The sequence below is a fragment of the Streptomyces sp. CLCI03 genome (assembly GCF_053615355.1).
On the sequence record NZ_CM132132.1, the window covers coordinates 283,930 to 394,887 of the forward strand.

99 protein-coding genes and 4 pseudogenes (1 of these 103 only partly in view) are annotated in these 110,958 nt (G+C 72.5%); 54 read left to right on the top strand and 49 right to left on the bottom strand.

Going from position 1 to position 110,958, the window contains the following annotated elements; all coding sequences use genetic code 11:
- Together ACWG52_RS01325 and ACWG52_RS01330 are read right to left on the bottom strand one after the other, a co-directional pair.
- A protein-coding gene (locus tag ACWG52_RS01325; RefSeq protein ID WP_453129109.1) for a DNA-binding protein crosses the window boundary here: on the bottom strand, positions 1 to 18 show its start. It extends 4,884 nt beyond the left edge of the window; only the first 18 of its 4,902 coding nucleotides appear in the window; the start codon lies at positions 16 to 18; the stop codon falls past the left edge of the window.
- A gap of 23 nt (positions 19 to 41) precedes the next feature.
- On the bottom strand, positions 42 to 908 hold the full coding sequence (locus tag ACWG52_RS01330) for a DUF4132 domain-containing protein (protein ID WP_266360204.1): 867 nt from the start codon (positions 906 to 908) through the stop codon (positions 42 to 44).
- Between the two features lie 201 nt (positions 909 to 1,109).
- Here ACWG52_RS01330 and ACWG52_RS01335 point away from each other — a divergent pair, with 201 nt between their 5' ends.
- Together ACWG52_RS01335 and ACWG52_RS01340 are read left to right on the top strand one after the other, a co-directional pair.
- A complete protein-coding gene (locus tag ACWG52_RS01335) occupies positions 1,110 to 1,847 on the top strand; it encodes an HNH endonuclease family protein (RefSeq protein ID WP_389802655.1) in 738 nt (245 codons plus the stop codon).
- Positions 1,844 to 2,125 (top strand): hypothetical protein, encoded by a 282-nt coding sequence (locus ACWG52_RS01340; RefSeq protein WP_389802653.1) that lies wholly within the window; start codon positions 1,844 to 1,846, stop codon positions 2,123 to 2,125. The genes ACWG52_RS01335 and ACWG52_RS01340 overlap by 4 nt, the downstream gene beginning before the upstream one ends.
- Positions 2,126 to 2,168: 43 nt before the next feature.
- Here ACWG52_RS01340 and ACWG52_RS01345 read toward each other — a convergent pair whose 3' ends face one another.
- The 3 genes from ACWG52_RS01345 to ACWG52_RS01355 all read right to left on the bottom strand — a co-directional run bounded on the left by ACWG52_RS01345 (position 2,169) and on the right by ACWG52_RS01355 (position 5,116).
- Positions 2,169 to 3,290 carry a hypothetical protein gene (locus ACWG52_RS01345; RefSeq protein ID WP_453127524.1) on the bottom strand — a complete coding sequence of 374 codons (1,122 nt, stop codon included), beginning with the start codon at positions 3,288 to 3,290 and terminating at the stop codon, positions 2,169 to 2,171.
- Positions 3,287 to 3,910, bottom strand: a complete 624-nt coding sequence (locus ACWG52_RS01350) for an ankyrin repeat domain-containing protein (RefSeq protein WP_453127526.1) — start codon at positions 3,908 to 3,910, stop codon at positions 3,287 to 3,289. The genes ACWG52_RS01345 and ACWG52_RS01350 overlap by 4 nt, the downstream gene beginning before the upstream one ends.
- A 276-nt stretch (positions 3,911 to 4,186) precedes the next feature.
- Positions 4,187 to 5,116 carry an NADP-dependent oxidoreductase gene (locus ACWG52_RS01355; RefSeq protein WP_389802644.1) on the bottom strand — a complete coding sequence of 310 codons (930 nt, stop codon included), beginning with the start codon at positions 5,114 to 5,116 and terminating at the stop codon, positions 4,187 to 4,189.
- Between the two features lie 339 nt (positions 5,117 to 5,455).
- On the opposite strand from ACWG52_RS01355, the gene ACWG52_RS01360 reads away from it, so the two are divergent.
- The 4 genes from ACWG52_RS01360 to ACWG52_RS01375 all read left to right on the top strand — a co-directional run bounded on the left by ACWG52_RS01360 (position 5,456) and on the right by ACWG52_RS01375 (position 9,978).
- On the top strand, positions 5,456 to 5,821 hold the full coding sequence (locus ACWG52_RS01360) for a MerR family transcriptional regulator (protein ID WP_389802640.1): 366 nt from the start codon (positions 5,456 to 5,458) through the stop codon (positions 5,819 to 5,821).
- A 1,967-nt stretch (positions 5,822 to 7,788) separates the two neighbouring features.
- Entirely contained in the window at positions 7,789 to 8,103 is a 315-nt protein-coding gene (locus tag ACWG52_RS01365; protein ID WP_389802638.1) for a hypothetical protein, read from the top strand.
- Between the two features lie 340 nt (positions 8,104 to 8,443).
- Entirely contained in the window at positions 8,444 to 9,013 is a 570-nt protein-coding gene (locus ACWG52_RS01370) for a hypothetical protein (RefSeq protein ID WP_389802635.1), read from the top strand.
- Positions 9,014 to 9,528: 515 nt separating this feature from the next.
- Positions 9,529 to 9,978 (top strand): hypothetical protein, encoded by a 450-nt coding sequence (locus tag ACWG52_RS01375; protein WP_389802633.1) that lies wholly within the window; start codon positions 9,529 to 9,531, stop codon positions 9,976 to 9,978.
- A 137-nt stretch (positions 9,979 to 10,115) separates the two neighbouring features.
- Here ACWG52_RS01375 and ACWG52_RS01380 read toward each other — a convergent pair whose 3' ends face one another.
- Positions 10,116 to 11,606, bottom strand: a complete 1,491-nt coding sequence (locus ACWG52_RS01380; RefSeq protein WP_390138988.1) for an MFS transporter — start codon at positions 11,604 to 11,606, stop codon at positions 10,116 to 10,118.
- A 367-nt stretch (positions 11,607 to 11,973) separates the two neighbouring features.
- Between ACWG52_RS01380 and ACWG52_RS01385 the strand changes: the two genes are divergently transcribed.
- Together ACWG52_RS01385 and ACWG52_RS01390 are read left to right on the top strand one after the other, a co-directional pair.
- Positions 11,974 to 14,280 carry an ADP-ribosyltransferase domain-containing protein gene (locus ACWG52_RS01385; protein WP_389802627.1) on the top strand — a complete coding sequence of 769 codons (2,307 nt, stop codon included), beginning with the start codon at positions 11,974 to 11,976 and terminating at the stop codon, positions 14,278 to 14,280.
- A gap of 300 nt (positions 14,281 to 14,580) precedes the next feature.
- Positions 14,581 to 16,131, top strand: a complete 1,551-nt coding sequence (locus ACWG52_RS01390) for an alpha/beta hydrolase (RefSeq protein WP_453127531.1) — start codon at positions 14,581 to 14,583, stop codon at positions 16,129 to 16,131.
- A 322-nt stretch (positions 16,132 to 16,453) separates the two neighbouring features.
- Here ACWG52_RS01390 and ACWG52_RS01395 read toward each other — a convergent pair whose 3' ends face one another.
- Positions 16,454 to 17,131: a hypothetical protein gene (locus ACWG52_RS01395; protein WP_453127532.1), complete on the bottom strand. Its 678-nt coding sequence runs from the start codon at positions 17,129 to 17,131 to the stop codon at positions 16,454 to 16,456.
- Between the two features lie 253 nt (positions 17,132 to 17,384).
- Between ACWG52_RS01395 and ACWG52_RS01400 the strand changes: the two genes are divergently transcribed.
- Complete coding sequence (locus tag ACWG52_RS01400; protein WP_389802617.1) at positions 17,385 to 17,852, top strand: hypothetical protein; 468 nt, start codon at positions 17,385 to 17,387, stop codon at positions 17,850 to 17,852.
- 388 nt (positions 17,853 to 18,240) lie between these two features.
- Entirely contained in the window at positions 18,241 to 18,855 is a 615-nt protein-coding gene (locus ACWG52_RS01405) for a hypothetical protein (RefSeq protein ID WP_389802614.1), read from the top strand.
- Positions 18,856 to 19,270: 415 nt separating this feature from the next.
- On the opposite strand, the gene ACWG52_RS01410 is transcribed toward ACWG52_RS01405, so the two are convergent.
- Entirely contained in the window at positions 19,271 to 20,110 is an 840-nt protein-coding gene (locus ACWG52_RS01410; protein WP_453129110.1) for an endonuclease/exonuclease/phosphatase family protein, read from the bottom strand.
- 408 nt (positions 20,111 to 20,518) lie between these two features.
- The gene (locus tag ACWG52_RS01415; RefSeq protein WP_453127535.1) at positions 20,519 to 21,163 is read right to left on the bottom strand and encodes an L-threonylcarbamoyladenylate synthase; all 645 of its coding nucleotides are present in this window, start codon (positions 21,161 to 21,163) and stop codon (positions 20,519 to 20,521) included.
- A gap of 521 nt (positions 21,164 to 21,684) precedes the next feature.
- Here ACWG52_RS01415 and ACWG52_RS01420 point away from each other — a divergent pair.
- A complete protein-coding gene (locus ACWG52_RS01420; protein WP_389802609.1) occupies positions 21,685 to 22,605 on the top strand; it encodes an SDR family oxidoreductase in 921 nt (306 codons plus the stop codon).
- Positions 22,606 to 22,975: 370 nt separating this feature from the next.
- Here the strand turns inward: ACWG52_RS01420 and ACWG52_RS01425 are convergent, their stop codons facing one another.
- From ACWG52_RS01425 to ACWG52_RS01445, 5 genes are all read right to left on the bottom strand, one after another.
- Positions 22,976 to 23,521, bottom strand: coding sequence for a hypothetical protein (locus ACWG52_RS01425; protein WP_389802606.1), 546 nt, complete (start codon positions 23,519 to 23,521; stop codon positions 22,976 to 22,978).
- 163 nt (positions 23,522 to 23,684) lie between these two features.
- Positions 23,685 to 24,599 (bottom strand): MerR family transcriptional regulator, encoded by a 915-nt coding sequence (locus ACWG52_RS01430; RefSeq protein WP_389802604.1) that lies wholly within the window; start codon positions 24,597 to 24,599, stop codon positions 23,685 to 23,687.
- 491 nt (positions 24,600 to 25,090) lie between these two features.
- Positions 25,091 to 25,507: a hypothetical protein gene (locus ACWG52_RS01435; protein WP_389802602.1), complete on the bottom strand. Its 417-nt coding sequence runs from the start codon at positions 25,505 to 25,507 to the stop codon at positions 25,091 to 25,093.
- A 303-nt stretch (positions 25,508 to 25,810) separates the two neighbouring features.
- Positions 25,811 to 26,251, bottom strand: a complete 441-nt coding sequence (locus tag ACWG52_RS01440; protein WP_389802599.1) for a hypothetical protein — start codon at positions 26,249 to 26,251, stop codon at positions 25,811 to 25,813.
- Positions 26,252 to 27,024: 773 nt separating this feature from the next.
- A complete protein-coding gene (locus ACWG52_RS01445) occupies positions 27,025 to 27,294 on the bottom strand; it encodes a hypothetical protein (RefSeq protein WP_390138980.1) in 270 nt (89 codons plus the stop codon).
- A 608-nt stretch (positions 27,295 to 27,902) separates the two neighbouring features.
- Here ACWG52_RS01445 and ACWG52_RS01450 point away from each other — a divergent pair.
- Both ACWG52_RS01450 and ACWG52_RS01455 read left to right on the top strand, forming a co-directional pair.
- Positions 27,903 to 28,604: a hypothetical protein gene (locus ACWG52_RS01450; RefSeq protein ID WP_453127537.1), complete on the top strand. Its 702-nt coding sequence runs from the start codon at positions 27,903 to 27,905 to the stop codon at positions 28,602 to 28,604.
- Positions 28,605 to 28,739: 135 nt separating this feature from the next.
- Positions 28,740 to 29,213 (top strand): annotated as a pseudogene (locus ACWG52_RS01455) (DUF4259 domain-containing protein).
- 473 nt (positions 29,214 to 29,686) lie between these two features.
- Here ACWG52_RS01455 and ACWG52_RS01460 read toward each other — a convergent pair.
- Entirely contained in the window at positions 29,687 to 30,103 is a 417-nt protein-coding gene (locus ACWG52_RS01460) for an LppU/SCO3897 family protein (RefSeq protein WP_389802588.1), read from the bottom strand.
- 1,242 nt (positions 30,104 to 31,345) lie between these two features.
- On the opposite strand from ACWG52_RS01460, the pseudogene ACWG52_RS01465 reads away from it, so the two are divergent.
- A pseudogene (locus tag ACWG52_RS01465) lies at positions 31,346 to 31,663 on the top strand (SRPBCC family protein); the annotation flags it as partial.
- 75 nt (positions 31,664 to 31,738) lie between these two features.
- Here the strand turns inward: ACWG52_RS01465 and ACWG52_RS01470 are convergent.
- Positions 31,739 to 32,254 (bottom strand): hypothetical protein, encoded by a 516-nt coding sequence (locus ACWG52_RS01470; RefSeq protein ID WP_453127540.1) that lies wholly within the window; start codon positions 32,252 to 32,254, stop codon positions 31,739 to 31,741.
- 484 nt (positions 32,255 to 32,738) lie between these two features.
- Here ACWG52_RS01470 and ACWG52_RS01475 point away from each other — a divergent pair, with 484 nt between their 5' ends.
- Positions 32,739 to 33,689: an SDR family NAD(P)-dependent oxidoreductase gene (locus ACWG52_RS01475; protein ID WP_390138975.1), complete on the top strand. Its 951-nt coding sequence runs from the start codon at positions 32,739 to 32,741 to the stop codon at positions 33,687 to 33,689.
- Positions 33,690 to 33,725: 36 nt separating this feature from the next.
- Here the strand turns inward: ACWG52_RS01475 and ACWG52_RS01480 are convergent, their stop codons facing one another.
- Positions 33,726 to 34,259 (bottom strand): GNAT family N-acetyltransferase, encoded by a 534-nt coding sequence (locus ACWG52_RS01480; RefSeq protein ID WP_389802579.1) that lies wholly within the window; start codon positions 34,257 to 34,259, stop codon positions 33,726 to 33,728.
- A gap of 149 nt (positions 34,260 to 34,408) precedes the next feature.
- On the opposite strand from ACWG52_RS01480, the gene ACWG52_RS01485 reads away from it, so the two are divergent.
- Positions 34,409 to 35,698 (top strand): sulfite oxidase, encoded by a 1,290-nt coding sequence (locus ACWG52_RS01485; RefSeq protein ID WP_453127542.1) that lies wholly within the window; start codon positions 34,409 to 34,411, stop codon positions 35,696 to 35,698.
- 89 nt (positions 35,699 to 35,787) lie between these two features.
- On the opposite strand, the gene ACWG52_RS01490 is transcribed toward ACWG52_RS01485, so the two are convergent.
- Both ACWG52_RS01490 and ACWG52_RS01495 read right to left on the bottom strand, forming a co-directional pair.
- Positions 35,788 to 37,023, bottom strand: a complete 1,236-nt coding sequence (locus tag ACWG52_RS01490; protein ID WP_453127544.1) for an alpha/beta hydrolase family protein — start codon at positions 37,021 to 37,023, stop codon at positions 35,788 to 35,790.
- Between the two features lie 89 nt (positions 37,024 to 37,112).
- A complete protein-coding gene (locus tag ACWG52_RS01495) occupies positions 37,113 to 38,090 on the bottom strand; it encodes an isopenicillin N synthase family dioxygenase (protein WP_389802571.1) in 978 nt (325 codons plus the stop codon).
- 243 nt (positions 38,091 to 38,333) lie between these two features.
- On the opposite strand from ACWG52_RS01495, the gene ACWG52_RS01500 reads away from it, so the two are divergent.
- The 4 genes from ACWG52_RS01500 (at position 38,334) to ACWG52_RS01515 (ending at position 41,226) form a co-directional block, all read left to right on the top strand.
- Positions 38,334 to 39,080, top strand: coding sequence for a VOC family protein (locus ACWG52_RS01500; protein WP_389802569.1), 747 nt, complete (start codon positions 38,334 to 38,336; stop codon positions 39,078 to 39,080).
- Positions 39,081 to 39,203: 123 nt separating this feature from the next.
- On the top strand, positions 39,204 to 39,392 hold the full coding sequence (locus tag ACWG52_RS01505; RefSeq protein WP_030718106.1) for a DUF6381 family protein: 189 nt from the start codon (positions 39,204 to 39,206) through the stop codon (positions 39,390 to 39,392).
- A 224-nt stretch (positions 39,393 to 39,616) separates the two neighbouring features.
- Positions 39,617 to 39,958, top strand: a complete 342-nt coding sequence (locus ACWG52_RS01510; protein WP_389802565.1) for a hypothetical protein — start codon at positions 39,617 to 39,619, stop codon at positions 39,956 to 39,958.
- Positions 39,959 to 40,014: 56 nt separating this feature from the next.
- On the top strand, positions 40,015 to 41,226 hold the full coding sequence (locus ACWG52_RS01515) for a hypothetical protein (RefSeq protein WP_453127547.1): 1,212 nt from the start codon (positions 40,015 to 40,017) through the stop codon (positions 41,224 to 41,226).
- A gap of 16 nt (positions 41,227 to 41,242) precedes the next feature.
- Here the strand turns inward: ACWG52_RS01515 and ACWG52_RS01520 are convergent, their stop codons facing one another.
- Positions 41,243 to 42,301 carry a vWA domain-containing protein gene (locus ACWG52_RS01520; RefSeq protein WP_390165952.1) on the bottom strand — a complete coding sequence of 353 codons (1,059 nt, stop codon included), beginning with the start codon at positions 42,299 to 42,301 and terminating at the stop codon, positions 41,243 to 41,245.
- Positions 42,302 to 42,380: 79 nt separating this feature from the next.
- Complete coding sequence (locus ACWG52_RS01525) at positions 42,381 to 42,527, bottom strand: hypothetical protein (RefSeq protein WP_389802556.1); 147 nt, start codon at positions 42,525 to 42,527, stop codon at positions 42,381 to 42,383.
- 79 nt (positions 42,528 to 42,606) lie between these two features.
- Between ACWG52_RS01525 and ACWG52_RS01530 the strand changes: the two genes are divergently transcribed.
- Positions 42,607 to 42,885, top strand: a complete 279-nt coding sequence (locus tag ACWG52_RS01530; protein WP_453127550.1) for a hypothetical protein — start codon at positions 42,607 to 42,609, stop codon at positions 42,883 to 42,885.
- Between the two features lie 227 nt (positions 42,886 to 43,112).
- Here ACWG52_RS01530 and ACWG52_RS01535 read toward each other — a convergent pair whose 3' ends face one another.
- Positions 43,113 to 44,480, bottom strand: coding sequence for a M64 family metallopeptidase (locus ACWG52_RS01535; RefSeq protein WP_389802551.1), 1,368 nt, complete (start codon positions 44,478 to 44,480; stop codon positions 43,113 to 43,115).
- A 138-nt stretch (positions 44,481 to 44,618) separates the two neighbouring features.
- On the opposite strand from ACWG52_RS01535, the gene ACWG52_RS01540 reads away from it, so the two are divergent.
- A complete protein-coding gene (locus tag ACWG52_RS01540) occupies positions 44,619 to 45,998 on the top strand; it encodes a tetratricopeptide repeat protein (RefSeq protein WP_453127552.1) in 1,380 nt (459 codons plus the stop codon).
- Here the strand turns inward: ACWG52_RS01540 and ACWG52_RS01545 are convergent.
- Both ACWG52_RS01545 and ACWG52_RS01550 read right to left on the bottom strand, forming a co-directional pair.
- Complete coding sequence (locus tag ACWG52_RS01545; RefSeq protein WP_453127553.1) at positions 45,961 to 47,484, bottom strand: MFS transporter; 1,524 nt, start codon at positions 47,482 to 47,484, stop codon at positions 45,961 to 45,963. The two genes, ACWG52_RS01540 and ACWG52_RS01545, sit on opposite strands and share 38 nt — an antisense overlap.
- Positions 47,485 to 47,531: 47 nt before the next feature.
- Complete coding sequence (locus tag ACWG52_RS01550) at positions 47,532 to 48,113, bottom strand: TetR/AcrR family transcriptional regulator (protein ID WP_033216584.1); 582 nt, start codon at positions 48,111 to 48,113, stop codon at positions 47,532 to 47,534.
- A 109-nt stretch (positions 48,114 to 48,222) separates the two neighbouring features.
- Between ACWG52_RS01550 and rpmG the strand changes: the two genes are divergently transcribed.
- The 4 genes from rpmG to ACWG52_RS01570 all read left to right on the top strand — a co-directional run bounded on the left by rpmG (position 48,223) and on the right by ACWG52_RS01570 (position 50,611).
- Positions 48,223 to 48,387, top strand: coding sequence for a 50S ribosomal protein L33 (gene rpmG / locus ACWG52_RS01555; protein ID WP_319728064.1), 165 nt, complete (start codon positions 48,223 to 48,225; stop codon positions 48,385 to 48,387).
- A 49-nt stretch (positions 48,388 to 48,436) separates the two neighbouring features.
- A complete protein-coding gene (locus ACWG52_RS01560) occupies positions 48,437 to 48,685 on the top strand; it encodes a type B 50S ribosomal protein L31 (protein WP_033216582.1) in 249 nt (82 codons plus the stop codon).
- A complete protein-coding gene (locus ACWG52_RS01565) occupies positions 48,682 to 49,824 on the top strand; it encodes a CobW family GTP-binding protein (protein WP_390138958.1) in 1,143 nt (380 codons plus the stop codon). Before ACWG52_RS01560 ends, ACWG52_RS01565 begins: the two co-directional genes overlap by 4 nt.
- Before the next feature lie 73 nt (positions 49,825 to 49,897).
- On the top strand, positions 49,898 to 50,611 hold the full coding sequence (locus ACWG52_RS01570) for an alpha/beta fold hydrolase (RefSeq protein WP_453127556.1): 714 nt from the start codon (positions 49,898 to 49,900) through the stop codon (positions 50,609 to 50,611).
- Positions 50,612 to 50,876: 265 nt separating this feature from the next.
- Here ACWG52_RS01570 and ACWG52_RS01575 read toward each other — a convergent pair whose 3' ends face one another.
- Complete coding sequence (locus ACWG52_RS01575; RefSeq protein WP_266360291.1) at positions 50,877 to 51,119, bottom strand: DUF6158 family protein; 243 nt, start codon at positions 51,117 to 51,119, stop codon at positions 50,877 to 50,879.
- A gap of 32 nt (positions 51,120 to 51,151) precedes the next feature.
- On the bottom strand, positions 51,152 to 52,180 hold the full coding sequence (locus ACWG52_RS01580) for a GlxA family transcriptional regulator (RefSeq protein ID WP_389802534.1): 1,029 nt from the start codon (positions 52,178 to 52,180) through the stop codon (positions 51,152 to 51,154).
- Between the two features lie 149 nt (positions 52,181 to 52,329).
- On the opposite strand from ACWG52_RS01580, the gene ACWG52_RS01585 reads away from it, so the two are divergent.
- From ACWG52_RS01585 to ACWG52_RS01595, 3 genes and pseudogenes are all read left to right on the top strand, one after another.
- A complete protein-coding gene (locus ACWG52_RS01585) occupies positions 52,330 to 53,292 on the top strand; it encodes an NADP-dependent oxidoreductase (RefSeq protein WP_389802531.1) in 963 nt (320 codons plus the stop codon).
- 149 nt (positions 53,293 to 53,441) lie between these two features.
- A complete protein-coding gene (locus ACWG52_RS01590) occupies positions 53,442 to 54,041 on the top strand; it encodes a TetR/AcrR family transcriptional regulator (protein WP_390165941.1) in 600 nt (199 codons plus the stop codon).
- Positions 54,038 to 55,351: pseudogene (locus ACWG52_RS01595) on the top strand (MFS transporter); the annotation flags it as partial. The gene ACWG52_RS01590 and the pseudogene ACWG52_RS01595, both read left to right, overlap by 4 nt.
- Here ACWG52_RS01595 and ACWG52_RS01600 read toward each other — a convergent pair.
- Positions 55,313 to 56,221: a LysR family transcriptional regulator gene (locus ACWG52_RS01600; protein ID WP_453127560.1), complete on the bottom strand. Its 909-nt coding sequence runs from the start codon at positions 56,219 to 56,221 to the stop codon at positions 55,313 to 55,315. The pseudogene ACWG52_RS01595 and the gene ACWG52_RS01600 sit on opposite strands and share 39 nt — an antisense overlap.
- Before the next feature lie 302 nt (positions 56,222 to 56,523).
- On the opposite strand from ACWG52_RS01600, the gene ACWG52_RS01605 reads away from it, so the two are divergent.
- Positions 56,524 to 56,682 carry a hypothetical protein gene (locus ACWG52_RS01605; RefSeq protein ID WP_453127562.1) on the top strand — a complete coding sequence of 53 codons (159 nt, stop codon included), beginning with the start codon at positions 56,524 to 56,526 and terminating at the stop codon, positions 56,680 to 56,682.
- Positions 56,683 to 56,686: 4 nt separating this feature from the next.
- Here the strand turns inward: ACWG52_RS01605 and ACWG52_RS01610 are convergent, their stop codons facing one another.
- A complete protein-coding gene (locus ACWG52_RS01610) occupies positions 56,687 to 59,566 on the bottom strand; it encodes a TIM-barrel domain-containing protein (protein WP_390138950.1) in 2,880 nt (959 codons plus the stop codon).
- A 167-nt stretch (positions 59,567 to 59,733) separates the two neighbouring features.
- On the opposite strand from ACWG52_RS01610, the pseudogene ACWG52_RS01615 reads away from it, so the two are divergent.
- A pseudogene (locus ACWG52_RS01615) lies at positions 59,734 to 60,411 on the top strand (FAD-dependent oxidoreductase); the annotation flags it as partial.
- A complete protein-coding gene (locus ACWG52_RS01620) occupies positions 60,384 to 60,896 on the top strand; it encodes an FAD-dependent oxidoreductase (RefSeq protein ID WP_453127564.1) in 513 nt (170 codons plus the stop codon). The pseudogene ACWG52_RS01615 and the gene ACWG52_RS01620, both read left to right, overlap by 28 nt.
- Here ACWG52_RS01620 and ACWG52_RS01625 read toward each other — a convergent pair.
- The 3 genes from ACWG52_RS01625 to ACWG52_RS01635 form a co-directional block, all read right to left on the bottom strand.
- Positions 60,893 to 61,117, bottom strand: a complete 225-nt coding sequence (locus tag ACWG52_RS01625; protein WP_389802516.1) for a hypothetical protein — start codon at positions 61,115 to 61,117, stop codon at positions 60,893 to 60,895. The genes ACWG52_RS01620 and ACWG52_RS01625 overlap by 4 nt on opposite strands.
- Positions 61,118 to 61,260: 143 nt before the next feature.
- Positions 61,261 to 61,932 carry a response regulator gene (locus ACWG52_RS01630; protein WP_389802514.1) on the bottom strand — a complete coding sequence of 224 codons (672 nt, stop codon included), beginning with the start codon at positions 61,930 to 61,932 and terminating at the stop codon, positions 61,261 to 61,263.
- Entirely contained in the window at positions 61,929 to 63,158 is a 1,230-nt protein-coding gene (locus tag ACWG52_RS01635; protein ID WP_453127566.1) for a sensor histidine kinase, read from the bottom strand. The genes ACWG52_RS01630 and ACWG52_RS01635 overlap by 4 nt, the downstream gene beginning before the upstream one ends.
- A gap of 304 nt (positions 63,159 to 63,462) precedes the next feature.
- Here ACWG52_RS01635 and ACWG52_RS01640 point away from each other — a divergent pair, with 304 nt between their 5' ends.
- Positions 63,463 to 65,667: an MMPL family transporter gene (locus tag ACWG52_RS01640; RefSeq protein WP_453127568.1), complete on the top strand. Its 2,205-nt coding sequence runs from the start codon at positions 63,463 to 63,465 to the stop codon at positions 65,665 to 65,667.
- A 137-nt stretch (positions 65,668 to 65,804) separates the two neighbouring features.
- Here the strand turns inward: ACWG52_RS01640 and ACWG52_RS01645 are convergent, their stop codons facing one another.
- From ACWG52_RS01645 to ACWG52_RS01655, 3 genes are all read right to left on the bottom strand, one after another.
- A complete protein-coding gene (locus tag ACWG52_RS01645) occupies positions 65,805 to 67,598 on the bottom strand; it encodes an ABC transporter permease/substrate binding protein (protein WP_390138941.1) in 1,794 nt (597 codons plus the stop codon).
- Positions 67,598 to 68,659, bottom strand: coding sequence for a quaternary amine ABC transporter ATP-binding protein (locus ACWG52_RS01650; protein ID WP_389803317.1), 1,062 nt, complete (start codon positions 68,657 to 68,659; stop codon positions 67,598 to 67,600). The genes ACWG52_RS01645 and ACWG52_RS01650 overlap by 1 nt, the downstream gene beginning before the upstream one ends.
- A 376-nt stretch (positions 68,660 to 69,035) precedes the next feature.
- On the bottom strand, positions 69,036 to 69,848 hold the full coding sequence (locus ACWG52_RS01655; RefSeq protein WP_389802503.1) for a GntR family transcriptional regulator: 813 nt from the start codon (positions 69,846 to 69,848) through the stop codon (positions 69,036 to 69,038).
- 307 nt (positions 69,849 to 70,155) lie between these two features.
- Here ACWG52_RS01655 and ACWG52_RS01660 point away from each other — a divergent pair, with 307 nt between their 5' ends.
- From ACWG52_RS01660 to ACWG52_RS01670, 3 genes are all read left to right on the top strand, one after another.
- Positions 70,156 to 70,674, top strand: coding sequence for a MarR family winged helix-turn-helix transcriptional regulator (locus ACWG52_RS01660; RefSeq protein WP_389802500.1), 519 nt, complete (start codon positions 70,156 to 70,158; stop codon positions 70,672 to 70,674).
- 122 nt (positions 70,675 to 70,796) lie between these two features.
- Complete coding sequence (locus tag ACWG52_RS01665; protein ID WP_390138939.1) at positions 70,797 to 71,297, top strand: hypothetical protein; 501 nt, start codon at positions 70,797 to 70,799, stop codon at positions 71,295 to 71,297.
- Between the two features lie 8 nt (positions 71,298 to 71,305).
- On the top strand, positions 71,306 to 72,160 hold the full coding sequence (locus ACWG52_RS01670) for an NmrA family NAD(P)-binding protein (RefSeq protein ID WP_389802494.1): 855 nt from the start codon (positions 71,306 to 71,308) through the stop codon (positions 72,158 to 72,160).
- Positions 72,161 to 72,232: 72 nt separating this feature from the next.
- Here the strand turns inward: ACWG52_RS01670 and ACWG52_RS01675 are convergent, their stop codons facing one another.
- The gene (locus ACWG52_RS01675) at positions 72,233 to 73,066 is read right to left on the bottom strand and encodes a PIG-L family deacetylase (protein WP_389802491.1); all 834 of its coding nucleotides are present in this window, start codon (positions 73,064 to 73,066) and stop codon (positions 72,233 to 72,235) included.
- Positions 73,067 to 73,348: 282 nt separating this feature from the next.
- On the opposite strand from ACWG52_RS01675, the gene ACWG52_RS01680 reads away from it, so the two are divergent.
- On the top strand, positions 73,349 to 73,936 hold the full coding sequence (locus ACWG52_RS01680) for a hypothetical protein (RefSeq protein ID WP_389802489.1): 588 nt from the start codon (positions 73,349 to 73,351) through the stop codon (positions 73,934 to 73,936).
- Positions 73,937 to 74,490: 554 nt separating this feature from the next.
- Here the strand turns inward: ACWG52_RS01680 and ACWG52_RS01685 are convergent.
- Positions 74,491 to 76,104 (bottom strand): IucA/IucC family protein, encoded by a 1,614-nt coding sequence (locus ACWG52_RS01685; RefSeq protein WP_453127571.1) that lies wholly within the window; start codon positions 76,102 to 76,104, stop codon positions 74,491 to 74,493.
- Positions 76,105 to 76,212: 108 nt separating this feature from the next.
- Here ACWG52_RS01685 and ACWG52_RS01690 point away from each other — a divergent pair, with 108 nt between their 5' ends.
- The 4 genes from ACWG52_RS01690 to ACWG52_RS01705 all read left to right on the top strand — a co-directional run bounded on the left by ACWG52_RS01690 (position 76,213) and on the right by ACWG52_RS01705 (position 81,439).
- Complete coding sequence (locus ACWG52_RS01690; protein ID WP_453127573.1) at positions 76,213 to 77,733, top strand: IucA/IucC family protein; 1,521 nt, start codon at positions 76,213 to 76,215, stop codon at positions 77,731 to 77,733.
- Between the two features lie 58 nt (positions 77,734 to 77,791).
- Positions 77,792 to 78,445: a class I SAM-dependent DNA methyltransferase gene (locus ACWG52_RS01695; protein WP_389802480.1), complete on the top strand. Its 654-nt coding sequence runs from the start codon at positions 77,792 to 77,794 to the stop codon at positions 78,443 to 78,445.
- 222 nt (positions 78,446 to 78,667) lie between these two features.
- A complete protein-coding gene (locus ACWG52_RS01700) occupies positions 78,668 to 80,194 on the top strand; it encodes an FAD-binding oxidoreductase (RefSeq protein WP_453127575.1) in 1,527 nt (508 codons plus the stop codon).
- Positions 80,195 to 80,206: 12 nt separating this feature from the next.
- Positions 80,207 to 81,439, top strand: a complete 1,233-nt coding sequence (locus tag ACWG52_RS01705) for a hypothetical protein (RefSeq protein WP_453127577.1) — start codon at positions 80,207 to 80,209, stop codon at positions 81,437 to 81,439.
- Here the strand turns inward: ACWG52_RS01705 and ACWG52_RS01710 are convergent.
- The 3 genes from ACWG52_RS01710 to ACWG52_RS01720 are packed head-to-tail and all read right to left on the bottom strand — an operon-like array spanning position 81,390 to position 83,360.
- A complete protein-coding gene (locus ACWG52_RS01710) occupies positions 81,390 to 81,785 on the bottom strand; it encodes a hypothetical protein (RefSeq protein WP_389802471.1) in 396 nt (131 codons plus the stop codon). The genes ACWG52_RS01705 and ACWG52_RS01710 overlap by 50 nt on opposite strands.
- 46 nt (positions 81,786 to 81,831) lie before the next feature.
- Entirely contained in the window at positions 81,832 to 82,416 is a 585-nt protein-coding gene (locus ACWG52_RS01715) for an HXXEE domain-containing protein (RefSeq protein ID WP_453127579.1), read from the bottom strand.
- Positions 82,413 to 83,360: an AEC family transporter gene (locus ACWG52_RS01720; protein ID WP_389802469.1), complete on the bottom strand. Its 948-nt coding sequence runs from the start codon at positions 83,358 to 83,360 to the stop codon at positions 82,413 to 82,415. Before ACWG52_RS01720 ends, ACWG52_RS01715 begins: the two co-directional genes overlap by 4 nt.
- Positions 83,361 to 83,441: 81 nt before the next feature.
- On the opposite strand from ACWG52_RS01720, the gene ACWG52_RS01725 reads away from it, so the two are divergent.
- From ACWG52_RS01725 to ACWG52_RS01745, 5 genes are all read left to right on the top strand, one after another.
- Positions 83,442 to 84,809: a sensor histidine kinase gene (locus ACWG52_RS01725; protein WP_389802466.1), complete on the top strand. Its 1,368-nt coding sequence runs from the start codon at positions 83,442 to 83,444 to the stop codon at positions 84,807 to 84,809.
- Positions 84,806 to 85,486 (top strand): response regulator, encoded by a 681-nt coding sequence (locus ACWG52_RS01730; RefSeq protein WP_033216545.1) that lies wholly within the window; start codon positions 84,806 to 84,808, stop codon positions 85,484 to 85,486. The genes ACWG52_RS01725 and ACWG52_RS01730 overlap by 4 nt, the downstream gene beginning before the upstream one ends.
- A gap of 277 nt (positions 85,487 to 85,763) precedes the next feature.
- Positions 85,764 to 86,684 carry a CDP-diacylglycerol diphosphatase gene (locus tag ACWG52_RS01735; protein ID WP_390165920.1) on the top strand — a complete coding sequence of 307 codons (921 nt, stop codon included), beginning with the start codon at positions 85,764 to 85,766 and terminating at the stop codon, positions 86,682 to 86,684.
- A gap of 116 nt (positions 86,685 to 86,800) precedes the next feature.
- Entirely contained in the window at positions 86,801 to 87,874 is a 1,074-nt protein-coding gene (locus tag ACWG52_RS01740) for an alpha/beta hydrolase (RefSeq protein WP_390138928.1), read from the top strand.
- A complete protein-coding gene (locus ACWG52_RS01745) occupies positions 87,871 to 89,100 on the top strand; it encodes an acyltransferase family protein (protein ID WP_453127582.1) in 1,230 nt (409 codons plus the stop codon). Before ACWG52_RS01740 ends, ACWG52_RS01745 begins: the two co-directional genes overlap by 4 nt.
- An 83-nt stretch (positions 89,101 to 89,183) precedes the next feature.
- On the opposite strand, the gene ACWG52_RS01750 is transcribed toward ACWG52_RS01745, so the two are convergent.
- Positions 89,184 to 89,606: a DUF350 domain-containing protein gene (locus ACWG52_RS01750; RefSeq protein WP_453127584.1), complete on the bottom strand. Its 423-nt coding sequence runs from the start codon at positions 89,604 to 89,606 to the stop codon at positions 89,184 to 89,186.
- Between the two features lie 95 nt (positions 89,607 to 89,701).
- Between ACWG52_RS01750 and ACWG52_RS01755 the strand changes: the two genes are divergently transcribed.
- Positions 89,702 to 91,513 (top strand): GNAT family N-acetyltransferase, encoded by a 1,812-nt coding sequence (locus ACWG52_RS01755; RefSeq protein WP_389802453.1) that lies wholly within the window; start codon positions 89,702 to 89,704, stop codon positions 91,511 to 91,513.
- Between the two features lie 35 nt (positions 91,514 to 91,548).
- Here the strand turns inward: ACWG52_RS01755 and ACWG52_RS01760 are convergent, their stop codons facing one another.
- Positions 91,549 to 93,690: an AMP-binding protein gene (locus tag ACWG52_RS01760; protein WP_453127586.1), complete on the bottom strand. Its 2,142-nt coding sequence runs from the start codon at positions 93,688 to 93,690 to the stop codon at positions 91,549 to 91,551.
- A 140-nt stretch (positions 93,691 to 93,830) separates the two neighbouring features.
- Here ACWG52_RS01760 and ACWG52_RS01765 point away from each other — a divergent pair, with 140 nt between their 5' ends.
- Both ACWG52_RS01765 and ACWG52_RS01770 read left to right on the top strand, forming a co-directional pair.
- Positions 93,831 to 95,720: an ABC transporter ATP-binding protein gene (locus ACWG52_RS01765; RefSeq protein ID WP_389802448.1), complete on the top strand. Its 1,890-nt coding sequence runs from the start codon at positions 93,831 to 93,833 to the stop codon at positions 95,718 to 95,720.
- A gap of 7 nt (positions 95,721 to 95,727) precedes the next feature.
- The gene (locus ACWG52_RS01770) at positions 95,728 to 96,111 is read left to right on the top strand and encodes a VOC family protein (protein ID WP_389802445.1); all 384 of its coding nucleotides are present in this window, start codon (positions 95,728 to 95,730) and stop codon (positions 96,109 to 96,111) included.
- Positions 96,112 to 96,189: 78 nt separating this feature from the next.
- On the opposite strand, the gene ACWG52_RS01775 is transcribed toward ACWG52_RS01770, so the two are convergent.
- Positions 96,190 to 96,831 carry a hypothetical protein gene (locus tag ACWG52_RS01775; protein WP_390138920.1) on the bottom strand — a complete coding sequence of 214 codons (642 nt, stop codon included), beginning with the start codon at positions 96,829 to 96,831 and terminating at the stop codon, positions 96,190 to 96,192.
- Between the two features lie 179 nt (positions 96,832 to 97,010).
- On the opposite strand from ACWG52_RS01775, the gene ACWG52_RS01780 reads away from it, so the two are divergent.
- Both ACWG52_RS01780 and ACWG52_RS01785 read left to right on the top strand, forming a co-directional pair.
- Entirely contained in the window at positions 97,011 to 98,378 is a 1,368-nt protein-coding gene (locus tag ACWG52_RS01780) for an AMP-binding protein (protein WP_389802442.1), read from the top strand.
- A gap of 29 nt (positions 98,379 to 98,407) precedes the next feature.
- Positions 98,408 to 98,971, top strand: coding sequence for an HIT family protein (locus ACWG52_RS01785; protein WP_389802439.1), 564 nt, complete (start codon positions 98,408 to 98,410; stop codon positions 98,969 to 98,971).
- A 2-nt stretch (positions 98,972 to 98,973) separates the two neighbouring features.
- On the opposite strand, the gene ACWG52_RS01790 is transcribed toward ACWG52_RS01785, so the two are convergent.
- Positions 98,974 to 99,321, bottom strand: coding sequence for a hypothetical protein (locus tag ACWG52_RS01790; RefSeq protein ID WP_389802436.1), 348 nt, complete (start codon positions 99,319 to 99,321; stop codon positions 98,974 to 98,976).
- Positions 99,322 to 99,528: 207 nt separating this feature from the next.
- Between ACWG52_RS01790 and ACWG52_RS01795 the strand changes: the two genes are divergently transcribed.
- On the top strand, positions 99,529 to 100,341 hold the full coding sequence (locus ACWG52_RS01795) for a sigma-70 family RNA polymerase sigma factor (RefSeq protein ID WP_389803312.1): 813 nt from the start codon (positions 99,529 to 99,531) through the stop codon (positions 100,339 to 100,341).
- Positions 100,342 to 100,489: 148 nt separating this feature from the next.
- On the opposite strand, the gene ACWG52_RS01800 is transcribed toward ACWG52_RS01795, so the two are convergent.
- Positions 100,490 to 101,206 (bottom strand): FadR/GntR family transcriptional regulator, encoded by a 717-nt coding sequence (locus ACWG52_RS01800; RefSeq protein ID WP_390138914.1) that lies wholly within the window; start codon positions 101,204 to 101,206, stop codon positions 100,490 to 100,492.
- Between the two features lie 131 nt (positions 101,207 to 101,337).
- On the opposite strand from ACWG52_RS01800, the gene ACWG52_RS01805 reads away from it, so the two are divergent.
- Together ACWG52_RS01805 and ACWG52_RS01810 are read left to right on the top strand one after the other, a co-directional pair.
- Positions 101,338 to 101,859, top strand: coding sequence for a gluconokinase (locus tag ACWG52_RS01805; protein ID WP_390165916.1), 522 nt, complete (start codon positions 101,338 to 101,340; stop codon positions 101,857 to 101,859).
- A 12-nt stretch (positions 101,860 to 101,871) separates the two neighbouring features.
- Positions 101,872 to 103,272, top strand: a complete 1,401-nt coding sequence (locus ACWG52_RS01810; RefSeq protein WP_390165914.1) for a GntT/GntP/DsdX family permease — start codon at positions 101,872 to 101,874, stop codon at positions 103,270 to 103,272.
- Between the two features lie 3 nt (positions 103,273 to 103,275).
- Here the strand turns inward: ACWG52_RS01810 and ACWG52_RS01815 are convergent, their stop codons facing one another.
- The 5 genes from ACWG52_RS01815 to ACWG52_RS01835 all read right to left on the bottom strand — a co-directional run bounded on the left by ACWG52_RS01815 (position 103,276) and on the right by ACWG52_RS01835 (position 110,917).
- Positions 103,276 to 104,238 carry a hypothetical protein gene (locus tag ACWG52_RS01815; RefSeq protein WP_389802424.1) on the bottom strand — a complete coding sequence of 321 codons (963 nt, stop codon included), beginning with the start codon at positions 104,236 to 104,238 and terminating at the stop codon, positions 103,276 to 103,278.
- A gap of 134 nt (positions 104,239 to 104,372) precedes the next feature.
- Positions 104,373 to 105,908: a cytochrome P450 gene (locus ACWG52_RS01820; protein ID WP_390138908.1), complete on the bottom strand. Its 1,536-nt coding sequence runs from the start codon at positions 105,906 to 105,908 to the stop codon at positions 104,373 to 104,375.
- A 90-nt stretch (positions 105,909 to 105,998) separates the two neighbouring features.
- Positions 105,999 to 106,382: a protein-tyrosine phosphatase family protein gene (locus ACWG52_RS01825; protein WP_453127592.1), complete on the bottom strand. Its 384-nt coding sequence runs from the start codon at positions 106,380 to 106,382 to the stop codon at positions 105,999 to 106,001.
- A 13-nt stretch (positions 106,383 to 106,395) separates the two neighbouring features.
- On the bottom strand, positions 106,396 to 107,154 hold the full coding sequence (locus tag ACWG52_RS01830) for a hypothetical protein (RefSeq protein WP_453127594.1): 759 nt from the start codon (positions 107,152 to 107,154) through the stop codon (positions 106,396 to 106,398).
- 154 nt (positions 107,155 to 107,308) lie between these two features.
- Positions 107,309 to 110,917, bottom strand: coding sequence for a S8 family serine peptidase (locus ACWG52_RS01835; protein ID WP_453127596.1), 3,609 nt, complete (start codon positions 110,915 to 110,917; stop codon positions 107,309 to 107,311).
- Positions 110,918 to 110,958: the final 41 nt, after the last annotated feature.

Sequence of the window (110,958 nt, forward strand, 5' to 3'; positions counted from 1 at the left end):
CAGTTCGGCCTTGTTCATCTCGGTGTCTTCCTGGTCGGTGCTCACGCGTCCGCGCCTTCCTCGATCGTGCGCCCGGCGTACAGCGCCGCGGCCATCCGCATGCCTTCCGACCAGGCCACCGGTCCGACCTCGGTGAGGCGTACGCCCCGGCCTTCCTCGTCGTGCCAGCTCAGCGCGCCGGTGGTGGTCTCGTCCTCGTAATAGGGTTCGCCGATCCACACGGCGGCCTCGGTCGCGGACCCGGAGTCCCGGACCTTGCAGGTGGCGTAGCCGCCGGAGACCCGGTAGCCGAGGCTCGTGGCCCGGGCGGCGAGGCTGAAGCGGGTGGGGAAGGACCCGCCCGCGTAGTCGCGGACCTCGGTGGCGGTGGCGGCGAGCTCGGTGGGCTTGAGCCAGGTGGCCCGGTGGATCTGCTCGACCCGCTGGACGATGCCCAGCTCGGCCGCGAAGTCCCGTACGTCGTCCAGGTCGGGCAGCAGCACGGGGTGCGGCAGGGTCACCGTGCGCGGGGAGAGCCGTACGGTCTCGCCGTCGAGGTTGACCACCTTCAGCTCACCGGAGGCGGTGGCGTCCCGCAGGAAGCCCACCTCGTCCGGGTCGTCACCGACGACGGCCACGTCGCGCAGGGCGCTCTGCCAGGCCTCGTCCGGCCAGACCCGGGCGAGCAGTTCGGTCGGCACGGGCAGCGAGGAGACCATCCAGCTGTCGACCTGCGCGGCGCAGGCCGCCTCGTGCCGGTCGAGCCAGGCGGCCAGCCTGCGCAGCCGGTCCACCTCGGGATGGTCCTTCAGGGCCTTGGGCAGTGTCTTCAACTGCCGTCCCGCCGTCCGCCCGGTGGCGGACCTCGCCGCCACCCGTCCCTCCACCAGGGCGATCTCGTACCCCTCGCCCGCCGCCAGCCATGCCATCAGCCGTGCCCCTCCGCCTGTCCGTTCCGGTTCCGCGCAGCCTTGACAGGGGGGAGCCGACCCCCCTGAGCTGCGGTATGTCGGGAGACTAGCGAGGGCCACTGACAACGCCCGTCGGAGGGGCCTCCGTAGGTTGATTGTCCGGTTCTGGGTAGTGTTTCCGGGACAGCGTGCGCAGCGGTACCGGCTCGGGGTGGGGTTATGGGACGTCAGATACGTGTGTCGGGTGCGGTGCTGGTGGCGCTGCTGTCGGCCACCGCCACCGGGTGCTCCGATCCGGTGGCGGCGGGTGGCGGGGACCCGAAGGCGTCCGCGCCCGCGGGCTCGCCTGCCGGCGAGGCGCCGAACCCACCTGGCGGCGACGCCAAACCGGCCGGTGGGGACGTACTGCCCGGTATGGTCAGCACCGCCGTGGCACGCACCCAGTTGGCGGCGCTCCAGGTGGCGCCGGTGGGCACCATGGCGGGCTACAGCCGGGACAAGTTCACGCACTGGGCGCAGCAGGGAAACAAGTGCGACACCCGTGAGGTGGTCCTGGAGCGCGACGGGACCGATGTCACCCGGGACGCCGAGTGCAAGGCCGTCTCCGGCACCTGGAAGAGCCTCTACGACGGGGTGGTCGTGACCGAGGCCGGAAAGATGGACATCGACCACATGGTGCCGCTCGCCGAGGGCTGGCGCTCGGGCGCGGCCGGCTGGGACTCCGCGCGGCGCAAGGCCTTCGCCAACGATCTGACCCATCCCCAGCTGCTGGCCGTGACCGCGGCCTCGAACCGTTCCAAGGGTGATCAGAGCCCCGACCTGTGGCAGCCGCCGGACAAGGCGAGCTGGTGCCAGTACGGGCGGGCCTGGACCACCGTGAAATCCACGTACGGACTGACCGTCACCGAACCGGAGAAGAAGATGCTCACCACGATGCTGGACACCTGCGCCTCATGACGGGGCAGGACCAGTGGCAGGACGAGGTGCTCGCCGGGCCGGGCGGCGCCATGACCGACGAGGTCGGCGTGATCACCGGCCCGCTGACGCTGCGCACGACGGTGGTGGCCGGAGGCCTGGTCCGGTTCGACGTCCAGTACAAGGACGCCGACGAGTGGTACGTGCTCACCGGCAGTCCCCGGGCCCATCACGGCGCCCCGGCCGCCCTGCACGCCGCCGCCCTCGCGGCGGTCCGCGCGGGCGGCGGGGCGCAGGCGCCGGGCGGCGGGGCGGGCTGAGGCGCGGGGCGATCGCGGCGCGGGGCGACCGGGGCGCGGGGGCTCAGAGGACGGCGATGCCCAGGGGCCGGGCGCCCGCCGCGAGTCGGCGGGTGGCACCGGTGTCGAGGTCGACGACCGTGATGCCGTTCCAGTAGCCGTCCCGGGTGTAGCCGCCCGTGACGTAGGCGGTCCGGCCGTCCCGGGAGACGGCCACGTCCTCGTGCGGGCCCTGGAGCGGGTACACGCGCTCGGCGCCGTCCGGGGCACGGACGGTCAGTGAGGGGCCGTTGCCGTCGCCCGGCCGCACGGCGCCCGTGCCGACCACCAGGAGCCGGCCGTCGGGTGTGAGGGCGGCGCCGTGCTGGTGGGTGTCGGCGGTCATCGGCTCGATCCGGGTCCGCCCGGTCCGCGGGTCGACCACCGCCAACCGCTCGCCCTCGAAGGGGAGCAGCAGGTGCCCGTCGGTGGGGCGTACGACCGCGTAGTGCGGCTTCAGCCAGGAGGCGAGTCCGCCCTCGGTGCCGTAAGGGGCCACCTCGATGCGGCGCGGGCGCAGCGAGTCGGCCGCGACCACCGTGACGTCGAAGGAGTCGTGCCCGGTGAGGTAGACCTCGGCGCCGTCCGCCGGCACGTCCACGTCGAAGGGACGCCGGCCGACCGGTACGACGGCGGTGACCTCGTTCCTCGCCGTGTCGAGGACCTCCAGGACCCCGGTGGTGCCGGGGACGTTGACCCCGACGTAGGCGTGCGCGCCGTCGGGCGACAGCGCGATGCCCATGCCGCCGCCCCGGTACTCGCCGTCGGTGACGGGGCCGGTGGCGGTGCGGTACGGGATCAGGGCCACGCGTACCCGGGTGCGCGTGTCGACGACGGCCACCCCCTCGGCGGTGGCGACCCACGCCCGGCCGTCCGCGCCCAGGGCCGTCCCGTACGGGGCCCTGCCCACGGTGACCGAGGCGACCGTGCCGCGCTCGGGGTCCACGAAGGACACGGTGTCGGCCCCGAAGTCGGCGGTCAGCAGCAGTCCTTGCGGGGTGGGGGCGGTGTCCGGCAGCGGGGAGGCGGCTGAGGGCGCCGGCGTGGGCAGCGCGTTCCCGGCGCAGGCGCCGAGCAGCAGGGCCGCGGCCATCGCCGCGAGGGCGCCGCGGGTACGGGTACGGGTGTCCCGTGTGCGGCGGCTCATCGGCCGGCCCCGGCTTCCGCGGCGTCGGCCGCCGCCTTCAGGGTCCGCGCCATGCCGTCGAAGCCCCGGCGGACGGCATGCTCGTAGGCGGTCACGCCCTCGTGGTCGGGCAGCAGCGGATCGGCGCCGGCCGCGAGCAGGACCGTGACGACCTCCGCGTGGCGTGGACCGCCGTCGCCGAGGATCACCGCCTCCAGCAAGGCCGTCCAGCCGAGCCGGTTGACGTGGTCGACGTCGATGTCCGTCGCCTCCAGCACGGCGCGCACGTAGGCGATGTGCCCGCGCTCGGCGGCCGGGATGAGGGAGATCCCGCCGAAGCGGTTGCGCTGCCTCAGGTCGGGTCCGGCGGGCAGCAGCAGGCGCATCATCCGCACACTGCCGGTGACGCCGGTCACCAGCCAGGGGCTGTCCTGCCGGGAGTCGGGGGCGTTCGGGTCGGCTCCGGCGGAGACCAGCAGTTCGGCCACGGCCACGTGGTCGCCGAGCGCGGCGAGCAGGAGCGGCGTGCGCAGTTCCTCGTCGCGGGCCTCCACGGCGGCGCCCGCTGCGAGCGCGGCGCCCGCCGCGGCCACGTCGCCGCGCCGGGCCCCGTCGAGGAGGAGTCGGTCGTGCGCGTTCATGGTGTCCCTCTCGGCTCCGGGCGGGGAGGGCCGGGTGCGCCCTCCCGCTCCCCCGGTCCATGCTCGCCGCGCCGCGCCGGCCGGTGGGTCCGACCGGCGGCCGGACCGCGCGAGCGGTCCGGCCGACCCGCAGGTCGACCGATCGGCCGATGCGGCCGCGCCCGGCTCCCCGCGACGGCACGTACGCGGCGGAACACGCCGCCGGGGCTGTCGATCCTGCTCGTCAGCAAGGTCCCCCGGTGGCCACGCTCGCCACGCGGGCCGGCACGTCGCGCGTCACCTACCTCGTGGGCTTGTGCAGATACAGATCACGATCTTCCCTCGGGTACGTCCGCGCTCGGCGTGCGCGTGGGCGTCGGCGATCCGCTCCAGGGGGTAGGCCTGATCGATACGGGGTGTGTAGCGGCCTTGCCCGCCCAGTTCCGCCGCCGCGGAGAGGAGGGTGGAGTCGTTCACCGCGTCGGCCACATGCGTGCCCAGGCGCTGCCCGCCCGCGTGGTCGGCGACCGTCGCGACGCGCTTCGGGTCGCCCGCGATCGCCACGAGGTCGTCCAGGGAGCCGGAGGCCGCGGTGTCGAGCACGACGTCGACGCCGTGCGGAGCGAGGGTGCTGAGGCGCTGTGCGAGGCCGGGGCCGTAGGTGGTGGGAACGGCGCCGAGAGAGGTGAGGAACTCATGGTTGCGTTCGCTCGCTGTCCCGATCACGGTGCCGACACCTCGGGCCACGGCGATCTCGACCGCCGCGCTGCCCACGCCTCCGGCGGCGCCCTCGATGAGGAGGGTGCGCCCCGCGAGAAGGCCGAGCGCGTCGAGCCCACGCATCGCGGTCACCGACGCGAGAGCGGCGCCCGCGGCTTGCTCGTCGTTCCACGTGGCGGGGGTGTGCGCCCACGCCGAAAGGACGAGCAGCTCCGCGGTCGCGCCGGTGACGCCGCCCAGCCCGAAGACCCGGTCGCCGATGCTCACCCCCTGCACCCCGTCGCCGATCTCGTCGACCACACCGGCGCCGTCGCGCCCGGGAATGACGGGCAGATCCAGGGGGAAGATCTGGCGCAGGGCGCCGGAACGCAGCTTCCAGTCGATGGGATTGACACTGGCCGCCGCGACGCGGACACGGATCTCACCGGGTCCGGGGTGGGGGTCGGGGGCTTGCTCGATCACCAGGCTCTCCGCTCCGCCGTATTCGTGGAACCGGGCTGCGCGCATAAGGGTCTGCCTCACTTCGACGGGCCGAAATGACGTGTTCATCCCGGCGCTCGCCACTCTAGAACCTGACGTTGACGTGAGGTGCAAGCCCCAACTGCCGCCCGGCCGGCAGAGGGCGGGCGCGGATCGGTGAGGTTGCCGAGCGGGAGGGCGTCGCGAGGGGGGCTGCGCCGGTACGAGGGATCACGCCACCCGTCACGGTCGACACCCAGGTGCCCTCGGGCGGGCTCGGCACCGCAACGGCGCGATCGGTCCCCAAGGGCGTTCCCCGGAGCCGGTATTGCTAGCGTCGACCTGACGTCAACGTGAGGTACGAGCGGGAAGGGAATGACCTGCGTCATGCGCATCGGACAGCTTGCCAGGCGATCAGGGGTCAGCGTGCGGGCCCTGCGCTACTACGAGGAACAGCGACTCCTGGAATCGACGCGGACGCCGGGCGGGCAGCGGGACTATCCCGACGAAGCCCTGGAGCGGGTCCAGCTCATCCAGGACCTCTTCGCGGCCGGCCTCTCCAGCCGTACCGTCGTCGAACTCCTGCCGTGCGTGAGCACCGGCGTCGCGACCCCCGCCATGCTCGACCAGCTCATCATCGAACGCGACCGCATCGCCACACGCATCCAGGACCTGACCCGGGCCAAGACAAAGCTCGGCCACGTGATCGAGAACGTGACCGCGGCGAACGTGGCGAACGTGGCGCAAGACTGATCAACCCCTCACGAGGGGTGGGGCCCCGACCCAGCCCCGGGGGGCACGCACCCCCGCCGGCGGGTCGACCGTGTCCAGGCCGAACTCTCCTGAGCAGACGGTGGTGGCCGCCGCCCGCCGGTTCACCGACGGCCGGCCGGCGGCCGCTCTCGCTAACAGTCCTCCGTGGGCCCGGACCGACCAGGAGTCTCAGGACTTCCGAGGGATCGGCACCATGGACATTCATGTGGGTCGTTCGCCACCCCGGCCGGAGGAGGCGGGGGTAGGGGCAGGGGCAGGGAGCAGCCCAACCTGTATTCGTCCTGGAGTTCTGACATCGAGCTCATCATCGTCCAGGGCGGGGTGGTTTCGCGGGCCGTGCCTGCTTCGGCCAGGCGGCGGATCGTCAGCATCAACACCGCCCGCACCCTGCCCGCCACCCGTCGTGCCGTCGCCCATGGATCACGTGGTGCCGCATCATCGCAGGTGGCCATCCTCACGCAACCCTTCTCGCAGGTGTCCAGATGATCCGGAAGCCGGACCGCGCAACGAACTGCCCTCGCTGCCGCGCATCCCGGCGGGACGGACCTTGCCGAGGCGCGCCATCCACGGAGGACGGCTCCCACCACGACAGACCAATGATAGTTATTTCGGTTCGGGAATTTCGAACTTCCTCTTCGTCGCTCAGGACGGAATAGAGCGAGCACGAATCAGACCGGCCGCCACCTTTTCAAACATTACTCATTCGACGACGACAGAGCAGCAATGTGCGAATTGCCGGGGTTTTCGCCCCACTCCGACGATGCGCGAATTGCCGGGGTTTTTACCTCGCTGCAGCGATGTGCCAGTTGCCGGGGTTTCGGCGATATTGACCACTCTTTCCGCTGGGCGTGCCGGATCAGGCGGACCGGCCGAGCGCCCTGCCGACACGCGGCAGGGGACAGCGTTCCGGCGCGGCGCAAGGGCTGGACGGACTCTCGCCGACCCCCCTTCGGCCGGCTCACCGCACCCCGGGGTCTCGTCGCCCGAGGCCCCGGCACCGAGGCGGCGCGAGCACTGCGCTCTCAGAGCCGCAGTGGTTCAGCGGGTGGGGTCGGCCGCCGGCAAGGGAGGGTTCGACCGTAGGACGGGTGGCCGACATGGCTCATGAACGATCCGGTCGTGGGGACGCCATCAGGCGCCTCCCCCGGCCGTACGGGCACCGCCGCTTCCCGGCGAGACAGCTCAGTGGCGTCCACGTGCAGGGACAGAACCTGCCTGAAGCGTCGTTGGCGCCTCAGCTCAAGGGTGTCCACCGCCCAGAGACGGCCGGCCCGCGTTGAGTACAACGCCGTGAGAACTGTGCCCAGCGTCGCGGAAATCAGCACGATCCACAGGAAGATGTCTCCCACAGCTGATCCTTTCGAAGGTTGTGGTGGTGAGTACCGCCCGGTCCGAAGCCCGGCGATCGCACGGCATAACGCAAGGGCATATGCCTGGTTGCGTCCTGTCCCCCGATTGCAGCCATGCGCGGCAACCCGTCAGCCTTCACATCTCGACCTATTTGCCGATGATCAGTCGAACCCCCAAGCTCCAAGCCTCGGGTGAACACACCTGAGGGCCACAGAGCCGCCCAAGCCCCGGGAAGCAGCGTCGGCCGAGCCCACGACAGGGCCCGACGCCAAGAGGAAACGTGGAACGGCGGCCTGCGGCGAGAGCCTGCGACAGGCGCGGACGCGTCCCGATCGGAAGGCGGAGGACGGTCGTGCGGAACGTGGCCGCATCGCCGTCGGCCGGCCCCGCGGAAGTGCGGAGGTGGCGGGTCCCGCTCGCCGGAGTCCCGCATCGAGCCGAGGCTCTTCTTTACCTGAGCAGCGCGCCGGCGCGGCAGAAGAAATAACGTTCCGGCTGTTTGTTGAAATCGATACGACAGGGCCCAAAACGTACCCGTGCGCCACCATCACCCGGATGGCGCACACCCTGACCAACATCGACAGCGTTTATGGAATATGACAACAGCAAAGCTCCCCGCCTTCCTCCGCAGGACTGCGGACGAAGACGAACAAGGAGACAGTTTTCGCTCCGGGGCGATCCGGGTCGGGAAGTGGCTTTTCATTCCGGGCTCAGCCGACTGTGGCGCGACCCGGAACGCGACGCTGGAAGACGAGAGTCTGGAAATCGATCTCAGTTACTCGTCCTCGATCTTTGAGGAGTTTCTTCATACGATGAGCCTGATCCAGACCGACTTCGGCAGGCGGTTGGGGAACGCGGCAGCGTCCGCAACGGCTGTCGGCGAGCGCTCGGGTGGCAGCTCCCGTGTATGAGTCGTACGGGTACCCGGACATCCACGGTGTCCGCCCCCAGCCGGAGACCTCGGCGTTCTGGGGCCGGCAGGAACACGTTCAGCATCCCTCTCCCGGGCAACCGCTCGGCGGACCCGGCGAGGTGAATCGACCATGGGATCCGGCGGAGGAACTCGCCGGCCTTCTCCAGGAGAGCGCTGCGGGCGGGCAGCGGGAGCCCCTCACCCGAGGCGGCTTCGACCGCACCGGTGACACGGCCGGCACCATCGGCCTCGTCGCAGGGTTGAAGCAGTCCGCTCCCAAGCGTCCGCCCGCACGAGCCTCCGGGGGGCACCGGCGAAACCTGCCGAAATCGCCCGTCGTGACCCTGCTGCAAACCGGCAGTCTGTTCACCGCCACGCTGGTGGGCGCCATCGCGGCAGTCGTGAGCGTCCTCAGCGGAGTGGCCATCTGCGACACCCTGCGCCACAGCGCCGGACCCCAAACGGCCCGCGAAGTGGTCAGCTGGTGGCCCTTGCTGATCTACGGCCCCTGGATGGTCGCCTCCCTGTCCATCCTCAGATCGGCCTTGCACCAGCGCCGCGCGCTTCACTCCTGGTCCATCGTGTTGCTGTTCTCCACCCTGGCCACGCTGCTGTGCGTGGCCCAGGCGCCCAGAACCATCGCGGGCGGGGCGGCATCCGCGCTTCCCGCAGTCGCGGCGCTGGCCTGCTTCCAACAGCTGGTCCGCCAGATCACGCTCACGCGACCACCTCGCCAGGCCGCTCCGCGACACCGCAACCCGGCAGCCTCTGTGCCCACTCCGCTCAGGCAGACGGCGACGACCGCCGGACGCGGCGCGAGCAGTGTCACTCCTGGCTACGCCGCGGCCGACAGCGGGGCGGTCCACTCGTCCCACAGCCACGGCCACCGATTCGGATACGGCGCATGACGGTCGCACGCCTGCCGCAGTGCCACGTGCGCAGGCCGACGCAAAGGTCCTTGGCTCGGGCCATGGGTCAGAGAGCCGATCGGCCCACGGGCGGCGCCTGTGAAGAGCACATGCGGTAGCAGCTGCTGACTCCTCCCTGGCCAACCCGATCCTTCCCACACGTCAAAGGGGCCTCGCCTGCACCTTTGAAACGAAGATCGAATCCGATAGTCACGGTCCGCGCCCAGACTCAGTCCGACGGTCTACCCGTCTTCCCCCCGCACCCCGAGCGTCCGATCGCTGCGGCACACCCGCCCGACGTGCCGTGGGGAACGATCATGCCCGGCAACGGAAGGTGGCCCCGACTGCATCTGCGGCAGGACTGCCGCTCAGGTGATCAGCGCCGTGGCAGTCATGGGGGGGGGTCGTACGCAAGGGGCTTGCGCCCACCCGGCACAGGGCCACACTCCGCTCGACCGAACACACACATGCGCTCCGGCGCCTCGCCGCCACGCCCTTCACGAGAGATCAGCAACATGTACGAACTGAACTACACGGAACGAACCCAGTACAAGCGGCGCCAGGACACCGCCTACCAGGCCGGCGCAGATGCTGTCACCAAGCTTCAGGCAGCGCTCGCGCTCGCAGACATGACACTTCCCTCCTTGAGCAACGACGGGCCCGTGGCCGGCCATGGCTTCGTCCGGCTCGGAGGGTGCAACGCGGCCTTCGCCAACCGGCTCGCCGAAGTCATCACCGCAGGTGCCTGCGCGCTCCAGTATCAATCCGAGACCGGCAAAGTGGAGCAGCCTCAGGAGGGGTTGCAGCAACGGCGCACCGTCCACGGCATCGCGGGTGACGGCTACCAGATCCTGCGCGCACATGCCCCGGCCGCACCGGACCCCATCGTCGCGTTCCTCCTTGCCGTGCGCGGGACCACCAGGCATTCGGCCCGCCTGGAGCGGACGTCTACACCGGCCCACTGAAGCCGTACCACCTCACGGGCCTGCCGAACCGGTCCGCCGCCGCCATCAGCTCGGCGAGCGTGTCCTCGACGAGCTGATGGCGGAACCGAACGTTCGAAAGCCCGCGAGAGGCCGCCCCCGGACCGGCGAGGAGGCGGTCAACGCGATTCGGCCTGGGCCTCCTTCGCCACCGACAGCGGCTCGGCGATGTCCTCCAGCGAGCGTCGCTCGGCCTTGACCGCCAGGAACGCCGCCACGAGTCCGGCGGCGCACATCAGCGCGGCGCCGATCCGGAAGGCGAGCGCCGTGTCACCGACCACGCCCGACTCGGTCAGGTCGGCGAAGATCAGCGGGCCGCTGATGCCACCGGCCGCGGTGCCGAGGGCGTAGAAGAAGGCGATGGCCATGGCGCGGGTCTCCATGGGAAAGACCTCCGAGACCGTCAGGTACGCGCTGGAGGCGCCCGCCGACGCGAAGAACAACACCACGCACCAGCAGGCCGTCATGGTCGTCGCCGTCAGTGAACCCCGGTCGAACAGCCATGCCGTGCCGAACAGGAGGACGCCCGAGAGCAGATAGGTGGAGGAGATCATGATGCGGCGCCCGAGCGTGTCGAACAACGTGCCGAGCAGCAGCGGTCCGAGGAAGTTGCCCGCGGCGATGACGGCGAAGTAGTAGCCGGTGTTGCCCGTCGGCACGTCGAAGAACGTCGTGAGGATGGTGCCGAAGCCGAAGGTGATGGCGTTGTAGAGGAACGCCTGGCCGATGAAGAGCGACAGGCCGAGGAACGCGCGGCGAGGATAGCGGCCGAAGACCGTCCTGGCGATCAGCCCGAAGCCGATGCTCGCACGCTGGTGGACGGTGATCTCGCCGGCCGGTGGGGGGAGGCGTTCGCCCTTCTCCCGCTCGATCCGGTGCTCCACCGAGCTCACCAGTTCCTCGGCGTCCTCCGATCGGCCGTGGATGAACTGCCAGCGCGGACTCTCCGGGACGTGCCGGCGCACCAGGAGGACGACCAGGCCGAGGACGACACCGAGCGCGAAACTGAGCCGCCAGCCGAGGTTCTTGGGGAAGATTTCGGTGTCCAGCATCACGACGGACAGCAGGGCGCCGCCGATCGCGCCCAGCCAGTAGCTGCCGTTGATGATGAGGTCGACCCGGCCTCGGTAGAGGGACGGGATCAGTTCGTCGATCGCCGAGTTGATGGCCGCGTACTCGCCGCCGATGCCGAAGCCGGTGAGGAAGCGGAAGAGGAAGAACCACCAGGACTCGAAGGACAGCGCGGTCATCGCGGTCGCGCCCAGGTAGACGACCAGGGTCACCATGAAGAGCTTCTTGCGGCCGTAACGGTCCGTCAGCCAGCCGAAGAAGAGCGCCCCGGAGCAGGCACCTGCCACGTAGAGGGCGGCGGCGACGCCGGTGACCTGGGCGGCGGTGATGTCGAGGCCGCTGCCTTCCTCGGCGAGGCGCCCGGCGACGTTGCCGACGATGGTGACCTCCAGGCCGTCGAGGATCCAGACGGTGCCGAGGCCGATCACGATCATCCAGTGCCACCGGGACCACGGCAGGCGGTCGAGGCGGGCCGGCACGGCCGTGGTGACGGTGCCCGTGGTGGCCGGCACGGGCACCGGCGACGAGTCGGATGCCATGGTTCCCTGTTCCTCCTTCTCGAACGCCCCCTTGCCCTGCCGGGTTCCCGCGAACCGGCAGGACATGCGGTCACGGCCGCGGACGGCTGCCCGCACGGCAGCACGGCCCCGCAGCCCCGCAGCCCGATGCCGGGGCCGTCCCCCGCGACCTGCCCGGCGGCGGACACGTCCCCGCTTGCGCGCGGGCTCCGGACACACCCGCCGCGACACACCTGGCACCGCCGGCGCGGACTGCCGTGGCCCCCGCCGTCGTGCCGTTCACGCGGCTGTGACGGCCCCTCACCACCCTCGTGGCCGAGCACCGTTGTCAGTGGTGACGGCTACGTTCGTGGTGTTGCAAGGGGCCGTTTCCCGACAGGAGTGGATGATGTCCGAAAGCAGTGTTCAGCCCACGCTGAGGGTGGTGCTGGCCGATGTGAACGAGCACGTGGTGGAGGCGTGGCGGGCGGCGTTCGCGGACACCCCCGGCATCGAGATCCGCTGTGGCTCGATCCTCGACGAGGACGTCGACGCCTGGGTCACCCCCACGAACTCCCGGGGCCGGATGGACGGCGGCGTCGACGCCGCCATCAAGCGCCACCTCGGATCCGGCATCCAGGTACGGGTTCAGCGCGCGATCCGAGACCGGTTCGCCGGAGTCCTCCCGGTGGGCAGCGCGGTCTGCGTCCCGTCGGGCACGGCCGTCCCCCGGTACCTGATATCGACCCCGACCATGGTGCAGTCCTCGCAGAACGTGAGCGCCACACTGAACGTGGCACTGGCCTGCGCCGCCGCGTTCCAGGCCGTTCACCGGCAGAACCGGCGGACGCCGGGCAGCATCCGCTCCGTGGCCCTGGTCGGGATGGGCGCGCAGACCGGCCGCGTCCCTGCCCGGCTGTGCGCCAACCTCATGTGGACCGGCTACACCCTCTTCCACGACCACTGGTTCCAGGACGACGACGAGTTGCGCGCCACGATCACCACGCAGCTGAACGGCATCGAGAAGGCCCCTGTCGAGGAGCGGCGACGCATCGTGCCGCCGAAGCCCGCCGAGTCCGTCTCCGCCGGCCACCTCCCTTCCTCCACCGACACGAACGAGAGCTGCTCTCCCATGACCGACGCGAACGACCCCCTGGCTCTCACCGAACTCTTCGACGGCGGTGGCGAGCCCTGGCTTCCGCTCCTGAAGCCGGTCATCGAGGCGCTGCCGGACGCCCCCCGGTTCATCGGGAAGGGCCGCAGCCCCGAGGTCGTCCCGGTGCGCGAGCTGACCTTCCAAGCGCTCAAGCCCAACCCGCCGCACAAGTGGAAGGTCGTCGCCTTCGGCCAGAATCCCTACCCTCGGCCGGAGAGCGCGACCGGCATAGCCATGTTCGACAACACCTTCAGCGACTGGAAGGACAGCCAGTTCGGCCGGGTCGTCAGCATCCGCTGCCTCATCAAGGCGGCGGCGATGTGGAAGTACGGCATAGCCAAGAAGACGCCCATCGCCGAGGTACGCGCGTTGTTGAAGGAGCGGGACACCGTCCAGCCGCCGGAGTGGTTCCAGGCGATGCTCACACAGGGCGTACTGCTGCTGAACGCCTCCCTCACCGCCAGCGGCGACGGAGCGATGGGCGCCGACCAGCACACGGCGTTCTGGCGGCCCGTCGCCGAACGCATCGTCGAGGAGATCCTCAAGGCCAAGCAGGACGCCGACGAGGAGGACCGCGGGATCGTCTTCGCCTGGTGGGGGGCGCACGCCCGCAACCTCAAGCGGGTCGTCCTGCGACTGCAGGAGAAGTACCCGGACGTCGAGGTCCGGCACATCGACCACGCGAACCCGGCGGCGCAGGGCGACATCTTCTGCGAGGGCGACCACTTCGCCCTGGTGAACGAAGCCCTCGCGTCGCTGGGCGCCGACCCGGTCGACTGGCTGCCGAGCAAGGGGTGGGATCAGGGAACGGCCGGCGCGGACGCGGGAGTCGCGGCACGTATGGGTGCCTTCATCGAGTCGACGATGAACCTGCACCAGCTGTACCTGGAGCGGCTCACCAGCGTCAAGGACGAGGGCCTGGTCCTCCCCGCGATCACCGGCGTGTTCGACACCCCGCTGATGGATTTCCAAGAAGCCGTCGCACCCGTCGCCCGGACGCTGGCCGGGCTCGCCGGACACATAGACCGCTCCCACGACTTCGGCAAGCGGCGGGCGGACGAGACGTCCGCCGGCCTGTCCGCCGACGCGATCGCCGCGCTCCACCTCTACACCTGCGAGTCCGCGTTCTACCGCGAGATCAACGCCGTCCTACGCTCCCCGGACCGCACTGCGGTCACGCCCTACCTCCCGTACCTGCGGCTGCTGTTCTCCGCGGTCTCCGGGCTGCCCGCGCACACGCAGCCGCTGTGGCGCGGCGTGTCGCTGGACCTGCGGGCGCAGTACCCGGTGGGCCGGACGGTCACCTGGTGGGGCGTTTCCTCGTGCACCTCCCAACTGCACGTGGCCCGGTCCTTCCTGGGCAGCCGTGGCAAGCGCACGCTCTTCGAGGTGACCCCCGCCAAGGCGGTCGGGATCAAGAGGTTCTCCGCGTTCACGGGGGAGGAGGAGTACATCCTCGCCCCGGGCACACAGCTCAAGGTGACGGACGTCAAGAGCGAGCGCAGCGGCCTCCACACGGTCAGGCTGACCGAGGTCGACGACGCCCTCATGGTGTCCTGACCCCGCGCCCCGGACGAGTCGGCGGCCGGCTCGTCCGCGTGGAAGCCTCCGGCCACGCTCACACGGTCAACACCCGTCCGGTGTGGTCCGACGGGCCTGGCGCACGGCCAGACGGGGCGGGGCAGCTTGGTGGTCGCGACTTCCGAGGCCGCGTCGGGCCTCGACGGGGTCGAGCCGGCCTGGCCATCCGGGGTGGTGCCGGCACCACCCCGGATGCGGGCAGTGGGGGGATCGTCCGGTGGACCCGGTTCTCGGAGGATCGGTGTGTACCGAATCGCTCCGACCGGGGGAACCACTCACATGCACCTCTTCACGAAGCCCGCGCGGTGGGCCACGGCCGCCGCGTGCGGGCTGCTCGCTCTCGCCGCCCTGCCCGCGTCGCCGGCGAGCGCCGCCGGGGCGGAGGCCGGCGGCGCGCCGGCCGTGCCCGCACGGTACGCGCAGCAGCGCCTCGACCGGCAACCGTGCCGGACGGGTGCGCTGGAGTGCGCCTCCATGACGGTGCCGCGCGACTGGTACCACCCGGGCACGGGGGCGGACCTGACCGTCGCGGTGTCCCGGCACCGGGCCGCGGACCCCGCCGCGCGGCGGGGCGTGCTGATGATGGCGGCCGGCGGGCCGGGTGCCTCGGGGCTGGGCCGGCCGGCGGGGCCGGCCGCGTACTCGCCCAAGGTGGCGGCCGCATACGACATCGTCGGCTTCGACCAGCGCGGGGTCGGGGCGAGCACGCAGGTGCTCTGCTCCGACCAGGACACGGTGGACGCCCTGTTCACCAGCGGCGACCTGCGCGACCGCTCTCGTCGGGCCGTGGACGCCACCGTGGACCGGGCGCGGAACTTCGTACGGGACTGCGAGCGCAGGTCGGGCGATCTGCTCCCGTACATCACCACCGACCAGGCCGTGCACGACATGGACCTGTTCCGGGCGCTGCTCGGCGAGTCGAAGGTGTCCTACTACGGACCCTCGTACGCCACCCTTCTCGGCGCCTACTACGCAACCGAGTTCCCGCGCCGGGTCGACCGGGTGGTGCTCGACAGCAACATCGGCTTCACGGGCAGTTGGCAGAAGTTCCTGACGGGCCAGCCGATGAGCTTCCAGCGCCGGTTCGAACAGGACTTCCTGCCCTGGCTCGCCGCGAACGACGCGACGTACCACCGGGGCCGGACCGCCGAGGAGGCCAAGGCTTCGTACGAGCGGCTGCGGCGCACGCTGAGCGAGCACCCCCTCGACCTGGAGGGGACGACGATCACCCCCAACCACCTCGACGACGCCGCCACCTCCCTCGTCTACAGCGGCGACCGCTTCCCCGAACTGGCGGCGCTGCTCGATGTACTGGAGCACCCCGAGGCGGCTCCGCAGGCCGCTCGCAGAGCCCTGGCCGAGAAACTGAAGCACCCACTGGGGGCGCAGTTCGCGGCGGACTTCTTCTCCGTCATCTGCCAGGACACCCCGTGGAACCACGACAGCGCCTTCTGGGTCAGCCGCAGCGCGGCCGACAGCGCCGCGTACCCGATGGCCGGGGCCCGTGAGCTGACCTTCGCCTCGGTCTGCGCCGCCTGGCCGCGCTCCCAGGCGCCCCGGGTGCAGGTCACCGGGCGGGGCCTGCCGCCGATCATGATGCTCAACTCGCGCCACGACCCGGCCACGTACTACGAGGGCGCGCTGCGGGCCCACCAGGGGACGGCCGGATCCCGGCTGATCACCGTCGGCGGCGGCGACCACGGCGTCTACCAGTCGCACAACCCCTGTGTGGACGCGTACGTCGAGGGCTTCCTCGTCGACGGCCGGATGCCGACCGAGGATGCCTCGTGCGAGGGCAAGCCGCTGCCCGACCCGACCGCCGGCCGGTAGGTCGAACGTGGCCCGGACGCCCTCGCCCTCGGTTGTTCTTCACGGCCACGTCCTGACCGATCGAGTACAGGAAGACACTCAGGCCCCGTGCGCCCAGGCCTGCCCAGATCCTGAGCAGCAGGGCCGGCTCCATCGCTGCCCGTTGTGCTGCACGGGTGAGCCAGAGCACGGCGATGCCGGGTGCGCGGAGGACAGCGCCGAGTGGCGTGCCGGCGTCGTGGTTGAGCCAAAGGCCCGCCGGTGCCGGGGTGCGCTCCTGGTCGCGCCGGCGGCCGGGACCTCCTCGGCCCGACCCTTTCCACAGCCGGCGGCCCCCACCCGCCTACCCGTCGCCGACCCCTACGCCGCCGCCGGCTCGATCGGCTGTGCTGCTTCGAGCTGTCAGCCGTTGACGCGTCCAGGTGATGAAGTCGTCGTGCGGGCCGGCCAACTGCACATCGGCCAGCAAAGATTCGATCTCCTCATTCGAAGCGTCATCGACCCGAAGGAGGATCTCCACCCTCGTGAGCGGCACGAGTCGCACAACTGGCAGCACTGGGTGGCGGCACTCCTGCAGGAGATTGCTTCGATCGAGAAGGTGGACGATCTGCGGGATGGCCTCGTCGCGCAGGACCGTCGCCAGCGCCTCGCCGCAGCTGAGGCCGTTGTCCTCGCGCAGGGCCCAGCGCTCGCGAAACGACGTCACGGAATCCGGAGCGTGCGCTGCGTGAGGCGGCGGGATCGCTTGGCCGGCCGGCACTGCGGGCCCGAAAGCGATGGGGGCTCGTGCGCTTCCGATGGCTGAGTGCCGGTCAATCCACTCCCAGTACGGCGCCGGCACGATGCCGTAGCCGACCTCGAAGACGGCCGCATGAGGGTCTACGTAGTGCCGGGCGAGCCCGAGAACGGCTTGATCGCCGTTGCCGGCGGTGAGGCGGAAGGCTCGGCCGGACTTCTTGAAGCCGGCCGCTTTCAACACCGGGGCCGCGTGCTGCTTGACCAGTAGGTCCAGCGGTGTCATCGCTGCCTTCCATGTTCTGCGTCCACATCCGTCAAGGTTCACCGACATCGAGGTGAGTGAAGCGTGAGCGGCCCGATCGCGTTGACGGGAGTCCGATTTTCGCACTGCTGGGCCGGCTTTGGCGTGATGCCGAGTTCCAGGAACACCTCACAGGCCCATGTCGGGCATCGGGTCCAGGGCGGTGCGACATCAGAACATGCAATCGATAGCATCCCGTCGTGACGTTGCAGTGGCCTGACGAGGTGGGGAAGCGATGAGCGAGGACGTCCTGTCGATCATTCCGAGTGATCCGCAGTGGCAGCCGGATCGCGATGCGGTTGATCGCGTCATCGCGCTCGTCGAGGAGCTGACTCCCGAAGTTGCCGACGGCCTGGACGTGGAGATCGACGTGACGTGGCACGACGTGGTGACCGCTGTTGACTGCGGCGGCAACCTGGAGAGGATCGGTTGCCCCTTGTGCCAGGCAGACATCGACACGGAGTGGTGGGGCGACCTCCTTGAGGCTCACTGCGACGACGGGTTCACCACGCTCGCGATCGAGGTCCCGTGCTGTGGCGGATCAACCACTCTGGATGTGCTGGATTACAACTGGCCTTGTGGATTCGCCCGCTTCGAGATCGCCATCTGGAACCCCGAACGCCTCTGGTTCAGCGAGGACGAACTGACGGCGCTGTCGGACCGACTCGGCCATCCGGTGAAGCAGATCCGGGCCCACATCTGAACCTCGGCAGCTCAAGCCTACGGTCTGTCGCTTCGGCGGGCGTGTGAACGCGGAGCGTGTCGGCCGCGGGTCTTGATCACCCCGGTCTACGGTGGATCCAGGGTCCGGCGCCGCGTCATGCCGGGCGAGCGTTCCCCGGCACGGTCGTCGAGGCAGCCGCCTTGTACGCCTTCACCTGCGAGGAGCGGCACATGAATCCGACACCAGGGGTGACCGACATCATCCGCAACACCGACGTCGTATGAGCTCGGCGGCACATGCGATCTGAGCTGCCACCAGGCCCGGGAAGTAATCGACCGTGACCGGACAGAACCCTTCCGACACGGACCGTACGAGCCTGCGTGAGCCGGGGCCGAGGTCTGCTGTCCGTACCGAGAGCCGCTGGCCGATGGCCGCAGCGGTCATCGCATCGGCGGTCCTCACCCTGCTCCTGCCCGACGACCTGCGCCTCGGGCCCCGATGGGCGCTCCCCCTCGCCGAGGGCCTCCTGCTGGTGGCGCTGATCTCGGGTGACCCCGGTCGGATCAGCCGCCGTTCCACTGTCCTGCGCTCGGTGGCGGTCGCCCTGGTCGTGGTGCTCGTGAGTAGCGCCATCTGGTCGACGATCCAGCTGATCGACGACCTGATCCACGGTGGGCACGAGACGAACTCCGCCAATGCCCTCCTGCTGGCCGGCGGCAGCGTCTGGTCCTCCACCGTTCTCGCCTTCTCCCTCCTGTACTTCGAGCTCGACAGCGGCGGACCGGCCGCCCGGGCCCACCACATGCCACCCACTCCGGCGCTCGCCTTTCCCCAACAGCTCAGCCCCGAACTGAACGCCCCGCACTGGCGCCCCCACTACATCGACTACCTCTACCTCGGGTTCACCAATTCCACCGCGCTGAGCCCCACCGACGTCATGCCACTTGCCCCGTGGGCCAAGAGCGTCATGACCCTCCAGTCCATCCTTTCCCTCATGATCCTGGGACTCGTCGTCGCCCGGGCCGTCAACGTCCTCGCCTGAGACGGCCCGACGGAGGTCCGTGGCGCCTTGCCGCCTCCGCGTCCGTGAGCGGTCCACGGGCCGCGCAGGGTGACAGGCGCGATGCCGGTGAGGGCGAAGTCATCAGCGGCGCACCGTGCGATGTCGAGGCGCGCCGGAGGACATGGTGGGGTCTGGCGCCGAGCGGTACATCGGTCTCTCGATCCAGTGCGCAGGTCCCGTCGCGGATGCTTGCGCTCAAGGCGCTCCCGAACATGCCCATGACGGGCGCGGGCCTGCGGGCCGTGACCCGCCGACACCGCCACCGCCCCGACGACCGGCGCGGTCGGACCGAGCAGGCCGTGGACACGACGAACAGCGGCGAAGCGGAGCGGCCCGTCTGGGACGCGGTGGAGAAGCAGCATCGACTGCCCCACCAGGAGGTTCTCGGGGGCCTTCAGCGGGGATCGGGCGCCACCCCGTCGTTCAGGTCGGTGTACAGCACGTGGTGGTCCGAGTAGAGGCTGGGGCGGACGTGGTGTGTGCGCGAGGTGATGCCACGCAGGAACACGTAGTCGAACGTGCTGTCCCAGTCGGTGGTCGCCTCGCACGCGTCCGTGCCGGCATCGGTGGCCGAGGGTCGGCAGCCGGGGTCTGCGTCCGGGGCCAGGGCCCACATCGGGGCGAGTTCGGGCGCGTGCGGCACGGCGTTGAAGTCGCCGAGGACGATTGCACGGTCGTGGCGAGCGACTTCCGCAGCGAGTACCTCGATCTGTTCCGCACGCACCTCGCCCTGCCTGCGCTGGGCGAGGTGAGTGTTGAAGACGCGGACGGGCCGGCCGTCCACCAGCGTGGTGACGGCAAGGTAACCGCGGTCCTCGGAGCCGCCGACGGGGTATTCGACGCTCACGCGGTCCGTCATCGGCGCCGCCGAGAGGATCGCCTGACCGTAGCCGCCCGGCCGCCACGGCAGTCCCCCGCAACGGTTCCAGTTCCTCAGGACCGTCCCGTATCCGACCCGGTAGACGAGCCCGTAGATCTCCTCCAGGTATCGGCGGATCCGCTCGACGTCTCGAACGCAGGCCTCCTGCAGGCCGATGACCTGCGGCGCGTACGTGGCGATCTCCGTCGCCCGGCCGAAGTTGTTCCCGCTCCCGCACGGATTGCAGATGTTCCACGTGCCGACCCGGTCCCCGACGATCGCCTCGGCAGCATCGGACGGCAGCGGCCTGGCAAGGGGAAGGCCACCGCTCGGTGCGCCGGCGCCGTGGAGCAGCACCAGGCAGACCGCGGTCATCGCGACCGCGGCCCACCGCGCGCCCCTTCTCAGCACGATCGCCTCCCGGAGTGGACGCACATCATCACACTCAAGTGTGAGGGCGACTACTCGTGAGCCTGAACGTGCGGCAGGAAGTTCGGCGCTACGCAGACCCGCTACCCACCGGCAACGACGCGCGCGCCGGGGCCATACGAAGAGCTGCTCCTGGCTTCGCAGAAGATCAAGCGGATCACCGAACAACGCTTCCTGTGGCAGGCCGCGGGTGGCGGCGACCCGGGCGCTGCCGTCGGCCAGGGCGGTACGGGTGGCCGCCACCGCACCGCACGAGCCGTGGCCCAGCACCACGACCACGAGACAGTCCAGCGCGCTGACCGCGTACGCGGGTGGGCCGGTGGGGGCTCGGGACCTAGGACCGGTCTCCGGAGGTCACGGCTCCTTGAGGTCGGGTACGACCTTGCGCAGGATCTCGGCGCTGATCGCGCCCGCGCGCCTGAGGACCGGGACCGGCCCGGTGAGGTCCACGATCGAGGAGGCGACGGCAGCCTCGGTGCGCCCGCCGTCGAGGTAGACGGCGACCGAGTCGCCGAGCATGCCGTGGGCGGCGTCGCAGTCCTGCGGGGACGGGTGCCCGGTCAGGTTGGCGGAGGAGACCGCCATCGGCCCCGTCGCGGCGAGCAGTTCAAGAGCCACCGGATGGGACGGCATCCGCACCGCGACCGTGCCGTGGGTCTCCCCGAGATCCCACGTCAGCGACGGCTTGTGGCGGGCGACCAGAGTCAGGCCACCCGGCCAGAACGCCTCCACCAGGGCCCAACCCTCCTGGGGGAGGTCCGTGACCAGGTCGTGCAAGGCGTCAGGGGACGCGACCAGTACCGGGGAGGGCATGGCCCGGTCCCGACCCTTGGCGTTCAGGAGCCCCTCCACCGCGTCACGGTCGAAGGCGTCCGCCCCGATGCCGTAGACGGTGTCCGTCGGCAGCACCACCAGCTCACCGCGGCGCACCGCCGACGCGGCCTCGCGCAACCCGTCGCCCCGGCCCGACGCCGTCGAGCAGTCATATCGAAGGGCCATGTCCGTCCTCCATCCCGCCATCCCGCCGGGCGCTCGTCCCGCGCCTGCCGGCTCACCCCGGCAGGCTACCGGCACGGCCACCCACTTCCGCCTCATCGTCCGAGGCGTGGGAGCGCGGGCCCTGTCACCGCGTTGACGCACGACCCCCGCCTGGCGGCAGAGGACGGTGTACGCGCTGCAGCTTGGGCCCGGTCTGATCGGTCGGCTGCCGCTGTCGGTCCCTGGGCACGCGCCGATCACGTACGGGGCTCGCTTCCCCGCCGCGCCGGGCGCGTGGGCCGCACCCGGCCCGGGCGGCTGCGCCTCGGCTACGCGGACCTGTGATCGCTCGCATGAGGCGAGCGCGCCGTCGCCCGGGGGACGACGGGGGCCCTTCGATGTACGCCACCCGGAGTGACACGGGTGCCCTGGTGCGGGGATGCGCAGGCTACGGGGCCTCGGACTGTTAGAGAGGCGGTGCGGTCCGCGCGATGCCGGGACCGCACCGACGGGCTCTGCCCGCACGAGGAACGAGGGGCTCGATGCTCGACATGTCCACGCCCGGCCGGCACCGTCATCCCGGTACCCCGCTGCGGGGCAGGGTCGCGGTCGTGACCGGCGCCGCACGCGGAATCGGGGCGGCACTCGCACGGAACCTGTCCGAGGCGGGAATGTCCGTGGCGCTGCTGGGCCGCGAGGAGGCGTCCTTGCACGCGACGGCGAGGACCCTGCCGAACCGGAGCCTGTGCGTCGAGAGCGACGTCACCGACAACGCGGCACTGCACGCCGCCGCCCGGCACGTGGAGGAGGTGCTGGGACCGGCCAGCGTGGTCGCCGCCAATGCCGGCATCGCCGTCGGCGGGCCCTTCGACCGTACGGCTCCGGAACTGTGGCAGCGGGTCATCGACGTCAACCTCACCGGATCCGCCAACACCGCCCGGGCCTTCCTCCCCCAGCTGACCCGCACGCGTGGCTACTTCCTACAGGTCGCCTCCACCGCCGCGCTGGGCTCCTCCCCCATGATGAGCGCCTACTGCGCCTCCAAGGCCGGCGTCGAGTCCTTCGCCCTGGCGCTGCGCGGCGAGGTGGAGCCCGACGGTGTCGCCGTGGGGATCGCCTACGTCCACTGGACCGGCACCGACATGATCAGCGGCCTCGACGCGGTCCCCGTACTACGGGCCCTGCGCCGCCACCAGCCCCGGTTCGCCCGTCGGGTCCGTTCTCCCGAGCAGGTCGCCGAATGGCTCGCGGAGGGGATCACGCGCCGCTCCCCCTCCGTCTACGCGCCGCCCTGGCTGCGGTGGTGCCAGCCGTTGCGGCCGCTCTTCCCGCCGATCGTGGCCCGCATCGCCCGACGCGAGCTGCGTACCCCCACGGCCGGCGAACTGACGGCCGACGCGACCGTCCTGGGGGCCGGAGGCCTCGCCGACTGGAACGCCCACAAGCCTCCCTGGGGCCCTTGAGCCGGCTGCGGTCCGGGCGGCCGGGGAGCCCGGGAGCCGATCAGCGCGGCGAGGACGTGGGCGGTGCCGATGTGGGGTCGCGGAGTGGGCGAGCATCGGGCCGCGGTGCATCTGCAGGTGGGTGGCGAACCGGGCAGGGCCGCGGACAGCTCTGCGCGGTCCGCGTTCCCCGCCACGGTGACCGGGGTGTGAAGGTGGTGACGGGTCTAGGCCATCTCTTTCGGATCTTGCCGGGCCCGGCCCGCCCGGCACGGCACCTCGCCGCGTTGTCGGGGCACACGAGTACGTCCGGTACACGAGCGCCCCTCCGCCTTGCGAGGCACCGCACCGGACGACCCGGGCTCGACCGACAAGATCCGAAAGAAACGGCCTAGCCGCGGCGCAGCCGGGAATCGAGGACCGCGCCGAGGAGTTCGGCGTCGGGTGCGGTCAGCAGGCGCTTGGGCAGGACCATCGCCCAGGTCCTGCGGCCGGTCCTGCCCACGACGGTGTAGAGGCTCGGGGTCTCGTGATATCGCGTCATCTCGTCCCAGCCCAGGCGTTTGATCTCCACGCCGTCGAGGACAGCCGCGATGCCCGTGCCGTCGACGAAGCAGTCCGCGCCCTCGTGGGCCCGCTGGGCCCGCAGGGCATGCGTGACGATCCTCCGCGGCGCGACCAGGGCGAACACGGTCGCGTAGACGACGGCCGAGGCGATGAGGCCGAAGTTGACCGAGCCGCCCTCGGCATCGACGCGCACACCCAGGAGCGCGATGAAGAGCGCGCCTGCGGCGGCGAGCCAACGCAGTCGCCGAAACGTTCCCGCGGCCTTCAGTCCCTCGCGGAGCTCGCCCTTCTCCACACTGCCCGTGAACCGCAGGACGACCTCGTCTGTGAGCTGGGCCTGCTGCGGCTGTCGTATTTCGATGTCTTCCACAGGCGCGGAGCATAGCGCTCCGCCGCTGATCGACGCGATCACACCCAAGTACCGCGCCGAGACGCGGTGGATGACCCCGACCGAACACGTCGGATCGCGGAAGAGCGCCCACAACCGACTGCGGAAGTGGGCCGCCGACGGCACCCGGGAGAAAACCTTCCACTCATGCGGGTGCCTCGTGGGCGGCGATCTGTCCAGCCAGTTCCATGCAGCGCAGGCGGGCCGGGGAGAAGTCGTAGGGCATCTTTCCGGTCGCTTCGAATGCGCTCATGGATCCTTGCCCCCTGCCAGAGCTTCGGCCGGCCTCGCCCTCGCTCTCGCCCTCGCTCTCGTCTGCGGTGGCGGGGTGCGAAGCGTCCCAGGAGTCGAGGAGCGCATCGTCGCTCTGCGCCAGGTCGGAGTCCTCGATGACTGCTTGCAGCACCTTCTCGAAGGCATGCCGTTCGGCAGCCACCTGGGCCACGCGGGGGTCATCGACCGCGACCGTGTCATCGAGTGCCTCCTCGGCGGCATCGACGCGGTCGGACTCCTCACGCAGATCCGAGTGGGTGGCCAGGGCGATGAAGCGGGTGGCCTGGAGGGCCGCACCGAGCGGTCCGAAGATCCGCTCGGTGACCAGCAGGCTGTCCAGGTCGGACCGGCGCACGGAGCCCTCGGGCAGGCTCGTGAGGCGGCTGGTGACGAGGTCGGAGAGCAGGCCCATCCGGCTGCCTTCGGTGCGCATGCGCCGCACGGCAGTCCGCTGTCGCCGCAGTTCCGCTTCCTGGGCGACGAGGGTTTCCTCCAGCCGTTCCAGGACGCCCGCGATGTCGTGGTCGCTGTCGGCACCGGCGGATGCCGTGTCGGCGAAGGCGTCACGGATGTCGTCCAGGGCGATCCCGGCGTCGGCCGTCTTGCGGATCCACAGGAGCCGGATCATGTCTTCGTAGCCGTAGCGGCGGCGGCCGTCGCCGCCCCGCTCGGGCTCGGGGAGCAGGCCGATCTCGTGGTAGTGACGGATCGCCCGCGGTGTGGTGCCCACGAAGGCCGCCGCGTCACCGATCCTGACCTGGCGCGGCGGAATGAAGGACGAATACACGGGCAGGGCCTTCCTCTGGGGGGGCGGGACGTAGGTCCACCGGACCACATGCCGCTACGGAAGGTGCAACTCCAGGCACTCCGCCCGGCATCCGTGCCAGGAGACGCCCGCCCCTCTCCGCGACCCGAACCATCGCCAGGTCCCCCCGGCCCGCCGCCCAGGACGAGTTCACCGAGCACCCAGCACCGCGCTACCCGACGCGGCAGGGTCACGCCGAACACGGGGGCGTAGGACTCCGCGAAGGCCGCCACCAAGCCAGGGCCGGTACGGATGAAGGCGCTTCACAAGGGCCTGTAAGCCCTCGCGCGGTACATCGCACGAGAGGGCCGCCTACCCGGCGCGCATGGTCGAGGTCCTACCGAGTGGAGCCGAGCACCGTACCGGGGTGCCGCCCTTCACAAGCAGCGGCGATGATGACTGTGTGGCGACAAACCTTGAGCTCTTCGCGGACTACTTCACAGTCCGGGTCGGTGCCGTCGTGTGCAAGACGCTCAGGTTGTATCGCGCTTCCCGGCCGCTGACGAGGGCGGTTGCTCATCGCGGATCTCCGGGGTGAAGGCGTCACGACGGGCGAGAGTCACCGACAGAGGTAGGCCCAGCCGCTCGGCCGCGCGTCGCCGGGCACGCACCTGCGCCGGGGTCCGGGGCCGGAACGAGGGGAGCCGCGAGCAGCCACAGCCCGGGCGGTGATCGTAGGTCAGCCCTTCTGCGAGCACGGCCGCAACGACGGACCATGCCTTCTTGTCGCGTCGTCGGGGCGCGGCGAAGTCGTAGCCGGCGAAGGCGAGCTGCTCGCGGCAGCTGGTACAGATACGCTTCCGGATCGGCCACGCGCTGCCCTTGAAGGCGAGCCTGCATGAGACGCACACGTAGTGTTGGAAGGCGCCGTTGAACGTGTGGTAGCACATGGCTCGACACGGTACGTGCCGTCCGCGGGCGGTCCCAAGCGGATTCGTGGTGGCCGATCCGGCCGCTCAGCCAGCCCGCCGGCCGCTCTCGCGCACGAGGGGAGTGGATGAGCGAACAGGTGGTCCCCCGCAGAAAGCAATCGCCCAGGCAACGGTCAGCCGCCCTCCGGTGCAGCCCTCCCCCCGGGGCGAGCGCGGGATGCGGGAGGCGCTACGCCTTCGCACGCTCGTCGGCCAGGCTTTGCAGCGATGGATGCCCAGATGGCCACCGTCTCGACGCCGGTGTGCCCACGTGATCCCCGGTCAGCGGCGGCCGGTGGCCAGGATGACGAGGAACTGGCCGCCGCCGGCCTGGATGTCGGCGGTCACCGGTAGCCCTGGCACCAGTCGGGAGAAGCGGTCCACCAACCAGTCCGCCGCCTCCTGGGCGTCCTTCCTGGTGGGGCAACGGCCCACCATCTCGCGGCCGCCCTTGCGCTCCAACCGCTCGGCAACGGTGATCAGCGGCGCGGGTTCGACCACGTACAGGCGCTCCGGCCAGGCGATGACCACCTTGACCGCGCCCTTGCGGGTGTTGCACCCGCGGTGCGCAAGCCGCTCGGTGACCTTGGCCTTCCGGTCGGCGGTCCGGCTGTCCACACTGGGCCCCCGCGGATCGTTCACCGACTCGTCGGGGTCGACCGGTTCGTCACATACCCAACAGCGCCAGCCATCGCGCTCGGCCACATCATCAAGGAGACTCACCCGAGCAAACTACCTGCCCGACCACCACCTCGCGCACCAGGACCCCGGCAACCTCTCAACACGGACCACAGCAAACACTGCGGCGCCTGGCCGACCAGCGGGCAAAGTCACAGGCGCAGGGCGAGCAAGGCCGGCTCCCACCGCAGCCGCTGTGCGGGAGATCGCCGTGGCGCAGTCCCAGCTCGCCGGACTGCGACGGCCGTGGGCCGGCCCCCGTTCGAGGGTGGCTTGCCCGCCTGGCCCCCAGGGGGGGCTTGCTTGCCCAGGGCAGCAGCGGGAGAGCCATCCGCCGTCCTCTTGCTCGGGCATGGCCTGCTCCTGCTCCTGCTCGCAGGTGACGTACCGCCGGCCGCAGCCCGACCGGGCGCGAGGCTGAGCGACGGCGGCCGTTCGCAGGTCGCGGTGGCTCTGAGGAGGGGCAGGTCAGTGGTTCGCAGCGCGCCGTGGTGTCCCCCGTACGTCTGCGGCCTGGGGGAAGGTGTGTCGGCGCGTCAGGCGCCAAGGCCATGGGCTCCGTTTTCGGATGCTCTCGGAAGACTCCGGGGCCGGTGTGCGCCTGGCCTGGGACAACGGCGCGGCCTGCCCGCCGGGCACGACCCGGCGGGCAGGCTGCTGTCAGTCCGCTTCCAGACCCGGGGCCCAGGGTCTGAAGGTGCTGTTTCGCCGGTGAGCCGGCGAGGGTACGGGGTGCCGCCCTCCGGCGATATCGCAGGGCGGCAGCGCAGCGCTGTGACCTTCCCGGGACGCTGAGCCCCGCGGTCGCGTCGCGGCGGTCAGCAGGCACACCTGCACCTGCGGACGGCGTCCGCTGCGATCGCCGCCAGTGCGACCGCCACCGTCGCCCAGGTGACGTCACCCTGCGTGTGACCGGTCGCGATCCATACGCCGAGGCCCGAGCCGGCGACCGTCCCCGGCCTCGACGTGAGGTGGCCGTCCTGCACCAGCTTGCTCACCGGCGGAACGGGGAGAGCCACACGCCGCCAGCGAGGAGCGGTTTCGGGGGCGTTGAGCGCAGGGGTGTCGAGCTGCTTGTCGAAGGACATGAGGGATCCTCTTTCCGCTGGTCAGTGACGGCGCAATGCCGCCGAGGGGGCGCCTTCGGCAACTCCACCAAACTGCGGAACCCGCACCGGTATTCTTGGACTAAGCGGGACAACCAGGGACTACTGAGGGGTGGTCAATGCCTCGTTCGCGTCCGTTGGATCGATCCAAGCCACTGGAGGCGTTCGCCTCTGACCTGCGCCGACTGCGAGATTCCGCTCCGCCGCGGGAGTACAGGACAGGCGTCCCGGAGCCAGGCGAGGGCAAGAAACCCCAGAGCTCTCAGATACCCGCGCCGTTCGGCGTCGACCAAGTCGTCGCGAAGTACGGGGTGGGGAGATCGAGTGTCTACGCCGCGCTCAGTGCGAAGCGTCTTCCGTCCGTCACCGTTCTGCGAGCCATGGTTCCGGCGTGGGCACCCGCAGGCGAGGAAACGATGCGCGGCTGGATGAACCGACGCCGAGAAGTCGAAGTGGCCCTGGCGACATTATCGCCCTCGCCTGCGGCCGAGACGTCACCTGCACGTCGCTCGGAGAGCGAAAGCGCGCAGCGCACACGGCCGGCCGCGCTTCGGCCCGCTCCGGAGAACACGACACCTTCCTCGCCGGACATGTCATCGTCCGCAGCCGCCCCGACTGCGATCACCCACGAGGTCCAGGAGCTCTACCGGGCAGCCGGCAGTCCCCCGGTGCGGGCCATCAGCGCGGCCATTCTCGCCGACTCGCGCAGTGCCGACATCAGTCCGGAGACGGTGCGGCGGGTCGTCGCAGGTACGAGTGCGAGACACACCAGCGTGTTGTCGGTAGTCAGGGCCCTCGCGGAAATCGGAGGTTACGACGCTGCAGCGGCCGAAGAGAAGGCGAGGCGGCTCCAAGATCTCGAGGAGCCGCCGGATGACCAAGGCTCCTCGACACGCCCCGCCGTGGCGGAAGCAGCTGGCGTGGATCTGAGGGGTTGCGTCATTTACGGGCTCCAACTGACCAGCGGCGATGGCCAGACCGTCGATCTGCGCCATGCGGTTCTGCACGACGCCGTCGTGTATGCGGGTCATCAGCAGATGCTGCGGGTGACCGACAGCTGGCTACAGGGAACGGCCGTCCAAACGGGAGACCAGCAAACCCTCCACGTCACCGACAGCTCACTCCAGGAAACAACCCTCCAAACGGGAGACCAGCAAACCCTCCACGTCACCGACAGCTCACTCCAGGAAACAACCCTCCAAACGGGAGACCAGCAAACCCTCCACGTCACCGACAGCTCACTCCAGGACGCAGTTGTGCATGGGCAGCGGCGGGAAGCCCTCGGTTCCTGACTGGCCGACTGGTGCCGCTGGGGCAAGGTACGTTGTCGCTCAGCCGCAAGCGGGGTGCGGCTGCGGCCCAGCGGCGGCCGAGGCCGGGGGCTCGATCCGCGAGCACGGCATGACGAAGGCTCCACCTGCGGTTGGTTGGACATCGGCCCCTTCGACAACGACACCGCCGCCGACTTCGGCGGTGACCTGGACGAGGCAGCACTGGAGGAACGCGAAGCCATGATCCGGGGCGTGCTCAAGCGTGCCGCCGGGCCTGCGGACTTCCTGGGTGTCTTCGACGGCGAGCGTGCAGTGGCCGCGGCGGCTCTCGTCGCCGCCCAGCATCCTGACGGCGATCCGGCATGTTCGAGCTAGGGCCCCTCAGAGCCGCTACCGGAGTTGCCCGCGGACCTTCGCATGCTCGCCGTCGACGCCCTGGACCAGGTGGTGTCCGACCGGTCCGAACTCACCGAGTTGTGGGCCGACGCTGCGAATTGGTCGAAGTGGCGCCAGGACATCACCCGCCTCCGCGATGTCCTCGACCCTCCGACACCGCCACAAGAGGAAGCCCTCTTCGATATCTCGGCTGTGGCCCGACTCGGTCGGCCCGGCGTGGCAGCTGGGCTCTGATCCCGCCCGTCGACCGGCGAGGCATGGACACTTCCGGACAGGAAGGGCGCGGTCTGCGGCAGCGGTGACGTCATCGGTCAGGCGTCCGAGGGCGCTTCCGTGGCTCGTTCCGCCGGCTCGATCGCTCCGAGGACCTGCCCGAACTGGCCTGGCTGAGGATCGCCGGCCCGATCGAAGTCGACGCTGTGGCCTCGATCGTGACCGTCTACGTGGCCCGGAGCGACGATGCGGCCTCCGTGCTCGGGTGACAGCTTGAACCCGCTCGACAGCCCGGACCGCAGCCGGACTTCGACCCGGAGGTCCGCAATCGGCCCGGCCGGAACGACGTCGGCCTCGTAGAAGGGCGTCCGGTCGTCGAGCGCGGTCCACGTCGAGGTTGCTCGGCCGCGCCGCAGGCGCACCGTCTGACGGCCTGCGGGACGCCGTAGGGGCCGGACCTGGCGGGTCCGGCCCCTACGACCATGTGTGGGGCGTCAGTTCTTGACGGGGTTCATGCAGAGGACGAACTTGTCCGCGTCGAGCTGCTGCGCGAGAGCGACGTCGGCCACGCCCTGGCACTTGTCGAGGTCGAAGGTGTTGTCGACGACCTTGACGACCTTGTAGAGGTCGGCCACCTTCTCGGTGCAGCCCTTGCTCTCGACTTCGGGAGCGTTCTCCGGGCCGGTGACGACCACGCAGTCGCCGGCCTCCGCGTGCACCGGGGCCTCGCCCGTCAGGTAGGGAAGGCCCAGGCGCCAGAACAGTACGACCGCGATCGCCACGACGACGCCGAGGATCTTCTTCCCCAGGGTGCCCTTCTTCTTCGCGGGTTCGGACGGCGCGACGGGGACGTCGGACGTGCCGGGAGCGGCGGGCTGCTCGGGGGTCTGCGGCGCGGGGGGCGTGGCCATGGAGGTTCCTTGGGGACGTGTACGGGATCGAACGCGCGTACGCTACCGGCTCCCGAACACACAAAAGGGACTCTCCCCTTCCGTTTTCCGATCAGATACGGAGTCGTGATCCCTGTCGACCCGTCAGGCGACGGCGCCGGACCCCGGACGGATCGGACGATGCACCCGGGACGGGCATCCGAGGGCGTGCGCGCGGCGGCCCGAGGCGCGCGGCGTCCGGGGTCCGCTTCCACGCGCTGAACAGCAAGGGAGCGGCTCCGTTCGCCGGCCCGCGAACTGCAGGAGGTGACGTCCTCTCAGTACTGCTGAGACGAAGGACGTTTGAGGAGCGGGAGCCGGGTCACACGCGTGGTGTCGGAGGCCACGCCCTGGGGGGGTCGGGCTTCCGCAGCGGGCCCCGCCCCCGTGACGCCCCCCTCCCCCCGGCGTCACGGGGCAGGTCCGCCCGCACGACGGGCTGCCGCCCGGATCCGTACGGCACCCGGACACCCCGCACCCCGGCCTCCTCCCCGGCCGGGAACTCCGGGGCCGCCCGGCGAACCCCCGGCACCGGCGCTCGGACCGCCGCCACCCGGGCCACGGACCCGACGGCAGCAGCCCGCCGCACGATCGATGGAACTCGACCGTCATGGCTCCGAACAGCAAGGCGTGGCCCGGGCCACCGCCCCACCACTGGACGCCACCGAGGGCCGTCGTTGCCGAAATCCGCTGCCGACGCGGCCGTCTCGCGCAGGCGCTCGTAGTACTCGATCGCGGCGCCCTCGTCATCGATCGACGGAGTGATACCGCCGGCGATCGACGCGTCGAGGTACACCAGGCCTTCCCCTTCGATCTCTCGACCGCACATGTTCGGTGGGAACGGCATGCGCATGCGCTCTCCCCACAGCCGTGCGAGCGGGTCCCGTTCCGATTCATTCATGTTCGAGTTCACGCCTCGCCGACCAGCCACCGTGGGAGGCAGTGCCCGCCCTCTTGCATCCCACCCGCGCCCAGTTACAGCCTCTAACAATCGATTGAGTCTCTGCCGATCGGCACTCTGCGTCCACGGAACGCCCAAGGGGAACCCCATGTCCGACGTCCATCACACCGGGCTCCGCATCGACCTCCGCACCGGGATGCGCACCACCCTGGCGATCATCCCGCTCGTGGTCGGCCTCCTCGCCGCCACCGCGGTGCCCGCCGGGGCGACCGCCGGCCCCGGCCCCCGCTCCGGGGCCTCTCTCACCTGCCGTGGGGTCGGTGTCGACCCCGGTTCCCCCGAACCCGACTCCGGCCACCAGCCTGCAGATCACGTCGACCGTCGAGCAGCTCAGGCGCCACACCTGCGTGCGCTGGTCGGGGCCCGCGACGGGCGAGGGCCTGCACATCGACGGCGTCCACGTGTGGACCTTCACCCAGACCCGCGGCGGCGTCCGGGTGACCACCGAGGAGACCCACACCGGCCCTCAGGTCGACGCCGACGTCCCCACCGCGACCGCCATCCTCCGCCAGGGACTCGAAGGATGGCTGAGCGACCTCAAGGCCACCGCCGAGGCCCGCGCCCACCATCAGCCGCGCTGACCCGCGGCGTCGGCACCAGCGCCGGAGCCGATGCCGACGCCGGAGCCGATGCCCGCACGGTTCAGGTGGACGCGGTCAGCGGAGCGGCTCGCACCGCTGAGGGAGCGTCACGGTGCCCGGCCGGTGCTCGAAGGTGTCCATGACCAGCCACTCGTCGAGCTCCGGGTCGTAGAGGTTCTGGATTCCGAACTGCAGCACCTGCCAGAAGGTGCCCCGATCCTTCTCGTCGACGTAGATGTCACCCAGCGCGAGCGGCAGGCGCGGGTAGTTCCCGGGAGGCAGTTCCGGGACGACCACGCCCACCCTCCAGTGGTTCACATGCCGCTCCGGGGTGCGCCGGAGGGTCTCCCGCCCGACGAACCGGGCGTTCTCGAAGCCCTCGTTGAGCGCCTCCAGGTTGAAGCCGGGGATGCGTGAGCAGGGGTGCTCGTTCAGACCGGGCCATTTGTACGTCAGCGTGTAGAGCGTGTCGTGGTAGATCAGGTTGGTGAACCAGATCGGGTACTGCGGGCCCCCGCGGTCATCTGGCTGTCGCCGTCCCGCCCTTCCCAGGTGAACGGCACCGTGATGTCCAGGTCCCGGACGATCCACGTGCCCTTGCCGCGGAAGTCCCGGGGGAGGCGGGGCGGAGGGGGAGTCGGGGAGGCGTTCCGCCCCTCGGCCACGGCCCCGAACGGCGATACGGTCCCCGTCCGAGGTTGGGCGCCGACCGGGGTCCCGGCCGCCAGGACGAGGGCCACCACTGCGGCCAGAGTGGTCGATGCGGCCTTGCGACGTGCGCCTTTCCAGCCCATGGTCTCCCTCTGATGTCGCGTCGGGCGCCGTCGCGGCGCGGGGACAATCACGGTGATTCCGGGACACCGTCTCCGGAATAGATGATTCCGAAACCGCAGGTCCGTCCGCGCGCGACCGCCGTGTCGACCGACGGGCCGGCCCCCTGTGGGCGGGATGTCGGCCGCCCGGCGGGACTGTCGGTGATCCATCGGCGATCTGCCGGTGGCCGCCCGCACCGTGGGTGTCGAGTGGCCGGCGGAACAGTCGCGGCCGCCTTCCTCCAGAAGGGAGCCCCGACGCCATGTCGTCCACCTCCTCGACCACGCCGTGGAACGTCCGACGGCTGCCGCGCGCCGAGGGGCGCGTCTTCCTGGTCACCGGCGGCAACGCCGGCATCGGGTACTTCGTCGCCGAGCAGTTGTCGACCACCGGAGCCACCGTCGTACTCGGCAGCCGGAACCCCGCCAAGGCCGAAGCCGCCACGGCCTCGATCCGTGCGCGCGTGGCCGGGGCGCGGGTGCGGGCCGTACGGCTCGACCTCGCCGACCTCCCGTCGCTCGAAACGGTGCCGGAAGCCTTGGAGGTGGAGCATCTCGACGCGGTGGTCCACAACGCCGGCGTCGCGCTCGACGACCCGCCGCGCGGGGAGACCGAGGACGGCCACGAGCTCATGTTCGGTACGAACCGCCTCGGCCACTTCGCCTTGACCCGGTGGCTGATGCCCCTGCTGTCGGCCGCGCCGGCGGCCCGAGTCGTGACCATGGGCAGCTTCGCGGCGAAGTCCGAGCGGCTCGACCTGGACGACCTGCAGTCCCGTGAGGACTACCGGCCCAAGCGCACCTACGGACGCTCCAAGTTGGCGCAGATGTCCTTCGCCGTCGAACTCGACCGCCGGCTGCGCACGGCCGGCAGCACGGTGACGAGCGTGGTGACCCATCCCGGGGGCGCGTTGGACTCCCTCACCCCGTCACGGCCACCGCTCCCTGCGCGAACCGCCGGGGCGCGGCTGGGCGCGGCCCCTGCGGCCCTTCTCCTCCAGGGCAAGCACGCCGGGGCGTGGCCCGCGGTCCGAGCGGTGCTCGATCCGGCCGTGCGCGGCGACCGGCTGTGGGGACCGCGCGTCTTCGGCCTGCGCGGCGAACCCCGCCCCTACCCGATATGGCCCCACCTCGCCGACCGGTCGGTCGCGGGCCGGTTGTGGGAGACGAGCGGTGACCTGACCGGCGTCGACCCCGGGGCCGGCATCGGATGACCGGCCGACAGGCCCGTGCACCGGTTCCGGGCGGGCTCAGGCCTCGTACTCGGTGAGGTCGATGCCGTGGATCTGCAGGAGGTGCCCGTACCGGGGGTCCGTGGTGTCGCGTTCCAGGACCATGCCGAGCTTGCGGATCACGTTCTCGGAGTCCTCGTTGCCCGCCCGGTTGATCGCGACGACCCGGTCCAGGCCGCGGTCCTGCAGGGCGAACTCCAAAGTGGCCTGGGCGGCCTCGGACGCGTAGCCCTGGCCCCAGTACTGGCGGCCGAGGCGCCAGGTGATCTCGGCATCCGGCAGTACCTCGGGCAGGTGCTCGGGGATCGAGAGGCCGACGGCGCCGATCAGCTCGCCGGAGCCCAGGAGCTCGACGGCGAAGATGCCGAAGCCCTCCTCGTCCCACTCCTCCTCCCAGCGCTCGATGTCCTCGGCGGTGCGGTCCAGGTCGAGGGTCTCGCCCTCTCCGATCCAGCGCATCACCTCCGGATCGGCGTTGATCTCCGAGAGCGGGACGAGGTCGTCGTCGGTCCAGCGGCGGAGGAGAAGTCGGGGGGTACGGATCTCGGTCATGCCCACATCCTGCCGAAATTCCGCCGACCAGCGGTAATCGGCCGTTGCGGGGATGTTGCGGATTCGTGGCAGGCGCCGCGGGAAGGTTCCCGCGAGTCCCCGCGGGCCTCTACGGTCCGTGGGAACCGCGACCAAGGAGTGCTCCTGCCATGCCCCTCGATCTGTCGGACGAGAGCCGGTACGACCGTACGCGCCTGCGGCAGTGGACGCGCGGCCGCGCCCGCTCCGCCGGAGTGGACCGCCGTGATCTGCTGAAGCTGTTCGCGGCGGGGGCCGCCGCCGGATCGCTGGGCGTGGCCGCCGGGGGCACCGCGGCGGCTGCCGTACCGGCCGGGACGGTCGCACCCGCCGCCGACCCGGTGCCGCGCACCGTCAAGCCGCTGCCGCCCGAGCTGTTCACCCTTCGCGGTACGAACGCGGAGACGAACTTCGCGGCGCTGCGCGGCACGGGCGAGCTCACCCCGATCGACCGGTTCTTCGTACGCAACCACACCTCGACCCCGCGGATCGATGCCGACGGGTGGCGGCTGACCGTGTGGGGCGACGGGCTGACCGGCGGCCCGCTGGAGCTGTCGTACGCGCGGCTGCGCGCCCTGCGGTCCGTGGAGCGGACGCTGTTCATCGAGTGCGCGGGCAACGGCCGCAGCTTCTACAGCACGCAGCAGGGCCGGCCGGTCACGGGCACCGCCTGGACCCTGGGCGCGATCGGCGTCGCGCGCTGGCGCGGCGCGCGGCTGTCGGACGTGCTGCGCCTGGCGGGCGTCGCCCGCGGCGCCGTGGACGTCCTGCCGCGCGGGCTGGACGAGGAGGTGGTGGCGAACGGGGTGAACCTGGGCCGGGTGCGGCGCCCGCTGCCGATCTCGAAGGCGCTGGACGACGTCCTGCTGGCCTACGAGATGAACGGGCGGCCGCTGCCGCCCGATCACGGCGGGCCGGTCCGCCTCGTGGTCCCGGACTGGGTCGGGATCTCGTCGATCAAGTGGGTCGGGGACATCGAGGTGAGCGGGGAGCCGCTGTACTCGCCCTGGAACACCGACATGTACCGGCTGTTCGGGCCCGAGCACCCGGCCCAGGGCAGTGCGCCGCTGACTCGGCAGACCCTCAAGAGCGCCTTCGAGCTGGAGCTGGGGGCCGCCGTTCCCGTGCACCGGACCCGGCTGTTGACCGGCCGTTCCTGGTCGGCGGCGGCGCCGGTCACCAGGATCGACGTCAGCACGGACGGCGGCGGCCACTGGCGGCGGGCCCACCTGCACGACACCCCGCGCCGCGGTGGCTGGGTGCGCTGGTCGGTGCCGTGGACCCCGCGGACCACGGGGGCGACGTCGCTGTTGGCGCGGGCCACCGACGCGACCGGGCGGACGCAGCCCGATCGGTCGGTGCACAACACGCAGGGGTACCTCTTCGACGCGGTGGTTCGCCATCCGGTCACGGTGGTCTGACCCCTGACCCCTGACCCCTGACCCCTGACCCCCTGGCCCCCTGACTCCTGCCGCCTGTCCTCCGGACTCCGGTGCCGTGGCCGCCGGGGTCAGGGGGTGTGGAAGCGGACCTCCGGCGCGTCCGCGGACGGGCCGTCGAGCACGGACTGCGGACGGCCTCCCAGGTGCTGGTCGAAGAAGGCGGCGACATAGCGGCGGGTCAGTTCGACGGAGCGGGCGCCGGGCAGCGGGGCCTCGTCGTCGGGCAGGCCCAACTGTTCGCCGATCGCCGGGAAGTCGGTGAAGGTGAAGTGGCCGGAGTCGGCGAAGGTGATCCAGCGCTTCCAACCGTCGAGCAGCGGCCAGTCACGGTCCCAGCTCGCGTTGCCGCCGGGGCCGCGCTGCTGCGCGCCGAGCAGCATGAACGGGCGTCCACCGAGTCCGGCCGCGGGGAGCGGCGTGGAGAAGCCGCCGTCCATGTTGATCCCCGCCCGGATCCTGGGGTCGGCGGCCATCGCGGCGGCGGTCGAGGAGCCGCCGATGGAATGGCCGGCCATCGCGATCCGGCTCTTGTCGACGAGTCCGGCGTGCCTCCACACGGGGTTGCGTCCGGTGAGGCGGTCCAGGAGGAAGGACACGTCGCGGGCGCGGGTCTCGCCCACGGTCCGGTAGCCGGCCTCGTCCGTGACCTTCTCGCAGGCCAGGCACGTGAGGACGCGCCCGCCGGGGAAGGCGGTGCCGACGCTCTCGTAGGCGTGGTCGACGGAGGCGACGACGTAGCCGCGGGACGCCAGGTCCTCGGCGAGCGCGGTGAGCGTGGACCGGTGGGTGGTGAAGCCCGGGGAGAGCACGATCAGCGGGTACCGTCCGGCGACCGGGCGGGCGCCCGTCCGGTCGTGGGTGCGGGTACCGGTCAGGGTCTCGACCGGGATCACCTGGTCCAGCCCGCGGTCGACGAGCAGCAGTCGGGCCTCCTCGGAGGTGAGGTAGCGGGTGGTGCGGCCGGTGTCGTGCCGCGCCGGGTAGCGCATGGTGACCATGAGTTCGCGCGGACCGGAACCGGCCCAGGGGTCCGTGCGGCTGCGGTCCACCAGGTGCAGGTCCTCCCGGCCGACCGCGAAACGACCGGTGGGGCGCGGGAGTTCCACCGTCGTACGGCGGCTCTCGGCGCCGGCCGCCGGGGGCCCGGCGACGGTGACGGAGGTGTCCGCGGCGGACGCGGTGCCGGCGGTGGCGAGCGGGAGCGGCAGCAGGAGGGCGAGAAGAGCCACGGAGGCCGCGGTCCAGCGGCTCGTCGTGAACGTCATGGGCTTCGTCGTCGACTTCGTGGACGTCATCGGCTTCATGAACTTCACGCTATGCGGCCGATCTTGGCGGATCGTCAGCTACGAGAGCGATCCGCCGTCCGACTCCGGGGGGACGAGGAGGCGCCCGGTCACTCCTGGGTATGAGCCACGCTGATCGAGTCGAGCTTGCCCCGCAGGTACGTGTGGGAGTCGACGGGGTCGTGCACCACCCGGCCGACGGGCGCGGGCAGGGACTCCACCCGGGTGTGCGGATCGCATTCGTAGAAGTAGACGAGGGAGATCAGCTCCTCCGTGGGGGTGTCGGTGGGCGGCGGCAGCACCCGGTGGCGGCCCGCGCGCCAGCGATCACCCGTCCAACGGGCCATCAGGTCACCGATGTTGACGGTGAGCGCCCCGGGATCGAAGGGCGCGTCCTGCCAGCCGTCGGCGTCGGTGTGGATCTGGAGCCCGCCCGCGCCCAGCTGCCGGTCGAGGACCGTGACCGTACCGAAGTCGGTGTGCGCGCCGATACGGAACTGGCCGGGCAGCGGCGGGCCGACGACCTCGGTGCCCGGGTACCAGTTGAGGTTGAACCCCCAGGTGGGGTGCGAGGTGTGGCGGGTGAAGTGGTCCTCCCCCAGACCCAGGGCACCGGCCAGGAGCTCCAGCAGCTCGTCGGAGAGGTTCCCCATCAGCCGCAGGTACTCCGTCACCAGCGGCCGTAGCCGAGGCACTTCGGCCGGCCAGACGTTGGGCGCGAACCATTCGGCGTCCACGGAGGGCACGCCGGTGGGCTCCTCGGCGGCGAACGACCACGATTCCTTGAGGTCGGGCGGCGAGGCCGTGCCCTCGGCATAGCTGTTGGCCTCCGCCCCGGGGCCGAGCCAGCCCCGGCCGCCGACCGTGACGGCGTAGGGCGCCTTCGCGGTCGCGGGCAGCCGGAAGAACTCACTCGCCGCCTCCCGGATCCGCGCGGGCAGTGCGGGGTCCACGCCGTGCCCCGTGACCAGCAGGAAGCCGGCCGCACGCAGTGCCTCGTCGACGCGGGCGGCCGTACGGGCGCGGGCCTCGGGTCCGCCGGACCGCCACGGCCCGAGATCGATCACGGGAATCTGGGATCCGGCCATGGGAGACCTGCCTTCCGGGCTACGGGGCGTCCGGGACCGAGATTATCGCCGCGCACCATCGGACGGGATCACCACGGAGCGTGATTCTCGGACACCTTCTGTGCGCATTCACCCTTGTCATGCGCGAGGATCGTCCGGAGAAGGACCAGAATGAGGGGGAGGGCGAGCGGCTGGTCAGGGACGGAGCGAGTGGTGGAGATTTCGACGAGGGAAGTCTTCGGGGCACCGTGCTGGGTGAGCCTGATGACGCGCGACCTCGGTACGGCCCAGCACTTCTACGGTGCGGTCGTGGGCTGGAGGTTCCGCCCGACCCGCCTCGGCGAGGCGTTCTCAGTGGCCTTCCAGGGTCGTGTCCCGGTGGCGGGCATCGGGGCGCTGGCCGCGGACCTGGGCGTCGCGGCGGCTTGGACCCCGTACTTCGCCGTCGACGACGCCGATGTGGCGGTGGACCGGATCCGGGAGCGGACGGGCACGATCGCGGTCGGCCCGGTGTCCTTCGAGTCGGGCGGCCGCGCGGCGCTCGTGGCCGATCCGGACGGGGCCGTCTTCGGGATCTGGGAGGGCAATGTGGAGGCGGACTGGAGGGTGGGGCGGGGCCCGTCACCCGCCTGGCTGGAACTGCGCACCAGGAACGCGCTGGACGCGGCGATGTTCTACGGCGCGGTGCTGGAGTGGGCCACCGGCCGGACCGGCTGCTGCGAGGTCTCGTACGAGGAGGACCAGGTCGTACTGCGGCAGGACGGCGAACCCGTCGCCCGCCTGAACAGCGGCCCCGTGGAGATCGCCTCCTACTCCCCCCACACCCGGCCCCGCTGGCACGTCCACTTCCGGGTGCCGAAGCTCCAGCCGGCGATGGCGGCCGCCGTCTCGCTGGGCGGGCGGCCCGTCTCGGACATCACCTCGAACGCGACGGAGCGGTGGGTGACGCTGCGCGACCCGGACGGGGCCCTGTTCACGCTCACCACGGCCCTCGGGCCGGACACGGACTGACCGTCGCCGTCGGTCGCCGAATCGGGGCGCGACTCACACTCGGGGGCGCTTCGAGATGCGGGCGCACGGCAGTCCTGGTTCGCTGAATCCGCCCGCTCTCCCCCACAGATCCGAGGAGCGAACATGAGCGTTTCAGGTGAGTCCCGAGGCCGGTCCCAGCAGATGCGCGCCAAGGCGAAGGAGCTGAACGACGCGGCCGAGCGGTCCACCGACCCGGAGGAGCGCCGCCGGCTGAAGGAGAAGGCCCGCCGACTCCAGGAGCAGAGCGAGCAGGAGGGCCGTATGGACGACCGGGGCATGGACCCCATGTAGCCCGGCCTCTCCCCTCCCCCGTTTTCCCACGCCCCCGCACCGGCCGGTGTCCGCCGCGATCCCCCGTCGCCGCGGCCACCGGCCGTTGCGCGGCCACCGGCCATTGCGCGGTCATCAGCCGTTGCACGGTCATCGGCCCCGGACGTCTGCGCCGCCGTCCCGACAAGATCCGCGAGCGACCGCATAGGCTGCTGCCCCGGACCGCCTTCCCCCAGGAGTCACCCGTGGCACGCTCGCTCGACGGCCTCGTCTTCGCCCCCGTGGCCGACCAGGCCCCCGGACAGGTCGGCCGGCGGACCCGGTTCGAGTACCACGAGCAGGACGACCGCGTCTGGGCCGAGTACCGGGGCGGGGACGTGGCCATGGGCTACCTCGTCGGCACCCGGGCCGGCCGCACCGTCGACTTCCGCTACGTCCAGCTCCGCCTCGACGGGACGACCGCGTCCGGGCATTGCACCTCGCTCCTGACGGAACTGCCCGACGGTCGCCTGCGGCTGGAGGAGACCTGGACCTGGGAGTCTCAGGAGGGCAGCGGCACGAGCGTGGTCGAGCAGCTGCCCCACTGAGCACAGAACGAAAAAGCCCGCCGACCGAACAGCCGACCGACATAACATGATCCGCCATGCAGACCCCACCGCGTCTTCCCGTCCTGGTTCATCCCGACGGGGTACTCGCGGCGCTGGCGCGGAACGCGCGACTGCCGGTTCCGCTCCTGCGGCGGCTGGTTCACCACGGCGCAGCCCGCGACGAAGCGGCCAGGTGGCGGAGCGATCTGACGCAGCAGCTGGCCGAGGAGATCGACGCACTCGGTCACGGCAGGGCGACCCACGCGCTCGCCTGCAACCCGGACCTTCCGGTCGGGATGAAGCGCCGGTTGGTACGGGACGATGACGCCTCGGTGCGCTCGGCGCTCGCCGGCCGTGACGCGCCCCTCCCCCGGGACCTGGTCGAGGCGTTCGTCACCGACCGGTCCGCGCGGGTACGTCAGGCCGCCGCGGCCAACCGGCGGTCGCCGTCCCATCTGCGGGCCCGCCTGGCCACCGATCCGGACCCCGCGGTGCGCGGCGCCCTCGCGGAGCACCCGGACCTCCCCGCGGATCTGGTGGCCCTGCTGGGGCTCGACGAGGATCCGATGGTCCGCGTGAAGGTCTTCCTGCGGAAGGACACGGCGGAGAGCCTGCGCGAGGTGATCCATGCCGGCCTGCCGGCCGGCTCGGAGAAGACGAGGATGGACCCCTTCGACGCGGACGAGGAGGATGTCTTCTGCTCCATCGCGATGCTGGAACTGCGCATACGCATCGTCGTGTGGGTGTGGGAGGATCCTCTCCCCTACGTCGATTCCCCGTACCCGGCGTTCCGCCGCTCGGCCGCGGCTGCCGGCGACGCCCTGCCGCGGACGGCGATCGCCCGTCTGTTCGAGGACCCCGACAGCGAGGTACGCAAGACGATGGCCGCGGCGGTGTCCGTGCTCGACCCGGACACCGCCGAACGCCTTGAGCGTGCGCACGAGGAGAACCGCAAGTGGCCCGGCAGCCCGGCCGACAACGCGGTCTTCCCGCCCGAGACGATGCGTCGGTTCGCCACCGATCCGGATCCCAGGATGCGCGCCCTGGCCCTCCGGGACCCCGAACTGCCCGCCGAGTTCGTCGAGCGCCTCGCCCAGGACGACGAAGCCCGGGTCCGCCGCGAGGCGGCCGCCCACCCGAACCTGCCAGCCCCGGCACTGCTCATCCTGCTCGGGGACGCCGACCTGCGCACGGCCGAGGCCGCGGCCGGTTCTCCCCACCTCCCCGGCGAAGCCATGGAGGCGATCCTCGCCCTCGCGGAGCTGTGAACCGTACGGGACGGGTTCAGAGCATGATGAGCAGACGCGTCCTGGGCTTGAGCTTCCGGTTCACCGAGCGGCTCTGCACGTACACCTCCAGCTTGGGATTGTGCCCCGCCTTCACGGAGACGGTCCCCTGGATGCCCGTACCGAAGAGGAGACTGCGTGCCGCGTCGCCCGTGTACGCGCGGTCGGTGTCCTTCTCGACCACGATGACCTCCTTGTCGGCCTGTACCTGGACCCGGGTGCCCAACTGGTAGTAGCACGCGCCGCGTTCGTAGGCGACACCCGGATGCGAGTCGACGAAGGACCGGATCCCGACCTCCTCGTCGACCTTCAGGAGCCGGTACTTGTCGGCCGGGACCGGTTCGAGGTTCGCCCGTACGTCGTCGACCGAGATGTCCTGGCCGACCGCGAACAGGTTCTTCGTCCCGCGCACCCCCTTCTCGCGGCCGCGCAGGAAGCTGGTGGCGGCGGCGCGGACGGTACCGATCGCCTCCTCGACGCCTTCCTGGGAATCGGCGTCCCAGATGGCGATGTTGCCGGCGGGGAAACCGTAGTTCTGGGCGGTCCGCTTGGCCAGGGAATTCGGAACGAGGATCGCGGACGTCCAGTGCCCCGGGAGCGCACCCATCTTCGCGGCGATCCTGTCGAGCCAGGGCCCGAGTATCGCCATGTCCCCGTCGTGCCGCCGGTCCCCGCCGGAGGCGTTCTCCTCGCCGTCCGTCACCACGATCTGGAGGAAGCTGTGCTCGCCGTACTCCTCCCAGATGTGGCCCAGGTCGTCCAGCGACTTCAGTGAGGCTTCGATGAGCGCCGTCGCGCCGTTGTTGACCTTGTACAGACCCCGCATGGACGGCAGGTGCTTCACGTCCATGTCCCAGACCAGATTCTCGACTCTGTGGTCGAAGGAGTAGAGGCTGATCCGGGTCTCGTGCCCGAGACTGTCCGACTCCGCCTTCAGTCCGGCCACGAACTCGTCGACGACGCGGATCAGTTGACCCTGGTGCTGACGCATGGAACCCGAACAGTCCACGACCAGCGCGACGTGGTTCACCTTGTGCTGGATCCTGTTGGCGGACATGATTCTGCTCCTTCTCCGAAGCTCCCCGAGTGATGTCTCCACATTAGGAGCAGCCACTGACAACGCCCCTGACGAGTGATCACCCCTTCTGGAGGACGCCCCGATCCGGTGGTTCCTGGCCCAGGACGCCCTTCTGCGCGACGACGGCATCGCCGTTCTGGCCCGCGGCCGGACGGCGGAAGCCCTCGACCGCGTACGTGACCTGATCCCGGGCGACTGGCTCCACGACTGCCGCTGGCCACGGCCGAGGCCCGGCCGGCCCGGCCCGGTCATGTGATCGCCCGACAGCAGTCCTTCCTTCGGAAATGAAGTTCAGGATGCACATCCTGGAAGACCTGTCCCAGCGCTCCGAGCGCGCACAGGACGGCGGTCCGACCGCCAACGCCGGCGCGCTCCTCGACAGCCTGGTGGACGTGCCCGAAGCCTCCTGGGGTTCTTCGCGATGGCGGCTGTCGGACAGCGTCGCCGTCATGGATGAGGACACGTGGGATCGCCAAGACCCCGGGCGCCGGACGCTCGTGTGGTCGCGCGACGAAGCCGGTCACCGCCAGGGGCGGGAAGCCCTGGACGCGTCGCGCCGCTGAGCGGGGCCGGTGGCACGACCTGGGGCTTCGTGACCGGCCGCGGTCGCGGCGCCTCCACCGGCTTCTTCTGCGGTGGAGGCGACTTCGGCGGGTAGCTCGGCGGCAGCTTCGGCCCTTTGGCCTGCGGACCGGTCAACTCGTCCTCCTCGCAGCGCGGAACGGCGGGTTCACCATCGTGGCAGGCTCCCCCCGCCTTCGGGCGGGAATCGTCCGACCGGACGCCGTTCTCAGAGTCGGACGTTCCAGTCGACCGAGGAGCGCAGGGTGCGCTTCACCTTGGGGTCACGCACCGACGGGGTGCGATCCTCGGCCGTGACCGTCAGGCGGTGCGTGCGGAAGTCGAAGAGCCACAGTTCCGCCACCGACACCTCGGTGCGGCCTTCGAAGCGCCTCAGCTCCCGGCCGTCGAGGTACCAGCGGAGCACGGGCTGCCGGCCGTCCGCTCCGGCCAGCTTCGGTACGGAGACCTTCGCCGTGTGGCGCAGCCGCAGGGTGCGGTCGGTCGGGGTGAGCGGGGTGGCGATCCGGGCGTGCTGGTAGAAACCGGCGATCATCGATTCGACACCGGGCAGGTTGAAGGGCTTGCCCAGGACCCGCATGAGGGAGTTGTCGGTGGGCCGGTACAGCCCGGTCACGAAGTAGTTGCCGCCCTCGTACGCACCGACCGTGCCGCCGTCGGGTGATTCCTCTCCGAGCCAGCGGTACCACTTGGCGCGCTGCGCGGCCATGCGGTCGGCCGGCAGGGCAGAGCTGTTGGATTCGCCCGGCTCGGGGCCGGTGTACTTCTCGTACTCCGGGACGCCCGGGTAGAAGTACTCGTCGGCGAGCTTGCCGAGGGAGTGGCCGGTCTCGTGGATGGCGACCTGGCCGGACTTCGGATGGCCTGCGGAGGCCGTCGATATCCCCTCGTACCCGAGGGTCGCGCTCGGCTCGTTGTAGCCGGCTCCGCCGTACTTGGCGCTGTTGGCCAGGACGATGACGAGGTCGGCGGCGGGGGCCTTCGCCACGTACGCGTCCACCTTGGGCTGGTCGATGCAGAGCAGCCGCTCGATGTTCTCGCACCAGAAGAAGGAGCCGAGGGCGGTGTCGCGGACGGTGGCCGGGTCGGGGTCGCCGGAGACTCCCGAGTCGTGCGAGACGGCGTCGACCGTCCAGACGTTGAAGAGGTTCCGGTACGTGGTGTAGGGCTCGACGGCGGTCACCTCGGCCCATTTCTGCTCGGCGTCGGTGTGGAACCGGGCCAGTTCGTCGGCGGTGTACCCGTCTCCGATGACCACGACGTCGAGGCGGTCGGCCGTGGAGCCGTTGTCGATCATCTTGGTGACCTGGCCGTCGGCCGACCGCTCCGCCGGGGACAGTCGGCTCGTGCTCTTGGCGGGACTGCCGGCGGCCGGTACCCGGACGTGACCCGATCCGGCGTCACCGCCGTGCTCCGGACCGGGGATCTCGACCTCGATCCGCTGCTTCGCCGGGGCGTCGGCCGCGTCGGCGGGTCCGGCGGCCACCAGCGCGGCGGTCGCGCAGACCATCGCGACGGCCGCGCGCACCGCCGTACGCACGGCCGGTCGCCGGCCCGAGTCTCTGACTGGATCCATGAAGTACTCCCCCGGGAACGGAAGTTAAGCATCTTGTTAAGTGCAGTGAATTGGTTGCTTAAACTAGGGGGCGGGCGGGGCGTGCGCAATGCCTGCTCCCCCTGAATACTGGGGAGTTCGAACCACCAGGGGGAATCCATGGACGAACCGGCCCGGATCGGCCGCAGGGTGCAGCGCATGCGCGGTGAACTCGGCCTGACTCAGAGGCAGTTGGCAGAGCCCTCCTATACCTCCGCCTACATCTCCACACTGGAGTCGGGCAAGGTCCGGCCCTCGGAGACCGCGCTGCGTTTCCTTGCCGCCCGCCTGGGCACCTCGTACGAGGAGCTCGCCACCGGCCGCCCCGCCCACCTGGCCACCGAACTGCGACTCGCCCTCACCGACGCCCAGCAGACGCTCGCCACGGGCGCGGCCGACGAGGCCGCCGCGCGCTACCGGCGGCTGCTCACCGAGGCCGAGGAGCACGGGCTGGTCCCCGAGCAGGCGGAGGCCCGGCTCGGGCTCGGTGAGTGCGCGCTGGAGTCGGGTGAACTGCCGGACGCGATCTGCCACTTCGAGGCCGCGGAGCGTCTCCTCGCCGACGAGCCGCTGCCTCGCCGGGCCCGCCCGATCCGCGGCCGGGCCGTCGCGCACCTGCTCGCCGGTGAGCTGCGCTACGCCTGCTACCTCCTCGAATCCACCATCGACGAGCTGGGTGCGAGCGGGCTGGCGGATCCCGAGGCGCTGGTGCTGCTGAACGCCGCGATCATCGGGCCGTACCTCGACATGGGCGCCCACGCCCGGGCCGCCCGCGCCGCCGAGCTCGCGCTCGCGCTCGCTCCGCAGGTCAGCGACCCGGCCCTGGTGGCGGGCATGCACCGGCAGGTGGCCCGGACCTTCCTGGCCGGGGGCCGGGTGGCCGACGCCGACGCCTCCCTGGCCAAGGCCCAGGAGATCTACGGGCAGCTGCGGCTACGTACCGATCTGGCCCACTGCCACTGGATGCGCGGCTACGTACTGGCGCAGAACGGCGAACTGGTCTCGGCGGAGCGGGAGTTGCGGATCGCCCGGGACATGTTGTCGGCTCGTCGCGCCGGGCTCTACACGGCGCAGGTGGAGGTCGAGCTGGCCGACGTACTGCGCCAGCTCGGCCGCTACGAGGAGGCCGCCGGACTCCTCTCGGCACTGCTGGAGCTGGGGGACAGTCACGGCGCGGTGCACGCGGGCGGCGCGCACCGGCTCCTCGGCCTGATGGCCGAGGAACGCGGTGAGTCGGAGGCCGCCGAGGAGCACTACGTCCAGGCGCTGGCGCTGCTGGAACGCAGTGGGGCGTCCGGCGATCTCGCTGACCTGTGCCGACTGTTGGGCGATCTGCTGCGGCGTACGGGCCGGGTCGAGGCGGCCATGGACGCGTACCGCACGGGCCTGGGGCACCGGGCGGCGCCCGGCACCACCACCCTGGGCCCGGCGCCCGCCGCACCCGCCGTGCGGCCCGCCCGGGTCAGTGGTTCTCGGTGGGCTGCAGGTCCCGCGGAATGAGGGTCCAGGTCGTGGCCGCCGCGGCGACCGCGAGTACGGCGGCCAGCAGGAACGCCGGGGTGATCGCCAGGGTGTAGGCGTGCGAGGCGGTGTCGAGCAGGGCCTGGCCGACGGCGCCGCCGATGCGTTCGGCGGTGTGCGCGGCCTCGCCGACGGAGCCCTGCACGGCGGCGGTGCTCGCGCCGTCCAGCTCCAGGGCGGGCAGGTTGCCCCGGTAGAGCGCGGCCGCGGTGGAGCCGAGTACGGCGACGCCCATGGCCGAGCCGAGTTCGTAGCAGGTCTCCTCGATGGCGGCGGCGCTGGAGACCTCCGCGGCGGGGGCGGCGGAGACCAGGGTCACGGAGGCCACGGTGGTGGCGAGGCCGGCGCCCAGACCCATCACGGTCAGGGCGGCGGCGAAGGCCGGGTAGCCGAGGTCGGTGAACTGCTGGAAGGTCCAGGGCAGGGCCATGCCGACGGCCAGGACGACCAGTCCGACGCCGAGCACGTGGCGGATGGCGAAGCGGTGCATCAGCGAGGGCGCCGTGATCGAGGCGACGATCAGCGCCAGCGGAGCCGGCAGCAGGCGCAGTCCGGCCTCCAGCGGGGTGTAGCCCTCGCCGTACTGGAACCACTGGGTGACGAGGAACAGGATCGCGCCCATGCCCACCATGGGCAGGAAGATCGCGGTGGCCGCGACACTGAAGGCGGGCTTGGCGAACAGCCTTACCTGCAGCAGCGGGTTGTCCAGGCGCAGCTGGCGGCGTACGAAGACGGTCAGCAGGGCGGCGGCGATCAGGAGCAGGGCCCAGGGCAGCGGGTCGGCGATGCCGCTCTTGCCGAGCTGCTTGATTCCGCCCGCGAGGGCGAGCATGCCGACGATCGACTGGCCGACGCCCCACCAGTCCCAGCTTCCGGCGGCGCGCGGTGAGCGCGATTCGGGCAGGTAGCGCAGGCCGGCCGCGACGATGACGGCGGCGACGGGCAGGTTGAGGAGGAAGGCGGAGTGCCAGCCGAAGTCCTGGACCAGGAGTCCGCCGACGACCGGCCCGAAGGCCATGCCGCCGCCGAAGACGGCCGCCCAGACGGCGAGCGCGAAGGCCCGCTCCTTGGCGTCGGTGAAGACGGTGCGCAGGATGGACACGGTGGAAGGCATGATGGCCGCGCCGCCGATGCCGAGCAGGGCGCGGGCCGCTATCACGTGCCAGGCCTCGGTGGAGAACACGGCGATGAGCGAGGCGAGCGAGAAGATGCCGAAGCCCGCCATGAGCAGCCGCTTGCGGCCCCAGCGGTCACCGAGCGCACCCGCGGTGACCAGCAGTCCGGACAGGGCGAGCGCGTAGACGTCGATGATCCACAGCTGCTGTACGGCGCCCGGCTGGAGGTCGCCGACGAGCGAGGGGAAGGCCACGTTGAGGATCGTGGTGTCCATGGAGATGAGCAGGAGGCTGCCGGAGAGGATCGCCAGGACGATCCACCTATGGGGGGCCTGCGCGGGGGTGTGCATGAGGTTCCGTTCAGAGGTGCGCCGTTGCGCACGGTGGAGAGGAGGTTTCAGGGCGCTGGAGCGCCGGCGGGGGGCTGGGCGAGCGGCCGTGTCCCGCTGAGGAAGGAGGTCAGCACCAGGTGGCCGATCTGGCGCGGGGCGAAGTGCCCGTCGCGCACGCCCTCGGCGGCGGCGTCGAGCAGGCCCCAGAGCGAGTACCAGATCCAGTACGGCGGCAGGTCCGCGCGCAGTCGGCCCAGCCGCTGACCGAGCGCGAGGAAGGCCACGGCCTGCTGGTCCTGCCGGTCGACGCCGGCCCGGAACTCCGGGTCCGCGAGGACGGTGGCGTCGCGCGAGGTGAAGCCGTAGAGGTGCGCGGCGGGCATCAGGGCGACGACCAGTTCCTCGATGGCGGCGTCGAAGGCGGCCGCGTCGGCGCACCGCGTCAGGTCGAGCGGGGCGAGGCACCCGTCGACCACCTCGATCGCCCGGACGGCGACCGCCTTGAGCAGGGCCTCGCGGGTGGCGTAGCGGCGGCTCAGCGTGGCGCGGCTGGTGCCGATGCCGGCGGCGATCTGCACCATCGAGGCGCTGTGATCGCCGGCGAGGACGCGGGCGGCGCCGTCCAGCAGTTCTTCTTCGTTCACCATCAGTGAGCCTCCTTCGCCTCGGACGATACAAGATTGTCTCATTCGAAGCAAAGGGCACTCAAAGACGCGCCTCTATTGAAAATGGCAATCATTTCCGTATACTGCCTGCATGGCACGCAACGAAGTACGCCCGATCGTCAAGCTCCGCTCCACCGCGGGAAGCGGCTACACCTACGTCACCCGCAAGAACCGGCGCAACGACCCCGACCGCATGGTGCTGCGCAAGTTCGACCCGGTCGTCCGTCGACACGTCGACTTCCGTGAAGAGCGCTGACCCCACCCCGGCCCCTGACCCCGCCCCCACCCTTACGAAGGAGCGCACCGTGAAGCCCGGAATCCACCCCGCCTACGGCCCCGTCGTCTTCCGCGACAAGGCCGCCGACTTCGCCTTCCTCACCCGGTCGACCGCCACGAGCGACAGGACGATCGAATGGGAGGACGGCCGCACCTACCCCGTCGTCGACGTCGAGATCTCCTCGCGCAGCCACCCCTTCTACACCGGCACCGCCCGCGTCCTGGACACCGCCGGCCGCGTGGAGCGCTTCCAGCGCCGCTACGGGAGCACGCGGTGACCCTGCCCGTCGTCATCGTCGGCGGGCTCCACGGCGACGCCCGCCGCGGCGCGGTGCGCGAGCTGCTGGCCGCCGTACCGGGCAGCGTCGCCCTCCACCACGACCTGGCCACGGCGACCGAGGGGACCGTACGGCGCCTGGTGCGCGACGCCTCAGGTGAACTGTCCCGGGGCGAAGCCCCGCTCGTGAACGACTGCGCGTGCTGCGCGCTGCGGGCGGACCTGCTCCCGGAGCTGTGGCGGCTCGCCGCCGACGGGCGGACCCGGCTCGCCGTCGTCGAGCTGTGGGACTCCGTCGAACCCCGCGCCATGGCCGAGGTCGTGGCCACCCACGGCGGTGAAGCCCTCGACCTCACCAATGTGATCACCGCCGTCGACCCCGCCCTCGTCCTGCCGTACCTGGCCAACGGGGACGACCTGGCGCAGGCGGGGCTCGCGGCGGCCCCCACCGACCGGCGGACCGTCGGGGACACCTGGGCCCGGCAACTGGAGTACGCCCCCGTCCTCGCGCTCGTCGACAGCCCGGAGGCGGACGACGAGAACCGCGCCCTGCTGGCCCAGCTGCACCCGACGGCCCGTCGGGTGGCGACCGGGTCCGGTGAACTGGCGCGCGTGGCCTTCGCCGGTTTCGACACCGCGGCGGCCGCCGCCGCCCAGCATCCGGCGTGCGCGCTGCTGCCGCAGGACGCGGACGAGGCCGGGGTCGCCACGCTCGTCTGGCACCGCCACCGGCCCTTCCACCCGGAACGGCTCTACGACGCCCTGGAGGACCTCGCCGCGGCGGCCGCCCGCAGCCGCGGCCGCTTCTGGCTCGCCGACCGCCCCGACACCCTGCTGGCCTGGGACGCCGCGGGCGGTGCGCTGTGCGTGGAGAACAGCGGCCCGTGGCTGGCTTCGCTGCCGGACGCCGCGTGGGAGTTGGTGCCTGCCGCGCGCAGGGCGGCCGCCGCGCTGGGCTGGCGTCCCGAGCACGGCGACCGTTGCCAGTACCTGACCTTCACCTCACCCGGCCTCGACCGCGACGGCCTGGTGCGGCTCCTCGACTCGTGCCTGCTGACCGACGCCGAGTTCGCCGCCGGGCCGGAAGCGTGGAAGCGCCTGCCGACCGCCTTCGGCGCCCTCCTCGACCCCGTCTCGTGACGCCCTGGGCCCCAGGGCTGCATCCGAGCGTATTTCCCAGGAGATCGTCAGGCTGCCCGGCTACGGTGCGGGCATGGTGAATTACGTGCTGGTTGCGGGTGCACGGCTCGGGGCGTGGGCGTGGGGCGAGGTGGTGCCGTATCTGAGCGCGGCCGGCCACGGCGTCCATCCGTTGACGCTGTCCGGTCTTGCCGACAAGCAGGGTGTACCGGCGGGGCAAGCGACTCACGTCCAGGACATCGTTGCCGAGGTGGAACGCCAGGGTCTGCGTGACGTGGTCCTGGTGGGCCACAGCTACGCGGGCATCCCGGTGGGTCAGGCCGCGAAGCGGATCGGTGACCGACTGGCCCGCGTGGTGTTCGTCGACTCGAGTGTTCCGACCGACGGCGAGTCGTTCGTCTCCGCCTGGCCGGACGGCGGGGCGGCGGTGGAGGCATCGATCGCCGGGAGCGGAGGGTTCTGGCCGCTCGCTCCGGCCGCTCATTACGATGGCGAGGGGCTCACCGATGAGCAGATCGCACGCCTCGTACGTGGCTCGACGCCTCACCCGGGTGCCACGCTGACCGAGCCCGCTGTGCTGTCGGGGCCGCTCGGTGAACTTCCGGCGACATACGTCCTGTGCGTGATGCCGGGGGCCGAGCCTGACGACGCCGGGCCCGACGAAGAGGTGGCCGAGCTGCTGAACAGCGAGCGCTGGCGGCTGGTCACGATGGACACCGGCCATTGGCCGATGTTCTCCCAGCCGCGCGAGCTGGCGCGGATTCTCCTCGATGCCGCCGTGGAGTGAGAACACCTCCATGCCGGCGGGCCGGTGTGGGACGCGCTCGATGTGTGCTGGTCACAGCCGTTCGCCGTTCGCACTGCGGCGAGTCGCGTTCGGATGCAGGCCTAGGTCGTCTCTTTCGGATCTTGCCGGTCGAGCCCGCGTCGTCCGGTGCCGTACATCGCAAGGCGGAGAGGCTCCCGATTACTGGACGTCCTCGGGTGCCTCGACAACGCGGCGAGGTGCGGTGCCGGGCGGCGAGGGTCAGGCAAGATCCGGAAGAGACGGCCTAGTCGCCGGTGCTGCGGGCGCGGGCTCCTGAGCGGGTGCGGCCCGCGGTCTGGGCCCGCTGCGGGTGTCGGCGTACGTACTCGTGCTCCAGCTCGTTCATCCGCTTCGTATGGGTGACCAGAGCGTCGTCCGACCCGTGCAACAGGGTCTCGTGGCGCGTGCGGTGGATGGCCTCCAGCTCCTTGAGCAGCCGGCCTTCCTCCAGTTTCTGCGCCGACGGACCGCCGTCGTGCTCCGTCATGGCACGTGCACCTCCTCCACCGGGCCACGGGATCACACTGGGCTTACCTCCCCGGCCACTCCATCATGCCCCGCACCACGGGAGGGGGCCTCCGGGGCCGGACGGGCCGCGCGGAAGGTGCGGCGGTAGGCGTGGGGCGAGACGCCGACGGCCGTGCGCAGGTGCTGGCGCAGCGAGGCACCGGTGCCCAGGCCCGCGCGGGCGGCCACCGTGTCGACCGGCCAGTCCGTGGTCTCCAGCAGATGTCGGGCCCGCTCGATCCGCTGCTGTACGAGCCACCGTCCGGGGCTGTCTCCGACCTCGTCACGGAAGCGGCGGGTGAAGGTGCGGACGCTGACCTTCGCGTGCGCGGCCATGTCGGCCAGGGTCACCGGTTCGCCCAGCCGCTCCAGGACCCAGGCACGGGTGGGCGCGGTGCCACCGCCCGTGGGCTCGGGAACGGGGCGGCGGATGTACTGCGCCTGCCCGCCGTCGCGCCACGGCGGGACGACACAGGCGCGGGCCACGTCGTTCGCGATCTCGCTGCCGTGGTCGCGGCGGACGATGTGCAGGCACAGGTCGATGCCGGCGGCGACCCCGGCCGAGGTCAGGACGTCGCCGTCGTCGACGAACAGCACGTCGGGGTCGACGCGGACCCGGGTGAACGTCCGCCGCAGCCGATCGGCCTCACGCCAGTGGGTGGTGGCCGGGCGGCCGTCGAGGAGACCCGCGGCGGCCAGGACGTAGGTCCCGGTACAGATCGCCACCATCCGTGTCCCCGGACGGACGGCGGCGAGGGCGGTGCGCAGGGCGTCCGGGAGAAGACCTTCGGTCCGGATCGGCCCCAGGCCGCGGGAGGGAGGAATGACCACCGTGTCGACGCCGGCCAGCACGGACGCGTCGTGGCCGACGGCGAGTCGGTAGTCGGCGTCGGTCCGCACCGGGCGGCCGTCCAGGCTGCATGTGGTCACCGAATAGAGGGCGTTGCCGTCCTGGTCGTGTGCCGCGCCGAAGACCCGGGCCGCGATGCCCAGTTCGAACGGCAGCACACCGTCCAGGGCGAGGACTCCGATGCGGTGCATGACCCGATCCTTTCAGGTGTTGACCATCGGGCCGCTGTCCGGCCCCTCCCGCTCACGGCAGCCTGGGAACGTGCCCCGGCGAAGGGGTACGAACGCATCGATATCCCCCTCCCTGCATTCCTCGTGCATTCATCCTGAGAGCGATCACCATGAACGACCAAGTCCGTCCGACGATGCGAGCCGTCACCCAGGACCGCCCCGGCGGACCGGAGGTGCTCCGGCTCGTCGAGACCGAACGGCCCGCCCCCGGCCCGACCGAGATCCTCGTCCGGGTGCACGCCGCGGGCGTCAACCCGGCGGACCGGCAGATCCGGTCGCGGGGCATGTTCTCCACGGGTGTCACACCCCCTTTCACCCTGGGCTTCGACGTGTCCGGAGTCGTCGAGGAGGTCGGCCGCGGCGTCACCGTCTTCCGTCCCGGCGACGCCGTGTTCGGCATGCCGCGCTTCCCGCATCCGGCCGGCGCCTACGCCGACTACGTCACGGCCCCGGCCCGGCATTTCGCCCACCGACCCGAACGGCTCGACCACATCCACGCCGCGGCGCTCCCGTTGGCGGCCCTCACCGCCTGGCAGGCGCTGGTCGACACGGCCGGCGTCGGTCCGGGCACCCGCGTCCTGATCCACGCGGCGGCGGGTGGAGTCGGCCACCTCGCCGTGCAGATCGCCAAGTCCCGGGGCGCGTACGTGATCGGGACCGCCCGGGAGGCGGGGCACGACTTCCTGCGCGCGCTCGGCGCCGACGAACTCGTCGACCACACCCGCCAGGACTTCGCGGAGGTCGTCAGCGGTGTCGACGTCGTCCTCGACGCCGTCGGGCCCGCCTACTGGTCCCGTTCCCTGCGCACCCTGCGGCCGGGCGGAACGCTGATCTCGATCGTGCCCCTGGACGAGACCTTCCCCTCCGAGCAGGCGCGCGCGGCCGGGGTACGGGCGGTGTTCATGCTCGTCGAGCCCGACCAGGCCGCGCTGCGCGCGGTGGCCTCCCTGGTCGACACCGGCCGATTGCGGGTCGAGGTGGCCGCGGTGGTCCCCCTGGCGGAGGCGGCCAGGGCTCACGCGCTCGGCGAGGGCGGGCGGACCCGGGGAAAGATCGTCCTGTCCGTGGTCTGACACCGCACGGATGGCCCGACCGGTCGTGGGGCGCGGCCTGACACATCGTCGGACGCGACCTGACATCTCGTCGGGCATGACCGTCCGCCGGCGTCCGCGGCCCACCAGGGCGAGTAGACAGTGTCTACTCGCCCTGGTAGACAGGGTCCATGGACCAGGAGAGACCGCTCCGGGAGCGGCTGATCGACGTAGGGGTGGAACTCGTCCTGACCGAGGGCGCCGGCGCTCTCGGGCTACGGGAGATCGCCCGCCGGGCGGGGGTCTCGCACGGGGCGCCGCGCCGGTACTTCCCCACCCACCAGTCCCTGCTGTCGGCGATCGCCCGGCGCGGGTTCGAGGATCTCGGGGCGCGCGTCGCGGCGGTGGTCGGCGCGCCGGAGCTGTCCCCGCGGGAGCGGGTGCGGACGATCGGGGTGGCGTACGTCGGCTACGCGCTGGAGCACGCGGGGATGTTCGCGCTGATGTTCCGGCACGACCTGCTGGACAGTACGGGCCAGGTGCCCTCGCCGGGGCCACGGCTACGGGAGTCGACGCTTCCGATGTTCGAACTCCTCGTCACGCTCGTCCGCCGCTGCGGTGCGGCCGAACCCTCCGTCACCGCGGCCGCGTTGTGGGCCAACCTGCACGGCGTGGCGCAGTTGTGGCGCTGGGGCAGTCTGCCGCTGGCCCTCGGCGGCGCGCCGGTCGACGGCGTGGAACGTCTCGTCGCTGCCGCCGTCGACGCCCACCTCGGTCCGGAGCCCGTATGAGGCAGCGGATCCCACTGCTCGTCAGCGTCGCGGGAGCCATGCTCGTCGCGCTGGACGGCACCGTGCTGACCATGGCCCAGCCGAGCCTGCGCCGTGATCTGGGGGCGGGTGTGGCGCAGGTCCAGTGGACCAGCACCGCCTATCTGCTGGCCGTGGCCGCGTTCCTGGTGGTCGCCGGGCGCCTCGGCGACCGGTACGGGCACACCCGGTTGCTCTTCGTCGGTGTCCTCGGCTTCGCCGCGGCCTCGGCCGGCATCGTGTTCGCCCCCGGCGTGGGCTGGGTCATCGCGCTGCGCGCCGCGCAGGGCGTGTTCGGCGCGCTGCTGCAGCCCGCGACGCTGGCGCTGCTGCGGCTCGCGTATCCGCCCGACCGGCTCGCCACCGCGGTCGCCGTGCGGACCGGTGCGATCGGCCTGGCCGCGGCGGCCGGTCCGCTGCTCGGGGGCCTGCTGGTCGCGCGGTGGGACTGGCGGGCGGTGTTCGTGATCAATGTGCCGGCGGCCCTGGCGATCGCCGCGCTGACGCTCGCCGTACGGGCCCCCGCGCCGCCGCGGGCGGAGCGCGGGCGGTTGGAGTTCGCCGGCGCCGCCCTGCTCGCCGCCGCCCTCGCGGTGTTCGTGCACGCGCTGGTCGGCGTGCCCGCGTACGGGTGGACCGCCGCGCCCACCGTCCTCGGCTTCGGCGGTGCCGCCCTGCTCGCGGCCCTGTTCGTACGCCGCGAGCGGCGGGCCGCGCAGCCGTTCGTGCCGCGCGCCGTGGCCCGGTCCACGGCGGTGACCGCCTCGATGGGGCTGCTGCTCATCGTCTCCGCGGGCATGTTCGGGGCGCTGTTCACGGCCACCTTCCAGCTTCAGGACGTCGAGGGGCTGGACCCGCTCGCGACCGGCGTACGGGTGCTGCCGCTGACCGCGCTGATGGTCGCGGGGGCGCCGGTGGCGGGCCTGGCGCTGCGCAGGTTCGGCGCGCGCCGGACCGCGCTGGTCGGTACGGGGCTGGTCGTCGCCGGGATCGCCGGGCTGGGCTCGGCGTCCCCGGTGGCCTTCGGGGTGCTCGGCGCCGGGTTCACCACCGTCATGGTCACGGCCACCGGGGCGGTGGTCGGCGAGGCCCCGGCCGGCTACGCGGGGGTGGTCGGCGGTCTCAAGCAGACCGCCATGAACGTCGGCCCGGCCCTCGGGATCGCGGTCGCCGCGAGCACCGCGGCGCACGGCTCGTCCTCGGCCGCCCCCGCCGCACTGGCCGCGCTGACGGCCGTGGGACTGGCGGTGGCCTCACTGCTGCCCGACGGCGCGCGCCCGGCAGCTGCGGGCGACCTCGTCGGCGAAGACGAGGGCGGGCGGGGCGAGGGCGGCCCAACGGCGGACGGCCCAGCCGACCGTGAGCGGCGGCAGGGCGGGGATCGGCACGAGGCGCAGCGGGCCGTCGGAGCCGGGGACCCGCCAGCCGGGCAGCGCGGGCACGACGGCGTGCCCGAGGCCTAGTTCGGCGAGCAGCAGGGCGGTGTCCCAGTCGGCCACGCTGGTGTCGGAGCTGACCCGGATGCCGGATTCGGCGAAGGCGGCGTCCAGGTGGCCGCGGGAGGCGGAGTTCTCGGGCAGGCGGATGTGCCGGATACGGGCGAGGTCGGCGGGTTCGATGCGGGGCCGGGCGGCGAGGGGGTCGTCCGCGCCGACGGCGAGGACCCAGGGCAGTCGCATGACGGGACGCAGCTCGATGCCGCGGACCGGGCCGCCGATGGTGATCCAGGCGAGGTCGAGGTCGTCGGCGGCGAGGGCGTCGAAGCAGCTGCGGCTGGAGTTCTCGGTCTGGAACTCCAGGCTGACCTCGGGGTGGCTGCGGCGGAAGCTGACGACGGCCTCGGACATGAAGTGCCGCACGGTCGTCGCTCCGGTGGTGACGCGGACCGTGCCGCCACCGCCGCGGACGAGGTCCTCCACGCGGCGCAGGGCCCCGTCGAGTCCTGCGATGCCGTCGGCGGCGGCCGCCTGGAGGATGCGGCCGGCCTCGGTGGGTACGACGCCACGGGCATGGCGCTCCAGGAGTCCGGCGCCGGTCTGCTTCTCCAGGCGGCGGACGTGCTGGCTGACGGCCGACTGGGTGCAGCCGAGGTCGCGTGCCACGGCACTGAGGCTGCCGGCGCGGCAGACGGCCACGAACACGCGAAGATCATCGAGGGTCACCCGACCCAAGATATCGCTTGGGGGTGGGGAGCAAATCGGAGGATTGACTTGGGTGTTGGGTGGGATCAAGATCGATGCAGAGCCCGGGCGGCAACCCGGCGCCCGCCCGCGCCACGGGGTCCGGAACCCAGGCTCGGGCGGGGCCGGGTGCCGACCCGTCCGGCCCGCTCGACCCACCTTCACGGACCGGAGGGACACGCCGGTGTCCGATCACGTCGTCGCATGGCTGCGGGAGCTACCGCGACCGGTTCACCGGACGCGTCCACTCCCCCGCCCCGCGGCTCCGGCGGGACCTGGCCGAGTTGTCCGCGGCCGACGAACTCGACCTCGCGCGGATCGATCCCGCCTTCCGTGACGCGTGGGGAGCCGAACTCCGCGCCCTGTTCGAGCGGTTGCGCGTGCTGCTGAGCGAGCCGGCCCGACGGGAGTGCCGGGCCGTGCTCGGCGACGGGGAGATGTGAGCGGTCAGGGGGCGGGTCGGCCGGTGAGGGTGATCTCGGCGGCGCTGGTCCAGGGGCCGCGGCCGCCGGCCTCGGTCAGTGCTCTCAGTCGGAGGTAGCGGCCGTTCTTGGGGGTGAGGGCCGTGGTCTTGGCGGCCGCGGTGTCGGCGAAGGTACCGGTCGCCACGGGCGGCCCCCAGTCGGTGGTGCTGTCGGAGACGTAGACCTCGTAGCCGCCGATCCGACCGTTGACGCCGCCGTCCTGGCGCGGGAGGTGGCCGAGGCCGTCGACCGCGTAGCGGGCGCCGAGGTCGATCCGGATCTCGTGCGGGAGCGCGGCGGGCGTCCCGGAGGACCAGGCGGTGTGCCAGATCGTGGTCGGGTTCCCGTCGAAGGCCTGCGCGGCCGCCCCGTTCTCGGCGGTGGTCTCCTGGCTGTCGGCGTGGACCAGGGACCAGGCCGAGCGGTCGATCGGGGTGGCCGTGGGCAGGGCTTCGGCGGCGGGAAGGCTGGTTCCGCCGGCCGAGACGGTGAAGGCGCCCGCCTTGGTCCCGGTCTTGATCCGGAGCACTCCGGAGCGGTCCGCCGGGTCGAAGTACCAGCCGGACGCGGCGGCGTCGTAGGCGGCCCGGGAGGCCAGGCGCGGGACGGGGGCTCCGTCGATCGTGACGGTGGAGGGCGCGGTGGCCACGTGCAGGGTGAACTCGTAGCCGCGGGAGGCCGGTTTGCCGGTGTAGCTGCCGGTGGGGGCGCCCACGGCGACGGTGACCGCGCCGGAGCCGGCCGTCGGGGCGGTCACGTCGACGCGCTGGCGGGCGTAGGCACCCGACCGGTACGCGCGGGTGCGCCCGTCGTCCTCGTAGAGGGTGAAGGAGGAGGCTCCGCGCGGGTGGATGTCGTAGGTGAGGGTGTCCACGGGCTTCTCGCCGGTGTGGTTCATCTGCGGCCACATCGGCACGACTGCTCCGCCCTTGACGAAGAGCGGCAGGGTGTCGAGGGGCGCACGGTAGCCGTTCAGCCACCCCGGGCCGGCGTACGTGCGGCCCGTCCAGTAGTCGGTCCAGGTCCCGGCGGGGAGGTAGATGCCGTCGCGTACCGAGGTGTCGGAGACGACGGGGGCGACGAGGAGGGAGTCGCCGGCCATGAACTGGCCGCTGGTGAGGTTGCCGCGGGCCACCGGGTCGTCGGGGTACTCCAGGACCATGGCGCGGGTGCTGGGGACTCCGCTCTCGTGGGCGATGCGGCTCATCGTGTACAGGTACGGCATCAGCCGCATCTTGAGCTGCAGGTACTTGCGGTTGATGGACAGGTACGGCTCGGCGAACCGCCAGGGCTGTTTGTCGTGGTAGCCGGCGGACGGGTTGGTCGCGCCCCAGCCGGACATGGTCATGAAGGCCGGGGTGAAGGCCTTCCACTGGAGGTCCCGGGTGTACGTCTGCGGGCTGCCGCCGAAGATGCCGTCGATGTCGCCGGCCGCGTAGTTGAGGCCGGAGAGGCCCGCGCCGGTGATGGCCGGGACGTGCCAGCGCATGTCGTCCCAGGTGCCGTACGTGTCGCCGGTCCAGACGACGGCGTTGCGCTGGGTGCCCGCCCAACCGTCGACGGTCCAGACGAAGCGGCGGGCGTCGGAGTTCTTCTCGATCCCGTCCACGGCCTGCCGCACGCCGTCGAAGGCGTACTTGTAGCCACTGCCGATCCAGGCGACGTCGGTCTTCACGCCCCGGCTGCCGGCCGTGCCCACCTCGTCGGCGATGGAGCCGAGACCGGTGGAGGTCCACAGGCCCGTCTGGAAGCCCTTGGCCTTCAGGGCGTCGACCGTCGACTTCAGCGGTGCGGTGTAGCCGCAGCCGTAACCGTCGTTGGGCAGGAACCAGCCCGAGGGCATGTCGGCGGCCCGGGCGTCGGCCGCGTAGCCGACGACGTCCGGGGTGCTCTGGTGGCGGAGGCGGTTGTGATCGCCCTGGTAGTCGGGGTTGGAGGCGTTGAAGCAGTCGGCGTTGCCGAGCTCGAAGCCCCACATCGGCGCCATGAACGGCTTCCCGCTGACGTCGGTGTACGCGTCGAGCACGGACTTGAGGGAGTCGCCGGTGAAGTACCAGGCGTCGAAGCGCTTCTCGTCGTGGGTGAGGGTGGTGGGCGAGTCGAAGCCGTAGGAGCCCTTGGCCCAGGTGTTGCGCATGACGCCGTAGCCGTTGGTGGACATGTAGAAGGGGGCGGGGCTGGCGTTGTCGTTCTCGCGCCACTTGTTGTCGACGGCGATCGGGACGGTCTTGTCGCGCAGCGCCCACTCGCCGAGGCGTAGGCCGGTGCCGTAGAACTGCTCGTCCGCGCCCCGGGCCAGGTACTGGGTGGTCCGGCCGCCGGTCCAGCTGGTGGGTCGGCTCTCCTGCCAGACGGGGGTGGTGTTGTCGGCGCGGAAGACGGAGAAGCGCAGGGGCTTCTTGTCGACCCGGATGGAGAGCGATCCGGTGGTGATCCGGTAGTACGCGCCGGCGTCCGAGTAGCTGGTGGTCACGGGGCCGAAGTCGGTGGTGGGGGCGAGGTCGCTGCCGGCCGGGTCGTCGGTGAAGGACCCGTCGGGCGAGAGCCAGAGGCGGAAGATGTCGGCGCGGGCGACCACCACGCGGGCCTTGGCCCCGCTGGAGGCGGTGACGGTGAACGTGTTCCCGGACCGGGTGAATCCGGTGACGTCGCCCGCCGTCGCCATGGCTCCGGCGGCGTCGGCGGGGGTGGCCGAGGCGGGTAACGCGACCGGTCCGGCGCCGGCCAGACCCGCCACGGTGAGCGCGGCGGCGAGCAGGGCGGCGGCCGGGGTGCGTCGCCTGCGGCGATGCCGCACCCCTTGAACTCGGCTGCCTGACGGGCCTTGCCGACCCTGGCTCCTGCGGATGCTGGGCAGTCTCATGGGGCAGCTCCTCGTGCGGTCCGGGACGCGGACACAGCTCCTTGGCATGCTCCTGGCAAGATAGCGCTCGGACAGCCCTCCGTGAAAGATGGTGCTCGAAGTCGGCTGTCATCGCGCAGCTTTGAACATTCATCAGGGGGTGAACGCGGGCTGGATAGAGTGCGGTCATGGTGGGCGACGAGGTCGATGTGGCAGTGGTGGGGGCGGGACCGGTCGGGCTGAGCGCCGCGCTGCTGCTCGCCCGGGCCGGGCTCGACGTGGTGGTGCTGGAACGCCGTCCCGGGCCGGTCACCGAGTCCCGCGCCACGGACCTGCACGCGCGCACCCTGGAAGCCCTGACCCCGAGCGGACTGGCCGAATCCCTGCTCCCGCTCGGCAGACGCGTGGACGCGGTGGAGATGTGGTCGGGGCGGCGCCGACTCGGCGGCTTCGACCTGGCCCGCCTGCGCTCCCCGTACCCGTACATCCTCACCGTGCCGCAGTGCGCGACCGAGGGCCTGCTCGCCGCCGAGGCCGAGCGCGTGGGGGTGCGCGTGCACCGCTCGACCGCCGTCCGCTCGGTCGACGAGGACGCCGACGGCGTCACGGTACGGTCGGACTCCCTCGGCCCGCTGCGCACCCGCTGGGTCGTCGCGGCCGACGGCGCGTCCAGCACCCTGCGCGCCCTGGCCGGCACGCCGTTCCGCGGCCGGACGTACGCCGGCACGTGGCAGCTCGCCGACCTGCGGGTGGAGGACCCCTCGCTGGATCCGGCCCGGGTCCACATGGTCGGCGGTCCGCGCGGCCTCCTCGTGGTGCTGCCGATGCACCTCGACGGATGGGCCCGGGTCGTCCTGCACCTGCCGCACGACCGGCCGGCGGGGGACGGCGTGGGCGGGCCGGAGGGGATCGCGGCCGAGGCGGCGGCCCGGGGTGGACGGCGGCGGTCCGCGAATGCCGCTGGACCAGTACCTTCCGCACCCATCGGCGTCTCGCCGCGCACGACGGTCGGCGGCGGGTGCTGCTGATCGGTGACGCGGCCCATGTGTGCAGCCCGATCGGCGGTCAGGGGCTCAACCTCGGGTTGCGGGAAGCCGTCTCGCTCGCCTCCGCGTTGCCCGCCGCCACCGCCCGCGGCGGTCCTGTCGACACGCGGCTGGCGGCCTGGCGGCGCACCCGCCGGGCCGACGCGCTGGGCGTTCTCGCCCGCACCGACCTCGCCACCCGTGCCTGGACCCTGCGTTCGGCGCCCGCCCGCGCCGTCCGGGACACGGCGGTGCGCGGCGCCCTCACCACCGCGGCCGGACGGCGCCTGCTCGCCGGGGCGGTCGCCGGGCCCCGCCCGGGCTAGGGCGTGTCCTGGGGCGGTGGGGTGACCGCCAGGATCGGTGGGGCCGGGGAGGACCAGTGGTGGCCGCAGGGGTCGAAGACCAGGGTCACCGGCCGCCCCGGGCGCTGGCGCCAGGAGATGCGTTCGGGGTCGTCCGCGCACACCGGGCAGGAGGGCAACGGGCGGGGTTCCGGCAGGCAGTCGGGGGCGGCCGTGAGCGGCGTGGTGTGCGGATCGCGCATGGAGGCTCCCTGGTCGTGCGGTTGGGCTGATCGCACTGTGCCATGGACGGGCCCGCGTGCGCATGGGCGGATCGTCCAGTGTTCCGGCTGGTCAGAGGTGCGGTCAGCAGGAGGAATCCGGTCCTCTTAGGGGCACTTGGTGATCAACCGCTCCCGCCGCCGGCCTCCACCAGGCCCGATTCGTAGGCGGCGATCACCGCTTGCGCGCGGTCGCGGACGCCCAGCTTGCCGAAGATGCCGGTGATGTGGTTCTTGACCGTGGAGACGCTGATGTCCAGTTCCGCGGCGATCTCGGCATTGCCCCGGCCGGTGGCCAGGAGCCGCCAGATCTCCAGCTCGCGCGGAGTGAGTTCGGCAGGGGGCTCGGCCGCCCATGACCGCGGCCGCTCGGCGGGGGTCCGTACGTAGGCGGAGAGGAGCCGACTGAGCAGCCGCGGCGCGACGGCCGCCTCGCCGGTGTGGACGATACGGACCGCTGCGATCAGCTCCTCCGGGGAGCTGTCCTTGGGCAGGAAGCCGTACGCTCCCGCGCGCAGCGCGGCGACCACGTACTCGTCCATGTCGAAGGTGCTCAGGGCCAGGACGCGTGTCCCGGGGAGCGTGCGCGCGAGTTCCTCGGTGGCCTTGACGCCGTCCATGACCGGCATGCGGATGTCCATGACGACCACGTCGGGCCGTAGTTCATGGGCGAGGGCCACCGCCCGGGCGCCGTCCTCGGCCTCGCCCACGACCTCGAACTCCGGGTCGGGGCCCAGGATCAGCGCCAGGCCGCGCCGGACCAGCGGCTGGTCGTCGGCGATGAGTACGCGGATCATGCGTGCGGAACCTCTCTGTGGAAAGCGTCGTGGACCGGGAGAGGGATCCGGGCCGCCACCCGGAATCCGCCGCCGGCGAGCGCGGCGGCCTCCAGGGTTCCGCCCTGCAGGGCGACCCGCTCGTGCATGCCGATCAGACCGTATCCGGAGCGTGTCGTGGGCCGTGCGGGCGGGGCCTGCGCTCCCGCTCCGTCGTCACGCACCTCCACGCCCACCTCGTCGGCGTGGTACGTGAGCCGTACGTGGGCCCGCGCCCGGCCCGCGTGTTTGCGGGTGTTGGTCAGGGCCTCCTGGACGATCCGGAAGACGGTGAGGCCCACGGTGGGCGGGAGCGGGCGGACCGGCCCGTCCACGGTGAACTCGGTCTCCGTACCGGCCAGCCGGGACTCGGTGATGATCCGGCCGAGGTCGTCCGTGCCGGGCTGCGGCGCCGGCGGGGTCTGCTCCGGCTCCTCCCCGGCCCTCAGCACGTCGAGGAGTTGGCGCATCTCGCGCAGTGCCATGCGTCCGGAGTCCTCCAGGGTGACCAGCGCCTCCCGGGACACCTCGGGGTCGTGCGCCAGGTTGGCCCGCGCCCCGCCCGCCATCAGCTGCATGGTGGTGATGTGGTGGGCGACGATGTCGTGCAGTTCGCGCGCGATCCGGCGGCGCTCCTCGGACACGGCCCGGTCGGCGAGCCGCGTCCGGAGGGCGACGGCCTCCCGGTGCCGGCGTTCGACCACCCAGGCCGCCGTGACGGTGATGAGGGCCGCGGTGGCGCTCCCGGCCAGTCCCCACCAGCCGAAGGGGAGCGGCCATCCGGCCTGCCCGGCGGAGGCGAGCACCGCCGACGCGGCCGCGGCCGTCGCGATGACGGCGGGCCGGTGCGTCCGGGCCACCGTGTAGAGGGCGATCGTCAGGCCGAGGGTGAAGTGCGGGGACTGCGGAGCCGCCAGGTTCACCAGGATCCCCACGCCCAGGATCGCGGCCAGTACGGGCAGCGGGCGGGCGCGCCGAACGAGCAGGGTCATCGCCGATGCCACCAGCAGGACCGCCGCGGTGACGCTGAGGGTGCCGCCCTCGGTGAGCGTGCTCAAGGAGAAGCCGACGAGGTCGGCGGCGGCCGCCGCCACCGCGACGAGCGCGTCGTTACGCGTCCAGTGCCCCCGGTCCCCTTCGCTCTCGGCGCCGTCGACCGGGCCCGCATCCCGAACCGCACCCGTACCCGCACCCGCATGCGTACGCATGACCCCGCCCCCGCCCCTGCCCGTCCCCGCACCCATGCCGCGTCCGTGCCCTTGCCTTTGCCCGCCCCCGTGCCGCCGGTCCTGTTCCCCGGTGGTCGGGACCCATTCTGGCACCGGGGCTCCTGCGTGCCGCCCGACCGTGGTCGGGCTCCGGACCAGGACCTGGGTCCTGGTCGGCGGGGCCGGCCGGACCCTGGTCCCGGGGTGCGGATCCTCCCGTGACCTGACGCTTCGCCCGCTCGCCCCTGATGGTCTGGAGTCAGGCCGGGATCCCCTGGCCGGCACCGCACAGACCGGAGGAAATGTGATCCGCGCCCTGACCGGATTCTCGACGAGAAGTCCGTGGAAGGTGATCGCCCTGTGGGTGGTCCTGGGACTGGCCGCCGCCGTCCTGGGCCAGGCGTTCGTCTTCCGCGCCGTCCAGACCGGCAACGCCGGGTTCCTGCCCGCGCAGTACGACTCGGCGGCCGCTCTGAAGATCGCCGAGGAGCGGTTCGGGGCGAAGCCGGACGCCAACCTCCTGACCGTGTTGGTGGCCCGGTCGGACGACGCTCCGCTCGGCGCCGCCGACGAACGGCGGATCGACGCGCAGGCCGCGCAGTTGTCGCGGAAGCGCGTCGTCATGCCCAGGACCGAGGAGACGATGCCGCTCGCCCAGGACCACTCGCAGGTCCCCCGGGTCGCCCCGGCCATGACGGCGCCCGACCGCTCCTTCCGGCTGCTGTCCGTCGAACTGACCGGCAACCCGGCCGATCCCGGGGTCCAGGCCACCTACCGGGCCTTCCGGGACTCGACCCGGGCCGCCCTGGCGGAGGAGGGCCTGCGTACCGGCTTCACCGGCGGGATCGCCGACCGCGTGGACGCGACGGAAGCCGAGAAGACCCGCTCGACGGTCGTCGGCATCGCCATGCTCGCGGTCATCGTCCTGTTGCACGTCCTCGTCTTCCGCAGCGTCCTGGCGGCCCTGCTGCCGCTGCTCGCGGTCACCGTCATCGGCGGCGCGGCGGCGGGCGCGGTGGTCGGCGCGGCGCTGCTGACCGGCATCGGACTGTCCGAGTCCACACCGAGTCTGATCAGTGTGGTGCTGATGGGCATCGGCATCGACTACTTCCTGTTCCTCCTCTTCCGTTTCCGGGAGCAGCTGCGCCAACACCCCGAGCAGTCCGGACGCGAGGCGGCCGCCGAGGTCGCCGGGCGGGTCGGTACGGCCATCACCTCCGCCGCCCTGACCATCGTCGCCGCGTTCGCCACGCTCGGGGTGGCCTCCTTCGGCCAGTTCCGGGTCCTCGGGCCGGCCATCGCCCTGTCCGTGCTGGTGATGCTGCTGGGCAGCCTGACCCTGATGCCGGCCCTGCTGGCGGTCACCGGCCCCAAGATGTTCTGGCCGTCCCGGTCCTTGAAGCGCGAGCCCCGCGCGGGGTCCGCCGCTCGCATGGGCGACCGGGTGGCCCGCCGGCCGTTCACGCTGGTCCTGGCCTCGGTGGCGCTGCTCGGCACGCTGGCCGCCGGGGTCGTCGGGATGCGCATGGACTACGGGCAGAGCGGGGGCGGCGGCGAGCGGACCGCCGCCGTGGCCACCGCGGCCGAGATCTCCCGCGCTCTGCCGGCCGGGGTGTCGGACCCGACCAGTGTCTTCGTCACCGCTTCCGACGGCGTGGCCCTGACCGTCGAACGCCTCGGTGGGCTGTCCCAGGCACTCGCCGGGGTCGGCGGTGTGGGCCAGGTCGCCGGGACGGTCCTGACCGAGGACCGCCGGGCGGCCCGGATCGACCTGTTCCTGACCGCGGACCCGCAGCGACAGGAGGCCCGCGATCTGGTCACGGGGCCGGTCCGGGCCGCGGTCCTGGCCCACGCCCCCGCCGGTACGGAGGCACACGTGGGCGGCACGGCGGCGGTGTTCGCCGATATCGCGACCGCGGTGGACAAGGACCTGAGGGTGGTCTTCCCGGTGGCGGCCGCGCTCATCGCGCTGATCCTGATCGCCCTGCTGCGCAGTCTCCTGGCGCCGGTGATCCTGCTGGCGTCGGTCGGGCTGGGCTTCGCCGCGACCCTCGGCGCGTCGACCCTGGTGTTCCAGCACGCGCTGGACCGGCCGGGGGTGGACTTCACCCTGCCGCTGGTGCTCTTCCTGTTCGTGGTCGCGCTGGGCACCGACTACAACATCCTGATGAGCGATCGGATCCGGGAGGAGATGGCCCGGCCGGGTCCGGCCCGCGCCGCGGTGGGCCGAGCCGTACGGCACACGGCGCCCGCCATCGCCACGGCGGGCCTGGTGCTGGCCGCCTCCTTCGGCAGCCTGGCCGTGACCCCCGCCCCGTCCACCCAGCAGATCGGTTTCGCGACGGCCCTCGGAATCATGCTCTCCGCCTTCGTCCTGTCGATCGTGCTGGTGCCCGCGCTGTCCACCCTCCTCGGCCGGTCCATGTGGTGGCCGGTACGCCCGCGCCGCCGCACGCAGGAGGCCGACGCGGACGCGCCGCGGACCCCGGAGCGGGTGATGGTCGGCTGAGCCGCCCCGGACGGCGCGAAGGCGCCGCCGCGCGAAGGACCGTACGACGGTACGGGTCCTGCGTGCGGCGGCGCCTTCGTCGCCGGGCGACCTGCGGGCGGCCGGATGCCCTCGGCACCGGTGGTGGGACCGGGGCGTTACGCGAGCCGGTCGATCTCGGGGTGGTCCTGGAGCCAGGCGCGGACCGCCTGCTGCTCCTTGCCCTTCCCGGTCTCCTGGATCTTCGCTTCCAGACCGGTCAGCTGCTCCTCGGTGAGCTTGAAGGACTTCAGCCATTCGGCGACCTTCGGCTCGTCCTCCGCGAAGCCCTTGCGGGCCAGGGTGTGGATCCCGTCGCCCTTGCCCCAGGCCCCCTTGGGGTCCTCCAACTTGGTCAGCTCGTAGGAGGAGTACGCCCAGTGCGGGGACCACAGCACGACCGCGACGGGCTCCTTCTTCTCGTAGGCCCGCTTCAGCTCGGCGAGCATGCCGGGCGTGGAGCCGTCGACGACCTTGTACTCGCCGTCGAGGCCGTACTCCTTCAGGACCTTTTCCTTGAGGATCGACATCTCGCCCGCGCTCGGCTCGATGCCGATGATCCGACCCTTGAACCGGTCGGCCTTGCCCTTGAGGTCGGCGAGCGAGCGCACGTCCTTCATGTAGGACGGCACGGACAGCTCCAGCGAGGTCGGGCCGTACCAGGAACCGAGGTCCTCCAGCTTGTCGCCGTACTTCTCCCAGTACTGGGCGTGGGTGACGGGCAGCCAGGAGTCGGTCTGGAAGTCGAGCTGGCCGCCGGCCAGGCCGGTGTACAGGGCCCCGGCCTCCAGCTGGCGGGCGTCGACCTCGTAGCCGCGGCGCTCCAGGAGCTCCTTCCACAGGAAGGTGGAGGCGATGCCCTCGTCCCACGGGATGTAGCCGACGGAGAGGGTGCGGCCCTTGCCGATGTTCGCGGCCCCGGCCGGGCCGTCCTCGGCGGTGGAACCGCCGAAGGTGTTCAGGCCGCCCGCGACGAGCGCGAGCACCACGGCGCCGCTGATCGCGTACGCGGGCTGGGGCCGGTGGTTCCACAGTTTGGCGGCGCCGGTGGCGGCGGCCCGCGCCTTGGCGAGCGTACGACGGCCGATCGGGGAGACCTGCCGGCCGAGCGCCCCGGTCATCCGGTCCAGGTACATGGCGAGGATGACGATGGAGACGCCCGCCTCGAAGCCGAGGCCGATGTCGACGTTGCCGATGGCCTTGTAGACGGCGCCGCCGAGTCCGCCGCCGCCGACCATGCCGGCGATGACGACCATGGACAGGCCCAGCATGATGACCTGGTTGACGCCCGCCATGACGGTGGGCAGGGCCAGCGGGAGCTGGACGCGTACGAGGGTGTCGCGCGGGCTGGTGCCGAAGGCCTCGGCGGCCTCGACCAGTTCCCCGTCGACCTGGCGGATGCCGAGCTCGGTCATCCGGACGCCCGGGGGCAGCGAGAAGATGATGGTGGCGATGATGCCGGGCACCACACCCACCCCGAAGAAGATGATGCCGGGGATCAGGTAGACCATGGCCGGCATGGTCTGCATGAAGTCCAGGACCGGCCGCAGGAGGGCGCTCACCCGGTCGGATCTGGAGGCCCAGATACCGAGCGGGATCGCGAACGCCAGGGTGACGAGGGTGGCGACCAGGACCAGGGACAGGGTGGACATGGCGTCCTCCCACAGACCGAGGGAGTCGACCAGCGCGAAGCCCGCGAAGGCGAGCAGGCCCGCCAGCAGGCCGCGCAGCCACCAGGCGGCGACGGCGAGGATGCCCGCGAAGAGCAGCGGGGCGGGGGCGGCCAGGACGGCGTCGATGCCGTCGTAGAGGCCGCTGACGAGCGAGCTGATGGCTTCGAACAGCCAGGAGAGGTGGCTCTGGAGGAAGTCGACTCCGCTGTCGACCCAGTTGCCGAGATTCAGGCGGGGCATCAGGCGGCCACCTCCGCGCAGTACATCGGGGGCCGTTGTTCATCGCCGATGAAGGCGATGAGGCGGTCCTGGGGTACGGAGCCGATGACGGCCCCGTCCGCACCGGTGACGGCGACCGCGTGCGGGACGCGGGCGCTGACGGCGCACAGGTCGGCGAGCGGGGTCCCGGCGGTGACGGTCGGGCAGTCGCAGGCGTCGGCGGCCGGTTCCGGGTCGTCCATGACGGCGTCGGCCGTCAGGACCCGGGAGCGGTCCACGTCCTGGATGAAGGAGGCGACGTAGTCGTCGGCGGGGCGGGTGAGGATGTCCTCGGCGGTGCCCTGCTGGACGATGCGGCCGTCGCGCATGACGGCGATGCCGTCGCCGAGGCGCATGGCCTCGTTGAGGTCGTGGGTGATGAAGACGATGGTCTTCTTCAGGCGCTTCTGGAGCTCCAGCAGCTGGTCCTGCATGTCGCGGCGGATCAGCGGGTCCAGTGCGCTGAAGGACTCGTCCATCAGCAGGAGGTCGGCGTCGGTGGCCAGGGCCCGGGCGAGGCCGACCCGCTGCTGCATGCCGCCGGAGAGCTCGTCGGGCCAGGACTTCTCCCAGCCTTCGAGCCCGCACAGGGCCAGGGCCTCGGTGGCGCGGCGCTCGCGCTCGGCGCGGGGCACGCCCTGCACCTCCAGCCCGTAGCCGGCGTTCTCCAGCACGTTGCGGTGCGGGAACAGCGCGAAGTGCTGGAAGACCATGGAGATCTTGGTGGACCGTACGTGGCGCAGCTCGCTCGGGCTCAGCCGGGTGAGGTCCTGGCCGCCGAAGAGGATGCGTCCCGCGGTGGGTTCCAGCAGGCCGTTGAGCATGCGCAGCAGCGTGGACTTGCCCGAGCCCGACAGACCCATGACGACGAAGATCTGGCCCGGCTGGACGTCGAAGGAGGCGTCGATCACGGCAGCAGTGGTCCCGTCGGCGCGCAACTCGTCACGGCCTGCGCCGTTCTCGAGCGCGCGGACGGCGGCTGCGCTGTCGGCGGGGCGCCTCCCGAACACCTTGTAGACGTGCTCGGCCTGGAGCGTGGACACATACACCTCACGGGTCGTACCAAGTACGGCGCGCACCGGCGGGCCGGCGGGGCCGTGGAGCGGGACGGGATCTGCCCGTGTGCACCCTGCCCTGCCGGCGCGATCGGCCGGAGGACATGGTTCCGCTCCAGCAGCGCCGATGCCCCCCATTCACCTGAGCAAACGCCGGGGTGACCCTCCTCACGTACGGGTACGGGGCCCCTGCGCGTGGATCCGCGCGCCGGATCGGGAGGCTTCGGACGGCCATGGTCCGCTGCGCCCTTCCCCCGGGGCGGAGTTGGGGCCGGGATCCGGGCGCCGGGGCGGCCGCCGGGCCCGGCACGCAGCCGCCGGGGGTGTGGCCGAGGCCACAGTGCGGGTCAGGCCGGTCCGGCCGTCACGTGACGCGGAAACCGGTGGTCGCGTGGTCGCGGCGGTCCCGGTGGAAGGTGAGCCGGTCCCAGGTGGGGAAGGCCAGGTCGGTGACGGTCAGCAGCCGGCCTGAGGCATCGTGCAGGGTGCGGCGTACGGTCAGCCCGCAGGCCGGGGCCGCGGCCCGCGGATGGGTGACGCGGGTCATGGTGAGGATCTCGGCGACCCGGCCGCCCGCGGCGGCGCGGTCGAGCCAGCGGTGCAGTGCGGTCAGGTCCTGCTCGCGGGTGCTCGTCGTCGCGGTCCGGTTCCGGAGGGCCGCCAGCTCCGGACTCCGCGCGACGACCCCGGGACTGAAGTAGGTGACGGCGTCCCGGAGGGCCTCACCGGCCGGTCCGCGTTCGCGGTGGTGATGCACCAGGGTGCGGTCTCCGCCGGACATGCCGAGGAGCGCGCCGAGGGAGGGCGGGACGGTGACGTAGGTGGTCCAGCTCCGGGTCGGCGCGGGACCCGCGGAGGGCGCCGCGGCCGGGGTCCCGGAGACGGCCGCGACGATCGGGCCCGCGACGACGGCCGGGATTCCGGCGGCGACGGGGACGGGGACGGCGGGGCGGGTCCCTCGACGGCCGGTGACGACGAGGCCGTCCTCGCGCAGGCACTGGAGGGCCGCCCTGATGGTCTGCCGGTTGACCTGGTAGCGGGCGGCGAGGCTGCGTTCGGAAGGCAGTCTGCCGTCGGGGGTGCGTGCGGCGCGGTCGAGATCGCGGCGCAGCGCTGCGGCGATCCGCTGGTACTTGGGCATGGCGGCCTGGCCGCCGCCCCGCGAAGGGGAGGGCATGGCTTCTCCTCTGACGGGTGGTCAAGGACTGCGCGGTCTGCCCGACCAACCTAGCATTGGTCTATACCTGTGGGTCAGGCGAATCGCGGTGCGCGCCACGGCTTGGCCGATTTCCCACCCGCGCCCGAGCGCCCCTCGGAGGCGACCGCCGGGGCGCGGAGCGGCCACGTCATGGTCCATCGCGCGGGACCGTCGACGGGGCGGACCCCCGTAGAACTGGCGGAAGTTGCACACATGGACCCGAGGACTGCGGGACTCGCTCCGGAACACCTTGACAGGCCAAGTGATTAGCCACCATATTACTTTCATGACGAGGGACGGCATCCACGACGAGGCACCCACACCGGAGCAGGCCAGGCGACAGGTCGAGCATTACGGCCTGAATGTCGACCCTCAGGCGGTGCTGGTCGCGGTGCGAGTGATCTCGGCGGGCGCGCGGGTCGGCCGTGCGGCCGAGGCGCACTTCGCCAGGTTCGGCCTGTCGACGGGGCGTTACCGCCTGCTCGCCGACCTTGAGGACCACGGCGGGGAGAAGTCCCCGTCACACCTCGCGGTCGACCTCGGCGTGTCCCGGGCCACGGTCACCGGCCTGCTGGACGGCCTGGAACGCGAGGGGCTGATCGCCCGCCGCCCGTCCACGGAGGACGGCCGGGGCACGGTGGCCGTGCTCACCGCGCGCGGATCGCAACGCCTAAGCGACATGGCGCCCGAGCATTTCGGGCGACTCGAAGCGATGGTGGGTGGCCTGTCCGTCGAGGAGCGCGGAGTGTTCCTGGACCTGCTGGCCCGCGTGGTGCGCGGCAGCACGGCCCTGACCGCAGACTGACCCGACCCGACGCACAGCCCTTTCGGCCCCGCCCCCAGCAGGGCCGCTTTTCACGGAGTAATAGTTAGCCACCTAACCATCTCACCTTCCGCACCTGCCCGATGCCCGAGAAAGAGACCGGCATGTCCGCAACGAAGCACAGACCCGGCCGCCGCGACCGAGCGGTCTCCCGGCCGCCCGGACCGTTCCGCCTCCGGCGAGAGGTGCTGACCGCCTACGCCGCCCCCGCACTGATGGCCGGCACCGCCGGGATCGTCACCGGTCAGCGGGACCTGGCCCTCGCCGCCTGCACCTCCATCGCCGGCACCTCCGCCGTGGTGGCGTTCCTGGTCGGCCGCTGGCTGCGGCGCGGCGGACGGCCCCGACGGTGGACCCTCACCACGCCGCGCGGCGTCCTGACCGCCGTCCTCGTCCTCGGCACGGTCGGCGCGGCCGCCCTGCTGGGATGGTTCGCCGCCCGGTGGCTGCCCGCCCACACCCCGATACCGGGCGCCCCGTGGCTGGAGCGCCTGCGCGTGGACCTGCCCGTCTCCGCGGCCCTCGCCACCACCATCGTCACCCTGCGCTGGCGCGGCACCACCACGGTGTCGCCGGCACGTCACCAAGGAATGAGCACACGATGATCGTTGTCATGGGAGCGACCGGAGCGACCGGGAACGCCTTGCTCCACAGCCTCCGCACGCTCGACGTACCCGTCCGCGCGCTGACCCGCACCCCGCACACGCCGATCCCCGGCGCCGCCGGTACGCACCGACCGCCCGTCGAGGTCCGGTACGCCGACGCCACCGACCCCCACTCCCTGCGCGTCGCCTTCGAGGGCGCCGACCAGCTCTTCCTCGCCATGGCCAACGGCCCCGCACAGGTCGAACTCGAAACCCGTGTCATCGACGTCGCCGCCCACACCGGCGTCGGACACATCGTCAAGATCTCCGCACCCGCCGCCGAACCCGACTCCCCCGTCGCCGTCTCCCGCGGACATCACACCGTCGAGGAACACCTGCGGGCCACAGGCATCCCCCACACCGTCCTGCGCCCCTACGCGTTCACCCAGAACCTGCTGCGTCTGGCTCCGGCCGTCGCCCAGGGCCTGATCCTCGGCACGACGGGCGAGGCGCCCTGCAACTACGTCGACTGCCGCGACATCGGCGACGTCGCCGCAGCCGCCCTCACCAGGTCGGAGGTCGCCGGCCGCACCTACACGCTGACCGGGCCCGAAGCCGTCTCCTCCCCCGACCTCGCCGCCCGGCTGTCCGCCCTGACCGGCCGGCCGATCCGCTACGTCGACCTCGCACCGGCCGAACTGCGGGACCACCTCGTCCGCGAGGCCCACATGCCCGCCTGGCTCGCCGACCACGTGACGGAGATCCAGCGGCTCGCCGTCGCCCGACCCGAGACCCCCGACACCACCGTCGTCGACATCCTGGGCCGCCCGCCCCGCACCCTGGACGCCTTCCTCCAGGAGCACCGGGCCCACTTCCTCCGCTAGGGCGCCGCGGCGGGGGCGGGTGCGGCGGGATCGCGCCCGGGCCCCTGCCGGACGGACAGCCGGACGAGCGGGTCAGCGCAGGCCGGCGAAGAGATCGTTCTCGGGTACGGCCGCGCCGGTGGGGTCCTGGACCCTGACGAAGGTCTCCATGCCCATCAGCTCGCCGAACCTCTCCTTGCCCATCCTCAGGAAGAAGATGTTCTCGCCCTGACTGGCGTGCGCGGCCAGCGCGTCGAACTTCTGACCGCTGAACGCGGTGGTGTCCACCCAGGTGGAGATCTCGTCGTCGGGGAGGCCGATGTCGGCCAGTGCGGCGGCCTCGGCGGGATCCGGCTCCGGCATGTCCTCACCGAACTCGCGCATGATCTTGCCGAACCGCTCCATCGCCGAGCGCGGCATCGTCGTCCAGTACACCTTCGGTGTCAGGTCGGTCATCTCGAGCGCCGCCATGGTGATGCGGTGGGCCTGGATGTGGTCGGGGTGGCCGTAGAAGCCGTTCTCGTCATAGGTGACGACCACGTCGGGCCGGTAGTGCCGCATGAGGGCCGCGAGCCGGGCGGCGCCCTCCTCCACGGGGGTCTTCCAGAAGGACCCAGGAGCGTCGTTGCTCGGCCAGCCCATCATCCCGGAGTCGGCGTAGTCCAGCAGCTCCAGGTCACCGATGTTCAGGACCTCACAGCTCGCCTCCAGTTCTTGTCGGCGCATCAGGGCGACGGCCGCCGGGTCGTGCCCGGGATCCCCCGGCTTCGCACCTCCCGGCCCGTCTCCGCAACCGCCGTCGGTACACGTCACGAGAACCGTGCGGATGCCCTCCGCCGCGTACCGCGCGAGGACTCCTCCGGTTCCGGTGGCCTCGTCGTCGGGGTGGGCGTGCACTGCCATGAGCGTCAAGGGCCGGTCGGTCATGAAGAAGTCCTCCTACACAGAGATGGGTCGGTCCGAGTGCGCGGAGGGCGTTCCGCGATCCCGGAAGGCCGGATCATGCCGGGGCGGCCGACATCGTGGACCGCCCCGCGTGCCGACCCCCGGTCGGTGCAACGATGCCGGCAGGACCGGCTGTTCCCGGCGCGGCGGCCCGGTTCACCTGGGCATCGGCGGCCGGGTCCCCGGGACTGCGCGCCCGCGTCCGCCCCTCCCCACGACGGACGGCCTTCGGGGAGCAGGGACAACTGCGGATAGCGTGCGGGCATGGCGATGACGAAAAAGCAGCGGGTCCTGTACCGGCAGGGCAGCGGATTCTGGCGGATGACGGCGAAGTGGGCCCTGTTCTTCGGGGCCTTGTGCCTCCTGGACGGCGGGCTCCTCCGCTCGTGGAGCCACGCGGTGATCTGGCCGGTGATCGGGATCGTGCTGTGGCTGCCGTTCGGGGTCGGCATCAGCTGGTACACGAACAAGGACCGGAAAGTCACGCTCACCACCCATGAACTACGTGTGCGGCGCAAGCGGCTGTCCATGGAGAACGTGAACCTGCTGCACGTCGCCCGGCTGTGGCTGGAGGGACGGTCGACCGTGGACGACCGCCCGGTGGCGGAGTGGCGACGGTCGGTCCGGTTGGTGTGGGTGCCGCTTCGGGACGGGCGGGCGTACGGCGTGGAGTTCCGCGACCCGGCCGCGTTCGCCAAGGTCTTCGGCGACTTCGCGGTGGCGGAGTGCGGCGGGCCGGAAGTCGTCCGTGCGAGGGCCGCGACGGAGACCTACCCGGATCCGCGCCCGATGGTGGCCCGCTCCGCCGACCGCGGCGGATCCTGGCCGGACGTCCTGGAGATATTCGACTGAGGGCCGAGAACCGAGAGCCGCGCAGGCCGTGCGACGCCGAGCCCGTCGATCTCGGGCTGTGGAAGAATGCCCGCATGACGTACCTCCGAAGGGCCCGTGCCGCGTAGAAGACCGAAGTCGCTGCGCCCTCGGGTACGCGGTGCCGCAGGACCCTGGGTTCGGTATCGCGACGTCCCCGGCCTGTCGGGAGCCGCGAACGCCGCCGTCCGCGTGCTCGAACGGGAGCGGTTGTCCCCGGGCCTCGTGTCGGTGGCGCTGAGCGTGTGGTCCGTGCGGGTGCACGGCACCCGGCGCCGATGGCGGCGGTGGGAGGCCGAGTTCACCTGCCCGTGCTGCGGGGAGGACTGGGCCCGCGACACGTTGCAGAAAGCACTGTTCCTGCTACCGCCGAAGGCCGCCGGCGAACTCCGAGTGCGGGTCGAGAGATTGGACCTGGTGCTGCTCGGGCGAACGCACCATGAGCCACTGGCGGATCCGGACGCGGCGTGGTGGCACCGTCGATGCTGACCGTGTCCACGCCGCGGAGTCCCCCCGGTCGTGCACGTGGCAGTGCCTCAGGGATTCGGTTCGTCGGGCCCTGCGGGATCCGTACGAGCCGACCCCTGGCCGCGCAGCGGGTTGGGCAGCGGGAGGTAGCGGGCGTCCGCTCCGTCCGCCCGCGTCCAGCGCAGCAGCAGGTTGGTCTTGCCCGGCAGGCTCGCGGCGGCGAGCAGCTCCGCGACCTCGGGGAGCTCACGGGTCCCGTGCCGCAGGAACTCCTCCCGTGCGGCCGGCCACAGGTGCGGCTCGATGTCCGGACGGCCGCCGGCCAGCGCTCCCGCGATCTCCATCAGGTTGTTGACGACCAGGCAGTAGACCAGGCGCTGCCAGGCGGCCGCCCGCGGCAGGTCCGCCGCCAGTTTGACCCCTTCCGCGTCCCGGAAGAGGGCTTGCGCCGGCAGACCGTCCGCGTCGACGGCGACCAGGGTGTTCTGGAGGTGGGCCTCCAGCACGATGCCGTGCCGGGCGAACAGTTCCAGCACGGGCGGTACGACCTGGCGCAGGTACGCCCGCCACCAGCCGAGCGGGTCGGTGGTCCCGGCCGGCGGGCTCCCGGGGTAGCCCTCGGCGAGCGCGGCGGCCAGCAGGGGGGTGGCTCCGGGCACGGTGTGGGCGCGCAGGCCGTCGCGGACCAGGACGGCGAGCTCCTCGAAGGCGAAGGCGGCGGTGCGGTAGCCACGGTCGGGGAGCCAGGCCGCGGCCGAGCCGGTCCGGCGCAGCGCGGCGAAACCGGCCTCGACGGCCGCGTCGGTGCGGCGCAGCTTGAGCAGGTCGTGGCGCCACAGTCGGCGCACGTCGTTGGTGATCCGCACGTCCAGGCTGCACTTCACGAAGACGTCGGCGGCCGCGTCCGGTACGTACAGGGTCCGGATCGAGGCGGTCGGCCAGGCCGGCCGCCGGCTCGCCCCGAGCCGCAGCAGTCGCCCGTCGGCGAAGGCCTCGCGCACCGCGGGCCGGTCGCCGACCAGGTCGAGCTGCCAGGGGTGGGCGGGCAGCAGCCGGTACCCGGCGGGAGCGCGCGGCCCTTCGAGGGCGTCGGCGAGGGCGTCGATCGCGGCCGAGGCGGCCGGGCCGCCCTCCTCCACGACCTGGTCCTCGCGCAGCCCCAGGAAGACCAGCGGGAACCGGGCGTAGGCCTCGGGCGCGTACGGCAACCAGCTCCCGGCCGGTGCCCCGCCGCGGGCCTTGGGGGCGGGGTGGTGGGGGTGGCCCATCACGAGGGACTGTTCGGAGAGCAGGTACGGGTCCGCCGGCGGGTCGGCGGCGGCCCGGGCGGCCAGCAGCGCGGCGATCGCGTCGCGGCTGTCGGTGATCTCGACGAGGAGCTCGTCGTTGGGGACACCGGTGAACCGGCCCAGTTCGTCGGAGACGAGCTTGGCCAGTTCGGTGTGGCTGAGCGGCTGCCATCCGTCCGCCGCACGTAGCTCGGGGTGTCCGGGCCGGCGTCCGCCGCGCACCCGGAGCAGCCGTCCGCTGCCGCGCAGCCGGTGGACGCGCACGTCCCCTCCCGAGCCCGCCCCGTCTCTCCCGGCGGGTTCGGCCACTTCCCTGAGCAGGCAGTTCAGGAGCGGTGCGGCGGCGTACGCGTCGGCGGCGGCGTTGAGGTCCACTGATTCCATTCGGTCCATCCGGTGCGCCGGGGGTTCGCGGTGCGCAACCACCAGCCGTGATCTTCGGTATCCGCAATCATTACTTGATCATCCCGTAAAGCGATATTCCGATGCCGGAGCCTCAGCATGCATCTTCCCCCCTCCCCGGCCGAAGAGGCCGTGGCCGCCGAACTGGCCGACGTACGCCCGTCGCTCGGACCCTCGTACGCCGCCGCCCTCGACGGTGCCCGGGCGGCCGTACTGACCCGGCTGTGGCGGGCCCTGGCCTTCGAACCGCTGCCCTGGGTCGTGGGCCGCGAGCCCACTTCCGACGGCCTGGCGCTGCTGCTGGCCGGGGGTGCCCGGCTGGAGGGCCCGCAGCCGGATCCGTACGCGACCGAGCCCTACGTGAGCGAGCTGCTGCTCGACGGCAGGCCCCACCGGCGGGCCGCGCGGCTGGTGACGGCCCTCGGGCTGCCGCACGGGGAGCAGTTCGCCGCAGAGCTCGACGGCTGCACCGCCTCCCTCGCGCTGTCGCGGGCCGGCCGGCCCACCGGGGAGGACCGGGCGCCGCAGGCCACCTGGGAGTGGGAGCAGCGGGTGGTCGACGGGCACCCCTACCACCCGAACTGCCGGTCCCGGCCCGGTTTCTCGGTGGCCGAGCAGCTGGCGTACGCGCCCGAGCACCGCCCGGTGGTGGAGCTCGGGCTGGTCGCCGTACGGGCCGAGGAATGCCTGGTCACCGGCGACTGGCCGCAGGAGCTGCGGGACGCGGGGCGGGTCCTGGTCCCGGTGCACCCGTGGCAGGCGGCGCACGTCCTGAAGCAGGAGCGGGTGCGGCCGGGAGCCGCCGGTTTCGCGGCGCATCCGCTGATGGCCCTGCGCACCCTGGCTCCCGTCGACGGCGGGGCGCACGTGAAGACCGCGCTGAGCGCCCGACTGACCTCGTCCGTGCGGGACATCTCCGTCTACTCCATCGAGACGGCGGCGGCCGTCTCCGCCTTCGCCCAGGACCTGTCCGAGCGGCTCGACGGCCGGCTGCACATCACCCGGACCCTGGGCGCCACGACCGCGTACAGCCCGGACCTGGCGGCCGTGCTGCGTGAGCCGCCGGAGGTGTACGCGAACGCCGCCGCCGGTGAGCGGGTGCTTCCGGTGGCGGCCCTGGCGTCCTTCGGGCCGGCGCGCGGGGCTGCCTGGCGGGCCGAGTTCGCCCGGCTCGCGCTCTCGGTGTGTCTGCGGGTGCTGGAGCTCGGGGTGGCGCTGGAGGCGCACGGCCAGAACCTCCTGGTCGTGCTCTCGGCCGACGGCGCCCCGCTGCGGCTGGTCTACCGCGACCTCGCCGACATCCGGATCAGCCCTGTGCGGCTGGCCCGGCACGGCCTGCCGGTGCCGCCGCTGTCCGGCAGGCTGGTCACCGACGACGTGAGCGTGCTGCGGCGCAAGCTGTTCGGTTCCCTGCTGACGGGAGCGCTCGGGGCCACGGTCGGCTCGGCCGGAGCCTTCGCCGAGGCCTTCGCGGAGGTGGCCGCGCTGCCGGCCACCTCGGACACGGGGGCGCTGCTGACCGGGCCGCTGCCGACCAAGGCGCTCACGTTGATGCGGCTGAGCCCTGGGGTTCCGGGCGATCAGTGGGCGGAACTGCCCAATCCGCTGGTCGGGGGGTGAGCGGGAGCACTCGATCGGTGTCCCCTCGAAGGGGCTCCGGAGGCTACTGTTCAGGGGCATGACAGAGACCTCGTACCTCAGCTCCGTGCGGGCGTCCTACGACGCCGTCGCCGTCGACTACGCACGGCTGTTCAGTACGGAACTGGACGGAAAGCCGCTGGATCGGGCCATGTTGGCGGCCTTCGCCGAATACGTGCGCGAGGACTCGGGCGGCGGGGGCCGGGCGGTGGCCGACCTGGGTTGCGGTCCGGGCCGGGTGACGGCACACCTGAACGAGCTCGGCGTACGGGCCTTCGGCGTCGACCTGTCCCCGGCGATGGTGGCGGTGGCCCGCCGGACGTATCCGGGGCTGCGGTTCGAGGTGGGGTCGATGGCTGCCCTGGACGTGGCCGACGGGGTCCTCGGCGGGGTGCTGGCCTGGTACTCCACCGTGCACACCCCGCCCTCGGAGCTGCCGGCGTTGTTCGCGGAGTTCGCCCGGGTGCTGGCGCCGGGCGGCCATCTGCTGATCGCCTTCATGGCGGGCGACGACCTCTTCCGGCTGGACCACGCGTACGGGCACGCGGTCGACCTCGACGTGTACCGGACGCCGCCCGAGCTGATCGCCGACCGGCTGGCGGGGGCGGGACTGACGGAGACGGCGCGGCTCGTGCGGAAGCCGGGCCCCGACGAGAGCTCCCCCCACGGCTTCCTGCTGGCACGCAAGAGCTAGGCCGTCCCTTTCGGATCTTGCCGGGGCCCGGCAACCGGTCGCGGGGCGGCGGGTTGCCGGGTTTCGGTGCGCCGGCGATCGCGACGCGATGCGCGGGACGGATGCGCGGTACGGCTATCGGACAAGCCGAACCGTTTCGGCTGTGCGCCGTTCAGGGGGCACCCCCGTGCGCGTGGGACCCGCCTGCACCGCTATCGGCCCGGGCGGTGGCAGGAAGGAGGTATGAGCCTCAATCGCCGCCAGGTGCTGGGCAGCGCGGCCGCGGCCGTCCTCGCCACCGTCGGGGCAGCGGCCCGGACCCCCGACTACGGTGCGCTGGCACGCGGGATCGACGGACGCGTGGTGCTCCCCGGGGAGCCGGACTACCCGGAGGCCCGCCGGCTGTTCCAGCCCCGCTACGACACCGTCGCCCCGGCCGCGGTGGCCTATCCCGCGCACGCCGGGGACGTGGCCGTCTGCCTGGACTTCGCTTGCCGCACCGGCGCGCCCGTGGTCCCGCGCGGCGGCGGGCACAGCTACGCCGGCTGGTCCACGCGATCCGCCGGGCTGGTCGTGGACACCGGAACCATGCTCGCCGTGTCGATCGACGGCAACGGCGACAGCGGCGGCGTACGGGTCGGCGCCGGCGCCCGGCTCGGGGACGTGCACGCGGCCCTCGCCGGGCGCGGCCGATCCGTCCCGACCGGGCTGTGCCCCTCCGTCGGCATCGCCGGACTCACCCTCGGTGGCGGCCTGGGCCTGCATGCGCGGGCCTACGGGACCACCGCCGACCGGCTCACCGGGGCCCGGGTGGTCACCCCCGACGGGATCGTCCGTGAAGTCTCCGCCGAGCGCGATCCGGAGCTGTTCTGGGCGCTGCGCGGCGGGGGCGGCGGCAATTTCGGCGTGGTCACCGAATTCCGCTTCCGCACGCATCCGGTCGGCGCGTGCGCCTACGCCGAACTCCACTGGCCCGGCGATGACTCCGCCGCCGTGCTGCGCGGCTGGCAGCGCTGGCTGGCCGGGCTGCCGGACCCCTTCTGGAGCCAGGTGGAGTTCACCGTCGAGGTGGGCGGCGCAGCCGTGGCGGCACCGGCGGTGCGGGTGGTGTGCCTCGACGGGCGCCCGGAGCTGGAACGGCAGTTGACCCGGCTGTCCGACCTGGTCGGCGGGGCGCCGCGGGACAGCTGGATCACCGTACGCAGCCACGAGGACACCGTCCGGGCCATGTCCGGCTGCCCCGAGCTGAGCCCGGCCATGTGCCGACTGCCTGGCGTCCTGCCCGGCCGGGACCCGCGGGGACGGCTCGGGCGGGACTCGTACGCCGCCCGGTCCGACTTCTGGGCGGGCGGCGGGCTGCCCGACGCGGCGATCGCCGCGGTCCTGGACGCCGTACGACGGTACGGGACGAGCGCTCCCCCGGGTGGCCTGGGCGTGGTGCAGTTCGACGGGGTCTGCGGGGGCGCGCTGAACCGCGTCCCGGCCGGCTCCACCGCCTTCGTGCACCGCGACAGCCTCTTGCTCGCCCAGTACCTGGCCTACTGGCCCGAGTCCGCACCGGCCGCCGAGGTGGCCCGGCACCAGGGCTGGCTCGACGGACTCTGGCAGGACCTGCGCCCCTGGGCGGGCGGCCGCGCCTACCAGAACTACATCGACCCGAAGCTCACCGGCTGGCGCGAGGCCTACTACGGGCCGAACCTCGCGCGCCTGCAGGAGGTCCGGCGTGTCCACGACCCGGACCGGCTCTTCCGTTTCCCCCAGGCCGTTTAGGGAGTGTCCGGCATGCGACGTACGTTGACGATGGCCGCGGTGGTGGCCGCCCTGCTGGTACCGGCCGGGCCGCTGCCCGTGGCCGAGGCCGTGGGCGGCGCCGTCCCGGTGGCCGTCGGCCGCTGGTCGGCGCGTGAGGCGCAGGCCTTCTGGACCGCGGAACGGATGGCCTCCGCCGCTCCGTTGCCCCCCGGGCCGCCCGACAGCGCCGATCCCGCGCCGCCGGAGCCGCCCGAACCGCAGGAGCCGGCCGAAGCGCCGGAGCCGGCCGAGCCCGTCGAACCCGTCGAACCCGTCGAACCGGCCGAGGAGATCCCGGTCGCCACGCGGCCCCCCACCCCGACCGGGCTGCCGCTGCCGTCCGCGCCCCCGGCCGCCACACCCGCCCCCACGCCCGCTCCCGCCCCCACTCCGGCGGCCACCGCCGCTCCCGCTCCCACCCGCGCGCCGGCGCCCCCGACCCCGGCTCCGCTTCCGGCACCGGCGCGCGCGGCCGTCGCGCCGTTGCCCGCCCTCACCCCCGGCATCGGGCAGAACTTCGACGGGATCCCGGTCGCCGGCCGGATGTTCCTGGTGAAGGACGGCGGGGCCTACTTCTGCACCGCGAGCGTGGTCTCCTCCCCCGGCCGCAACCTGGTCCTCAGCGCGGGGCACTGCCTGCTCGGCTCCGACACCCAGCAGGTGGCCTTCGTACCGCAGTACACGCGGGCGAAGCCTCAGCCGTACGGCATGTTCCCGGTCCTGCGCGACGCGGGCGGGCACTCGAAGATCTGGATCGACCCGCGCTACCGTTCCCAGGGCGTCGACCGCGCGGCCGCCCTCGACGTGGCCTTCGCCCAGGTCGGTCCGAACTCCCGCGGCTTCCCGGTGGAGTCCGTGGTCGGCGGGAACCGGCTGGTGACCGGCGCCGCTTACGCCCAGGCGCGGGTCACGTTGATCGGTCACCCGGCCTCCGCCGCCCGGCCACGCGTGTGCGTCAACCGGACGACGAAGTTCACCAGCGCCGACGCCCGGATCCCGGGATCGTTCCTGCGCATCAACTGCACCGGCTATCCCGGCGGGACCAGCGGTGGCCCGTTCCTGACCCGCTACGACGCGCGCACCGGGACCGGTGACGTGGTGGGGGTCATCGGCGGCTGGAAGACCGGCGGGGACAAGGCCGACACCTCGTACAGCTCCTACTTCGGCGCGGACATCAGGAAGTTGTACGAGAAGGCGGTTGCCGGGGCGAAGGCGGGGCGGTGAGCACCCGCACCCACCGGGTGCGGCGCGGGTTGCCGACCGTACGCGGCGTCGCCGGGAGCCCGTCGCCGCTCAGCCCGTCGGCGGGCGCGAGGCCGAGCCGGCGGCGCAGGTCGGCGAGGGCCGCGTGGACGGGAGCGAGGACCACCTCGGCGCCCGGGTCGACGGTGGCCAGGGCGTGGGCGGTGGTCTCGATGGCCTCGGCGGCGTCCTCGGCGGCGGTCCGGCTCCATCCGCCGGGCGCACAGCTTCCCCAGGGGGCGATGGTGTCGTAGAGGTGGCAGGCGGCATCGGCCACGGCGTCGGCCCGTTCACCGACGCCCGGCGCCGCGATGGTCGGCAGTTCCATGCCGGGTCAACGAGCCGATGCCGCCGGGGGTACGTACGGGCGGAGGCTACGAGGCCGCCGTGGCCCGGTGGATCCGCCGGGCCACGGCGTGCGAGACGACGGTGGCCGCGCCGGCGAGGGCCAGGCCCGTGACGATGTCGCGCGCCCGCGTGGGCCGCAGCACGCCGGCACGGCGCAGCCGGCCGCGCGCCCACAGGGTGAAGGGGACCACGAGCAGTGGTGAGGTGACCACGCCGGGGGTGTAGCCGCGGGTGGCGGCGGCCTGCGCGACGTGGACGAGCCCGTGCAGGCCGAAACCGTTCAGCGAGGCCTGGTAGAAGGCGGAGCGCCCGCCGGTGCGGTACCCGTCGGCGGAGGCGGCCGCGACGACGAGTCCCATCACGGCGACCGCGGTGGCGAACTCGCGTCCGTCCACCGCTTCCAGGCTCCGCCACACCCGGTCGGGTACGCCGGGGTGGCGCTCGCGCAGGGCGGGGATCCGGGTCCGGGTCCAGCGCGCCATGGTGGCCATTTCTTCGAGGTCGTGCACGGCCCAGGCGGCGAGCAGTCCTGAGGTGACGGCGCTCGGCGCTATGGAAGGCCCGGACTCGTCGGCGCCGGCAGGGATGTCGGCAGGGGTATCGGCGTTCATACGACCACAGTCTGCAGCCACAGGGGCAACAGCAGGAGCGACACCAGCGAACTCTTGATCACGATCGACGCGGAGAGGTCGACGCCGACGTCGTAGCGCTGGGCGAAGATGAACAGGTTCTGCGGGGTCGGCATCGCCGCGATCAGGACGAGGTACGCCAGCCACTCGCCCCGCACGCCGACGAGCGGCCCGCACACCGCCCAGGTCAGCAGCGGGAACGCCAGGCACTTGAAGCCTATGAGGGCGTACTCCTCGCGCGTGGTGCCCCGCAGGTCGAGGCCGAGGCCGCCCAGGTGGAGGCCGAGGGCGAACAGGGCCACCGGGGAGGCACTGTCCCCGACGAACGCGGCGCCGTCCAGGACGACCGCCGGGATCCGTACGGAGAGCAGGTTGAGCAGGATCCCCGCGTTGCAGGCGAGGACCAGCGGGGTGGCGAACGAGGCGCCGACGGCGCGGGCGAGGCGGCGGCCCGGGCCGCCGGCCTCCGCGCCCGCGCGGCCCAGTTCCATGAGGGCGATGACGACCAGGGACAGGACGCAGACCTGGAACAGCAGGATCGGGAAGATCGGCGCCGCGGTCCCGAAGACGGTGATGAAGACGGGAACGGCGAAGTAGGCGGTGTTCACCTGGACTCCCGCCATCACGCGCAGCGCCACGTCGCGCGGCTCGCGCAGGCCGTGGGCGACCGCCACGACGGCGACCGTCACCACGGCGAGGGCGGCGGCCCCGGCGTAGCCCCCGATCGCCCGCCAGTTGAACAGGGCCCCGAGGTCGCTGGCGTAGATGTTGCCGAAGAGGTAGCAGGGGACGGCGAAGAGGAAGGCGTAGTCGGAGAAGACCTTGGAGGCCTCGGCCGGCACGATCTTCCGCCGGGCGAGCAGCACCCCGCCGCCGAACGCCAGCAGCACCGGCACCAGTTTCTCCAACGCCGCAGCACCACCCATGCCCGCATCCCCCATGATCGACAGGCCGGCAGCCTAACCCCGCCCGCAGTCGGTGCCACCGGCGCATAGGCTGGACGGATCATGAGCGATGAACCCCGCACCCGGCCGCGCGGCCGGACCCGCGCGCCCATCCGTACGTCCTCGGCGGCCGGCGCCCGGGTGCCCGGCGCGCTGGCGCGGCTCGCCCTGGTGTTGCGCACGCCGGCCGGGGCGGCGCAACCCTTGTTCGCGCAGGCGCCCAAGCGGTGGCAGCGGGCGATGCCGTTCCTCGTCGTAGGCGTCTTCGTCGTCACCCTGCTGCCGGTGACGATCACGGTGCTGTCCGAGGACTACGGGGTCGGTGGCGGCTGGGCGGGCGCGCTGGGGGTGGCGCAGACCGTGCCGCTGCTCCTCGCGCTGACCCGGCCGCTCCACGCCTGGATCGTCGTCCTGGCCGCCGACACCGTCGCCGCGGTGCTGCTCATCGGTGCCGACAAGGTCGCCGGGCATTCCTGGCCGTGGCCGCCGATGACCATCGTGGGCTATCTGGTGCTGATGGCCTGCCTGGGGCTGCGCGAGCCCGTGCGGACCCTGGTCGGGGTGTGGCTGGTGACCGGTGCCGTCGGTACGGTCCTGGGCTTCTCCCAGCCCACGGGCGTGACGAACACCAACGCCCTGCTCTTCGTGCTCGGCGGGGTCATGCTCGTCCTGACGGGCGCGCTGCGGGGACTCGGCGACGCGCAGCAGCGGGTCGCCGAACAGGAGAGCATCAGCGAGGCGGAGCGGTCCCGGCGCACCTTGCTGGAGGAACGGGCGCGGATCGCCCGCGAGTTGCACGACGTGGTGGCCCACCACATGTCGGTGATCACCGTTCAGGCCGATTCGGCGCCGTACCGGGTGCCGGGCATGTCCGAGCCCGTACGCGAGGAGTTCGCGGCGATCGCGGCGAGCGCGCGGGAATCGCTGGGCGAGATGCGGCGGCTGCTCACCGTGCTGCGCGGCGACGGCGCGAACGGGGCGGGCTCCTCCGACGGCGCCGACGGTGAGCGCGCCCCGCAACCGGGGATCGACCGGCTCCAGCAGCTGGTGGAGGCGACCGTACGGGCCGGACAGCCGGTGGAGTTGTCGCTGGCGGCCGGGGCGGCCGGGGCGGCGCCACCGGCGGTGGACCTGTCGGCGTACCGGATCGTGCAGGAGGCGCTGGCCAATGTGGTGCGGCACGCGCCCGGCGCCCCGACCCGGGTCTCGGTGACGGTGGACGAGGACGAGGTCCTCGTGCTGGTGGTCAACGGTCCGGCCCGGGATGCCGTGGTGGAGCTGGAGAGTTCGGGCACGGGGCACGGTCTGGTGGGGATGCGCGAGCGCGTACGGTTGACCGGCGGGACGCTCGACACGGGTCCGCTGCCCGACGGCGGCTTCCGCGTCGCCGCCCGGCTGCCCTTGCACGATCCGACCGAGGACCCCAGTTGACCATTCGCGTGATCATCGTCGACGACCAGGCCATGGTGCGGGCCGGGTTCGCCGCGCTGCTGTCGGCGCAGGCCGACATCGATGTGGTGGGCGAGGCCCCCGACGGGCGGGAGGGGGTGCGGGTGTCGCGCTCCACGCACCCCGACGTGGTGCTGATGGACGTGCGGATGCCGGAGATGGACGGGCTCACGGCCGCCCGGGAGATCCTCGACCCGCCGCCCGGGGTGGTGCACCGGCCGAAGGTGCTGATGCTGACCACCTTCGACATCGACGACTACGTGTACGAGGCGCTGCGCGCGGGCGCCTCCGGGTTCCTCCTCAAGGACGCCCCGCCGGCCGATCTGATCGCGGCGGTCCGGGTCGTGGCCTCGGGCGAGGCGCTGCTGGCTCCCTCGGTGACGCGGCGGCTGATCGCGGACTTCGTGCAGCAGCGCCCGGCGCCGCGCAAGGATCCGGCGCTGCGCCTGAAGGGTCTCACCCCGCGCGAGACCGAGGTGCTGGAACTCATCGCGCGCGGGCTGTCGAACCAGGAGATCGCGGGGCATCTGGTGTTGGCGGAGCAGACGGTGAAGACGCACATCGGGCGGGTGCTGGCCAAGCTCGACCTCCGGGACCGGGCGCAGGCCGTGATCTTCGCGTACGAGGCGGGGCTGGTACGCCCGGGCGACTCCGGCTGATCCCACCGCTCGCCGCCGCTCCCCGCGTCCCGGCGGCTTGCCGACGGTTTCCGGTGGCTCGCCGACGGTTTCCGGTGGCTTCCCTGCGGCCCGGTGCGCCACGGGCATGCCCGCCTTCCGGCGTAATAGCGGGCGCTCCCCCATTTCCTTGCCGGGAATCGGACGGATCACCGCCTACTTTGTGACCGGATCGGCGAGGGCTCGATCGGCCGGGACCGTCGGCCCTCGCTCGGCGCGGCACACCGAAGCAGCGGACGTCGACCATCGGAGCTCACCCATGAATGCCATCGGCGGGACCCACCACATGCCACGGCGTCAGTTCGTGACCCTCTCCGGCGCCCTGGGCGCGGGAGCACTGCTCACCGGCGCGAGCGGCGGCGCGTCGGCGGCGGGTCCGGTCGGCGCCCTCGGGGACCCGTCGTGCTGTCCCTGTCCCACGGATCCCGCTCCGCCCGGCGGCGGACAGAGCCCCTGCCCTCCGCCCCAGATGCAGAATCTCTGCGGCAGCCCCGCCGATACCGACCCGCTGTGGCAGGACGTGCAGTACTGCACCCAGGGCATCGTTCCGCCGTCCGGGCAGCGACCGGTCTGCCTCAAGACGACCCCCAACTACGTGGTGCTGCACGGCAAGCCCGAGTCGCCGCACAACTACCTGCTCCTGCCGAGCTGCCGGATCAGGGGAATCGAGTGCCCCTTCCTCGTGTCGCCCAATGCCGCGAACTACTGGCACGAGGCATGGGAGACCGGTCGCAGCGGCGGAGACGTCCCCGTGCAGTACGCGAACATCGGGCTGGGCATCAACTCGGTGGGCGCCCGGCGGCTCCACCAGATGCACATCCACATGGCCGGCGTCCTACCGAGCACCCAGCGGCGGCTGCAGGACCTGGAGGCCGCCGGACGCGTCGCTCCGCAGCCGTCGCAATGGCGTGCCGCGCAGTACCAGGCGCTCATCACCAGCGCGGACGGATCGGGCGACCGGACGTACCGGATCCTCAGACTCGACGCGCTCACGCAGAACCTGTTCGCCCTGCTGAACCAGAACGTGGTGCGGCCGCTGGGGCTCGACATGGCGGGCCAGATCCTGATCGTCGTCCCGAGGATGACGGCGACCGGATTCGACCGGTCCTTCTACATCCTCAACAGCGACAGCTCGCTCCCCAGCGGGACGAACACCTGCGACCGTCTGCTCGTCTACTGACGGCCTCTCCTCCACCCCCTACCGGGGTATGACATTCGACTTGGCTCCACGGTCCGACGTGACGGCCGACACCCCCTCCTTACCTTCCTCCTCGTCACGAGGAGAGGAGAAGGGGCATGCGCCGCTTCGGAAGGACGCTGGTCACGGCCGCACTGGCGGTGGCCCTCGTCGGGGGGACCGCCGGGTGGGCCTCGGGCGACAGCCAGACGGCGGTCACCGGGCCGCCGCCGGGCACCGACGCCTGGCGGGCCGATACCGTCTCCGGCCGGTCGCTGCCCGATCCGGCGACCACGGCGCCGCGCGAGGTCGCCGCCTTCTTCGCCGGGCTGGACGACGCGGCACGCCACCGGCTGCTGCGGTCCCACCCGCTGGTGGTGGGCAATCTGGAGGGGGCGCCGCTCCCGCTGCGGTACGAGGCGAACCGGATCGCGGTCGCCGCCACGGGTGAGGCGCGGTACGCCTCCCTCGCCGCGCCGGGCCGGCAGATCCTGGCCTTCGACCCGCGGGGCCGGGGCCAGGTGGTCGAGGTGTTCGGGGACCTGGAGCACGCGGAGCACGTCTCGGTGATCGTGCCGGGCTCCGACAACGACGCCGCCGGGTACGACACCCGGCGCAAGCCCGCCACCGGGCCGGCCGGCATGGCCCGGTCCCTGCGCGCGGCGACCGGGGCGGGGTCGGGAACCGCGGCCGGGTCGGGCGGGTCCACCGCCGTCGTCGCGTGGATCGGTTACACCACCCCGGTCGGTGTCGGGCTCGACGCGGCCGACGGCCGCCTCGCCCGGGCCGGGGCGGCCCGGCTGGCCCGTTTCACCGCGGGACTCGACGCGGTGGGCGCGCCGGACCCGGTGCTGTTCTGCCACAGCTACGGCTCCGTGGTGTGCGGGCTGGCGGCCCGGCACACCGACGCCGCCGACATCGTGGCCTTCGGCTCCCCCGGGATGCGCGCCGACACCGCGGGCGCGCTGAGCACCGGAGCCCGCGTCTGGGCGGCCCGAGGTCCCTCCGACTGGATAGCCGACGTCCCGAACGTCGAGTTCGCCGGGATCGGCCACGGCGTCGACCCCACCTCGGCGGCCTTCGGCGCGCGCCGGGTGCCCGCCGCCGACGTGGAGGGCCACACCGGCTACTTCGTGCCCGGCACCCAGTCCCTTGCGGCCTTCGCCGCGATCGCGAAGGGAGAGGCCCGATGAGCGCCTCCGCCGCCCTGGCCCCGCTACGGAAGGTCGCCGCGCGGATCGACGGCCGGACTCCCGCCGACCGTGACCGGGCGATCGACGGGCTGCGCGCCCTGGCGCTGCTGGCCGTACCCACCGGCCACTGGCTGCTCGGCGGCTTCACCCTCGACGCCGACGGCGGCCTGCACAACGCCAGCCCGCTGTCCGCCTTCGGGGGATTGGCCCCGGCCAGTTGGGTGCTCCAGATGCTGGGCATCTTCTTCCTCGTCGGCGGATACGCCTCGGCGCTCTCCTTCGGGCGCCGCACCGGGTCGACGGGCGCCTGGCTGAAGGGCCGGATCGTCCGGCTGGGCCGGCCGGTGCTCGGGGTGACCGTGGTGTGGGCCGTGGCGGCACCCGTGCTGTACGCGGCCGGGGTGCCGGAGGCGTCGCTGCGGACCGGGGCGACGCTGGTGGTCCAACCGCTGTGGTTCGTCGGCGTGTACGTGGTGGTCACCGCGCTGACCCCGTACTGCGTGCGGGCGGCCCGAAGCCTCGGCGGCTGGGCGGCCGCCCCGCTGCTCGGCTGCGTCGCCGTGGTGGACTTCCTGCGCTACGGGCCGCTCGCCGACTCCGTGCCGTCGTGGCTCGCCCTGGTGAACGTCCTGCCGGGCTGGCTGTTCGCGTACCAGCTGGGCGTCTCCTGGGCGGAGCGGCGGATCGCGCGGCGCGGGGCCTGGCTGCTGCTGGCGGGCGGGACCCTGCTCTTCGCCGCGCTGTTGACGGTCTTCCACTATCCGGCGTCGATGGTCGGCGTGCCGGGTGCGGCACGCACCAACTCGCACCCGCCCTCGCTCCTGGTACTGGCCCTGGCCTCGGCGCAGTCGGGGGCGGCGATCCTGCTCCGCGACCGGCTGGCGAAGCTGCTGGCGCGGCCGGCCCTGTGGGCGCCGGTGGTCGTGATCAACCTGTCCGCGATGACGATCCTGTGCTGGCACCAGACGGCGATGCTGGCGGCGGCCGTGCCCGGCTCGTTCGTGGGTGAGCTGGCCGGGCTGACGACGGCGCCGGACAGCCTGGGGTGGATCGCGGCCCGGCTGGCCTGGATGCCGGTGTTCGCCGCGCTGTTCGTCGCTCTCGCCCGCTACGCACGGCGGTTCGAGGTCGCCCCGCGCGAGGGGCGGCGGGCGAGCACGCTGCGTCGGACCGTGACCGGGCTGCTGGCGGCGGGGTTCGCGGTGTTCGCGCTCGGCCTCGCCTGAGCACGGCCGGGCCCGTCCTGGAAACGGCGAGAGCGCCGCTCCGTCGTGGGAGCGGCGCTCTCGCCGTGTACGGGCGCTTCGCGTCAGGCGATCGAGGCGGCGACGATCGCGGCCACCGCCAGGTTGCAGGCGGCCGACACCCAGACCGCCGGGTGCGGCTCGGGGTCGACGACGATGGCGCCGAGCTTGCCCGGGGTCACCAGGTCGAGCACGAGGAACGCCACCGCCATCAGGATCAGGCCGAGCACGCCGAAGGCGGCGGTGGACAGCAGGCCCTTGCCGAAGCCCGCGTACGTCGTCCAGATCGAGGTGAAGACGATGCCGCCTATGCCGAGGAGCGCCGAGCTGAGGAAGAGGGCCGCGTTGCGGTTGCGCTCCTCCCAGATCTGCTTGGGAAGCTTCCCGGGCGTCAGCACGTCCACGAGGACGATGCCGAGGATCAGCAGCACCAGGCCGAGCGCGCCGTAGGCGCTGGTGCGGCCGAGTCCGTTGATGATGTCGCTCATTGAGAAGCCTGTCTCCGCGTGGGTGGGAAAGTACGTGCCGTGGGGAGGCCGAATGTATCGCACGGCCTTGCCGCGGACCATGGGGAGGTCAGCAGATGGTGAAGGTCAGGGCCGCGCGGCCGGCCGAGGCGGAGGACCTGACCGGGCTGGTGATGCGGTCCAAGGCGCACTGGGGGTACGACGCGGCCTTCCTCGCCGCGTGTGCGCCGGAACTACGGATCCGGGCCGACGACGTGACGGTCCGCCGTGTCGTCGTGGCCGAGAACGGGCGGGGCGAGATCGTCGGGGTCGCCTCGCTGGAGGGGACACCCCCACGGGCGGAGCTCGGGCTGCTGTTCGTGGAACCGTCGGCCGTCGGGCAGGGCGTGGGCCGGCTGCTGTACCGGGACGTGCTGCGCCGGGCCGTGGAGCTGGGGGTGCGCCGGCTGGTGATCGACTCCGATCCGCACGCGACCGGGTTCTACCGGGCGATGGGAGCGGCGGCGGTGGCCGAAGCCGCCGCGCCCGCCGCGCCGGGCGAGCCGGCCCGGCCGGTCGCGGAAGGCGGTGGTACGGCGCTGGTCCGGTTCGAGGCGGCTCCGGTCCCGCTCGCCGACTGGGCGCGGGCCTGGACCGGTGGCGGGCGGGCCGTGCACCTGGGCAACGTCGGTGAGTTCAACGCGCAGTTCGCCGACGCCACCGTGGACCGGGAACAGCGGCCCGCGCACCACTACGCGTGCCTCGCCGCCTTCTACAGTCCCTACCCGGCCGCGCTGGTGCTGCCGCGGCCGGTGCCGCGCGGCTGGACCGAGCTGGTCTGTCGCCAACTGGGCTGGACCGGGGTCGAGGTGTACGACGGCCTGTTGGACGCGGATCCCGGCCTCGCCGAAGCGGTACGGGCCCGGCCGGCGCTGGCCGCGCTGCTCACCGGGGCCGGGCTGCCCCTCGTACCGTGGGGGCGGACCAGGGCGTTCGGGCGGCTGGCGGGCCGGCCGTGGCGGGACGGGGAGTTGCGCTACGAGTCGAAGTCGGCGGCGCACGGGCTCTTCGGGCGGATCCTGGCGGACGGCGGGCATCCCGGGATCGTGCTCCCCCGGCAGTGGCGGGTCGACGGGCGGTGGGCGGCGGCCCGGATGCTGGCGGCCCGGACCAGGGCGGGCGAGAGCACCGTTGTGAAATCGGAGCACGGTGTCGGGGGTTCGGGCACCACGGTGCTCACCCCCGCGCGGGTCCGCGCCGCGGGCGGGGCACGGGCCGTGCTGCGCCGGTTGCCACGCGGGCCGCTGCTGGTGGAGGAGTACATCGGTGGTGCGGCGTCGTCCGGGGACGACGAGGGCCCGCGGGATCTGACCTACGACGGTTTCGTCGACGAGGCGGGCCGGGCCCACGAGGTGGGCGGGGCGGTGATGGAGGTGTCGGACGGCTGCTACCGGGGGGCCACGGTGGGCCCGGGGGTGGTGCCCGGGTGGGCGGAGAAGCCCCTCACCGCGTTCGGTGCGGCGGTGGGCCGGGAGCTGGCGGATTCCGGTTACCGGGGCTGGTTCGACGTGGACTTCGTCGCGGACGGGACGGGGCGGCTCGCGCCGACCGAGACGAACCTGCGGCTGACCGGGCCGTCCATCGCCTTCATGGTGGCGGCCCGGCTCGACGCGCTGCGGGGCGCGGGTCATCTCGTACGGATCGCGGACCGGGTGGAGCTGGGCGCGCGGCTGCCCGAGGCACAGCTGGACGAGTTGTGCGCGGCCCTGGCCCGGGGCTGTGCGGAGCTCGGGGCGGTGTTCGTCCCGGCGATCCCGACCGGGGCCTTCGAACCGGCGCCCTGGCTGGGTGTGCTGGTGGCCGCGCGCAGCCGGGAGGTGCTGGACGCGGCCGAGGCGTTGGTACGGGCCGAGGCCCTGGCGGTCGGGGCGATGTTCGGCCCGTCGTAGGCGGGACGCGGCCGGCCACGGGCCCTGTGCTCCGGTCAGCGGTCGGGGTGGTCGTCGAGGGGGTCGTGGAAGTCGAAGGGGTCGGCCGGTTTGCTGACGACGTAGGCCGCGACGAGGACGCCCGCGATCATCAGGGGGATGTTGAAGGCGTAGACGAGCGCGGCCTGGCGCGGCCAGTCCTGTTTGGCGGCCAGCCGGTAGAGGTTGTCCTGCGGCCACCAGGACAACAGCAGGTAGGACACGGCGAGGTGGGCGGCCACGGTCAGGGAGGGGCTACGGCGTTGGCGCAGCATCCGGGCGCGGCCGCCGATGAGGAAGACCACCCCGACGCCGAAGGCGACGCACTCGAAGAGGTAGAGCACGAAGAAGAGGAACGCCCAGGGCTGCGGTACTCCGGTGAGGTCGGTCGATCCGGGCCACAGGAAGTTCGTCAGGATCATGGCGACGAAGCCCAGTCCGACTCCCCCGCAGCCGGCCGCGCAGCCCGCCGAGGCCTCGCTCGTGCCCGCGGCGGCCCCGGACTTGCCGGACTTGCTTCCGGCGGCCTTCACCGCCGCGGGCATGACGGGCAGCGGCAGGGCGTCGCGGTCCTCCCGGCCCGCGGCGGTGCGGGGCAGGGTGCGCAGCCGGATCACGGTGCGTGGGAACTCCTCCCGGAGCACCTTGCCCGCCAGGTGGTCGCGGAGCTCCTCGATGTCCGGCAGGAAGGCCCCGGCCGGCCAGGTCGGGCCGCCGGGGGGTGGGGCCACGTAGGCGACGAGCCGCCGCGGGCCGCGCGGGCCGTCGACGCCCTTGACGATGACCGCGCCGATGCCCTCGTGACGGCGGATGGCGGATTCGACGGGGTACGGGTCGACCCACCGGCCGCCGGGCAGGGCGATCCGGTCCCGGATCCGGCCGCCGTACTCCAGCAGGCCGTCGTCACGGAGCAGGCCGACGTCGCCGGTCGGTATCGCGTCACCGCCGTCCGGCGTGACGAGGAAGATCTCCCTGCCGCGGGTCTCGACCCGGAAGCCGGGGAACGCGGTGCCGAGCAGGGAGATCTCCTCCAGGTCGTCCAACGGGTACGGCAGTTGCGGGAGTTCGAACCAGGTGCCGATCCCGGCGCACTCCGCGGAGCCGTAGACGTTGAGCACGCGGGCGCCGGGGTGCAACCGGGCCTGCAGGGTGGCCTGCTCGTCGAGGTAGAGCCGGTCCCCCGTGACGGCGAGCAGCCGCAGGGACCGGCAGGCGGGGTCGGCCGGCCGATGGGCGACCGGGGCGAGGGTGCCCGTTTCCGCGTCCCGGATCAGCAGCCGGGTGGCTCCGGCCGGATCGGTGTGCAGCACGGTGACGCGCTCGGTCTCGACGGCCGCGCGGACCTCGGGGGGCTTCCAGGCGGAGCGCGGGGAGAGCACGAGGGTGCCGCCCGAGCACAGGGCCCGGGTCCAGCCCGCGGCGAAGGCGGTGACGTCCGTACCGCGGGTGAACAGGTGCCGGTCGCGCGGGGTCGGCCGGGCCACCTCGGCCCAGGCGTCGTGGGCGGCGAGGAGCAGCCCGTGGCCCACCGGCACCGCGCGCGGCTCGGCCGCTCCGGTGAACAGGACCGCGGCGGTACGGCGCGGCGGTACGGAGGCCGCCCCCGGGAGCGGATCGGTGGAGGGGCCCCCGGGTGGGTCCGAGGGCGAGTCCGCAGACGGGTCCGCGGGCTGAGCCGCGAGCTGGTGCGCGGGCTGGTCCGCGGGCTGTTCGGTGCGCGGCCGGCCGATCGTCGGGGTCTCGGAGTCGAGCCGGATCACCCGGGGGCCGCCGCCGTTGTCGAGGGCGGCCTGCTGGGCGGCGTCGGTGAGCAGGAGGAGGGGCTCGGCCGCGGCGAGCTGCCGGCGCCCTGAGCGCGGGCTCGCCACGTCGACCACGGTGTAGGACCCACCGGCCTTGAGGACGGCGAGGACGGCGACGACCAGGCGGGCCTGTCGGGCGGTGCCGACGGCGACGAGTGCGCCGAGCGGGAGACCGGAGTCGAGCAGACGGTGCGCCAGCCGGTCGGCGCGCGCGTCCAGTTCTCCGTAGGTGAGGCTGTCCGGGCCGGCGATGAGCGCGCGGGCGTCGGGGGTGTCGCGGGCCCACTGCTCGAAGCGGTGCAGGACGGTGTCGGTGGTGCGCTTGCCGAAGCGTACGGACTCGGATCCCTGCGTCATGGACCGATGATGCCACCGGGCACCGACAACGGACGGAGGTCGGCAAAATCGCTCGTACGGGCGGGAGTTGACGCCCCGTGCGGGCGACCCCGGATCGAAAGCTTGACCTCAGGTTTGGTTGAGGTCCTAGCGTTCGAGCCATGGACATGGAAGTCACCGCCTGGACGTCGCTGCACAGCGCGATCAACGCCCAGCAGGACCGTCGCACGCTCTCCCGGGCCGGCTTGCGCCGCGTCGCCGCCTTCGCCCGCCCGCACCGCCGCGGGCTCACCCTCTTCCTGCTGCTGAGTGTGGTGACCGCGCTGCTCGCGGTGGCCACGCCGGTGCTCGCCAGCCGGGTCGTCACCGCCATCGTGGACGGCCGCGACAGCTCCGCGGTCACCCGGTTGGCCCTGCTCATCGCCCTGATCGCGGTCGCGGAGGCCGGGCTCGGGCTGCTGACCCGCCGACTCTCCGCCACCCTCGGTGAGGGGCTGATCCTGGACCTGCGGACGGCGGTCTTCGACCACGTGCAGCGCATGCCGGTCGCCTTCTTCACCCGGACCCGCACGGGGGCGCTGGTCAGCCGCCTCAACAACGATGTGATCGGCGCCCAGCGGGCCTTCAGCAACACCTTGTCGGGGGTGGTCGCCAATACCGTCACCCTGCTGCTGACCCTCACCGTGATGCTCAGCATCTCCTGGCAGATCACCCTGCTGGCGCTGGTGCTGCTGCCGGTGTTCGTGCTGCCCGCCCGTCGGATGGGGACGCGGATGGCGGCCATGCAGCGGGAGGCCTCCGCGTTGAACGCCGCGATGGGCACGCAGATGACCGAGCGGTTCTCGGCCCCCGGCGCGACGCTGGTCAAGCTGTTCGGCCGGCCCGCCGACGAGTCCGCCGAGTTCGCGACCCGGGCGGCACGGGTCAGGGACATCGGGATCCGTACGGCGATGGCCCAGTCGGCCTTCATCACGGCCCTCACGCTGGTCTCCGCGCTGGCCCTGGCACTCGTGTACGGCCTCGGCGGCTTCTACGCCCTGCGCGGTTCCCTGGACGCCGGTTCCGTCGTCGCCCTCGCCCTCCTCCTGACCCGGCTGTACGCCCCGCTCACCGCGCTCGCCGGCGCCCGTGTGGAGGTGATGAGCGCGATGGTGAGCTTCGAGCGGGTCTTCGAGATCCTCGACCTGAAGCCGCTCATCGCCCAGAAGCCGGATGCCCGCCGCGTGCCGCAGGGGCCGGTGGCCGTGGAGTTCGACCGGGTCTCCTTCGGCTACCCGGCCGCCGAGAAGGTCTCCCTCGCCTCCCTGGAGGAGGTCGCCACCCTGGACGCCCGGGGCGGTACGCAGGTGCTGCACGAGGTGTCCTTCCGGGCCGAGCCGGGCCAGATGATCGCTCTGGTCGGCTCGTCCGGCGCCGGCAAGTCGACGATCGCGCAGCTGCTGCCGCGGCTGTACGACGCCGACGCGGGCGCGGTCCGGCTCGGCGGGATCGACGTACGGGACCTCACCGCCGACTCGATCCGCGAGACGCTCGGCATGGTCACCCAGGACGGGCACCTCTTCCACGAGTCGGTGCGGTCCAATCTGCTGCTGGCCCGCCCGGAGGCCTCGGAGGAGGAGATCTGGGAGGCGCTGCGGCGCTCGCGGCTGGACGGGCTCGTCGCCTCGCTGCCGGACGGGTTGGACACCGTGGTCGGGGAGCGCGGCTACCGGCTCTCGGGCGGGGAACGCCAGCGGCTGACCATCGCGCGGCTGCTGCTGGCCCGGCAGCGGGTGGTGATCCTCGACGAGGCCACCGCGCACCTGGACTCCACCTCGGAGGCCGCGGTGCAGGAGGCCTTGGGCGAGGCCTTGGCGGGCCGGACGGCGGTGGTGATCGCGCACCGGCTGTCGACCGTTCAGGCGGCGGACCTGATCCTGGTGGTCGAGGACGGCCGGATCGTGGAACGGGGCACGCACACCGAGCTGCTGGCGGCGGGCGGCCGGTACGAGGAGCTGTACCGCACCCAGTTCGCGGTGTCGGGCGGCGAGGCACCGGTGCCGGGGCCATGATGCCGGTATGGACATCAAACTGGAGCTCGTCGCCGTCCCCGTCACCGACGTGGACCGGGCCAAGGCCTTCTACGAGAAGCTCGGCTTCAACGCAGACCACGACGTCACCGTCAGCGAGGACATCCGCTTCGTCCAGCTGACCCCGCCGGGCTCGGCCTGTTCGATCGCGATCGGCAAGGGGCTGACCCGGATGACCCCGGGGTCACTGGACAACATGCAGGTCGTCGTGACCGACATCGAGGAGGCGTACGAGGACCTGCGCGGCCGGGGGGTGGAGGTGACGGAGATCCAGGACCTGCCGTGGGGTTCGTTCGTCTACTTCTCCGACCCCGACGGGAACGGCTGGGCGGTCCAGCAGACCACGCCCCGCAAGTCGGCGAACCCCGCCTGACGACGGGCCCGACGGCCCCGGTACGGGACGCAGCCAGGCCCGGCGGACCCCGCCGGGCCTGAGCGCTGCCCCGCCGGGTCAGCCCATGGACCACAGGACGTCGGCGACCGGGTCGGCGGTGTGGTCGTAGCGGCTTCTCACGTCATCGCTCTGCTCCACCCGCCACCGGCCGTCCTCCTTGATGAGGCGCAGCGCGTAGCGGAAGGGCTTGCTGCCGTCGCGCTGTCCCGTGGCGAGAACTCCCTTGCCGGCCGGGTGCTTCCGGGACGCCTTCACGTCCTGGACGTGGTCGACGGTGAACCGCAGCGGGGCGCGCCCCGGCTCCGGGGTCCGTTCGGTCAGCGACTTCCGTTCGGCGACGCAACCTTCGACCGTTCCGCCGTCATCGGTGAAGTTGGGGCGTGCCGCCTTGGTCTCGTGCTCGCACATGGCCTTGACGTCGGCGGGGTCGAGCATCCACGCCTTCATGAATCCTTCGGCGGCGGCGGTGATCTGCGCGTCCTCGCTCACGGCCGTCGGACTCCCGAAGGGCTGGGGAGCCGACCTGGCGTCGTTCGGGGCGGGCTCGGAGGAGCCGCAGGCCGTCAGCGCGGCGGCCATCAGCACGGTCGTGGCGAGGCGGGCCGCTCTCGCGGCGTCGGTCCGTTCGGGCATGGTGTCCTGGTGTCCTTCCCCCAGCCGGGCGTGGGACAGGAACCCGCCGCCCGGGTTGTTGATCATTTCGAGGACACTAACCGACATCTACCGCGAACCTGAGCGATCCCCCTGGTCAGCGGCGCCCGTTGGACCTTCCGCCGAGGGTGGGGCGCGGCCGTGGTCGGGAAAGCGCATTGCCGGAGGCCGTGTTGACGGCTTGGCTTGTCCGGGTCGCAACGGTGCGGTTCTCCCCGAGGAAGCGAATGACATCCCTGCTCGACGGCTGCGCGCCGTGGCCCGCCGAGTTCGTCGACCGCTACCGGGCGGCCGGGCTCTGGCGCGGCGAGACACTGGACGACCTGCTGCGCGACCGGGCCCTGCGGTACGGGCCCCGGACCGCGCTCGTGCACGGCGGTACCCGCCTCACGTACGCGCGCCTGAACCGGTCCGTGGACCGGATGGCCGCCGGGTTCCGGCTGCGCGGTCTGCGGCCCGGGCAGTGGGTCGTCGTCCAGCTGCCGAACGTTCCCGAGTTCGTCATCACCGTGTTCGCGTTGATGCGCGCCGGCGCGGTCCCCGTCCTGTGCCCGATGACCCACCGCGCGGCCGAGGTGTCCCACCTCGTGCGGGTCGGCCAGGCCGTCGGCTACGTCGGGCCCCGGGCCCACCAGGGCTTCGACCTCACGGCGATGGCGGCGGACATCGCCGCCCGAGGTCCTTTCCTGCGCCGGGTGTTCACCTTCGAGACGCCGGGCGAGTCCTCCCCGTACGGCGGTTTCACCGTCGACCCGGCGGGCTGCCAGTACTACCCGCTGGGCTCCCTCGACTCCCCGCCCGACCGGCCGCTCGCGCAGAGCGCCGACCAGGTGGCCTTCTTCCTGCTGTCCGGAGTCGCCGGCGCGGAACCCGCGCTCGTTCCGCGGACCCACGACGCCTACGCCTACCAGGTCAGGGCCGCCGCCGAGCTGGTGTCGCTCACCGAGGACGACGTGTACCTCGCCGCGCTGCCCGCCGCGTCCGACTTCGCCTTCGGCTGCCCCGGCATCGTCGGCACCCTCTCGGTCGGCGGCACCGTCGTCCTGACCGAGGACGCGGGGGCCGCCGCGTGCCTCGCGGCCGTCGAGCGGGAGCGGGTCACCGTCACCTTCCTGGAGCCTGCCGACGCGCGGCTCTGGCTCGATCTGCTTCCCTCGGTCCAGGCCGACGTGAGCAGTCTGCGCCTCGCCCAGATCGGCGGCGTCGGGTCCTTGGAGCGGGCGACCGCCGCTCGGGTGGGGCCCGTGCTGGGCTGCCGCCTGCAACAGGTCCTCGGTACGGCCGAGGGGGTGCTCACCCTCACCCGGCCGGCTGATCCGGACGAGACCGTCCTCGGCACGCGGGGCCGCCCGCTCTCGCCCGACGTCGAGATCCGCGTGGTCGACGCCGACGGCCAGGACGTGCCGGACGGGGTGTCCGGCGAGCTCCTCGCCCGCGGTCCCCACCTCCCACGGGGCTACCACCGGGCGCCCGACCGCACCGCGCGCGCCTTCACCCCCGACGGCCACCTCCGCACCGGCACCCTCGTACGGCGCACCCCGGCCGGCGACCTGGTGGTGACCGGCCGGCTCACGGACGTCCGATGCGCACCCTGACGGCAGGGAGCCGGTGGGAGGATGGGCCGATGCCGACGCACCGTGAACCCTTGGACCGTGAACCGGTGGACCGGGAGCCGATGGATCTGGAGGCGATGGATCTGGAGGCCTACGTCGAACGGACGCGTGGCGGGCCGTGCTTCGTGTGCGCCTTCCTCGCCGGTCACCCCGACTACGCGCACGAGACCCTCTTCGAGGACGAGCAGCACGTGGCCTTCCTCGACCGTTGGCCCACACTCCCCGGCAAGGTTCTGGTGGCCCCCAAGGCGCACATCGAGCACGCCGTGCGCGATCTGGACCCCGCGGCCTACACCCGGCTGATGCTGGTCGTACGGGAGGTCGCGCTCGCCGTCGAGGACGTCTTCGACAGCGAGCGCACCTACCTCTACTCGCTGGGGAGCCGACAGGGCAACGCCCACCTGCACTGGCACATCGCGGCGCTGCCGCCCGGAGTCCCCTACGCCCGACAGCAGTTCCACTCCCTGATGACCGAGAACGGGGTGTTGTCGCCGTCGCCCGCGGAGCGGGCCGCCACGGCGGGGCTCCTGCGCGCGGCCCTCGCCGCGCGCGGAGTCCTCGTACCGCCGCGGTGAGCTCAGGCCTCCACGGCGGCGTGGTGGTGGTCGAGCTCCCAGGCGTGGTGCTTGAACTCGTGGCGGAAGTCGGCGTGGTCCTCCCACTGGCGGGCGATGCCGCGCAACACGTCCCAGTTGTGCTCCACCGACTGGTCGATGACGCGGCGCATGGCCGGCTCGGCGGATTCCCGCTTCTCGATGAGGCCCTTGATGGCGGAGGCCTCCAGGACGGAGTTGCGCAGCGCGCGCAGGGCACGGGAGGTGTCGTCCATGGCGAAGCCGTGTTCGCTGCCGGTCGCCTCGTCGAACAGCGGGGTGAGCCGCGCCTCGATGAATGCGGTGATCCGCTCGAAGTGCTGCACGTCCATCGGGGGCTCCCTCTCCTGCCGGACCGCGTCGCGCATCCGGCGTCTCCACTCGCTTGTGCTGTTCAGGGGGCCATTATCCAGCAGCTCCCGTGATCTGTTTTGATGATCCACCGGGTGCGATCGACTGGGGGTCCGGTGGACGGGAATTCAGGGCTGACGGAACGCTTCGAGGAGCACCGCTCCCATCTGAGAGCGGTGTCCTACCGCATGCTCGGCTCGCTCGCCGAGGCCGAGGACGCCGTCCAGGAGGCCTGGCTGCGCCTCGACCGTTCCGATGTCGGCGAGGTCGAGAACCTCGGCGGCTGGCTGACGACGGTCGTGTCGCGCGTCTGTCTGAACATGCTGCGCTCGCGCGAGTCCCGGCGCGAGGACCCCATGGAGGTGTATCCGGCCGACCCCGCCGTCGACCGGGTGGACACGGTCGACCCCGAACAGGAAGCCCTGCTCGCCGATTCGGTGGGGCTGGCGTTGTTGGTGGTGCTCGACCAGCTGGCGCCTGCCGAGCGGCTCGCGTTCGTGCTGCACGACCTGTTCGCCGTGCCCTTCGACGAGATCGCCCCGATGATCGAGAAGTCCCCGGCGGCGACCCGTCAGCTCGCGAGCCGCGCCCGCCGCCGCGTCAAGGGTGCCCCGTTGGTGCCCGAGGCCGATCTGACCCGTCAGCGCCTCGTCGTGGACGCCTTCCTGGCCGCCACCCGTGGCGGGAACTTCGACGCGCTGGTCACCCTGCTCCACCCCGACGTGGTGCTCCGGGCCGACAAGGCCGTCGTCCCCACCCCCGCCCCGATCCTCCTGCGCGGCGCCGGCACCGTCGCCACGAGCGCGACGGCCGCCATGCAGCGGGCGCGGGCCACGGCGCCGGCCCTGGTCGACGGAGTGGTCGGCCTGGCCATGGCCCCGCTGGGACGGCTGTTCCTGGTACTCCGTTTCACGATCGAGGACGGTCTGATCACCGCGATCGACATCGTGGCGGAACCGGAGCGCCTCGGCGCACTCGAACTCGCCGCGCTCGACGTCTGAGGGCGGACGGCCGCCGCCGGAAGCGGCCGTGGCGATTCCGTGCCGCGGCCGCCTCTTCCGGGCCGCGGCACGGCGCTCACGTACCGGCGCCGTGACCGGCGTCCCGGGCGCGGGCGTCCAGGGCGCGTTCAGGACGGTTCTGAACGATTCAGGGCGCGAGTACGTCCAGTTCCTCCAGCGCGCCCGCGGCGATCCGGCGGGTCAGCTCCTCGGCGCGCGCCGCGTCGCCCTCGCGGACCGCCTCGGCCACCTGGACGTGCAGGGTGACGGCGGCGGGGTCGGGATCGTGGAACATCACCGCGTGTTCGGTGCGGCCGGTCAGGACCTCGGCGACGACGTCCCCGAGGCGGGCGAACATCTCGTTCCCGGAGGCGTTCAGTACCACGCGGTGGAAGGCGATGTCGTGCCGCAGGTAGTCCTCCAGCTGGTGGCCGCGCGAGGTGCGGACCATGCCGAGGGCCGCCTCGGTGAGTTCGGCGCACTGCTCCGGTGTGGCCAGCTTCGCGGCGAGCCCGGCCGCGACCGGCTCGATCGCGGAGCGCAGCACGGTGAGCGACCGCAGCTGCCGGGGCCGGTCGGTGCCGGCCAGGCGCCAGCGGATCACGCGCGGGTCGTAGACGTTCCACTCGTCGGTGGGGCGCACCGTGACGCCGACCCGGCGGCGGGACTCGACCAGGTGCATCGATTCCAGGACCCGGACGACCTCCCGGACGACGGTGCGGGAGGCGTCGAAGCGCTCGGCGATCTCGTCCGTGCGCAGGACGCTGCCGGGTGGGTACTCCCCCGCCGTGATCGCGAGCCCGAGGGTGTCCAGCACGTGGGTGTGGAGTCCCTGCCCCTGTGCAGGACTGCCTTCGGTGGTCATGGCGTAAGCGTACGGTGACGCCTTCCCCGACAAAAGATGTGATGTTTCCGACCTGAGGCTTGAATACGTAGTACTTAATGCGCTTCAGTGGTGCCACACGAACCGATGTCGACGAGGACAGCGAGGTAGGCGTGAGCACCCAGCGCGTCATTGTGGTGATGGGCGTGGCCGGCACGGGCAAGACGACCGTGGGTCAACTGCTCGCCGAGGCACTCGGTGTTCCGTACGCGGAGGGCGACGCCTTCCACCCGGCGGCCAACGTCGCCAAGATGTCGGCCGGCGTGCCGCTGGACGACGTCGACCGCCGGCCCTGGCTGGACGCCATCGGCGAGTGGATCCGCAACAGCGCCGACCGGCGCGGCGGGGTCGTCGCCGCCTCCTCGCTCAAGCGCGCCTACCGCGACCGGCTGCGCGCGGCGGCCCCCGGGGCCGTCTTCGTCCACCTCGCCGGTGATCGCCCGCTGATCGAGCAGCGCATGGCGGCGCGCACGGGCCATTTCATGCCCACCACCCTGCTCGACTCGCAGTTCGCCACGCTGGAGCCGCTCCAGGACGACGAACTCGGCGTCGTCGTCGACGTGTCCGGATCCCCGGAAGACATCACCGAGCGGGCGCTGGCAGCGCTGTGTCGGCTCCCCACACACGAGAACTGAGGAAACGTCACCGTGACCACCGGTCTCAGCGTCGAGACTCTGGCAGCGGCCGCCACCGGACCGATCACCTCGGCCGGGAACGCCCGGCTCGGGACAGCCGTCCTGGCGGGCATAGCCGTCATCGTCCTGCTCATCACCCGCTTCAAGCTGCACGCGTTCCTGGCCCTGACGGTCGGCTCACTGGCCCTCGGTGCTTTCGCGGGCGCGCCGATGGCCAAGACCGTCGCCAGTTTCACCGCCGGACTCGGCGCCACGGTCGCGGGCGTCGGCGTACTGATCGCCCTCGGCGCGATCCTCGGCAAACTGTTGGCGGACTCGGGTGGCGCGGACGAGATCGTGGACACCATCCTCGCCCGGGCCAAGGGCCGGGCCATGCCGTGGGCGATGGTACTGATCGCCTCGGTGATCGGGCTGCCGCTCTTCTTCGAGGTCGGGATCGTGCTGCTGATCCCGGTGGTGCTGCTGGTGGCCAAGCGGGGCAACTACTCCCTGATGCGGATCGGCATCCCGGCGCTGGCCGGGCTGTCGGTGATGCACGGGCTGGTCCCGCCGCACCCCGGACCTCTCGTCGCCGTCGACGCGCTCCACGCGAACCTCGGGATCACCCTCGGGCTCGGGGTGCTCGTGGCGATCCCGACCGTGATCATCGCCGGGCCGCTGTTCTCCCGTTACGCGGCCCGCTGGGTGGACATCCCGGCGCCGGAACGCGTGGCCCTGGCCCGGCCCTCGGCCGAGTCGGCGCATCGGCCCCGGTTCGGGGCCACCGTGTTCACCGTGCTGCTGCCGGTGGCGCTGATGCTCGTCAAGGCTCTCGTCGACATCGTGGTGGACGATCCCGCCGACCCGGTGCAGCGCGTGACGGATGTCGTGGGCTCCCCGATGATCGCACTGCTGACGGCCGTCCTGGTGGGCATGTTCACGCTCGGCCGGGCGGCCGGTTTCACCCGGGCGCGGATCTCGACCACGGTGGAGAAGTCCCTGGCACCGATCGCGGGCATCCTGCTGATCGTGGGCGCCGGCGGTGGCTTCAAGCAGACGCTGATCGATGTCGGCGTGGGGCAGATGATCCTGGACGTGTCCAAGAACTGGGCCGTACCGACCCTGTTGCTGGCCTGGCTGATCGCCGTGGCGATCCGGCTGGCCACCGGCTCGGCGACGGTGGCCACCATCTCCGCGGCGGGCCTGGTGGCACCGCTCGCGGCGGACATGTCCGCCACCGGGACCGCACTGCTGGTCCTGGCCATCGGGGCCGGATCGCTGTTCTTCAGCCACGTCAACGACGCAGGCTTCTGGCTCGTCAAGGAGTACTTCGGGATGACCGTCGGTCAGACCCTGAAGACCTGGTCGGTGATGGAGACCATCATCTCGGTGGTCGGCCTGGGTCTCGTGCTGCTGCTGTCCCTGGTCCTGTAGCGGCTACGCCGCCGGTTCCTTCAGCGGTTCCTTCAGCTGGGCGGCGGCCAGGGCGAGGCCGCCCGCCGCCCTCGCGCAACGGGCCGCTAGCCTGGCGACCTCGGCCCGCAGGGCCTCGTTCTCCGGTCCGCGCCACTGCGGGGCCCCCGCCGCCGTGTGCAGCCGGAACGCGTGCGTGCGCAACGCGGCGGCGTGGCCGCTCAGGCCGCCGTCCGGCGGTCTCGGCGCCGGCCGGGGCGCCCGCTCCGTGACCCGGCGGCGGGCCGGGCCGCGGGTGGGCGCCATCCCCGTCGCTGCAGGTCCTTCGGGCAGGCCCGGGCCGCGGTCGCAGAAGGCCCAGAAGGCGGCGCCGAGTCCGAGGACGGGTTCGGCCGTCTCGGCCCGGCCGGTGGCGACCTGCCAGCCGGCGTGGTCGTTGAAGGGGTTCGCGTCGGTCAGCGCGTCCCAGGCGAGGATGTCGGCGAAGGACGGGGCCAGCAGCGCGAAGGCGTGCTCGGCGCCGCGCTCGCGCATGATGGCGCGGAACAGCCGGACGGCCTCACCCTGGTGGCCCGCTCCGACGGCTCGCAGGACGGCGGCCGCGCCGGGATCGTCGAACAGTTCGGGTCGTTCGGCGCTCGCGGCGCGGATCCGGGCCTTGAGCCCGCAGACCGCGATGCTGATCGCGAGGCTCTCCCGGCCCGCCAGGATGCCGGCGAGCCGGCCGGCCCGGGCCACCCCCCGGCCGCGCGGGGCCCAGCCGAGGCCCGCCGGGTCGGTGAGCGTACGCAGCAGGGTGCGCCAGCCGAGCCGGGTCCGGCCGCCCCGGGCGAGGGCGGCCGCGGGCAGACGGGCGCCGAAGGCCAGGCCGGAGGCATGGCGGGCGGCCTCGCCGACCGCGTCGGCGGCCTCGGCGAGGGCGCGGCACGGGGCGTCGAGCAGGTCGATGTCCGGGGCGGTGGACGCGGAGGTCGCGGCGTCGGGCATGTCATCCTCGTGGGGTTCGGCAGGGTCTCGGGGACGGGCGGGGACGGTCGGGCCGGGTGGAGCGGGATCACACCGGGTCGGGTGCGAACGGGTACGCGACCGGGACGGAAACCGGGTCGGGCGCGGGGTCGTCCTCAGCGGCGGGTGAGCGTGAGCCGGATGCCCTGCGGGTCCAGGGTCGCGGGCAGCGGCCCCACCGGGTCGAGCACGGGCCGGGTGCTCGCCACGCGATGGCCGCGCAGCACCTCGGCGCAGAGCGCGGCGGTGACCATCAGGCCGAGCTGGTCGCCCGGGCAGCGGCCGCCGCCGTGGCTGAAGGGCGCCATCCGGATGTCCTGGTCCGCGCCCGGGTTCTTCCACCGTCCGGGCACGAACACGTGCGCGGCCGGCACTCGTTCGGGGTCGCGCTGGTGGAACGCCGCGGGGACCAGCAGCGAGGTGCCCGCCGGGTAGCGCACGCCCCGCCACTCGGTCTCGGCGCGGGTGACGCGGATCAGGTCGGGCACCACCGGGTACAGCCGCAGGGACTCCCGGACGCAGGCCCGCAGGCGGGGCAGTTCACCCCGGTCCGCGCCGGCGACGGCTTCGCCGGCCGCCTCGGCGGCGGCCAGGTCCTGCTCCGCGGGGTGCGCCCCGAGCAGGAGCAGGGTGCGCAGCAGGGTGTCCGGTACGGCGTCCATGGCCTGCAGCCAGTGCTGGGCCTGGCCGACGGGGTCGAAGGTGCCCGTGGGGTCGGCGTGGCGGGCGGCCCGGCCGACGAGGGTGTCGTCGGCGGCTCGGTCGGCGTATTCCTCGATGCGGGCGCGGGCCTTGTCGTGCACGGAGCGCGCGGCGCGCACCCGGCCGCCGCGCGGGCTCCGGACCTCGGCGCGCAGCTGGGTGAGCCATCCGCTGAGCTCCTCGTCCGCGGTCGCCGCGTCTCCGAGCACGATCCGCCGGGCGGCGCGCTGTACGGCGTACCGGGCGCGGGCGAGATCGAGGGGAGCGGGGGCGGTGCGTGCGCCGTTCGCGCCCTCTGGGGCGGTCAGGTGCCGAGCCTCGTCCGCGAGAGCGGTGAGGAAGGGCCCGCAGGAGGGGTGCACGGGCCGGTCCGAGGCCAACACCTCGGCGCCGACCTGGCGCTGCTCCGCACGGAGGTCGCCTCGGGAGCAGCCGGAGTCGGCGGGCTCCTCGGGGGCCAGGCCCCGGCACTTGTCCGGCGCGGCGGCCGCGAGGAGGCTGACGGGTTCGGCGTAGAAGCGGCGCAGGTCCTGCGGGTCGAGGAGGACGAGGAAGGACCGCCCGGAGCGGGTGCGGACCAGAACGGGCGCGTCACCGCGGCGGGCGCGCAGGGCACGCAGCGCGGCGGCGGAGGTGCGCACGTCGCCGGGGCGCGGCCGGGCGAGGCCGCGGAGCAGGCCGCGGACGCCGGTGAGGGCCGCCCGGGCGGTGGTGCCCCGTACCCGGGCGGGGGGCGGGGCGAGGACCGCGTACCGCGACGATTCCTTGACGGGGGTCCGCCGGCCGGGGGTTTCCGTCCCCGTCCCCGGCCCCGGCATCGCGGGCCCGCGGTCGGCGCGCGGTGCCTCACCGCGAGGTGTCCGGCCGGCGTGCTCGGGGCGACGCCGGGCGGCGAGGGCCCGTACCCGGGCTCGAAGACCGTCGAGGGCGGCCCCTTGGACCGTACGCATCCGTGTACCTCCGCGGCGGGAGCGACAACGCTCGGCGACAACGGCATCACCGTACGTCCCACCTGCGCACTCCGCGCTCCGAGGACCGTGTCAGGGGTCCAGTGCGACCAGCAGCGCCGCGATGTCGAGGCCGGCGGTGAGGTAGGCGGTGAAGGCCTCGTTGTTCAGGGCCCACGGGGAGCGGCCGTGGCGCACCCGGGCGATGGCCTCGGCGGGTGCGAGTCCCCGGTCGACCAGGCACTGGGCGACGACGAGGCCGGAGCGGTTGTAGCCCGAGTGGCAGCGGACGAGGGTGGTGAGGCCCGAGTCGAGGGCGAGTTGCGCGGTGCGCGCGAGGCGCCGGACGGTGTGCAGCTGATCGGCGGTGAGCGGGGCGTCCGGCATCTCCCCCACGACGTGCTCGGCGCGCGGCCCCGGGCCGTGGCCGGTCCGGGTGAACAGGCTGATGACGAGGTCGAACTCGTCCTCCACCACGACCGGCCGCAGCTCACCGGCCTGGTCGGTCAGGGGTGAAGGCGGCCTCGCGGAAGGCGGTACGGGACAGCCCTCGCCCTGCGGTCGGCAGGAGGAGTGCCCAGCGCTGGTGGCGGGGGGAGATCCACAGGGCCGGGCCCGCGTCCTTCGGGGCGTGGTGGGTCCAGACCCCCTGCGGTGCCGGGTCCCAGAGCAGGCCCCGGGCGGGGGTGAGTTCGCCGGTGCGGATCCGGAGGGAGTCGGTGGTCCAGGCGCGGCTGATGCCCGTCGACGCGGCCGGGTCCGCCGGGGCCAGGAGGTGGCACAGGAAGCGGACGAGGTCGGCGAGGGGCGCGCGCAGGGTGCCGTCGGTGCGGCCGGTGCCGGTCATGCCGAGGGGGTGCCAGACCCGGGTGGCCACGAGATCGGTGAGCGGGCTGCCCGAGAGGTGCTCGACGAGGCGCGTGAGGTGGGTGAGGTGGGCGGTACCGCCGGGGTGGGTGAGGAGGTGGTGGGCGGTGGTCCCCGCGGGGGTCCCCTCGGCCGCCGGCTCCCCGTAGGCGGCGAGTGGCGTGTGCAGGCTCAGCGCGCCGTCGTCGACGAGGCTGCCGAAGGCCGGCCAGAGCATGAGGACGGCGGCGAGGCCGTCCACGTCGAAGGCGGTGTCGGCCGGGTGCTCGCCGTCCGAGCCCGCGTACGGGCCCTCGGGGCAGCCGACGGCCCACACCGCCCCGGGGTCGGTGGACTCCACGAGGGCCCGGACTGCGGTGGCCTGGTCGCACAGGGGCATCATGGTGGCCCACGTTAACGAGCCGGGCGCCGCCCCGGTGGCAGGTCGCCGCGAGGTGCGGGCCGCCGCCACCCGAATGCCCGCGCGGCGGGAAGGGGCGCAAGGAGCGGGAAGGGGCGGGGCGCCCTCGGGCACCCCGCCCCCGCCTTCTACCGGACTAGCTCTTGTCCGGGCGGTCGGTCACCCGCAGGGTGTTCAGCAGGGGCTTGCCGAATCCGCTGTGCGTGACGAAGCGGACGTTGAGGACCCCGTCCGTGACCGTGACCGTGTACGTGCGGGTCAAGGCCTTGTAGGTGCCCGCCTCCAGGGAGATGTCCAGGGAGGGCAGGACCTGCGTGCCCTCGGCCAGGACGTCGAAGACGCGCTTGTTCGGCTTGGTGGAGGAGAGCTCCGCGAAGCCCAGCTCCACCGTGTAGGTACCGTTCGGCACGTTGTCGAAGCGGTACTCGTACATGCCTTCACGGGCGTTGCGGAACAGCCGCTGGTCGTCCGTGCCGGCGATGGTGCGGCCGGTGGCCTCGACGGTGCTGTTGCCCTGGTAGCCGTAGGAGCCGGGGGCGTACTTGCGGTCCGGGGACCAGGCGTCACCCAGGCTGTCCGTGCTCGTGTAGCCGGATCCCGCGTCCAGGCCGACCTGGTAGCGGGGGACGACGACCTTGACCGGGACGGAGAGGACCGGGCTCCGGCCGCTCGCCGAGCCGATCTTCAGGTCGGTGGTGAGGACCGCGCCCGGGGTCAGCCCGGTGGTGTCGACCGACAGGGTGACCGGGACCTTCGCGCCGGTCGCGAGGTCTCCGGTCGCCGGGGTGGCGGTCAACCAGGTCGCGTCCTCGGACACCGTGAACGCCGTGCCGAGGCCCGGGTTGGTCAGGTCCAGGGTCCGTGTCCGCTGCTGGTTCGCGGGGAGCACGACCTCGACCGACGGCTTGGAGGCCGTCACCTTTCCGGTGCGCAGGGACTGGGTGACGGCCGTGACGTCGGCGGCCTTCACGTTCACGGTCGCCGTGGCGGACTCGTACTGGGGCGCCGCCAGCGAGACGGGGAGCGCGCCGGACGGGCTCTGGACGACGTATCCGCCGTCCGCCGCCGTGGTGGCGGAGACCGCCGCGTCACCGGTGCCGACGGTCACCGTGGCGCCGGCGACGCCGTTGCCGTCGTTGGCGTCGAGCACCCGGCCCGCCACCACGCCGCTCTTGGTGGTCCGGAAGGCGATGGACAGGCCGTCCGTGATGACCGCGGTGTTGAAGGAGTACTTGAAGGCGTCGGTGCCGGTCGCGTTCTCCACACCGACCGTGGCCGTGGAGCCGCCCTTGATGCCGGTGCCGCCGGTCCCCTTGTAGGAGTAGGAGACGGTGCCGTCCTCGCCGATGGTGGCCGAGAAGGAGAACTTGTCGGCCTGCGCCGACCAGTGGGACACCTGGCGCCACTCGATCACGTAGCTGCGGTGCGGGGCGGTGCCGGTGACCGCGGTGAAGACGCCGGAGCCGCTGCCGGGGGCGCCGACGACGAGGTCGTCCCAGAACGGGTACAGGGCCGCGTTGGGCGTGGCCGTGCTCGGGAGGTCCCCGTTGATGTCGCCGGTGTTGTTGCCGCCGAAGCTGACGGTGCCGTTGGTGCCGATCCAGGCCTGGCCGTACGTCTTGCCGTACAGGGGCAGCGGGAAGGGCAGGTCGACGCGCTCGGTGGTGTTGTCACCGGTGAGGGCGAGCTGGCGGGTGCCCTCGACGTACGGGCGGTCACCTGCGGCGGCGCAGGCGTAGCCGTAGCCGTCGGTGCGTTCGGGCAGGTTCACCGCGACGGTGGCGTCGCCGGCCACGGTCACCTTGGCCGTGCCGCCGGTGACGCAGCGGGAGGCGTGGGTGGCGTTCACGTCGTACGTGCCGTGCGGCAGGGTGACCTCGAAGCGGCCCTGGGCGTCGGTCGTCGCGGTCACCGGGGTGTCCGCGACGGTGACGGAGGCGCCCGCGGCGGGGCCGGCGGCCGAGGAGACGGTGCCGGTGAGCTTGCCGGAGGCCGCCTGGGTGAGGGTGAAGTCACCGGTGGCCGTGGCGTTCTCGGTGACCGTGGCGGTCGCGGTCTGCTGCCCGTAGCCGAACTTGGCAGCGGTCAGGGTGTAGTCGCCGACCGAGAGGGAGGTGAAGCGGTAGGTGCCGTCGGCCGCGGTGGTGGTCGTGCGGTCGATCGGGCCGTCGGCGGTGATCTTCACGCCCGCGACGGGCTGGTCGCCGGCGCGTACGGTTCCGCCGAGCGAGCCGATGGCGCCGCGCGGGGCGGCGTTCACGGCGGCCAGGACGTCGAGGCGACCCTCGCCGAAGACGTTGTTGTCGGCGGCGTTGCCCCCGCACTGGCTGCTGTCGGTGTCCAGGGCGGTGCCGTCCAGGAGCGACTCGGTCTGCGCGACGTCGCCCTCCAGGGCGGGCGCGGCGGACCAGAGGAGGGCGACCGCGGCCGCCGTGTGCGGCGAGGCCATCGAGGTGCCGGAGAAGGCCTCGTACCCGCCGCCGGGGACGGAGGAGCGCACGTTCACGCCGGGTGCGGCGATGTTCGGCTTGACGATGCCGCCGGGGCCGGCGCCGCGCGAGGAGAACGACGCGATCGCGTTGTTGATGTCGAAGGCGCCGGAGCTGTAGGAGCTGGAATAGTCGCCGGGCGAGCCGGCGGTGTTGCAGCTCGGGCCGGAGTTCCCGTTGGAGAAGGCCGGGAAGATGCCGGCGGCCCGCCAGGTGTCGACGATCTGCTGGTACCAGGTGTCGCCGCCGCCACCGCCCCAGGAGTTGTTGACGATGTGCGGGGCGAGGTCGGGGCGCGGGTTCTGCCCGTTGAGGTCGGTCGGGGCGACGATCCACTGGCCCGAGGCGAGGAGGGAGGCCTCGGAGCAGGAGTTCGACTCGCAGCCCTTGGCCGCGATCCACTTGGCGCCGGGGGCCACGCCGATCTTGTTGGCACCGCCGTCGTCGCCGACCATCGTGCCCATGGTGTGGGTGCCGTGGTCGTTGTTGTCGCAGGGGGCCGCGGTGGTGCACACGCCCGCCGGGTCGAACCAGTTGTAGGCGTGGTCGTAGGTGCCGTCCGCCTTCTTGCCGCGGTACTGGTTGTTCACGGCCGGGTGGGTGTGGTCGACGCCGCTGTCGATGTTGGCGACGACGATGCCCTCGCCGCGCACCCCGACCTGGTCCCAGACCTGCGGGGCCTTGATCCGGTCGATGTTCCACTCGACGGCGTCGGCGACGGCCTTCTCCCGCTTGCCCTCGGTGGGCTTGGGGAGGGCGACCTTGTCGTCGGCGTCGATCCGGGCGACCTCGGGGCGCTGGGCGAGGCTGCCGGCGAGCTTCTCGCTGCCGACGACGCGTACGGCGTTGACGATCCAGTACGAGGTGTAGTCGGCTCCGGCGTTCTGCAGGGCCTTGACGACATCGGCCTGGCTGCGCGCGGCGTGGTCCTTCTTGATCCGCAGAACCGTTTCTGCCTTGGCGGCGCGGGTCTGCTGTTTCCCCGCGGCGGTGAGGTCGGCGGCGCTGTCGAGATAGACCCAGAAGGCGGCCTTGGCGGACCCGTCGAGCTGGGCGCGAAGCTTGGGTTCGATCTTGCGCTCGGCCGCTGTCAGGGCGGCGGGACCGGGGTCCTGCGCGGCTGCGGCGACGCCCGCGCCGATCGGCAGGAGCAGGACCGAGGTGAGAGCGGCGAGCGCCGTACGTAAGGACCGCGCGGGCCGTGATGACCTTGTGGGTCGTAAGGCTCGTGAGGACCGGTTGTCGCGTTGGGCCACGTGTTGTCTCCTCGTACGCCGTGTGCGGGTTGTGCGGGAAG

Excerpts from the sequence above, each read along its gene's own strand:
- ACWG52_RS01330 (WP_266360204.1), bottom strand. The coding sequence starts at position 908 with ATGGCATGGCTGGCGGCGGGCGAGGGGTACGAGATCGCCCTGGTGGAG.
- ACWG52_RS01335 (WP_389802655.1), top strand. The coding sequence starts at position 1,110 with ATGGGACGTCAGATACGTGTGTCGGGTGCGGTGCTGGTGGCGCTGCTG.
- ACWG52_RS01340 (WP_389802653.1), top strand. The coding sequence starts at position 1,844 with ATGACGGGGCAGGACCAGTGGCAGGACGAGGTGCTCGCCGGGCCGGGC.
- ACWG52_RS01345 (WP_453127524.1), bottom strand. The coding sequence starts at position 3,290 with ATGAGCCGCCGCACACGGGACACCCGTACCCGTACCCGCGGCGCCCTC.
- ACWG52_RS01350 (WP_453127526.1), bottom strand. The coding sequence starts at position 3,910 with ATGAACGCGCACGACCGACTCCTCCTCGACGGGGCCCGGCGCGGCGAC.
- ACWG52_RS01355 (WP_389802644.1), bottom strand. The coding sequence starts at position 5,116 with ATGCGCGCAGCCCGGTTCCACGAATACGGCGGAGCGGAGAGCCTGGTG.
- ACWG52_RS01360 (WP_389802640.1), top strand. The coding sequence starts at position 5,456 with ATGCGCATCGGACAGCTTGCCAGGCGATCAGGGGTCAGCGTGCGGGCC.
- ACWG52_RS01365 (WP_389802638.1), top strand. The coding sequence starts at position 7,789 with ATGACAACAGCAAAGCTCCCCGCCTTCCTCCGCAGGACTGCGGACGAA.
- ACWG52_RS01375 (WP_389802633.1), top strand. The coding sequence starts at position 9,529 with ATGTACGAACTGAACTACACGGAACGAACCCAGTACAAGCGGCGCCAG.
- ACWG52_RS01380 (WP_390138988.1), bottom strand. The coding sequence starts at position 11,606 with ATGGCATCCGACTCGTCGCCGGTGCCCGTGCCGGCCACCACGGGCACC.
- ACWG52_RS01385 (WP_389802627.1), top strand. The coding sequence starts at position 11,974 with ATGTCCGAAAGCAGTGTTCAGCCCACGCTGAGGGTGGTGCTGGCCGAT.
- ACWG52_RS01390 (WP_453127531.1), top strand. The coding sequence starts at position 14,581 with ATGCACCTCTTCACGAAGCCCGCGCGGTGGGCCACGGCCGCCGCGTGC.
- ACWG52_RS01395 (WP_453127532.1), bottom strand. The coding sequence starts at position 17,131 with ATGACACCGCTGGACCTACTGGTCAAGCAGCACGCGGCCCCGGTGTTG.
- ACWG52_RS01400 (WP_389802617.1), top strand. The coding sequence starts at position 17,385 with ATGAGCGAGGACGTCCTGTCGATCATTCCGAGTGATCCGCAGTGGCAG.
- ACWG52_RS01405 (WP_389802614.1), top strand. The coding sequence starts at position 18,241 with ATGGCCGCAGCGGTCATCGCATCGGCGGTCCTCACCCTGCTCCTGCCC.
- ACWG52_RS01410 (WP_453129110.1), bottom strand. The coding sequence starts at position 20,110 with ATGACCGCGGTCTGCCTGGTGCTGCTCCACGGCGCCGGCGCACCGAGC.
- ACWG52_RS01415 (WP_453127535.1), bottom strand. The coding sequence starts at position 21,163 with ATGGCCCTTCGATATGACTGCTCGACGGCGTCGGGCCGGGGCGACGGG.
- ACWG52_RS01420 (WP_389802609.1), top strand. The coding sequence starts at position 21,685 with ATGCTCGACATGTCCACGCCCGGCCGGCACCGTCATCCCGGTACCCCG.
- ACWG52_RS01435 (WP_389802602.1), bottom strand. The coding sequence starts at position 25,507 with ATGTGCTACCACACGTTCAACGGCGCCTTCCAACACTACGTGTGCGTC.
- ACWG52_RS01445 (WP_390138980.1), bottom strand. The coding sequence starts at position 27,294 with ATGTCCTTCGACAAGCAGCTCGACACCCCTGCGCTCAACGCCCCCGAA.
- ACWG52_RS01450 (WP_453127537.1), top strand. The coding sequence starts at position 27,903 with ATGTCATCGTCCGCAGCCGCCCCGACTGCGATCACCCACGAGGTCCAG.
- ACWG52_RS01460 (WP_389802588.1), bottom strand. The coding sequence starts at position 30,103 with ATGGCCACGCCCCCCGCGCCGCAGACCCCCGAGCAGCCCGCCGCTCCC.
- ACWG52_RS01475 (WP_390138975.1), top strand. The coding sequence starts at position 32,739 with ATGTCGTCCACCTCCTCGACCACGCCGTGGAACGTCCGACGGCTGCCG.
- ACWG52_RS01480 (WP_389802579.1), bottom strand. The coding sequence starts at position 34,259 with ATGACCGAGATCCGTACCCCCCGACTTCTCCTCCGCCGCTGGACCGAC.
- ACWG52_RS01485 (WP_453127542.1), top strand. The coding sequence starts at position 34,409 with ATGCCCCTCGATCTGTCGGACGAGAGCCGGTACGACCGTACGCGCCTG.
- ACWG52_RS01490 (WP_453127544.1), bottom strand. The coding sequence starts at position 37,023 with ATGAAGCCGATGACGTCCACGAAGTCGACGACGAAGCCCATGACGTTC.
- ACWG52_RS01495 (WP_389802571.1), bottom strand. The coding sequence starts at position 38,090 with ATGGCCGGATCCCAGATTCCCGTGATCGATCTCGGGCCGTGGCGGTCC.
- ACWG52_RS01500 (WP_389802569.1), top strand. The coding sequence starts at position 38,334 with ATGACGCGCGACCTCGGTACGGCCCAGCACTTCTACGGTGCGGTCGTG.
- ACWG52_RS01505 (WP_030718106.1), top strand. The coding sequence starts at position 39,204 with ATGAGCGTTTCAGGTGAGTCCCGAGGCCGGTCCCAGCAGATGCGCGCC.
- ACWG52_RS01515 (WP_453127547.1), top strand. The coding sequence starts at position 40,015 with ATGCAGACCCCACCGCGTCTTCCCGTCCTGGTTCATCCCGACGGGGTA.
- ACWG52_RS01520 (WP_390165952.1), bottom strand. The coding sequence starts at position 42,301 with ATGTCCGCCAACAGGATCCAGCACAAGGTGAACCACGTCGCGCTGGTC.
- ACWG52_RS01530 (WP_453127550.1), top strand. The coding sequence starts at position 42,607 with ATGAAGTTCAGGATGCACATCCTGGAAGACCTGTCCCAGCGCTCCGAG.
- ACWG52_RS01535 (WP_389802551.1), bottom strand. The coding sequence starts at position 44,480 with ATGGATCCAGTCAGAGACTCGGGCCGGCGACCGGCCGTGCGTACGGCG.
- ACWG52_RS01540 (WP_453127552.1), top strand. The coding sequence starts at position 44,619 with ATGGACGAACCGGCCCGGATCGGCCGCAGGGTGCAGCGCATGCGCGGT.
- ACWG52_RS01545 (WP_453127553.1), bottom strand. The coding sequence starts at position 47,484 with ATGCACACCCCCGCGCAGGCCCCCCATAGGTGGATCGTCCTGGCGATC.
- ACWG52_RS01550 (WP_033216584.1), bottom strand. The coding sequence starts at position 48,113 with ATGGTGAACGAAGAAGAACTGCTGGACGGCGCCGCCCGCGTCCTCGCC.
- rpmG (WP_319728064.1), top strand. The coding sequence starts at position 48,223 with ATGGCACGCAACGAAGTACGCCCGATCGTCAAGCTCCGCTCCACCGCG.
- ACWG52_RS01570 (WP_453127556.1), top strand. The coding sequence starts at position 49,898 with ATGGTGAATTACGTGCTGGTTGCGGGTGCACGGCTCGGGGCGTGGGCG.
- ACWG52_RS01575 (WP_266360291.1), bottom strand. The coding sequence starts at position 51,119 with ATGACGGAGCACGACGGCGGTCCGTCGGCGCAGAAACTGGAGGAAGGC.
- ACWG52_RS01580 (WP_389802534.1), bottom strand. The coding sequence starts at position 52,180 with ATGCACCGCATCGGAGTCCTCGCCCTGGACGGTGTGCTGCCGTTCGAA.
- ACWG52_RS01585 (WP_389802531.1), top strand. The coding sequence starts at position 52,330 with ATGAACGACCAAGTCCGTCCGACGATGCGAGCCGTCACCCAGGACCGC.
- ACWG52_RS01590 (WP_390165941.1), top strand. The coding sequence starts at position 53,442 with ATGGACCAGGAGAGACCGCTCCGGGAGCGGCTGATCGACGTAGGGGTG.
- ACWG52_RS01610 (WP_390138950.1), bottom strand. The coding sequence starts at position 59,566 with ATGAGACTGCCCAGCATCCGCAGGAGCCAGGGTCGGCAAGGCCCGTCA.
- ACWG52_RS01620 (WP_453127564.1), top strand. The coding sequence starts at position 60,384 with ATGGGCCCGGGTCGTCCTGCACCTGCCGCACGACCGGCCGGCGGGGGA.
- ACWG52_RS01625 (WP_389802516.1), bottom strand. The coding sequence starts at position 61,117 with ATGCGCGATCCGCACACCACGCCGCTCACGGCCGCCCCCGACTGCCTG.
- ACWG52_RS01630 (WP_389802514.1), bottom strand. The coding sequence starts at position 61,932 with ATGATCCGCGTACTCATCGCCGACGACCAGCCGCTGGTCCGGCGCGGC.
- ACWG52_RS01635 (WP_453127566.1), bottom strand. The coding sequence starts at position 63,158 with ATGCGTACGCATGCGGGTGCGGGTACGGGTGCGGTTCGGGATGCGGGC.
- ACWG52_RS01645 (WP_390138941.1), bottom strand. The coding sequence starts at position 67,598 with ATGCCCCGCCTGAATCTCGGCAACTGGGTCGACAGCGGAGTCGACTTC.
- ACWG52_RS01655 (WP_389802503.1), bottom strand. The coding sequence starts at position 69,848 with ATGCCCTCCCCTTCGCGGGGCGGCGGCCAGGCCGCCATGCCCAAGTAC.
- ACWG52_RS01660 (WP_389802500.1), top strand. The coding sequence starts at position 70,156 with ATGACGAGGGACGGCATCCACGACGAGGCACCCACACCGGAGCAGGCC.
- ACWG52_RS01665 (WP_390138939.1), top strand. The coding sequence starts at position 70,797 with ATGTCCGCAACGAAGCACAGACCCGGCCGCCGCGACCGAGCGGTCTCC.
- ACWG52_RS01670 (WP_389802494.1), top strand. The coding sequence starts at position 71,306 with ATGGGAGCGACCGGAGCGACCGGGAACGCCTTGCTCCACAGCCTCCGC.
- ACWG52_RS01675 (WP_389802491.1), bottom strand. The coding sequence starts at position 73,066 with ATGACCGACCGGCCCTTGACGCTCATGGCAGTGCACGCCCACCCCGAC.
- ACWG52_RS01680 (WP_389802489.1), top strand. The coding sequence starts at position 73,349 with ATGGCGATGACGAAAAAGCAGCGGGTCCTGTACCGGCAGGGCAGCGGA.
- ACWG52_RS01685 (WP_453127571.1), bottom strand. The coding sequence starts at position 76,104 with ATGGACCGAATGGAATCAGTGGACCTCAACGCCGCCGCCGACGCGTAC.
- ACWG52_RS01690 (WP_453127573.1), top strand. The coding sequence starts at position 76,213 with ATGCATCTTCCCCCCTCCCCGGCCGAAGAGGCCGTGGCCGCCGAACTG.
- ACWG52_RS01695 (WP_389802480.1), top strand. The coding sequence starts at position 77,792 with ATGACAGAGACCTCGTACCTCAGCTCCGTGCGGGCGTCCTACGACGCC.
- ACWG52_RS01700 (WP_453127575.1), top strand. The coding sequence starts at position 78,668 with ATGAGCCTCAATCGCCGCCAGGTGCTGGGCAGCGCGGCCGCGGCCGTC.
- ACWG52_RS01705 (WP_453127577.1), top strand. The coding sequence starts at position 80,207 with ATGCGACGTACGTTGACGATGGCCGCGGTGGTGGCCGCCCTGCTGGTA.
- ACWG52_RS01710 (WP_389802471.1), bottom strand. The coding sequence starts at position 81,785 with ATGGAACTGCCGACCATCGCGGCGCCGGGCGTCGGTGAACGGGCCGAC.
- ACWG52_RS01715 (WP_453127579.1), bottom strand. The coding sequence starts at position 82,416 with ATGAACGCCGATACCCCTGCCGACATCCCTGCCGGCGCCGACGAGTCC.
- ACWG52_RS01720 (WP_389802469.1), bottom strand. The coding sequence starts at position 83,360 with ATGGGTGGTGCTGCGGCGTTGGAGAAACTGGTGCCGGTGCTGCTGGCG.
- ACWG52_RS01725 (WP_389802466.1), top strand. The coding sequence starts at position 83,442 with ATGAGCGATGAACCCCGCACCCGGCCGCGCGGCCGGACCCGCGCGCCC.
- ACWG52_RS01735 (WP_390165920.1), top strand. The coding sequence starts at position 85,764 with ATGAATGCCATCGGCGGGACCCACCACATGCCACGGCGTCAGTTCGTG.
- ACWG52_RS01740 (WP_390138928.1), top strand. The coding sequence starts at position 86,801 with ATGCGCCGCTTCGGAAGGACGCTGGTCACGGCCGCACTGGCGGTGGCC.
- ACWG52_RS01745 (WP_453127582.1), top strand. The coding sequence starts at position 87,871 with ATGAGCGCCTCCGCCGCCCTGGCCCCGCTACGGAAGGTCGCCGCGCGG.
- ACWG52_RS01750 (WP_453127584.1), bottom strand. The coding sequence starts at position 89,606 with ATGAGCGACATCATCAACGGACTCGGCCGCACCAGCGCCTACGGCGCG.
- ACWG52_RS01755 (WP_389802453.1), top strand. The coding sequence starts at position 89,702 with ATGGTGAAGGTCAGGGCCGCGCGGCCGGCCGAGGCGGAGGACCTGACC.
- ACWG52_RS01760 (WP_453127586.1), bottom strand. The coding sequence starts at position 93,690 with ATGACGCAGGGATCCGAGTCCGTACGCTTCGGCAAGCGCACCACCGAC.
- ACWG52_RS01765 (WP_389802448.1), top strand. The coding sequence starts at position 93,831 with ATGGACATGGAAGTCACCGCCTGGACGTCGCTGCACAGCGCGATCAAC.
- ACWG52_RS01770 (WP_389802445.1), top strand. The coding sequence starts at position 95,728 with ATGGACATCAAACTGGAGCTCGTCGCCGTCCCCGTCACCGACGTGGAC.
- ACWG52_RS01775 (WP_390138920.1), bottom strand. The coding sequence starts at position 96,831 with ATGATCAACAACCCGGGCGGCGGGTTCCTGTCCCACGCCCGGCTGGGG.
- ACWG52_RS01780 (WP_389802442.1), top strand. The coding sequence starts at position 97,011 with ATGACATCCCTGCTCGACGGCTGCGCGCCGTGGCCCGCCGAGTTCGTC.
- ACWG52_RS01785 (WP_389802439.1), top strand. The coding sequence starts at position 98,408 with ATGCCGACGCACCGTGAACCCTTGGACCGTGAACCGGTGGACCGGGAG.
- ACWG52_RS01790 (WP_389802436.1), bottom strand. The coding sequence starts at position 99,321 with ATGGACGTGCAGCACTTCGAGCGGATCACCGCATTCATCGAGGCGCGG.
- ACWG52_RS01795 (WP_389803312.1), top strand. The coding sequence starts at position 99,529 with ATGCTCGGCTCGCTCGCCGAGGCCGAGGACGCCGTCCAGGAGGCCTGG.
- ACWG52_RS01800 (WP_390138914.1), bottom strand. The coding sequence starts at position 101,206 with ATGACCACCGAAGGCAGTCCTGCACAGGGGCAGGGACTCCACACCCAC.
- ACWG52_RS01815 (WP_389802424.1), bottom strand. The coding sequence starts at position 104,238 with ATGCCCGACGCCGCGACCTCCGCGTCCACCGCCCCGGACATCGACCTG.
- ACWG52_RS01820 (WP_390138908.1), bottom strand. The coding sequence starts at position 105,908 with ATGCGTACGGTCCAAGGGGCCGCCCTCGACGGTCTTCGAGCCCGGGTA.
- ACWG52_RS01830 (WP_453127594.1), bottom strand. The coding sequence starts at position 107,154 with ATGATGCCCCTGTGCGACCAGGCCACCGCAGTCCGGGCCCTCGTGGAG.